The sequence below is a fragment of the Pantoea sp. OVA07A genome (assembly GCF_019969975.1).
Classification (GTDB): Bacteria; Pseudomonadota; Gammaproteobacteria; order Enterobacterales; family Enterobacteriaceae; genus Pantoea; species Pantoea agglomerans.
Map to the genome: position 1 here is coordinate 403,699 of NZ_JAHXYM010000001.1, position 115,343 is coordinate 519,041.

Below are 115,343 nucleotides of genomic sequence, written 5' to 3' on the forward strand. Positions count from 1 at the left end.
TAAGGTGCCCGGCCTTCACCCCAAAACCCACTTCCCTCTGCAAAATCTGCAAAAGCAGAAACAACCCTGCCAGCCTCGCACCCAAAGCTTACCTGTCATCTTGTCATCACCGCGGTTTGGCTTATCCTTAAAGCTTCAATCAAAAGGAGCATCGTTTATGAAAGCGGCAATTGCTAACAGTGAACACAAGGTTGAAGTGGTTGAGAAGACGCTACGTCCTCTCAAAACGGGCGAAGCACGGCTCAGGATGGAATGCTGTGGCGTATGCCATACCGATCTGCATGTGAAGAACGGGGATTTCGGTGATAAAACCGGCGTGACGCTGGGTCATGAAGGTATCGGTATTGTTGAGGAAGTCGCGCCAGATGTGACCTCACTTAAGCCTGGCGATCGTGCCAGCGTGGCATGGTTCTTTAAGGGCTGCGGTCACTGCCAATACTGCAACTCCGGTAACGAAACGCTCTGCAGAGAGGTCGTCAATGCCGGTTATACCGTCGATGGCGGTATGGCTGAAGAGTGTATCGTCGTTGCAGACTATTCGGTCAAAGTCCCCGACGGGCTTGATCCTTACGCCGCCAGTAGTGTCACCTGCGCTGGTGTCACCACCTATAAAGCGGTGAAAGTGTCCGAGGTAAAACCGGGTCAGTGGCTGGCGATTTACGGTCTTGGCGGGCTGGGAAATCTCGCCCTGCAGTATGCGAAAAACGTCTTTAACGCCAAAGTGATCGCGGTTGACGTGAGTGATGGGCAACTGGCACTGGCGAAAGAGATGGGCGCCGACCTGGTTGTAAACTCGGCCAGCGAAGATGCGGCTCGCTTTATTCAGGAACAAACCGGTGGGGCGCATGCGGCTGTGGTAACGGCGGTTGCCAAAGCAGCGTTTAACTCTGCTGTCGATGCGGTCAGGGCCGGTGGTCGGGTAGTGGCTGTCGGACTGCCGCCGGAAGCTATGAGCCTGAATATTCCGCGTCTGGTGCTCGATGGCATCCAAGTGGTGGGATCGCTGGTCGGGACGCGTAACGATCTGGCGGAAGCTTTCCAGTTTGCGGCAGAAGGGAAGGTGGTGCCGAAGGTGACCAAAAGGAAGATTGGTGAGGTCAATGCCATCTTTGATGAAATGATTCAGGGCAAGATCCGCGGCAGGATGGTAATCGACTTTAGCGGTCAGTCTGCTGAATAATCCGTGCTGATAATCGCAGAAGCCCGCGCCGTGCGGGCTTTTTTATGCCTGTAAGGCCAGTTCTCTCCCGCTGAATGCGTAAAAGCACATTCGGTTAAAGCATTAATAAGCGCGGCTTTATGTTTCATGATGTGATTTTCACTTGAACTTTACCGGTAACATTATAGTTTATGGGGTGAAGTCTGATTACACACATCTGAAGGAGGGTTATTTATGGCTAAGCATCACTTACTCAAATCCATTGAAATTGCAGCGATTGTGCTGTTTGTCCTGATACTGGCGTATCTGGCGGTTACCGGTCTGCTGTCATCAACTGGCGTTGATCACGCCTGGCCGTATCCCAGTAAGTAATTGAGTGCCGCACCAGGGAAATTATAAATAATATAAATAGATAACCGATCCTGATACAGGACATAAAAAACCCCGCAATTGCGAGGTTAATCAGAGTTTACACCAGGCTCACCGAAAGCAGAGTCAGCTCTTCGGTTTCCAGCGACAGGTTTTTTTTGGTTTCGAACATAAAGGCTTCCAGCGCCTCCTCGACATCGTCGCCCTCGATAAAGGCGTGAGTCGTGACATGATTTTCACCTTCAGGCTTAATCACGTAAGAAACAAACCACTTCTTCTTTTGCATAATGCTTATCCTCTTCTGAATAGGTAAATGCCGCGCACCGGCAATACTGAGCTTTCCCGCCAGCAGTTCAGCGGAACATGTACGGGTTCGGTCTGACAAAGACTAATCGAGCGGGGCCGGATGCAGCAGGTCGATCACGTCGTCAATTTCATTGCTGGCCGCATGACGATCAAGGGCAACCGCATAGTAGCGTCCCTTGCAGTAGTGCTTTGTTACCGCCACCCGATGGCCGGTATCGCTGTCAGCTTCACCGCCGGTCAGGGTCTGCAGGTGGGGCGGGATAACCAGCTCACTTTCGAGTTGTTCTGCTTCAATGATCACTGCGCCACCGTCGGTGGATAGCAGCAGATGCTGAATGCTCATGTTCTCTCCTCTGAGTCAGATTGCTAACCGGCAAAGTGTAGTTCACCTCAGCGGGTGTGCTGACTTCCGCTCAGGTGAGGCCATGTGAAGCGGCAATAAAAAAGCCCCGTCAGGGGCTTTTAAGAAAGGGATGGCCTGCGTAAAACTCAGCTGGTCTGATCGGCCAGCTTCGGCTTCAGCACGCGCTTACCAATCTGAATGCCGGGCTTCTCAACATACTTATAGAGTAAAGAGGCCAGCGCATAGGTCACCGGGATGGCAGAGACGCAGACAATCAGGAAACGCATCATGTCGCTCTTAAACTCGATGTCGGTGTGATTGAGCAGCAGTGCGATCAGCGGGATTACAATCAGCAGATGCAGCAGGTAGACCGAAAACGACACGTCGCCCAGCCAGGTGCTGAGACGGTTGTTCAGCAGCTTACGCGGCAGAGCAATCAGCGTTGCCATCAGGCTGCCCTGTGGGTATTGCCACAGAATCGCCGTCATACCGACGATCATCAGCGCCTCCATAATCACCTGCAGCTTAATCGCGCCCAGGCCCATCGCCACGCTGGCGACCGGGCCGAGCAGCGCAAAAGCGACGTAGAGCAGGGATTTACGGCGGATCGCCTCGGCCAGCAGCATGCCCGACAGGAACATATTCAGCTTTATCAGGATCATTGAAGGCATCTCAAACGCCTCATAATAATCTGCCAGCACATACCGGCCAGCGCAGCAGAGCGCCATGATGCCAATCAGCGAGGCGGCATAACCAAAGCGCAGCGTCACCAACATGATGAACGGGAACAGCAGATAGAACTGCATCTCCAGCCCGATGCTCCAGTCAGGCAGCACAGTATTAAAACCATATTCGGGCAGCAGGCCGAACAGGAAACTGAAGTGGGTCAGGATGTTTGCCAGCGACTGGTCGTTGTAACGCGACGACTCTGTGGCGGTGCCGGAATAGAAATGAGCAATGGTGTCACGCATCTCGCCAAACCACGGGCCATAAATCAGGGCGATGATTAACAGCAGATAGTAGAGCGGGGCGATGCGGAAGAAGCGCCGGATCCAGAACTTCTTGATGGTCTCTGTGCTCTGCCACGGCTCTTTCTGCTGACGCTCGACGTAGTTTTTCGCCATCAGATAACCCGATAACAGAATAAACAGATCGACCCCGATGCCAGGGGATGAAATAAGCGTGATATGGCAATGAACCAGTAAGCTGATATGGCCAACTAATACCCAGAGAGAAGCGATGCCGCGTAATCCCTCCAGCTCCGTAGACCAACCTCGTGTTGCAGACATAACTATTCCTCGTTTTTATCCGACCTTCGGCGCTCACTAAGCCTCAAGGCAACAGATATGTAAACGGGCCTTTACAAAAGTAAGAAGATTCCGAGCACAGGTAAGTGGGGGAAATCAACCCAAACAGGGTGGGAAAGCACAGGAAGTTAAGGGCGTGCAGTGGCACACCCTTAATCAATATCACTGATTGAAATGGTGGATCAGGCCAGTTTTAACAGGATCATACCGGCCAGCAACAGGGTCAGGCCGGCCCAGCCTTTGCGGTTCAGCCGCTGGCCAAACAACACCCATCCGGCCGCGACAGTGGCGATAATCCCAAAACCGCCCCAGACCGCATAGGCGATCGAGAGATCGATACCTTTGACCGCCTGAGCGAGTGCGCTGAACGCGAGCAGGACACAGCAAAGTGAAAGCAGACCGTACAGCGGTTTCTTAAACCCATCAGAATATTTAAGGAATATGTTAGCGGCAATCTCCAGCACGATTGCCAGCGCCAGCCAGGACGCATGAACAAGATCAGCGATGAGCATGATTAACCTCCGCTGATGATTGGGTGCCGGTTTTGATCAACACAATTCCGACGATCAGCGTCACCAGCCCACAGATTTTCAGCGCTGACAGCGTTTCACCAAACAGCTGCACGCTGAATAACGTAATCAGCATGATGCCGATACCTTCCCACAGCGCATAAGCCACGCCCAGGGCGATACGTTTAATGGCGAAACTCAGCAGAATATAAGAACAGGCAATCATGCCCAGCATCATCAGGTAGCCGGAATGGCTGCCATTGAGGCTGGACCATTTCATAAAAAGGGTACCAATAATTTCCGTAACAATAGCGAGTGATAATAAAACCCAGGCGCGCATGGGTGCTCTCCAGCAACGATAAATGACGACCTGCAACAACGCACAACGTGCGGGCAGACTCAGAACAGTTCGAAGTGGTGAGGGGACTACAGGGCGTTACGCCAGTGCTGATCGGCGGCGTTCCAGCCAGAAAGGCAAGAGGGGGAATACAGGGGGTTTGACATGAACATTCTGCTCATAAAATTTACAACACATCCACATTGTTGCTTCTCATCAGTGGACGGATAGTGCCTCCGGTTAAATAGACGCTGGATTTATAGCATTCTGCACATCGCCAAATCAACAGCAGATGCTGCTTTGTTTGATGTCGGTTAAGGTTTGATTATTTGAAAAGGGTGACGTGTGGAAAAGGATCTGTGGTAAACCGGAATGAAAAAAATAGCCGGGCAAAAAAAGTCCCCCGGCTATTATTAAGTGACACTGTCACGTATTATTCAGCGCGCTGCGGAACCGTGCGAACGGGTGCATCACCCGCGACATAGTAAGCGGCGGTGCTGCGTGGCAATGGATCGCGTCCACGAATCTTATCGGCAATCTTCTCGCCAATCATGATAGTGGTGGCGTTCAGGTTACCGGTGATGATCAGCGGCATAATCGACGCATCCACTACGCGTAAGCCTTCCAGTCCATGCACACGACCTTCGCCATCAACGACGGACATCGGGTCGTTACCCATCTTACAGGTGCCGCATGGGTGATAGGCGGTTTCGCCGTGGTTACGCACGAACTCATCCAGCTGCTCATCTGTCTGGCAATCCAGTCCCGGACTGATTTCACGGCCACGGTACTTGTCCAGCGCCGGCTGATTAATGATCTGGCGCGTGATGCGAATCGCATCGCGGAACTCATGCCAGTCCTGCTCATGCGACATGTAGTTAAACAGAATGGCCGGATGACGACGTGGATCGCGTGACTTCAGGCGTACATGACCGCGGCTTGGAGAACGCATCGAGCCAACGTGACACTGGAAGCCGTGGGCATCAACCGCGTTCGAACCGTTGTAATTAATCGCCACCGGCAGGAAGTGATACTGAATGTTCGGCCAGCTGAACTCTTCGCGGCTGCGGATAAAGCCACCCGCTTCAAACTGGTTGCTGGCGCCGATACCGGTGCCGTTAAACATCCACTCCGCACCGATTTTCGGCTGATTCCACCACTTCAGAGCCGGATAGATTGAGACCGGTTCTTTACACTCATACTGAAGATACATTTCCAGATGGTCCTGCAGGTTTTCACCCACGCCCGGCAGGTCGTGAACCACCGGGATATCAAACTGTTTCAGCAGCTCAGGAGAACCCACGCCAGAACGCTGCAGGATCTGCGGCGAGGCGATAGCGCCGGCACACAGCAGCACTTCACGGCGCGCGGTCACTTTGTTGATGGTGTTGCTGTCGCCCTGCAGGTACTCCACGCCTACCGCACGCTTGCCATCGAAGATGATGCGATCGGTGGTAGCGTGCGTGATGATCTTCAGGTTGGCGCGGCCTTTGGCCATATCGAGATAGCCACGCGCGGTGCTGGAGCGACGACCATTTGGTGTGACGGTACGATCCATCGGACCGAAACCTTCCTGCTGATAGCCATTAAGGTCGTCAGTGCGCGGATAACCCGCCTGCACGCCCGCCTCAATCATCGCTTCAAACAGCACGTTATTGCCCGCTTTAGGCGTCGCAACACACACCGGGCCGTCGCCGCCGTGGAAATCGTTCGGGCCGATATCGCGGGTTTCCGCTTTACGGTAGTAGGGCAGGCAGTCCAGATAGCTCCAGTTCTCCAGCCCAGGTTCGCTGGCCCAGTTATCGAGATCCATCGCGTTGCCGCGGATATAACACATGCCGTTAATCAGTGATGAACCGCCCAGACCTTTGCCGCGACCACACTCCATGCGGCGATTGTTCATGTAAGGCTCTGGCTCGGTTTCATAAGCCCAGTTATAGCGCTTGCCCTGTAACGGGAAGGCGAGGGCCGCAGGCATCTGGGTGCGAAAATCAAAGCGGTAATCCGGGCCGCCCGCTTCCAGCAACAGGACGCTCACGTTGCTCTCTTCGGTCAGACGGGTAGCCAGAACGTTTCCTGCGGATCCGGCTCCAATAATAATGTAATCAAATTCCATTCATCGTTCCTCAGGTTAAGTGATTAAAAAACTGACTGAAAACGCGTCAGCTCAACCTGCACGGACTTCACCTGGGTGTAGCTCTGCAGCGTCATCAGGCCATTCTCACGGCCAATGCCGGAGTGCTTGTAACCCCCCACTGGCATCTCTGCGGCTGATTCGCCCCAGGTATTAATCCAGCAGATTCCTGCTTCGATCTGATGAATCACACGGTGCGCCTTATTGAGATCCTGCGTCACCAGCCCGGCGGCCAGACCAAATTCGGTGTCGTTGGCGCGGCGGATCACTTCTTCTTCACTTTCGTAGCTCAGGATCGACATGACCGGTCCGAAGATCTCTTCACGCACAATCTTCATCTCATCACGGCAGTCGGTGAATACGGTTGGTGCAACCCAGGCACCCTGGTCGAAATCGCCACCGGTCAGACGCTTGCCGCCACACAGTACGCGTGCGCCTTCAGCGATGCCGGATTCGATATAACGCATCACATTATCGCGATGGCTGAAGCTGACCAGCGGACCAAAGTTGGTCGCCGGGTCACGCAGATCGCCTGCCTGAATGCGGGCAACGCGTTCGCTGATTTTCGCCTCGAATGCGGCCTGCAGTTTTGCAGGAATAAAGACGCGGGTGCCGTTGGTGCAGACCTGACCGGAGCTGTAGAAGTTCGCCATCATGGCGATGTCGGCGGCCAGGTCGAGATCGGCATCATCAAAGATGATCAGCGGTGATTTACCACCCAGTTCCATGGTGACCTCTTTCAGCGTTGAACCTGCTGCATTGGCCATCACTTTTTTGCCGCTGACGACGCCACCGGTAAAGGAGACTTTGTCGATGCCAGGATGCTCAGTGAGCAACTGACCGGTGACCGAACCGATGCCCGGCAGCACGTTGAATACGCCATCCGGCAGGCCCGCTTCGGTGTAAATTTCCGCCAGCTTCAGGGCAGTGAGCGGGGTCATTTCACTCGGTTTGAAAATCATCGCGTTACCCGCTGCCAGCGCGGGCGCGGATTTCCACAGGGCGATCTGAATCGGGTAGTTCCAGGCACCGATACCAGCTACCACGCCCAGCGGTTCGCGGCGGGTGTAAACAAAGGAGGTTTCACGCAGTGGGATCTGCTGACCTTCCAGCGCCGGAACCAGACCGGCGTAATACTCCAGTACGTCTGCGCCGGTGACAATATCGACCGCTGAGGTTTCGCTGTAAGGCTTACCGGTATCGAGCATTTCCAGCTCTGCCAGCTCATCATTACGCTCACGCAGAATATCGACGGCGCGACGCAGGATGCGCGAGCGCTCCATGGCGGTCATCGCGGCCCAGACTTTCTGGCCTTTTCTGGCGGCAGCAACGGCGCGATTGACATCTTCCTGGCCGGCGGCATGAACCTCTGCCAGCACTTCGCCGTTGACCGGGTTAATCGTCTGGAACGTTTCGCCAGACGCTGCGGCAACATAAGCGCCATCGATGTAGAGTTTCTGCTCGGTGAATCGGGACATGTTTTCTCCTTCCGTTATTCGTGCTCGCCAGCCAGTTGCTGACGGATGAATTGGGTGGTCAGTGTGAGGGCGATGACCGGATTAAATGGCTTACCGCTCAGCGCGGCGCGCAGCCACAGACCATCTATCAGGGCAGCCAGCCCGTGTGCGGCCAGACGTGCCTTCTCCAGCGGCAGTTCACGCCGGAATTCGACCACCAGCGTTGAGTAGAGCCGCCGGCTGCTGACCCGCTCCAGGCGATTAAGCTGGGGCTGATGCATGCTGCTCGACCAGAAGTCGAGCCAGGCTTTCATCACTGCCGTGTGCACCTGGGTATCATCAAAATTACCCTCAACGATGGCACACAACCGCTGTTCTGCAGAGGCACCGGCCAGCGGTTCTAACCGCGACAGTACCGCCTCCCGCAGTTGACGCGTCACATCACGCATCGTGGCTTCCAGTAAGCCGTTCTTATCCTTGAAATAGTGACTGATGATGCCGGTGGATACCCCCGCCCGACGGGCGATCTGGGCGATAGTGGCATCATTAATCCCCACTTCATTAATCGTGCTCAGGGTCGCATCAATCAGTTGCCGACGACGTATCGGCTGCATCCCTACCTTTGGCATAGCTCCAGCTCCACCCTCAAATCGAGCCCCTATTTAAACTTTTTTTGATTGCACGTTCAATATAAAAAGAAACTTTGTTAGGATGCTGTTCTTTAAATGTAGCGAAAGCGAAACGGCAATGAGTGCTAAAATAGGCTGGTTTGCCTGAGCGATTAACAGGAAGTGACAGAACGAAACAGGGCCGCACGGCCGGAAAGCCGTGGACGGCAAGACTTATCCATTGCGTATTTTCAGGACATTAACCAGAGGTAACCGATGAATAATCCACCTGCCGGTGAAAAAGACAGACTCAATCCCGTTGTATTTTATACCTCTGCCGGATTGATTCTGACGTTTTCACTTGTGACGATTCTCTATAGTGAACTGGCCGCGAGCTGGATCCTCAAGGCGGTAAACTGGGTTTCCGCCACCTTCGGCTGGTACTACATGCTGGCTGCCACGCTCTATATTGTTTTTGTGTTGTATATGGCCTGCTCACGCTTTGGTTCGATCAAGCTCGGGCCTGAGCACTCCAAACCCGAGTTCAGCGTCCTTAGCTGGTCTGCCATGCTGTTCGCCGCCGGCATCGGCATCGACCTGATGTTCTTCTCGGTCGCCGAGCCGGTGACGCAGTATATGCAGCCGCCGGAGGGGGCAGGGCAGACGATGGAAGCGGCCCGCCAGGCGATGGTCTGGACGCTGTTCCACTACGGATTGACCGGCTGGTCAATGTATGCGTTGATGGGCATCGCGCTGGGCTACTTCAGCTATCGCTATAACCTGCCGCTCACTATCCGTTCCGCGCTCTATCCTATCTTTGGTAAACGCATCTATGGCCCGATTGGCCACACCGTAGATATCGCCGCCGTGGTCGGCACCATCTTTGGTATCGCTACCACGCTCGGCATTGGGGTCGTGCAGCTTAACTATGGCCTCAAAGTGCTGTTTGATATCCCGGAAGGCCTGACCGCGCAGGCCGCGCTGATTGTCCTCTCCGTGGTGATCGCCACCATTTCTGTCACGTCGGGCGTCGATAAAGGGATCCGTATTCTCTCTGAGCTGAACGTGGTGATGGCGCTGGGCCTGATTCTGTTTGTGCTGTTCTTCGGCAACACCGAGTTCCTGCTGAATGCGCTGGTGCTGAACGTCGGGGATTACATCAACCGCTTCATGGGCATGACGCTCAATACCTTTGCCTTTGATCGTCCGACCCAGTGGATGAACAGCTGGACGCTCTTCTTCTGGGCGTGGTGGGTGGCCTGGTCGCCATTCGTCGGCCTGTTCCTGGCGCGTATTTCGCGCGGTCGTACCATCCGCGAGTTCGTGCTGGGCACGCTGATTATTCCGTTTACCTTTACGCTGTTGTGGCTGTCAGTGTTCGGTAATGCCGCGCTGTATCAGATCATTCACGGCAATACGGAGTTTGCGCAGGAAGTGATGAACCATGCGGAGCGCGGCTTCTACAGCCTGCTGGCGCAGTATCCGGCGTTTAAACTCAGCGCCTCGGTCGCGACGATCACCGGTATGCTGTTCTACGTCACCTCGGCGGATTCCGGCTCGCTGGTGCTGGGTAACTTCACCTCGCGACTGAAAGATATCAACAGTGATGCACCGAACTGGCTGCGTATCTTCTGGTCTGTGGCGATTGGGGTACTGACCCTGAGCATGCTGATGACCAACGGTATCACTGCCTTGCAGAACACCACGGTGATCATGGGGCTGCCGTTCAGCTTTGTTATCTTCTTTGTCATGGCGGGGCTGTTTAAATCCCTGAAGATTGAAGATCACCGTCGGGCCAGTGCCACGCGCGACACCGCGCCCTATCTGGCTCATGCGACCGATCGCCTGACCTGGAAGAAGCGACTGTCGCGCCTGATGAACTACCCTGGCTCGCGTTATACCCAGCAGATGATGGAAAAAACCATCTATCCGGCGATGCAGGAAGTGGCGAAAGAGCTGGAGTTGCGGGATGGCCGGGTCACGCTGGAGAGTGTTGAGGCGGATGAAAGCAACCCGATTGGCTATCTGGATCTGCGCGTCCATCTGGGCGAGGAGCAGGACTTTATCTATCAGGTCTGGCCGCAGCAATATTCGATTCCGGGCTTTACCTATCGCGCCCGCAGCGGTAAGTCGACCTACTACCGGCTGGAAACCTTCCTGATGGAAGGCAGCCAGGGTAACGACTTAATGGATTACAGCAAAGAGCAGGTGATCATCGACATACTGGATCAGTATGAGCGACACCTGAACTTCATCCATCTCAACCGTGAAGCGCCGGGCAGCAACATCAGCTTCCCAAGCGCTTAAATCAGGGCCCGTCAGTGAGCAATTGCTGGCGGGCTTTTTTTTCGCTACCGTCGTCATGAACAATACCGCTTCACCTGCCGAAATCGACTATCTTTAGGGCTTTGCTGGCCTGATGCCTGAAAAGCGTAGACAGGGAGTCATATGGGAAAAATATTCAGTACGTTTCTGCCGCTCTATACCACTACGCTTCTGATGCTGCTGGGTTCTGGTTTACTGACTACCTACGTCTCGTTACGGCTGGCCAGTGAGCAGGTTAATGGTGCGCTGATCGGCGCGATTATTGCGGCCAACTATATCGGGCTGGTGATTGGCGGCAAAGTGGGGCACAACCTGATTGCCCGCGTCGGCCATATCCGTGCCTACGTGGCCTGTGCCGGGATCATTACCGCCTCGGTGGTGGGTCACGGGCTGACTGACTTTATTCCGCTGTGGGTCTTTCTGCGTCTGATTATCGGGCTCTGCATGATGTGCCAGTACATGGTGCTGGAGAGCTGGCTCAACGATCAGGCGGAATCTTCCCAGCGCGGCATGATTTTCGGCCTCTATATGGTCGCCACCTACCTTGGACTCAGTGGCGGACAGGTGATACTGAGCCTGCAATCGGGGTTTGGGGTGAGCACGCTGCTGATTGTGGCGCTCTGTTTCGCGCTCTGTCTGGTGCCGATTGCACTGACCACCCGCACTCACGTCCGGCCCATGACACCGGCGCCGATGGAGCTGGGCTATTTTATCCGCACTATTCCCAAACTGCTCGGCACCACCCTGGTGACCGGCATGGCGATTGGCGCGTTCTATGGCCTGGCACCGGTTTATGGCAGCAGCAAAGTCTTCACCACCAGCCAGACCGGTTATTTTATGAGTCTCACGATTTTTGCCGGGCTGGTGTCGCAGTTTCCGCTAAGCTGGCTCTCTGATCGCTACGACCGCCAGCGGCTGTTATTCATTATTGCCATGCTCTTTGCCGTGGCCTGCGTGCCGCTGGTGGTACTGCCGCATCTGACCTTCCACTGGATGATTGGCATCGCCTTTGCCGCCAGCATGATGCAGTTTGCGCTCTATCCATTGCAGGTGGCGCTGGCCAACGATCAGGTCGCCGCCGATCGTCGTGTCTCGTTAACTGCCTGTCTGCTGATGGCGTTTGGTATTGGCGCCAGTATCGGCCCGCTGGTGGTCGGTGCGCTGATGCAGCCGCTGGGCAGCAATATGCTCTATCTCTTCTTTATGCTCTGTGCGCTGGTGATTAGCGGACTGAGTTATGTGCGTGCGCCGGGTCCGCTTCCGACGACCGAAGTGCCGTTACCGCATGTGGTGATGCCTGACAGTCTGGCGACCTCGCCATTGGGTGCCGCGCTGATCCCGACGCTGGAAGAGGAGGTGATTCATGCGTCGATGGGCGGTCAGGAGCCGGAAGAGGAGAGTGCTGAGTTCGATGACACAGCTGACGAAGAGGATTTGCCCGATGACCTTCCTGAGGATCAGCGGGACAAATAGCAGCGGCAAAGCAGGATGCCATTCGCCGCTGACTGCACCATTAAAGCAGGATGTCCGGATCTGACACACTCTTGTCCGGTTGCTGGCTCGACATTGGGGTCAGCAACCGCGAAGCTGGCGCATAACGCTTTTTTAAGGAGTCACACCATGCTGGAACTTCGCCCCAATTGTGAACGCTGCGACGTTGATCTGCCGCCATCTTCTCTGGCGGCACGCATCTGCTCGTTTGAATGCACTTTCTGCGCTGACTGTGCTGAGCATCTCACTCATCTTTGCCCCAACTGCGGCGGTGAGCTGGTGCGCCGCCCGGTGCGTCCGGCAGAGAAACTGCAGAAATATCCGGCTAAAATGCGTAGCTGATCCCAAATGACTACAGATATGGTTGGGGCAGAATAGCCTGTCGCGCCTTATCGCATTATGATGTATTTCGTCCCTGACAGAGCTACCACCTTTACTGAGTGCCGGAGATAAGCGCCGGGAGGGACGTACCTTTCATCTCTCTTTAATCGCTTCGCCCGGCCTCCTTGCTCCCTTGCTTCCTTGTTGCCAGCCTCCTTTGCATTCTGCTTTCCAGCGCGTCATGCCAGTACAGGGTCAGCCCTGACTATACTCTGAAGATGTTTTCAGCAGACAAAGGCCGGGTGCAGCGATGTATTACCAATCTCTGAATGGCGCAGCGTGGCGACGGATCTGGGTGGTCGGCGATCTGCATGGCTGCCGCCGCGAACTGGATGCGCTGTTGCAGCAACATCAGTTTGACCCGCAGCTGGACTTACTGATTTCGGTGGGTGACATCATCGATCGCGGTCCCGACAGCCTGGGTTGTCTGGCGCTGCTGGAGGAGCCCTGGTTTCGCTGCGTGCGGGGGAATCATGAGGAGATGGCGCTTTCAGCACTACAGGGGCAGGAAATGGCGCTCTGGCAGATGAACGGTGGCGACTGGTTCTTTCGGCTGCGTGGTGCAGCGTTGATTGCGGCGCGTCACGCGTTGCGGCGTTGCCGTGAGCTGCCGCTGATTCTCCATCTGCAGCTCGATGAGCGAATTATTGTGATTGCTCATGCTGATTATCCGGCCCGGGAATATGCGTTGAATAAGCCACTCGACTGGCAGCAGGTGGTCTGGAGCCGTCAGCGGCTGGAGGCGATGGAGTCAGGCGAACGGGCGGGCATCCGTGGCGCAGACGCCTTTTACTTCGGACACACGCCGCTGAAACAGTCGCTGACGATTGCCAATCTGCATTACATCGATACCGGCGCAGTGTTTGGCAATCATCTGACGATGCTGCAAATAAAGTGACTCAGCGGAACAGGCGTCCGTCGCGCACCAGCTCCCGCGGATAGCTGTTCTTGATACGGCTGCCGACTTTTTTAGCCAGCCCCAGCGGCTGCTGCTGATAAGTGACAATCATCTCATTACGGGTAGGTTCCGTTTCCGGGTAGATATCCCGGCCGTGATACCACTCTTCCGCCTCTGCTGCGGTGAGCTCAAAAGTCTGCGCCGCATCCGGTTTTGCCAGCGCAATTACCGCTTCATGCTGCCAGCGATAGCCTTTAGCAAAGGTTTCTGCCAGCTTCAGGCCGATGCGCGAGAACCGCACTTTGCCCAGCAGCGGGGTGACGGCCTTCGGGAACAGCCAGATCTCTTTATCACGCTGCCACAGCTCCAGCGACGCATCCCATTTAAGAGAGACAGCGGCGGCGGCCTGGGCTATCTCACTTTCCAGCTTGCGGCTGAGGTGGGAGAAGGGCAGTTTACCCACTTTGTAGCCCGGCAGCGGTAAGGGCTCGACCGACGCGGTTTTACGCAGCCGGGCAACGAAAAAGCCTTCGCTGTCGAACATCTGCGGGAAGACATGCAGATAGCCCTCGGGCGTCGCGGCCTGTCGGGCACCCTCAAACAGCCCATCGAGCGCTACAACCTCAACAGCGTCCGGATAGCGCTCCAGCAGCCAGACAATGACCTGCTGATTCTCAATCTGATTCAGGGTGCAGGTGGAGTAAACCAGCGTGCCGCCGGGTTTGAGTGCATGAAAGGCACTGTCGAGCAGATCGCGCTGGGTCGCGGCGATCTCATGCGTACTTGCCAGCGACCAGTTTTTCAGCGCATCAGCATCTTTGCGAATCACCCCTTCGCCGGAGCAGGGGGCGTCGAGCAGGATGGCGTCGAACTGTTCCGGCAGGGCTGGCCCGAAGACCCGCGCGTCAAAGTGCGTTAAGGCACTGTTGCTGACGCCGCAGCGGCTGATATTGGCGTGCAATACTTTTACCCGGCTGGAGGAGAATTCGTTAGCGAGGATAACGCCCTGATTGCCCATCCGCGCAGCAATCTGGGTCGTTTTAGAACCCGGTGCCGCCGCCATATCCATCACGGCGCTGACTTCTGGCTGGGCGTCAAACAGCGCGGTGACCGGCAGCATGGAGCTGGCCTCCTGAATGTAGAACAGGCCACTGAGATGCTCAGCCACGCTGCCCAGCGGCAGGCTCTCATCTTCCCGACTGATCCAGAATCCCTCTTCGCACCACGGCACCGGCGTCAGCTTCCAGTCATAATTAGCCGTCTGACTCAGAAAGTCAGCCACGCTGATCTTCAGGGTATTGACGCGAATACTGCGGCGCAGGGGTTGCTGACTGTAGGCAATAAATTGCGCGAGGCTCGCCTCATCGGGCAGGCTCTGGCGAATTAACGAGAGAAAATCGGCGGGGAAAAGCGAAGAAGCATCTGACACGGGCACATTCCAGTTAAGGCAAAGGCGGCAGTGTATCATGAGGAAAGGAAACGGGCAGCCAGGCTGCCCGTTTGAGGGAGTGAATAAGGCGTATGCTCCCTGAGCCGGTGCTGACTTTAAACGCTCAAAAGGGCAGAACAGTCTGCCCGTTTGAGATAGCCTTTAGCGCGGAGACGGGATCGCCGTTCCCCAGTTACGCCAATCTTTCGGCGCTTCATCCTGCAGCAGGAAGTGTTTATCCGGATTCGCCTGTGGCGCCAGCGGCACCGTCGGCGGCGTCGCAAACTGAATGCCACCGCGAATAAACTGCTGGAATGTCCCGGTTTTCACTACGCCACCCACCAGACCGAAGTCCAGGTTATAGCCGGATGCCAGCCAGAACACTGAGTTATTACGCACCAGATGCTGGTACTTCTTACTGATGCGCAGGGCGATCTGCACACGATCCGCCATATTACCCAGTGAAGTGCCGGTCACGGTACCCACTTCCACACCACGGAACAGCACCGGCGTACCCAGCGACAGTGAACCGGCCTCAGTGGCATCAACATAAATGTTCAGGCCATTAAGGTAGCGGGAATCGGTAATGGTGCTCTCCTGCAGCTCAAACGTGCGCGCGGCGCCACCTTTGCCTGGATCCACGTTGACGTAAGGCTGCAACAGGGTTTCCAGATGATTCACGCCGGTAGCGGAAATCTCCGGTGAGACCACCGAGAAACGGCTGCCGAGACGGGCGAAATCGTTGACATACTCCGGATAGAGTACCGCTTTCGCCACCACCTGATTGTTATCTTTGCTTAACGACAGTGACTCCACCTGGCCGACATTAATACCCAGATAACGAATCGGCATCCCGGCAGAGAGTTTGCTGGCGTCATAGGTGTGCAGCGTAATCTGGCTACCCACCGCGCGGGCGGCGGTTTCAGACGGATAGAGGACGCGTTTGGCCCCTTTGGCCGACTGCGCACCACTCATATTGTCGAAACTAATCGCGCCTTTCAGCGCGCGGTTAAGCGGCGATGCCTGCACCGTCAGGCCGCTGCCGTTAAGGCTGACGCGTGCGCCACCCTCAGCCCAGAACACGCTTTCGCTGGTCAGCAGCTTGCGATATTCCGGCTGAATATGTACCGCAATATCAAAGGCGTCAGCGCGCGGCGTGACTTTGACAATCTCACCCACCTGAAATTTGCGGTAAAGCACGACAGAGCCGGCCTGCACGTCAGGCAGACTGTTGGCGGTCAGCATCAGCGTGGTAGAAGGGCCATCGCCGGTAATGCCTTCTTCCGCTTTTTCAGCATCGGCAAACAGCGGATAGGCACTTTTTGGCTCACCCTTTTTGCCCGGATCCAGCCGGATACCGCCATCCACCCATTCACGGGCGCTGGCACCTAATACCTGCATGCCATCAAGACCGAACTTCACATCCAGCCGACTGTTAACGATAAATTTGCTGTCGCCATGCACCAGATTGCGATTTTCAGGATTGACCGCCACCACGAAATTCACGCCATTTTCATCCAGCGTACGCGACATCACCTGACCAATCTGCATGCCGTGCAGCATCAGCGGCTGGCCCTGATCGATACCATAGCTCTCTGGCGCGCTGAGTTTTACCGTCAGCACATTGGGTTTCTGCAGCAGAGTCTCATTGGACGCCAGCACGGTGTAGTGCTGCTGCGGCTCGCCTTCACCTGGCACCAGTTCCAGCGTGTTGCCGGTCAGTAGCGCGCTGAGGCTGGTATCCGTCAGGCTGATTTTCGGACTGTGCATCTCAATGCGGGTGCCGCTGCGCATCAGACCGACAACAGAGGGATCGATCGTCAGTTCGCCGGTGACCTTGCCGCCATCCTGCAGGTTCAGTTTGGTCAGCGTGCCGACTTCCAGTCCCTGATACATCAGCGGGGTGCTGCCCGCCTTGAGATTGTTGCCGTTAGGCAGATCCAGTGTGATCTGCACGCCGCGCTGACTATGTGCCAGATCGGGGTAGAGCCGGTAATTCTGCTCAGCTTTGGCCGTTTCCGCACCCTGTGGCGAGTCAAACGCGATCGCGCCATTGACCAGCGCTGCCAGACTCTCCAGCTGCACTTTAGCCCCGCTCAGGCTGACGTCAGCATTCATGCCTGACACATTCCAGAAACGGCTGTTGGTTTTCACCAGATTGATAAAGCGACGGTCAATCAGCACATCAATCGACACGCCATCGGATTTGCTGTTAATGCTGTAGTCATAGACCCGGCCAACCGGAATTTTGCGGTAATAGACCAGCGAGCCGGTGTTGAGCGAGCCGAGATCGGGCGCATGCAGATGGATCATCAATTCGCCGGTATTCACCCGATACTTGGGCTGCGTATCCAGCGCGGTGAACGACTCGCTGGGTTTACCTTTACCCGGCATCATCCCGATGTAGTTGCCGCCGACCAGCGCATCCAGCCCCGACACACCCGCCAGCGAGGCTTTAGGCGTCACCAGCCAGAACTGCGTATCTTCACGAAGCGCATCGCGCATGTCGCTCTTGATGCTGGCTTTAATCTGAATGCTGCGATAATCATCACTGAGATTAATGCCCTGCACGGTGCCCACTTCCACGCCCTGATAGCGGATCGGGGTGCGACCCGGCACGATACCATCCGCCGTCTGGAAATTGATGGTGATGGTGGTGCCGCGCTCCTGATAATTGGTCCAGAGCAGCCAGCAGGCGATCAGCATCGCAATAATCGGCAGCAGCCAGAAGGGCGAAATTTTGCGCTTATTACGCAGCGTTGCGTTAGTCGGTGTAGTCGGCGTTTCCTGTTGCATGTGCATCCCAGAGCAGGCGGCTGTCCAGCCACTCAACAGACATAATGGTCAGGATGACGGCCGCGCCAAAAAACAGCGCCGCCGGTCCCATGGTAAAAGCCAGCAGCTGATCACGGTTGACCAGCGACATGGTTAACGAAATGACAAACAGATCGAGCATTGACCAGCGGCCAACCCAGGTGACAAACCGCAGCAAGCGGATGCGGGTTCTCAGCCCCTGTTCACAGCGAAAATGAATGCTGAGCAGCAGAGTCAGCATCACCAGCACCTTGATAAACGGCACCAGAATACTGGCGATAAAAACAATCGCCGCCACCGGAATATTGCCTTCGCCCAGCCCCAGGATACCGGAGAAGATGGTGTCCTCACGCCGTGAGCCATTAAGATAGACCACGGAGATCGGCATCAGATTTGCGGGGATCAACAGCACAATCGATGCGATGAGCGCGGCCCAGGATTTCTGCAGGCTGTGGCGGCGTCGGAAGTCGAGCGGCGTGTGGCAGCGCGGGCAGCGGCCCCGTTCATCGGGTATGCTGGTGTTGTGACAGTTCAGGCAGACCTGCATATCGTCACGGGCCATATTGCCAGGCGTCTGTGGGTAGAAATGCTCCCACAGCTGCTCCATATTCAGATGGATCAGTGTCAGCACGCTCAGCACCGTCAGGGCGATGTAAGCCGCCAGCCCGTAGCCAATCTCCAGCGAAGCATAGTCCTGCACTTTAATTGACGCCACGGCGATGCCGATCAGATAGATATCGAGCATCACCCACTCTTTCAGCTTCTCCAGCATCAGCAGCACGGGACGCAGGTTCATGCCCAGCCGGTGGCCGATACCGAGATAACAGATACCCGCCACCAGCGTCACCGGCGCGCCGATGGTGCAGAACGCCACCATTGAGGCCGTCAGTACATCACCCTGCTGGGTCATCTGGATGATGCCTTCCAGTACGCTGGCATTGATGCGCATGCCAAGCAGCCGGATATCTACCAGCGGCAGGGAAAAAGCAAAGGGCATTAACACAATCATGGTGGCGGCCATCGCCATAAGACGGGTCATCGGCCAGTCGCGACCACTGAGAATTTCGGCGTTACAGCGTGGGCAATGTGCCGACTGATGAGATTTCACATCCGGTAAGGAAAAAAGGGTATCGCATTGCGGGCAACGCTGATAACGTGCGTGAGGCAATGTCTGGCTGATAGCGTGAATTTTCATAGGGTGATGCAATCTTCGCTCTTCAGAAGTAACAGATATCGGTCGTAAAGACATTGTCTGTGTGCCTGTCTCGGGCATCACGCTTCGATCCACAGAATGCTAAGGGTATAGCAACTAACGCTATGATTCACCTTGTGGCTCTGGATATTTAAAACTTATTTTTAACGAACGGTCTTCAATGCCCCGTTCAGATGTCATTGGTAACGGTTAAATAATGAACAAAACTGCCTTTTACGCCGATTTGAATCGCGATATGCGCGCCTTACTGGCGGGAGAAACGGCGTTCCTCGCCGCGATGGGAAACTTTAGCGCGCTGCTGTACGAACGTCTCGATGGCGTGAACTGGGCTGGTTTCTACCTGCTGACGGAAGCGGATACGCTGGTGCTGGGCCCGTTCCAGGGCAAAATCGCCTGTGTGCGCATTCCGGTCGGTAAAGGTGTGTGTGGCACGGCGCTGGCAGAAGAAAAAGTGCAACGCGTAGATGATGTGCATGCCTTCCCGGGCCACATCGCCTGTGACGCTGCCAGCAATGCTGAGATTGTGATTCCTCTGAAAGTGAATGGCACTGTGGTTGGGGTGCTGGACATCGACAGCGTGGCGTACAATCGCTTTGACAGCGACGACGAATCGGGGCTGGTCACACTGACTGATGGGCTTTGTGAAGTGCTTGCGAACAGCGACTTAGAAAAATATCTGCAGCTGACGCGCAGCTAATCGACTGGATCACATGGCATTTAGCGATGTTGTCATTATAATGTCGCCTGTTCATGCCTGCGCTGGTCGGCAAACCCGTTGTAATCAGGAAATTTCATGGAAAATCAACCTAAGTTGAATAGCAGTAAAGAAGTCATCACTTTTCTGGCGGAGCGCTTTCCGCACTGCTTTAGCGCTGAAGGTGAAGCGCGTCCGCTCAAAATCGGTATCTTTCAGGATCTGGTCGAGCGTGTTCAGGGCGAAATGGGTCTGAGCAAAACACAGCTGCGTTCCGCGCTGCGTCTCTATACGTCAAGCTGGCGTTATCTGTACGGCATCAAAGCCGGTGCTATCCGTGTCGATCTCGACGGTAACGCCTGTGGCGTGCTGGATGAGCAACACGTTGAGCATGCACGCAAGCAGCTGGAAGAAGCGAAAGCACGCGTCCAGGCGCAGCGTGACCAGCAGCGCGCCGCGCGTCGTGAAGCAGGCGAAAGCGAAGAGGGCGCGGCACCGCGTCGTCCACGCAAGCCCGCGGCACGCAAGCCTGCAGAAGGCGAAGCCGCGCGTAAACCGCGTCCGCAGACCACTGCACCGCGTGCGACCGCCTCACAGCATCGCAAGCCAGCCCCACGTCCGGAGCAGGAAGCCCGACCCATCACTGATACCTCAACTTTGCAACCCGGCCAGAGTATTAAAGTTAAAGCAGGCAAAAGTGCGATGGACGCTACCGTTCTTGAAGTATCAAAAGACGGCGTTCGGGTCCAGCTCGCTTCCGGCATGGCAATGATTGTGCGCGCAGAACACTTGCAGTTCTGAAACGGAGGCTAACCCCGGCATGAACACCCTTTTTAAAGTTGGACTTATTGCGGGCCTGCTATTAGCAGGCCCAACCTTCGGCGCGGAGAACATTACCCGTGCCGATCAGATTCCCCAGCTTCACGAAGATCCGCAGGATCCGACGGTCAGTGAGCGCGTAACCTCGCGCTTTACCCGTTCCCACTATCGCCAGTTCGACCTGGATCAGAACTTTTCAGCGAAAATTTTTGATCGCTATCTGAACATGCTCGACTACAGCCACAATGTGCTGCTGGCGTCAGATGTGGCGCAGTTTGCCAGCAAAAAAACCAGCGTCGGCGATGAGCTGCGCAGTGGTAAGCTGGATCTCTTTTACGATATTTATAATCTGGCGCAGAAACGCCGTTTTGAGCGCTATCAATATGCGCTGACGGTGCTGGCTCGTCCGATGAATTTCAGCGGCAATGACACTATCGACATTGACCGCGCGAAAGCACCCTGGCCGAAAGATCAGTCTGAACTGAATGCGCTGTGGGATGCCAAGGTCAAATATGATCAGCTGAGTCTGAAGCTGGCGGGTAAAGATGATAATGAGATCCGCGACGTTCTGACCAAGCGTTACAACTTCGCTATCCGTCGTCTGGCCCAGAGCAACGGTGAAGATGTTTTCCAGCTGGTGATGAACGCTTTTGCCCGCGAAATCGATCCGCACACCAGCTATCTGTCGCCGCGTAACACCGAGCAGTTCAACACCGAAATGAGCCTGTCACTGGAAGGCATCGGTGCGGTTCTGCAGATGGATGACGACTATACGGTGATCAACTCGATGGTCGCAGGCGGCCCGGCCGCGAAGAGCAAAGCCATTACCGTTGGCGATCGCATCGTCGGTGTGGGTCAGCCAGGCAAGCCGATGGAAGATGTGATCGGCTGGCGTCTGGATGATGTCGTGGCAAAAATTAAAGGACCTAAGGGCAGCAAAGTGCGCCTGGAAGTTCTGCCAGCCGGTAAGGGTACTAAAACCCGTACTGTGACGCTGACGCGTGAGAAAATCCGTCTGGAAGATCGCGCGGTTAAATTGACCATCAAAAATGTCGGCAAGCAGAAAGTGGGCGTGCTCGATATTCCTGGTTTCTATGTCGGCCTCACCGACGACGTGAAAGTACAGCTGCAGAAACTGCAGAAACAGAACGTCGACAGTGTGGTGATCGATCTGCGTACCAACGGCGGCGGCGCGCTGACCGAAGCAGTCTCGCTTTCCGGTCTGTTTATTCCGAGTGGTCCGGTAGTTCAGGTACGCGACAACAATGGTCGGATTCGTGAAGACAGCGATAACGACGGCGTTGTCTACTACAAAGGACCGCTGGTGGTGCTGGTCGATCGCTTCAGCGCCTCAGCTTCTGAGATCTTTGCTGCCGCGATGCAGGATTACGGTCGCGCGGTGATTGTTGGCGAGCCAACCTTTGGTAAAGGCACCGTTCAGCAGTATCGCTCTCTGAACCGCATTTACGATCAGATGCTGCGTCCGGAGTGGCCTGCGTTAGGCTCCGTTTCTTACACCATTCAGAAGTTCTATCGCATTAACGGCGGCAGTACACAGCGTAAAGGCGTCACGCCGGATCTGCTGATGCCAACCGGCGTTGAAGCGGCTGAAACCGGTGAGAAATTTGAAGATAACGCACTGCCGTGGGACAGCATCAAAGCGGCGACCTATGTCAAAACCGGTGATGTGAAACCGCTGGTGGTGCAGCTGACTAAGCAGCATGCTGACCGCATCGCTCAGGATCGCGAGTTCCAGTACATCATGAAGGACATTGCCCGTTACAATGCCCTGAAAGATAAGCGCAACATCGTGTCGCTTAATCTTGCCCAGCGCGAGAAAGAGAATCACGAAGATGATGCGTCTCGTCTGGAGCGGATCAATGCGCGCTATCAGGCCGAAGGCAAAAAACCGCTGAAAAATCTGGATGAGTTGCCGAAAGATTATAAAGAGCCGGATCCGTATCTTGATGAGACGGTGAAGATCGCTAACGATCTTGCGCAGCTGGAGAAATCCCAGCCAGAGGCGCCAGCGGCTAAATAATCCGCTGTTGCCAGAAAAAGCACCGCTCAGCGGTGCTTTTTTTTGTACTCAGAAAAGTTTCCAGTAAGCAATGATTAGCGCTGGTGAAGGTGCCTGAAGGCTGGGCTCCTCATCAGGCGTGTCAGAATGTAAAGTTATGTCTTTTTAGGCACTTAAACGTTAAGGTTGCTTGAAAAGCAGCCCAATGCCCATAGGATATGGATCCGCGTATAGGCGCGTGAACTACTGAGGAAGATTAACAAAAATGATGCGTATTGCTCTTTTCCTGATGACCAACCTGGCTGTGATGTTGGTATTCGGGCTGATTCTCAGCCTGACAGGGATCCAGTCAAGCAGTGTTCAGGGCCTGATGATCATGGCAGGCCTGTTTGGCTTCGGCGGTGCGTTTGTTTCACTGCTGATGTCGAAGTGGATGGCACTGCGATCGGTTGGCGGTGAAGTGATTGAACAGCCACGCAACGAAACCGAGCGCTGGCTGGTGGATACAATTGGCCGTCAGGCACAGCAGGCGGGTATTGCGATGCCGCAGGTGGCGATCTATCACGCACCTGACATCAATGCCTTTGCGACTGGCGCACGGCGTAACGCTTCACTGGTTGCTGTCTCAACCGGTCTGCTGCAGAACATGAGCCGTGATGAAGCGGAAGCGGTGCTGGCACACGAAGTGTCACACATCGCCAACGGCGACATGATCACCATGACGCTGATCCAGGGTGTGGTGAACACCTTTGTGATTTTCGTTTCACGTATTCTGGCGCAGATCGCGGCGGGCTTTATGTCCGGCAACCGCGATGGTGAGGAGAGCAGCAACGGCAACCCGCTGGTCTACTTTGCGGTGTCGATGGTGCTGGAACTGGTGTTTGGTATTCTCGCCAGCATCATCACCATGTGGTTCTCGCGTCACCGTGAGTTCCATGCCGATGCCGGTTCAGCGAAGCTGGTAGGTCGTGAGAAGATGATTGCGGCGTTACAGCGCCTGAAAACCAGCTACGAACCGCAGGAGCCGAGCAGCATGATGGCGTTCTGTATTAACGGTAAAGGCAAATCGTTCAGCGAGCTGTTTATGTCGCATCCGCCGTTAGATAAGCGTATTGAAGCACTGCGCAGCGGTCAGTATCTGAAGTAGCGTTAAGCAGAGCAAAAAAGGCGACCCTGGGTCGCCTTTTCTGTTTAGAAACCATAATCAGACTGAATCTGACAGCAATATCTTAGCCCAACATGCAGGGAACCCGGGCAGAGGAGGAAAGCGTCCCGCGCCATGGATGGTGCGGGCCGACCGTCATGGATGACAGAAGTCTTTCCGATCTGACCGGGTTCCCTGTGAAGGCTCGGCCTTACAGCGAATCGGGTCACACTCTGTCAGGTGGTCGCCTTTTCTGTTTCTGCCATCAGGCGCGGGTCTGCGTCATCCGCGACACACTGACCAGCGCGGCCACGGCGGCAAAGCTGCCCGCCAGCAGCAGCGAAGCGTGCGTCCCGCGATCATCAAACAGATTAAACATCAGCGCGACCAGTGCAGCACCCATACTCTGGCCCAGCAGGCGCGCGGTGCCCAGCATGCCGCTGGCGCCGCCGCTGCGATGACGCGGAGCGGAAGTGACAATAGTGTGGTTGTTGGGTGACTGAAACAGCCCAAAACCGGCACCGCACAGCATCATGCGCCAGATAATATCGCCATCACCCGGGTTGGCCGGAAGCCAGGCGAGCAGAAACAGCCCCAGGGCGAACATAGCCAGCCCGATGCCGCCCAGCAGCCCGGCATGCACCCGTTCAATCAGCCGGCCGGCAATCGGCGCAAACACCATGGTTGCCAGCGGCCAGGGCGTCAGCAGTAAACCGGTTGCCACCTCATCACGCTGCAGGACGTTTTGCAGAAAGAAGGGCAGCGACACCATCGCCAGCATCTGCGCGCAGAACGAACAGACCGACGTTCCCATCGACAGGCTGAAAATCGGGATACGCAGCAGATCAACCGGCAGCAGCGGCACCGCCATGTTTAACTGACGACGAATAAAGAACCAGCCCACAACCAGCAGAGCAATGACCTCCGACAGCACCAGCAGATGACTCTGTCCCTGTGCAAACCCGCTCAGCGCAGAGATGATCAGACCAAAGAACAGGGCGTTCATGATCGCGCTGGGGACATCAAATTTCTGCGCCGTCGCTTTCTGCGGATTATCAGGCAGCGTGCGCAGCGCCAGCCAGAGCGCAATGGCACCCAGCGGGACATTAATCAGAAACAGCCACTTCCAGCTTGCCACCGAAAGAATCGCTGCGGCGACCGTCGGGCCTGCCGCGGTTGAAACCGCCACGACCAGCGAGTTGATCGCCATGCCGCGTCCCAGATGACGCTGCGGATAAATAATGCGTATCAGCGCGGTATTCACACTCATCAGCGCTGCACCTCCTAATCCCTGCAGCACGCGGGCGAAAGTCAGCATGGTCAGGGTGGTGGAGAAGGCGCAGAACAGCGAAGTGGCAATAAACAGCGCCAGGCCCGCCTGATAGACGCGGCGATAACCCAGCATGTCGCCCAGAAATGAGAGCGACAGCAGCGAGACGATAATCGCAATCTGATAGGCGTTCACTATCCAGATCGACTGCGCCGGGCTGGCATTCAGTTCGCGCGAGATAGTGGGCAGGGCGACATTGGCTATCGCGCCATCCAGCACCGCCATGGTCAGACCCAGCGCGATGGTGACGATTGCCATATAGCGCTGACGCGCGGGTAATCCATCCTGAGGAGGGGAGAGTGTCATAAGTTAATTACTAAAGAGGGTGAATATCATCATGCTAATGAAATTAACGCTGAAATACAGCGATCGGATGGATAAAAAACTGTCTTTAAATATGACGTAATGGTTAAAGCATTGCTGCCTTCGTATGCCTCACTCTATACTGACAGTCCGTTCCATTTTTTTTGAAACAGGTTTAACAAGGTGCGCGATGTCCTCTGCTGAAAATGATAAACAGCCCGATTCCGTCTCTTCGGTACTTAAAGTGTTCGGCATTCTGCAGGCGCTGGGTGAAGAGCGCGATCACGGTATTACTGAGCTCGCGCAGCGCGTGATGATGTCAAAAAGCACCGTTTACCGTTTCCTGCAGACCATGAAGTCGCTGGGTTATGTCACGCAGGAAGGTGAGAGCGAGAAGTACTCACTGACACTGAAGCTGTTTGAGCTGGGCGCTAAAGCGCTGCAGAACGTCGATTTAATCCGCAGTGCGGATGTGCAGATGCGTGAGCTTTCGCGTCTGACCAAAGAGACCATTCACCTGGGGGCGCTGGAAGAGGACAGTATTGTCTACATCCACAAAATCGACTCCCTCTACAACCTGCGTATGTATTCGCGCATTGGCCGTCGTAATCCGCTGCATACCACCGCGATTGGAAAAGTTCTGCTCGCCTGGCGCGATCGCAGCGAAGTTGAAGAGATCCTGCGGGACGTCGAGTTCAAACGGAGCACGGCCAATACGCTGTTAAGCGCGGAGGCGTTGATTACGGCGCTGGATCAGGTAAGAACGCAGGGCTATGGTGAAGATAACGAAGAGCAGGAAGAGGGCTTACGCTGCCTCGCGGTGCCGGTGTTTGACCGTTTTGGCGTGGTGATTGCGGGACTGAGTATCTCTTTTCCCACCATTCGCTTTTCAGAAGATGCCCGCCAGGATTACGTGGCCATGCTGCATCGGGCGGCGCGCACGCTCTCCTCAGAGATGGGCTATCACGACTATCCGTTCTGAAAACAGCGGGCCATATGGCCCGCTGTTTTGTTAATTATCGATCACTTCTCCGCTTTTCTTCAGCAACGGACAATCAGTCACGCCCACCACGCCACTGTCGGTATGCAGATACTGCGCACTGATCACACCGCGAGCGGTCAGATAGCTGCACTGCAGGCCAAGGCCGGCTGCATTTTTAGTACTGCCGGTTAATATGCCATAGCCGGTAAACAGCATCGCCAGCCAGATCACTGCCAGCAAGCCTACTGTGCGAATAAATAGTTTCATTATGTCTCCTTGTGAAAGATAACTCAGCGTTCCACCTGGTGCCGCCGGTTATGATGATATCAGCATGCCTCGCTTTACTGGTGGGATCGATCAGAGATAACTGAAACGGCAAATTCTGCATTGATGTTAACCCCATTATCTTTTGCGATGGCGACAGGTAGAATGGGCGGTTGCCATGTTCTGGCGTTTCCACTGAGTTTTACGAGGCAGTTATGAATGAGTTAGCCGCAAATTCGGGTCCACTGGTCAGCTATGGCCTGCTGGTCATTATTTTGATTGTGGCGTTTATCGCCTGGTTCTTTGTTAACCGCGCCAGCGTGCGCGCCGGTGAGCAAATCCGCTTACTGGAGTCTTTGCTGGAAGAGCAGAAGAAACAGAATCAGCTGCTGCGCCGTCTGATTGAGATGCAGCCAGGGGCAGAGAGTAAAAAAACCGATGACGATCGCGAGAAACGCGACTTTATCCGGTTGATTCCGGAACGATAATCACAGCAGAGAGGCGGGATGGTCTGGAAAAATCCGTGGTATGACAGCAGCAAAGCGCATCACACGCCCGAGGGATTCTGCAATCCTGAACCGGAACGGCGCAAGCCGGGCGATCTGCAGCGCTGGCGCAGGGAGCGCAAAGCACAGGGGCTGCCACTGCCACCGCAGCAGGGCTACAGGGCTTTCACCGAACAGTGGTGGCAGCACGCTGATATCCGCGGCAGTGACGATCGTATCTGGTGGCTGGGTCATGCCGCCGTGCTGCTGCGGCTGAACCAGCAATATATCCTGATCGATCCCGCACTCTCGTCACGCGCCTCACCACTCTCTTTTGCCGGGCCGCAGCGAAAAACGCCCGCACCGCTTAGCATCGCTGATCTGCCGCGTCTGGATGTCGTGCTTATTTCACATAACCATTACGATCATCTTGATCGGCCGACGGTTAAAGCGATCGTCCGGCGTTTTCCGCAGGCGACCTTCATTGTGCCGCTGGGCCTGGCAAAATGGTGCAGGGCGCGGGGCGTGAAACAGGTCCATCAGCTCGACTGGTGGCAAAAGTTTACTGTTGGCGACCTCTGTTTTGATGCGGTGCCGGCACGTCACTGGAGTATGCGAACGCCGCGCGATCGAAACCGTTCGCTCTGGTGCGGCTGGGTCGTGCGTTCTGCCTCCGTGCGCTTCTGGTTCTCGGGCGACAGCGGCTACAGCGATAGCCTGCCGGAGATTGCTGCCCGACTCGGCCCGTTCAGCCTGGCGGCTTTGCCGATTGGCGCTTATGCACCTGAATGGTTCATGGCGGGCCAACATATGAATCCCGATCAGGCGGTGGCGCTGTGGCAGGCAGCAGGCAGGCCGCTGACGCTGCCCATCCACTGGGGCGTGTTCGAACTGGCCGATGAGTCGCTGGATGCGCCACCCAAAGAACTGGCGGATGCGCTGCTGCGGGCAAACGAGCAAAAGGGCGGTTTCGCACCGTGGCGAATAGGCGAAAGCCGCGGGCTGAATAAGGACACCCAGGAATTATCCTAAAACCTCAGAGATAAACAAAGGCCCGATTTTTATTATCTGATATCAATTTTTCAAATCAAAAGTTAAATTCTTAATAAGTAAAATCGGGCTCAATGCTTTTATTTGGAGCAGGAAGACTGTCTGGCTCCTGCTTTTGGTGCAAAAAAAGTGTTATCTGTACGAAATAAAAGGCGCTGTACAGGATTGAAGCCGGATTATTGATATTTTCAACTTTTCGCGCTTCGCTTATTCATTCTGTTATTGCCATATTTGTGAAATATTAATTTCTTATGGTATCCATTGGGTTAGACCCGGCAACAGAGGCCGGAGAGGGCGCTGACCAGGGAGCGTGCTTAATTTGCATCGGCATTTGTAAACGCCACAGAACAGGCAATGTGAGCCTTCTGGCAATTATGTGCGCAGGCTGGCTGAGGCCCTTAAAAATGGCTTGCCATTGTTTTTAGGATATGTGATAACAAATCCTGAGTTAAACGAGGTACAGTTCTGTTTATGCATGGCATCTTCTGTAAAGAAGTCTGTAAAGAAGAACGAGTAAAGACGTTGACGTTGAATACCGCTTCCTTGCCGAACCTTAATTAGTGCCTCATGCAGTAATGTCTCTGGTTTTTCTGTACGACAGCCTTCGGGCTAAATAAACATCTAAAGGAATTTGCAAAATGGCAAAGATTAAAGGTCAGGTTAAGTGGTTCAACGAGTCTAAAGGTTTTGGTTTTATCACCCCTGCTGACGGTAGCAAAGATGTGTTCGTACACTTCTCCGCTATTCAGGGCAATGGTTTCAAAACCCTGGCTGAAGGCCAGAGCGTTGAGTTCGAAATTCAGGACGGCCAGAAAGGCCCGGCAGCCGTTAACGTTACGGCTATCTGATTCAACTCCGCCTCGGTGCATTGCACCCTGACATGAAATCTCAAAGCCCTGGCTTCTCAGCCGGGGCTTTCTTTATGCTTCCGATGCGTAAACGTTAAGGTTACACTGCGCCGCGTTATCTGATGCCGGAGCACCCTATGTCCCTGATTTGCCCTCTTTGTCACTCTCCTCTCGCCTTTACTTCGCGCAGCTGGTGCTGCGAGAATCGCCATCAGTTTGACCAGGCGAAAGAAGGGTATGTCAATCTGCTGCCCGTTCAGCATAAACGGTCGCGTGAACCGGGTGACAGTGCAGAGATGATGCAGGCACGACGCGAATTTCTTGAGGCAGGCTACTACCAGCCGCTGCGTGATCGGGTCGTCAGCCTGCTTGCGCCCGCGCTGAGCCAGCCGGAGTGCAAAATCCTGGATATCGGCTGTGGCGAAGGTTACTACACCGCCGCACTGGCTGACGCAGCAGGCGAGGCCGGGCAGGTCTATGGGCTGGATGTCGCCAGAATGGCGATCCGGCTGGCAGCAAAGCGCTATCCGGCGGTGCGCTTCTGCGTCGCTTCCAGCCAGCGCTTACCCTTTGCCGATCACGCCCTGGATGCGGTTGTCCGAATCTACGCACCCTGCAATGAAGCGGAACTGGCGCGCGTGCTGAAGCCGGGTGGCCTGGTACTGACCGTGACACCGGGCCCGCATCATCTGCAGCAGTTCAAGGCGCTGATTTACCGCGAAGTGCAGTTGCATGTGCCGGAGCAGAAAGCGTATCCCGGATTCCACCAGGTGGAGCAGCATGCGCTGCGTTACCCGATGGCATTAACCGGCACAGCCGCGACGACCCTGCTTCAGATGACGCCGTTCGCCTGGCGGGCGCGTGAAGAGGTCTGGCAGACCCTGCAGCAGAGCGAGCAGTTCAGCTGCGACGCAGACTTTACCCTGACTTTGTGGCAGCGCGACTAGCGCGCCTCGACCAGGGTGTTATAGATGCGCTCCAGATCGTCGAGTTGCTGCACCGCAATCAGCAGCCGACGCTGTTCCAGCTGAATCACCAGAATGCCATCCTCAGAGAGATTCATGCCCTGAATTCGCCGGTAATCGATCCAGACACCGGCGTAAAACAACCCCTCACTTTTCATCAGCAGCGTTGGCTTTCGCAGCCAGAATAACCAGAACGCCAGAAAACTCAGCACCATCAGCAGTGAGGTGGTGAGCTGCGGGCCGTGATGACTGACGTTGTTCCACAGCAGGATCAGCAGCAGGCCGATGAAAATCAGGCTATCCAGCTTATGCTGCCTTCGCAGCGCAACCCGTAAGCGGGTCGGGCCGTGGCGACGCGGCAGAATCGCCTCATGATAAATGGCAAACCCCATCAGGGCGGCAATACAACACGCAATCAGCGCATCGGTTAATGACATCACAGCTACCTCAAACAGGGTGAGCTCAGCCGGTTGTGGCTCAGCTCACCACGCTTAAAAGCCGGGAGCGCAGGCTCCCGGCCGGGTGAAATTACAGACCGAGCAGGCCGATCCAGTAACCAAAGATACCGATGGCAAAGAAGCCGACGATAATCCACAGCGCGTTCACTTTACGGCGTAACAGCCACATACAGCCAAAGGTCAGCAGCAGCGGCACCACGCCCGGCATCAGCTGATCGAGGATCGACTGTACGGTGGTGACGGTGGTTTTACCGGTCGAGTCGGTAATACGTGACACCACCAGCGGGATGTTTACGTGTGTCCACTTGTTGACCAGCGCCCCCATGACAAACAGGCCGAGAATCGACGCGCCCTCCGTGAGTTTCTGCAGGAAACCGCCACCCATATCACTGACGATATCGATCCCTTTGCGATAGCCATAGGCCACGCCGTAGTAGCGGGTCAGCAGGCGTGCCAGGTTAAACAGCACAAAGAAGAGCAGCGGACCCAGCAGACTGCCACTCATGGCGATACCGGCTCCCAGCGCGGCAAACACCGGACGCACCGTACCCCAGAAGATCGGGTCGCCGACACCGGCCAGCGGTCCCATCAGGCCGACTTTAAGGCCGTTAATCGCGCCATCGTCGATCGGGGCGCCGTTTGCACGCTGCTCTTCCATCGCCATAGTCACGCCCAGAACCGGCGCGGCCACATAAGGATGGGTATTAAAGAACTCCAGATGACGCTTGATCGCCTGCTTACGATCATCATTGTTCTCAGGATAGAGACGGCGGATCACCGGCACCATTGAGAAGCAGAAGCCCAGCGCCTGCATGCGTTCAAAGTTCCATGAACCCTGGAACAGATTAGAGCGCAGAAAGACGGCGCGAACATCACCGGGTGTCAGTTTCTTTTCGACTTTCGTAATATCAACCATGTGCTCACCTGTTCCTTAATCGAGTTCGTTATCAAGATCGTTTGCGGTCGCTGCACCTGTTGGTGCTCCCGCCACACGGTTGTATTTCGGGCTGAGCTGAATGTAGAGCACCGCCATGACCACGCCAATGACGCCCAGCGCCACCAGGTTAAAGTTGGTGAAGGCCGCGGTGACGAAGCCCAGGTAAAAGAACGGCATCAGGTAGCCTGCGCGCATCATGTTGATGACCATCGCATAACCGACCACCACAATCATGCCACCGGCGATATTCAGGCCGTTGGTCACCACGTCCGGAATAGAGCTGAGTAAGGCATGGACCGCACTGGTACCGACCGAAATCGCCACAATCAGCGCCGGGATGGCGATACGCATCGCCTGTAACAGCAGGGCAGAGACGTGGATCCAGGAGATGGCCGTGAGATTACCTTTCTCTGCGGCTTTGTCAGCCGCATGCTGGAAGGCGACGGTCAGCGTACGTACGATTATGGTCAGTACCTGTCCGGCGGCGGCCAGCGGAATCGCCAGCGCAATACCGGCACCCACACTTTGACCGCCAGCGATAACCAGGATGGTCGAGATAATGGAGGCGAGGGCGGCATCAGGCGCAACGGCGGCACCGATGTTCATCCAGCCCAGCGCAATCATCTCCAGCGTACCGCCGATAATAATGCCGGTTTTCATATCACCCAGCACCATACCAATCAGGGTACAGGCCACCAGGGGACGGTGAAACTGGAACTCATCCAGAATCGACCCCATACCGGCAATACAGGCGACAATAAAAATCAAAATAATTTGTAGCGAGGTTATTTCCATCATACTTCTTGTCCTCAGCAGGATAACCAGGAGCCCGGAAACGCAGGCGCATAAGTGCTTCTGTTACGCGTTAACTTTTGCAATCAGATCCATCATTTTCAGTTTCTGGTCACTGGAAACTTTACGCACTTCCAGTTCAATATTGCGTTCATTGAGTTTGCGGAATGCGGCAATATCTTTTTCATCGACCGAGACCGCATTATTGACCTGGGTTTTCCCCTGGCGGAACGCCATACCGCCGATGTTGACGGTTTTAATATCGACACCCTGTTCCACCACGCGCAGTACATCGGTGGGGTTGGTAAACAGCAGCATCACGCGATCCTGACCATACTTCGGGTTGTTCCACACCCGCACCATCTTATCGACATCCACCACATGGGCCGTGACGCCGGGCGGAGCGACCTGTGTCAGCAGGGTTTTGCGCACATGATCGTTGGCCACTTCATCGCTGACTACGATAATGCGCTGAACGTTGGTCTCTTTGGTCCAGCGCGTTGCCACCTGCCCATGAATCAGACGGTCATCAATGCGTGTCAGCCCGATTTTCATGTGGTCACCGGGCGCCATCGGCTTAGCCGGTTGCACCGCAGCGGCCGGTTTTGCCGCGGCTGGCGCTTCTTCTTTGGCTTTCAGGGCTTTGACCCCTTCACGGCCGGTCTCCACCGCCACGGCGACCAGCTCGTCAAAACCGGGATTGTCATCGCGCGCCATCAGGGTTTCGACCAGCATCGGGATATTGACCCCGGCGATGACCTCATACTGCGGTTTGTCGACCACGATGCGACTGGCCGCATTAAACGGACTGCCACCCCAGGTATCAACTAAAAACAGGACTCCCTGCGTCGTATCAAGTTCTGCCAGTCGTGCCTGATATTTTTCAATCAGCGTTTCTGCATTTTCACCGGGGACAAAATCTATCCAGCCGACATTGTCCTGCTCGCCCAACAGCATTTCTGCTGTTTTCAGCAGTTGTTCCGCTGCCCAGCCGTGTGTACCAATTACTATCGCAATGGTCACGTGCTACCTCCGTTCGCTAGAGATGCTCATCTGAGTCAATGAACTGTATTGAAGTGCTTTGATGATCTGTTTAACCGGATGATTCGAATTATCGGTATAGCGTCGAAAAAACATGGGTTAACTACGTCAAGGCGGTAAAGTCGCGATTTATTTTAGTGATCGAAAAAATAAATTATGTGATGTCTGTCAGCTATTCATCCTGTGAAGTGACCAGTAACCCTTTTTATGCGCCTGATCATCCGTCAGGCAGATTGTAAAAATAAGAAAATTTTTTGACGCAATTCGCCGACCTGATACATTAACGTTCTGTTTATTACTCAGGAGTAACGGGCTTCAGCCCACCTTTATGGATCGTCACCGACGTCGCTTAATCTGTTCTTTGCGCCTGCTGGCGCGTCACCCTTCGCCTCACGGCGTTTTCACCGCTTTCCCGACTACCTGCATGTCACGCTTTGCTGCGCTGATAAGCAGCACCGCGATCTGTTCCCTGTTCTGGAGTCATAAATAATGGAATTTTTATTCGACCCCTCAATCTGGGCGGGTTTACTGACGCTCGTGGTGCTGGAAATCGTACTCGGCATTGATAACCTGGTGTTTATTGCCATCCTGGCCGACAAACTGCCGCCGAAGCAGCGTGATAAAGCACGCCTGATTGGCCTGTCACTGGCGCTGGTCATGCGTCTGGGTCTGCTGTCGCTGATCTCCTGGATGGTGACGCTGACGACGCCTCTCTTTAGCGTAGGCGGTTTCAGCTTTGCCGGTCGTGATTTAATTCTGCTGGCGGGTGGTCTGTTCCTGTTGTTTAAGGCGACCATGGAGCTGCATGAGCGGCTGGAGAACCGGCAGCTCGACGGATCCGGTAATCGGGGATATGCCAGTTTCTGGGCTGTCGTGACGCAGATTGTGGTACTGGACGCCGTCTTCTCGCTGGATGCTGTGATTACCGCCGTGGGTATGGTGAACCACCTGCCGGTGATGATGACCGCCGTGGTGATTGCGATGGGTGTGATGCTGCTGGCATCTAAGCCGTTAACCAACTTTGTTAACGCGCATCCGACTGTAGTGGTGCTCTGTCTGAGCTTCCTGCTGATGATCGGTCTGTCGCTGGTGGCAGAAGGCTTTGGTTTCCATATTCCTAAAGGCTACCTCTATGCGGCGATTGGCTTCTCGATTCTGATTGAGCTGTTCAACCAGGTTGCACGTCGTAACTTTATCCGCCATCAGTCAAATCGCCCGATGCGTGAACGCACCGCCGAAGCGATTTTACGCCTGATGGGGGGCCGCAACCGTGCCCAGACCGCCAGCAATGGCAACACCAGCAGCAGCGAAGAGGCTGCGCTGGCGGAAGCGATGCCGCAGGAAGCGTTTAAAGATGAAGAGCGCTATATGATTAATGGCGTGCTGACGCTGGCTTCCCGCTCGATTCGCAGCATCATGACGCCACGCGGTGAAATCTCCTGGGTCGATGCGAATCGTCCGGTAGATGAGATTCGCGGTCAGCTGCTTGATACGCCACACAGCCTGTTCCCGGTCTGTCGGGGTGAACTGGATGAAATTGTCGGTGTAGTGCGAGCCAAAGAGCTGCTGGTGGCGCTGGAGCACGGTGTGGATGTGGCAACGTTTGCGGCCAATACACCGACTATCGTGGTGCCGGAGACGCTGGATCCGATCAACCTGCTTGGCGTGCTGCGTCGTGCCAAGGGCAGCTTCGTGATTGTCACCAATGAGTTTGGTGTGGTTCAGGGTCTGATTACGCCGCTGGACGTGCTGGAAGCGATTGCGGGTGAATTCCCGGATGAAGATGAAACGCCCGATATCATTGCGGATGGTGATGGCTGGTTAGTGAAAGGGGGGACCGATCTGCACTCGCTGCAGCAGTTGCTCGACTTCCATGAGCTGGTCGACCCGACAGAAGACCACGCCTCGCTGGCGGGCCTGCTGATTGAGCAGAAAGGGCAGTTACCGCTTCCTGGCGATGTAATTGATATCACTCCGCTGCACTTCCAGATTATCGAAGCGACCGACTACCGTATCGATCTGGTGCGTGTCACTAAAGATAAACCGCATGATGAGGATGAAGAGGGCTAATCGTTCTCGTTGATGCAGAGGCGCTGCCGGGCTTACCGGCCACGCTGAATTCTCCGACAGCCGCTGGCTCATTGCCGCGGCTGTTTTTTTGTCTGTGGCGTAAGGTCATCAGGCAGGGCGAAACGGGGCTCAGGCGATTGTCACCTGCGGGCATCAGCCTGATGCTGCGCCAGCCACGCCGGGAAGTCCTGCAGCGGCATCGGGCGGGCAAAATAGTAGCCCTGCAGATGATCCACGCCGCGTTCGCGCAGATAGGCCGCCTGCTCAGCCGTCTCCACGCCTTCGGCCACCAGACTGATATTCAGGCGCTGGGCCAGCGAAATCACCATATCCGTCACCGTGGCATTAATCGCGTCAGTGCCGATGGCTGCGGTGAAAATCTTGTCGATTTTCAGCACATCTGGCTGCAGATCTTTCAGGTAGGAGAGTGAGCTGTGACCGGTACCAAAATCATCAATCGCCAGCCGGACACCGATGTCGTGCAGTTGCGCAATCACCGACTGGTCCACGACCGGCAGGGCATCGCGCTCGGTGAGCTCCACCACCAGTTTCGGCACCGGATTGGCAGGCCACCACAGGTTGTGCAGATCTTCCAGAATGGCGTGGTCGCGGAAGTGGCTGGCGGCAACGTTAATGGCGATATGGAACGCGGGATCGTCGGGCAGCTGCGGTAACTGACTCACCACCTCATTCAGTACAAAGCGCGTCAGCGGTTTGATCAGGTTCTGTCGCTCGGCCAGGGGAATAAAGACATCCGGTGCAATCCAGCCCTGACGGGGATTATGCCAGCGCAGCAGTAACTCAATACCGTCGCACTCACCACTTTTGGTGTTGATCAGCGGCTGGCAATAAACCATAAATTCACGGGCCGTAATGCCATAACTGATTTGCCAGCTCAGGCTCATACGATTTGCGGTCGCCAGCCAGATGATGTAACCCATAAGCAGGCTCAGCAGCAGCGCCAGCGGGAGCTGTGAGGGAAGCGTCGCCAGCGCCAGGCGGGTCGGAGAGGGGCCATAGAGGGTCAGCGTAAACGGATAGCGCAGCGAGCCCTGCTCATAGCTCACTTCATCATCTGCCGGCACCGTGGGCTCGATCAGCGGATTGCCATACTCCAGGCTCTCCCCGTTGACGTTAAAGACAGCGCGTTCCACCCAGGGCAACTGCGGCTCCAGCAGATAATTGCTCATCATTTCGATGTTGATCACCTGCAAAATCCCGGAGCGGTTATCCAGGCTCTTTGGCGTCCACAGCAGTAAAATGGGCGAGCCTTTCAGCAGGTACTCATCGGTTGCCAGCGTCATGCGCTGACTGTTAAAGGCTAAGTCAGGGTAAGTCTGGCTAAAGGGGATGGTGCGCGGCCCGTAGATACTGGAGCAGTAGAGCACGTCGTTATCCACCAGCAGGATCGCCCGGACCGTCTGCAGGGAAGAGATTTTTTCGATGAGTGGAAAGCGAACATCCTGACAGGGAACGCCGACCAGACCCAGCGTATTATTGGCTGAAACCTCAAGCGGTGAAAACATCCGGTCAAACCGCATAATCGCTTTATCGGCGAAATCCATCGCCTGCTGCTCGATACGTGACTTCTCTTCGATATAGCGAAAGGCCAGGGTTAATATCAGCACCACGGTGGCGATCGACAGCGCTATCAGCACACGCTTGCGTCTGAATTTTCCAACAGATTGCTGGGCCATAAACATCTGTATTCACCTTCCCAAAAAGCCAGTAAAAAGCAAAACACAACGGGGTGAGTATCGGCACGGTCAGATCAACATTGAGGCCGGAATGCAGAAAAGCGGGTCTGGAAAGTTGCGTAAGCCGGACGGCTGCGCGGAAATCACTCTACCGGTTTAACCTGCGCTGAGATAGCGCAGGATGCGGATTTTATTACGTTTGCACGTTTTTTAGTCAGTTAATCGTTTCGCTTAATCACACTGAACTTTAATCGCCAGACCGCCACGCGAAGTTTCACGGTATTTGGCGTTCATATCTTTGCCGGTTTCATACATTGTCTCGATAACCTTGTCCAGCGAGACGCGGGGTTCGCTGGTGCGTCTAAGTGCCATGCGCGCCGCGTTAATCGCTTTAACCGAGGCGATAGCATTGCGCTCAATGCAGGGCACCTGAACCTGACCGGCTACCGGGTCACAGGTCAGACCAAGGTTATGTTCCATGCCGATTTCAGCCGCCACGCAGACCTGCTCCGGACTGCCGCCCAGCAGTTCAGCCAGACCGGCCGCCGCCATAGAACAGGCGACACCCACTTCACCCTGACAGCCCACTTCCGCGCCTGAAATAGAGGCGTTCATTTTGTACAGCACGCCGATGGCGCCAGAGGCGAGGAAATAGCGCAGGAAAATGTCGGGTGTCACTGGTTCAATGAAGTGATCGTAGTAAGCCAGCACCGCAGGCACGATACCGCAGGCACCGTTAGTGGGCGCGGTCACCACGCGGCCTCCCGCGGCGTTCTCTTCGTTAACGGCCAGCGCATACATATTGATCCAGTCGATTACAATCATCGGATCGCTTGAGTGCTTGTCAGAGGAGGTCAGCAGACGACGCAGGGAGGCGGCGCGACGCGGCACGCGCAGTGGCCCTGGCAACACGCCTTCGGTATTCAGACCGCGGTCGATACAGGCCTGCATCGTCTGCCAGATGTTAGTGAAATAGGCATGGATCTCATCGCGGCTGTGCAGCGCCAGCTCATTTTTCATCACCAGACCTGAGAGTGACAGGCCGGTTTCACGACAGTGAGCCAGCAGATCTTTGGCGGAGTGGAACGGCCAAGGCACAGAGACTTCATCCAGTGCCGACTGTCCGAAATGCTCTTCATCAACAATGAAACCGCCGCCAACGGAGTAATAGGTTTTTGACAGGATCAGCAGATCGCCCGCAAACGCGAGCAGGCGCAGGCCATTTTCATGCAGCGAAAGGTTCTCACTGCGAAATACCATGCCGCCTTCGCGCGGGAAATCCACTTCGTGTGCGCCTTTCGCCAGCAGCAGTCGCTCACGCTGCTCAACATCTTTAATAAAGGCGGGGATCGCATCGATATCCACTGTATCCGGCGATTCACCGGCCAGACCCATAATAATGGCGATATCAGTGTGATGGCCTTTGCCGGTCAGAGAGAGAGAACCGTAAACATCCACGGCGATCCGGGTGACCTCCTGCAGCTTTTCCTGTTCGCACAGCAAATCCACAAACTGTTTACCTGCTTTCATCGGGCCGACAGTATGCGAACTTGAGGGGCCGATGCCCACTTTGAACATGTCAAAAACACTAATCACAGGTGACACTCCTCACAATTATTCTCAGTCTGCCGGGGCAGTTTATGGCGCCCATAGTAATGGTCATGCACCAGGAAAGAGCAGCTTTTCGCATGAAATAAACTTATCAAAACTTATAGAAAAAATTATAGTGCAGCGCGCCAGTAACCTGACGGGCCGGAGAGAGAAAAACGAGAAAGGTTTCAGAATGCGATCTGAGCACTCAGTGATCGGATAATACCCGCGGTCATCCCCCACACCAGATAATCCTGATAGCGCGACAGCCAGACCGGGTGGCGAACGCCAGCCCGATGCACCTCCAGCGCGCTGTAGCGGCTGAGCTGCAAAGCCTCGGCCAGCGGCATCTCAAAGGCGCTGCTCACCTCATCCGGATTAATCGTTAACCGCAGATCGGCCGGAATGATCCCCAGTACCGGCGTCACCTGAAAGCCGGTGCTGCTGGTCACGGCGGGCAGTGCGCCTAATACCTCGACCTGATGCGGCTCAATGCCAACCTCTTCCTGTGCTTCACGCAGTGCTGTGGCGATGAGCGATGCGTCAGTGTCATCCTGCATCCCGCCGGGAAAAGCGACCTGTCCGGCATGTTTGCGCAGGGCGTGTGAGCGCTGCGTCAGCAACAGACCGGGTTCAGGGCGTGCCACAATCGGCACCAGCACCGCCGCATGGCGCCCGGATAGCAATTGTGTGCTGCGGGCTGGCTGCTGCAACAGAAAACGGCTGCGAAAATCATCAAGCGTCAGGGCCAACTGAACCTCCGGTTTGTTCCAGTGCCGGTAAGATCCGGCTGACTTTGTCGAGTGTTTCCTGATACTCCGCTTCGGGATCGCTGTCTGCAACAAGTCCGCCGCCCGCCGCACAGTAGAGCTGCTGACCTTCAGCGATCAGCGTGCGAATGGTGATGCTGGTATCCATCCGGCCACACAGGCTGAGATAACCGATGCTGCCGCACCAGGCATTGCGCCGCTGCGGCTCCAGTTCATCAATAATCTCCATCGCCCGAATCTTGGGCGCACCGGTAATCGAGCCGCCCGGAAAACAGGCGCGCAGCAGATCGGTGGCCTGCAGGGTATCAGGCAGCTGCGCCCGCACCGTGCTCACCAGGTGGTGTACGGCGGGGAAGGGTTCAACCACAAACAGTTCAGGCACCGTGACCGAACCGGGTAGCGCCACGCGGCCAATATCGTTGCGCAGCAAATCGACAATCATCAGGTTTTCGGCCCGATCTTTTTCCGCATGGCGCAGCGACTCAGCCTGTTGCGCATCAGCAATCGGATCGTCACAGCGTGGCCGGGTACCTTTGATCGGTCGGGTTTCGATCTGTTTATTATTCAGTGACAGAAAGCGCTCCGGCGACAGGCTCAGGATTGCGCTCTCCGGCAGACGCAGAAAAGCGCTGAACGGCGCGCGGTTAGCCGCATTGAGTATACTGAACGCCTGCCACTCATCACCCTGGTAACCGGCCTGAAAGCGCTGCGCCAGATTAACCTGATAACAGTCACCCGCCTGAATATAGGCCTGAACCGCCGCAAAACGCGCAGCGTAATCTGCATAGCTCAGGTTGGAGCGCCAGCGGCTGGTCAGTGAAAAGGGCACGGCCTCGCGCGCCGGCCATTGCGCCAGCCAGGCGGCGCGTTCTTCCGCGTTCTTTAACGCCACCAGCGTCAGGGTTTGCTGCTGATGATCGGCAATCAATGCCCAGTCATAGATACCCACCGCCATGTCAGGCGTGGTGAGATCGGCTGCGGCCTGCTGAGGCAGGGACTCAAACCGGCGGCCCAGATCATAACCAAACAGGCCCAGCGCACCGCCCTGAAACGGCAGGGCATCGCTGGCAGCCGGCGTCACGCCCAGCGCATCACACTGCTGCTGCACCAGCAGCAGGGGATCGGCGGTTGATTCGGTCGTGCCGGTCGGGTCGCTGAGCGTAGTCATCGCACCGCGGGTCACCAGGGTGGCGCGGGGATCGGCGGTCAGAATATCAAAGCGGTTGTCACTGTGGTTCGCCTGCGCGGAGGAGAGCAGCATCGCCCAGGGCAGATGGGCAATCGGGGCAAAACGCTGAGTCAGCGCATCCGGGGTATAATCAAGACTGAGGGTTTCAACAATCATCGGGCAGAGAAATCAGAGAGCAAAGAGGCGGTCAGACTGCCATATTTTTTCCTGACTGGCACCTGTTAGTTCCGCGTGGGATACTGTCTGCCCCAACGCAGGAGTGAAACATGTTTATAGGAATACCGGCTCTCTCTCATGAGCAGCAGCAGCAGGCCGTCGAACGTATTCAGGAATTGATGGCGGGAGGTTTGTCGAGCGGTGAAGCGATCACCCAGGTGGCGCAGGAGATCCGACAAAATTTCAAGGGCGAACGGATTCGGGCGCTATTCGAAGACGAAGATGAAGAAAACGAAGAGGAATAACGCCCGGCGTTTTAACGTGCAGCGATAATTTTAATTTCGATTTTGTACTTCGGATTCAACAGCCCGGCCTGTACCGTGCAGCGCACCGGCGCATTACCTGGAGAGACCCATGCGTCCCATGCGCGGTTCATCGCAGGGAAATCGGCCTTATCCACCAGAAACAGCGTCGCATCAAGGATTTTGCTTTTATCGCTACCGAGCCGTGTCAGAATCGCATCAATCACTGCCAGCGCATTGGCTGTCTGCGCTTCTGCGTCGGCATCCAGATTCTCAGGCACACTGGTGTAATAGATCGTGTCGTTGTGGATCACGGCTTCGGACATACGGTGTTCCGGGTCAATGCGGGTAATACTCATCGGTTTCTCCCTGGTTAATTGCGCATTAGCCTGGCACACTCCCGACATCGCTGTCACCCCTTACGCCTTACAGGCAGCGCTCAACAATCGCCTGTCTGTCCGCCATCACCTGAGGCGCCATCCGGAAAGTCGTGAAATATTTCACCTCAGCCCCTTTTCGGCGGGGCGACACATCCGCAAAAATCGAATCTTCCCAGGTAAAAACGCTGATCTCGCTGCCGTTGGGCTGGGTGTGGGTGGTGTTATCTCTGGCAATGACGCTGGTGGTGGACCAGCCGCGATAAATACAGTCGCTGAGCTGAGGGACGGTGCGGGTGCTTTGACCCTGAAAAACAGGCTGCTGCAGACGAGCCTGATCAGGCGTGGGTGCCTGGCAGCCGCAGAGCAGCAGCACGCCAGCCAGAGAGCCGATGCGGAAACAGTTCATACATTCCTCCGCCTGAGTCAGGCAGTCGGGTTAAGGCCATCTGTTTAACACCGCCTGAACGGCTGAAATGTTAAACCAGTCTCAGCACGTCAGCCTACGGGTGCCACATCCCAACGGTAAGCTGATTTAATCATTATAATCCGCGTGTTTGTTTACTCGCTGCGTTCCTCTGCATTTGCTAACTGCATCACACTGTCTGCATCATGATCATGAGCCGCGGACGTTGTCACTGTTGCAGCCCTGCTGCACTAAAGCAGCATAAAGCGTCGAAAGAGCGGGAGAAGTGAGGGCACGCGCGGCATAAAAATGTTATAAAACAGCAGATAAATCGCGCTACGGATGAGGATTCAGGCATGGCGAATACGCAGTATCTTTTTTGGGTGATGGTCGGCGCACTGACGCTGCTGTTTATTGTGGTTTCGGCATTTGTTGGATTGTCCCGTGGCAGTAAGCAGGGCTTTATTACCTTCGCTATTCTGTTCATCGTTATGCTGGCGGGCGCGTTGTACGTCCGCTTATAAGCAGGTCGCAAGAGCAGCGTCGCCAATAATCGTGATATCAGGTCACCAGCCAGAAACAGATAAACGCCCTGTACCAGAATAAGCCGTATCTGGCTGAGCGGCCTGCTTTATTTGCCGCTTTTTATCGGCCAGTGTTGAATCACCCTGCTATTGCTGCTCAAAAAACTCACCATGCAAGGGTAGCGCTTACTGCGAAAATCCACCGTGATATTGATGGTGAGATCCTGCGGCGTCCCATCTGAACGTCGTCTGCGTTATGTTCTTCTCTGGATTACCCGCTAACGGCTCGATATGTCTCCCCGCCAGCACGCCCATCTGTCCAGGCGGCGCATATCTGATAAAAAGTATTCGTCCAGCAGGCATAAATAACGCTATTTTTGCTAGCCGCTGGCCTCTGAAGTGAAAATGTAATAAGCGATATCAGCGGGGGCGATTCCTTCAACACGTTTTTGTGCAATACCCTGTTTTACAGATTCTGGAAAACGCAGGTAAATACGGTTGTCTTCACTGAATAAGGCTTTATCTATCTCTATCCCGTCATCTTTGAAACAGGATGCATAGGTGTCCCTGAATATTTTACTGACATTATCGATATCTCTGCTGAGTAAAATGACTTCATTTTTTTTCAGATAGTTGCTCTGAATGTTTTGACTCGCTGCAGGGTGGATTAAAAACGTTGCGCTGGGTAATGTTTCCCTTTGCGCCCCTGAGCAATAAATCAGGGTAGCCGCCGAACCCGTCATTGCGGCATTGATGGTTTTTATCGAAATCCTTGACCCCCTGACGGCCTGGCCGCCCATATAGCCAGCTTCCATGTCGCCGCCAAAGCTGTTTATATAAAGTGATATTTCTTTTACAGCAGGGTAACTTGCATTAATATCATCGATGCCTGCCATCAATTCTGCCACTTTAGTGCCATTAACCTCGCCAATGTAAACAATTTTTGCCGATTTTATCTCTTGCGCTTTCAGGGTGTTATTTATCACCACTGACGTTTTTGCTATGCAGCAAGCGGAAGTGACGCCCAATAATAGAAAAGTGAAATAACGCACCATAAAAACTCCATTTAAGGGTGTGACGCTGTCAGTTTAAGGATCAGTAATGTTTAAAAAGAAAATAGCCCGTTGTAACTTCCAGGGTAATGATATAGAAGATGAGTACGATGAATATCAATAATAAACTCGCTCTGGCGTAGTTTTTCTTTGAACGTTTAGTCCTTCGGTTTAAGGACCAGTAAAGCAGCATGAAAAGATTTAATACGGGTATGCCGGTTAAAATTAATGTGACAATCCAATCCCATAGGGAGACATCATTGGCGTGCTGATTATTTTCCACAGTGTTTTTTACGCTATGTAAGTGGTGGAGTAACGACGTTAACTGCTACGACGTGCAGATCATTTCCTGACTGCTGACGAGTTTTTATTGATTCGCTGAGGATAAACGTCAGACCAGTCTGGTTGTTCGCCGGACATAATCGCGCGCCGCTGTGCAGGGCTGATCCCCTGGTTTATATGCGGCATGACAGGTTCACTATGTTGACCAACTGGGTTAAGTTTGACCTCATCGTTGGTAACGCAACCGCTCAGCGTCAGAATCACTAAGCTATACCGGAGTAATTTTGGGAACAATGATATTTCTCCTTGTTGAGATAATGGTGTCCATTTTGACGGATAGATGCAACAGGGTAGCAACAGCCAGATTAGATCCCACTTCACTTATAATATAAAACCCCACTTCATTTACATTAACGGATATCTTTAGCGAGATAGTCTTAAACGGCCTTTTAAAGAGGACGGATGCCGTGGGGCATGGTTTCTATTGTGATGTGACTTATCCAGCGACAATTTTTTATTGCCTGTGAAAGATAACATAATTTCTGAATTTTTAATTACCTCTCTACCATCTGTTAAGTCAGCTTGGCTGCATCAGAGGAAATATTCAATCCGCTAATGCTCACAGATTGCGTTTAAATTCTGTCTCTTTTATATCAGGGATTTTTTCTTATAACAACAAAACGATGTTTAATGCTACTCCTGTTGAGTTTTTATTTAATGTTACCTTTCTTTGTGCATAATTGTGCTTTGAATCGCATCATTAACTTTTCGTGTCCCTGTATTATAGGCAGTTAAGTTCCGGCCTTTTATTCATTAAACGAGTAACAGGTTTTTTTAAAAACACAGTTTTTTCAGCGGCGAATTATTAAACCCGCTATCAGACTGACGTCAATGATAACGCGGCTGGGGGAGGCGAATGGGCATCCGATTAACCGGTACGCTATCAGCACCGGCTGTGACGCAAGGCTGTTTCACGCAGTGGCGAAGCAGAGTCTGCGGCAGCGCCTGCATTTCTGATATCTTTTGCGAGCCTTGCAAAACAGATGGCAGGAGTAAGCTACACTCAAAGGGCATAGCAAAATTGCTATCTGACACCGGAGGAAATTATGTCTGAACGCCCTGATTACGATGAGCCGCTGCCCGATGACGCTGAGATTTATCCTGAAGATGAGGAAGAAGATGAAGAAGAGGAACCATTAGAAAAGGATGTCTAGCGTCACCTGCATAATCTTTTATGACGCGTTATCGCGTTGCACCGCAAAACCGCCTGCGTGCAGTTTTGCGGTTTCTTACGTCGCCTGAATTTAGTGCAAAATTTCCCTCCCGGCTCGTTTCGACAATCAAAATGATAAATACAGGAAAATGAAACTCTTTTATTCAGAGAGATTGATATCAACCCTTTCCTGAAGTGCTTAAAAACGTCACATCGTGATGTTTGTTAATTAAATTAACATTGATTGTAATTATAAACTCTTTATTCGTTCTGATTTTGATTTAACGCATTTTGTCACCTTGCTGACTCCGCAGTGAGCGGAATAGTATCCCTGCCGCAAATAAGTTTATAAAGCAGGGATAAAAATGAAATTACCAAAAATGTTAAGTCTGGTTGTGGCGCTTTCTACCCTCAACGTAGCCGGTGCGGCGGAACCGCACTGGACGTACGAAGGCAAAGCTGGCCCGGAACACTGGAGCGAACTGACCAGCGACTTCCACATCTGCCACGAAGGTAAGTCCCAGTCGCCTATCAATATTAAAGATCCGATTGAGGGACATTTACAGGCACTCGATCTGGCCTACCATACGTCGGCTGAGAAGGTGATCAACAATGGCCACACGATTCAGGTGACCGTTGATGAAGAAGATGATTTTGTACTGGATCGGGAAAAGTTCACGCTGCGTCAGTATCACTTCCATACGCCGAGTGAGAACCAGATCAATGGGCACACCTTTCCCCTGGAAGCCCACTTTGTACACAGCAAAGAGGATGGCGATCTGGCCGTGGTCGCGGTGATGTTTAAGGTCGGTGAAGAGAATCCGGCGCTGGCACCGTTGATCGACGCTATGCCGAAACAGGAAAACCAGCAGGTAACCATTAATCGCCAGGTAAATTTACGCGATCTCTTCCCGGAAGATCTGCACTATTATCGCTTCAGCGGCTCCCTGACGACGCCGCCTTGCAGCGAAGGGATTCGCTGGCTGGTGCTGAAACAGCCGGTTTCGCTCTCTCAGGCGCAGCTCGACGCCTTTAAACAGGCGCTGAAAACCACCAATAATCGTCCTTTGCAGCATCTCAATGGGCGCATGATTGTAGAGTAGTCACAGCGATTTCTGCTGCCTTTCGCGGTGCGACTTTTCCATCAGGTATCCCGGTGCTGCGAGGGACTCTTTTCAGGCGGCCACGTGCCGCCTTTTTCCCCATCTGTCAGACGCGATCCAGAGTCTTTAGCTGTCACGCTCCCAACGGCTGGAAATAGGTAAGCTATTGATAGTTATCAATTTTGCTTTGTTGATCCAATACTGACATAATTACAGTGTTTTTGCCGTTCTTAGTGAGGGTATGTGGCAGACGATTTTGCAGTGGATGGCGCGCTGGCGCTGGCGATCGCAGGCTTTAAGCCGCGTGAAGCACAGCGTGAGATGGCGCAGGCGGTATCTGAAGCCGTAAAACAGCAGGGTGAACTGGTGGTCGAGGCCGGTACCGGCACCGGAAAAACTTATGCCTACCTGGCTCCCGCTCTGCGGGCCGGTAAAAAAGTCATTGTCTCCACCGGATCCAAGGCGCTGCAGGATCAGCTCTATGGCCGCGATCTGCCTACGATGATCAAGGCGCTGGATTTCAAAGGTAAAACGGCCTTGCTGAAAGGGCGCTCCAACTACCTTTGCCTGGAACGCATGGAACAGCAATCGATGGCGGGCGGCGATCTCACCGCGCAGGGGCTGACCGATCTGGTGACGCTGCGCAGCTGGTCATCGCAGACGGAAGATGGCGACATCAGCAGCTGTGCGGGCGTGACCGAAGACAGCCCGGTCTGGCCGCTGGTCACCAGCACCAACGATAACTGCCTCGGCACTGACTGCCCGCGCTATAAAGAGTGCTTTGTGGTCAAAGCGCGTAAGCGCGCTATGGACGCCGATGTGGTGGTCGTGAACCACCATCTCTTTCTTGCCGATCTGGTGGTGAAAGAGGGCGGCTTTGGCGAACTTATTCCCGAAGCTGATGTGATGATCTTCGATGAAGCCCATCAGCTGCCCGATATCGCCAGTCAGTATTTTGGTCAGCAGCTCTCCAGCCGCCAGTTACTCGATCTCGCCAAAGATATTATTACCGCCTACCGCACCGAGGTGCGTGATGCTCAGCAGCTGCAGAAATCCGCTGACCGCCTGGCGCAGTGCGCGCAGGATTTTCGCCTGTCATTAGGCGATCCCGGCTATCGCGGTAACCTGCGTGAACTGCTGAGCGATAACAACATCCTGCGGATGTTTACGCTGCTGGATGATGCGCTTGAGCTCTGTTACGACGTTATCAAACTCTCACTGGGCCGTTCAGCCCTGCTGGATGCCGCCTTCGAGCGGGCCGCGCTCTACCGTGGCCGGTTAAAACGGCTGCGGGCGATTAACGAGCCGGGCTACAGCTACTGGTATGAATGTACCTCACGTCACTTTATCCTGGCGCTGACGCCGCTCTCGGTGGCAGAACGCTTCCGTGAAGTAATGGATAATCGTAAGGCTGCCTGGATCTTCACCTCAGCCACCCTGGCGGTGGATGAGAAAATGGCACACTTCGCCGAACGGCTGGGTGTGAATGCAGCAAAAAGCCTGATTCTGAACAGCCCGTTCGATTTTGCGAAGCAGGCGCTGCTCTGCGTTCCGCGCAATCTGCCTGAGCCTAACCGTCCGGGTGGTGCACGCCAGCTGGCCGCAATGATGAAGCCGCTGATTGATGCTAATAAAGGCCGCTGTTTCTTTCTGTGCACGTCGCACCTGATGATGCGTGAGCTGGCCGCAGAATTTCGCGCCTCAATGACGCTGCCCGTGCTGGTGCAGGGTGAAACCAGCAAGGGTCAGTTGCTGAAACAGTTCATCGATAAGGGCAATGCCCTGCTGGTGGCGACCAGCAGCTTCTGGGAAGGCGTGGATGTGCGGGGTGATGCGCTGTCGCTGGTGATCATCGATAAACTGCCGTTCACCTCACCGGAAGATCCGCTGTTGAAAGCCAGAATGGAAGATTGCCGGATTCGTGGCGGCGATCCCTTTACGGATGTGCAGCTGCCGGATGCGGTGATCACCCTGAAGCAGGGCGTGGGACGTTTAATCCGCGATACCGACGATCGTGGCGTACTGGTGATTTGCGATCAGCGTCTGGTTTCTCGTCCTTATGGCGCGCTGTTTCTCAATAGCCTGCCACCGACGCCGCGCACCCGGGACATTGCCCGCGCCATCGCCTTTATCCGCCAGCAACCCGAACCAGACGCGTAATTTTATGCTAAGATGCGCGCCGTTTTCTTTCTTCTGAGGTAGTCATGTCAGCCCGAATTTTAGCGCTGGATACGGCGACAGAAGCCTGTTCAGCCGCCTTGCTGAATCAGCAACAGATTGATGCCCGATTCGAAATTGCCCCGCGCGATCACACCCAGCGTATTTTACCGCTGATCGAAGAGCTACTGCTGGCACAGCAGCTGGAACTGACCGACCTGGACGCGCTCGCCTTTGGTCGCGGCCCTGGCAGTTTTACCGGCGTGCGGATTGGCATTGGTATTGCGCAGGGACTGGCACTGGGCGCTTCTCTGCCGATGATCGCGGTTTCCACGCTGGCCACGCTGGCGGAAGGCGCATGGCGTCTGCACGGTGCTACCCGGGTATTAACCGCTATTGATGCGCGGATGGGCGAGGTCTACTGGGCCGAATATCAGCGTGATGAACAGGGTGCCTGGCAGGGTGAGGCCAGCGAAAGCGTGCTGTCGCCCGAAGCGGCACTGGCCCGGATGCAGGCGCTCACTGGCGAATGGATGACCGCAGGCACCGGCTGGCAGGCTTATCCTGCCCTGCAGCAGGGACACGAACTTACCCTGAACGCCAGTGACGTTACGCTGCCCGCTGCAGAAGATATGCTGCCGCTGGCAACCCTTGCGCTGGCGCAGGGGAAGACGGTGCTGCCGGAAACAGCGGAGCCCACTTATCTGCGTAATGAAGTCGCCTGGAAAAAATTACCTGGCCGGTAAAATGCACGCAACTTATTGTTATGCGTCCAGTCTAACTCTTTACCTAACGGGAGAACGTCTATGTCGTCAATGTGTGGTAAAGGGCTTTCAGGTCTGCTGCTGACCTGTGTACTGGCGTTAACCGGTTGTGTCTCAATTCCTGACACGCTGCAGGGCAGCTCACCTCAGCCGCAGCAGGATCTGTTGCGGGTCATGAGCAATCCTTCGCTCTTTGTCGGGCAGGAATCGCGCTTTGGCGGCAAGGTAGTGAATGTTACTAACCTGAACGGCAAAACCCGGCTTGAGATTGCTGCGCAGCCGCTGGATGATAGCGCCAGACCACGTCTGGGTGCGGCCTCGGTCGGTCGGATTTATGCCGATATCCGCGGGTTTGTTGATCCGGTGGATGTCAGAAATCAGTATGTGACGGTGCTGGGTACCCTCAAGGGTACAGAGCAGGGCAAAATTGGCGAGGCAGATTACAAATTTGCGGTCATCGATGTGCGCGGTTATCAGCGCTGGCGACTTACCCAGCAGGTGACAGCACCACCCCAGCCGATGGATCCCTGGATCTGGTATGGTCCGACCCGCCATCGCGGTGGATACTGGGGCCCGAATCCCTACTGGGGAATGATGAACAGTGGACCGGCAGAGGTGCAGACCATTCTGACCGAGTAAGTGCAAAAAACATTTAAGTATCAGCCCGGTCGCGGTGCTCGCTGCCGGGCTTTTTATTTGCCTGTTTTATCAGCACGAAATTTAGTGATGCACTTCGCAACCTCAACATGCCAAAACAGGCAAACTGGTACAATCAGTTAAAATATTGTTAACAAACCAGATTGGCTGAGGCAGCGATGGAAATACAACATAATTATCGGGGTGGATCCTTGAATAAGGTTTGGCTGAAACGCTACCCGGCAGATGTGCCTGCCGAAATAAGTGCAGATCGTTACACCTCGCTGGTGGATCTGTTTGAGCAGGCCGCAAAACGCTACGCCGATCAACCCGCGTTCCTGAACATGGGTCAGAAGATGAGTTATCGTCAGCTGGAAGAGAAGAGCCGCGCTTTTGCCGCCTATCTTCAGCAACAGCTGGGCCTGAAAGCGGGTGACCGTGTGGCGCTGATGATGCCGAATTTACTGCAGTATCCGGTGGCCCTGTTTGGTGTGCTGCGTGCGGGTATGGTGGTGGTCAATGTGAATCCGCTCTATACGCCGCGCGAACTGCAGCATCAGCTCAATGACAGTGGGGCCAGTGCGATTGTCATTGTCTCGAATTTTGCGCACACGCTGGAAAAAGTGGTGGCGAAAACCGCTGTGCGGCACGTCATCCTGACCCGGATGGGCGATCAGCTGGCGCCGATAAAAGCGACGCTGGTTAACTTTGTCGTTAAGTATGTGAAGAAGCTGGTGCCCAAATACCATCTGCCGGGGGCAATCTCATTTCGCCACGTACTGGAAGTCGGCGAAACGCTCAATTATCAACGCCCGACGGTCTCCAATGACGATCTCGCCTTCCTGCAATACACCGGTGGCACCACTGGCGTGGCCAAAGGGGCGATGCTGACCCATCGCAACATGCAGGCGAATCTTGAGCAGACTCGCGCGACCTACGGCAAGGTGCTGCGTGACGGTAAAGAGTGTGTCGTCACCGCGCTGCCGCTTTATCACATCTTCGCCTTAACGGTGAATGGCCTGCTGTTCCTGGAGCTGGGCGGTCAGAATCTGTTGATCACCAATCCGCGCGATATTCCCGGCTTTGTTAAAGAGCTGGGGAAATTTCCGTTTACCGCCATTACTGGCGTGAATACGCTGTTTAACGCGCTACTCAACGATGAGCAGTTTAATAAACTCGATTTTTCAACGCTGCGTCTTTCCGCCGGTGGCGGAATGGCGGTGCAGAAAGTGGTGGCCGAGCGCTGGGAAAAACTGACCGGACACTATCTGCTGGAAGGCTATGGCCTGACAGAGTGTTCTCCGCTGGTGTCGGTCAATCCCTATGACATCAGCTGTCATACCGGCAGTATCGGTCTGCCGGTGCCCTCGACCGATGTGCTGATTCTGGATGACGACGGCAATGAAGTTGCTCCGGGTGAACCGGGCGAACTTTGCATCAGCGGCCCGCAGGTGATGCTGGGCTACTGGCAGCATCCGGAAGCGACAGCGGAAGTGCTGAAAAATGGCTGGCTCCACAGCGGTGATATTGTTACCGTTGACCAGGAAGGCTTTATTCGCATCGTTGACCGCAAAAAAGATATGATTCTGGTATCAGGTTTTAATGTCTATCCGAATGAAATCGAAGACGTGCTGATGCAGCATCCTAAAGTGCGTGAAGCCGCGGCTATCGGTGTCCCCAGCGATCTTTCTGGCGAAGCGGTAAAAGTCTGCATCGTGAAAAAAGATGCATCGCTCACCAAAGAAGAGGTGCTCGATCACTGTCGCCGTCAGCTGACCGGTTACAAGGTGCCGAAAATCATTGAGTTTCGGGATGAGTTGCCTAAAACCAACGTCGGCAAGATCCTGCGGCGTGAGCTGCGCGACGAGGCGAAACCCGGCGCGAGCTGAATCCGGGCAGAAATTGAGGTTGAACGCCGGCATGTCCGGCGTTTTTATTGTTTTTAACATGGAGCGCCGCGCGTTGTTGGCTGCGGTGAAAATCAGACGTGAACTATTCCCTTATCGACCAGGATGATCAACTGGCAGACGTGTGTCAGAAAGCGCGCCAGCACGCGGCGGTGGCCCTGGATACCGAATTTGTCCGCACCCGCACTTACTACCCTCAGCTTGGCCTGATCCAGCTGTTCGACGATCGGCAACTGGTACTGATTGACCCGCTGAATATCCGTGACTGGTCACCCTTTATTGCCTTGCTGACCGACACCAGCGTCACCAAATTCCTGCATGCCGGGGGTGAAGATCTGGAAGTCTTCCTGCACCGTTTCGGCGTGCTGCCGACACCCATGATCGATACCCAGATTCTGGCGGCATTCTCTGGCCAGCCGCTCTCCTGGGGTTTTGCCTCAATGGTGGCGCATTTCACTCAGGTCGAACTCGATAAAAGTGAATCACGCACGGACTGGCTGGCACGCCCTCTGACCCAGCGTCAGTGCGAGTATGCGGCGGCGGACGTTCACTATCTGTTGCCAATTGCGCGTCAGCTGATGATCAATACGGAAGAGGCCGGCAATATGTCGGCGGCACTCAGTGAGTGCGATAACCTGTGTCAGCGTCGTCTGGATAGCCTGTCGCCGGATGAAGCCTGGCGGGATATTACCAATGCCTGGCAGTTACGTCCGCGTCAGCTGGCGGCGTTACAGCGACTGGCGGCCTGGCGTCTGAAGCTTGCGCGTGAAAAAGATATGGCCGTTAACTTTGTGGTGCGCGAAGAGCACCTGTGGAAAGTGGCGCGCTTTATGCCCGGCTCGCTGGGCGAGCTGGATCATCTGGGGCTGTCAGGCCACGAAATTCGTTTCCACGGCAAAGCGTTGGTGACGCTGGTGGCAGAAGCTGAGGCGCTGGATGAGAGCGAACTGCCGGCTCCGCTGGGCAATCTGATTGACCATCCGCACTACAAGCCAGTGTTTAAAGCGATGAAAGCGCTGGTGCAGCAGGTGAGTGAGCAGAGTGGATTCAGTCAGGAGCTGCTGGCGTCACGACGTCAGATTAATCAGGTATTAAATCAGCACTGGGGCCTGAAGCCACAGGGACGTCAGCCGGAGTTACTCACCGGATGGCGGGGCGAACTGCTGAAACCCGGCATTGAGGAGATTCTGGCGGGTTGTTAACCGGTTAAATTTCCCCTGCCAGAGCGCAGGGGAAATTCAGCAAACGGTCAGCGTCATTTAGTCACTTCATCCGTTTCCGGCAGCGTCACATTCAGCTCCAGAATCGAGATATCATCACCTTTCTGGTCGAGCTGAACCGTTACCATTTCTGGATCGATCTTCACATATCTGCAAATCACTTCCAGAATGTCGCGCTTAAGTTGCGGAAGATAGTGGGGCTCACTGTCGCCCCTTCTCCGTTCTGCCACGATAATCTGCAGCCTTTCCTTGGCTATATTGGCAGTGTTCTTCTTCCGGGATAAAAAGAAATCAAGTAATGCCATGGTTTATCCCCCGAACAGGCGTTTCAGGAAACCCTTCTTCTCTTCTTCGATAAAGCGGAAGGGGCGTACTTCACCGAGCAACCGTTCAACGGTATCGGCATAGGCTTTGCCAGCATCAGATTCGCCGTCAAGAATCACCGGTTCGCCCTGGTTAGAGGCACGTAACACCGATTGATCTTCAGGGATCACGCCGACCAGAGGAATGCGCAGGATCTCCAGCACATCTTCCATGCTCAGCATATCGCCACGGTTCACCCGGCCAGGGTTATAGCGGGTCAGCAGCAGATGCTCCTTCACCGGGTCCTGACTGTTTTCAGCGCGACGGGATTTGGATGAGATGATGCCGAGGATGCGGTCGGAGTCGCGGACAGAAGAGACTTCCGGGTTGGTGGTAATAATGGCTTCATCGGCAAAGTAGAGCGCCATCAGTGCGCCCGTTTCAATCCCTGCCGGTGAGTCACAGACGATGAAATCGAACTCCATCTTAGCCAAATCGTTCAGAACTTTTTCAACACCCTCACGGGTCAGCGCATCTTTATCACGGGTCTGCGACGCAGGCAGAATGTAGAGCTGCTCCGTGCGTTTGTCGCGAATCAGCGCCTGGTTCAGTGTGGCATCGCCCTGGATTACATTAACAAAGTCGTAGACCACACGGCGCTCACAGCCCATGATCAAATCCAGGTTACGCAGACCGATATCAAAATCGATCACAACTGTCTTTTTGCCTTTCTGCGCTAAACCGGTGGCGATGGCCGCGCTTGACGTGGTCTTACCAACGCCCCCTTTACCGGATGTAACTACAATAATGCGTGCCATAAATGTTGATTTCCTTAACAAAAGAAAAGGGGCCTAATTAAGTGTCTGGATAGTCAGCGCGCCATCCTGCAGGCACAGGCGCGCAGCTTTACCAAAAAATTCTTGCGGGATCTGATCCATGATCCAGTACTCTCCGGCAATCGAGACCAGCTCGGCAGCCAGGTTGGTACAAAAAATCTGGCAGTTGCGGTCACCGCTGGCACCCGCCAGGGCGCGACCGCGCATCATGCCGTAAATGTGAATATTGCCATCGGCGACCAGTTCAGCGCCGGCGCTGACGCTGCTGGTGATGATCAAATCGGCATCACGCGCATAAATCTGCTGGCCCGAGCGCACCGGGGTGTTCACGATGCGGGTTTTCGTTGCTACCGTTTCGGTTACAGCCGGCAGAGGTTCAGGTATCGGCTGCGGCGCGGCGGCTTGCGGTCTGGCCTCTTTACCTTCTGCCAGTACGGGCAGGCCGGCACGGGCGATCATACGTTTCAGCGCTTCGTCTTTGCAGCCGCTTACGCCGACAATGCGTAAACCGGTGGCGAGAACCGCCTGTTGCAACAGTTTCCAGTTAACATCGGCACTTAATGTCGAGACGTTAAGTACCACCGGCGCGTTTTTCAGGAAATCTGGAGCCTGGTCAATCTTGTCCTGGAGTGCCTTGCGAATCACCGCAGGGTCATGGTGATGCAAATGGACGACAGACAGGGTGAAACTGCTACCTTTGAATTCGATTGGCGTTTGCGACATCTGTCCCGACTCAGTCCTGTTTTCACTACCGAAAGCCTGGCGATGATAAAATCATCGTTGAAGCGCTAACGGTGAATATTCGAAGTTCTGCAAGCATGTTATAGTTACAGCTATATTCAGACAAGCCTCAACGCCGGTTAATTCGAGTAAAAAATATGTTTTGTGTGATCTACAGAAGCCCGTTACGTGACCAGACTTATCTCTATGTTGAAAAAAAGGACGATTTCTCGCGCGTTCCGGAAGAATTGCTGAAAGGCTTTGGCAAGCCGCAGCTGGCGATGGTGCTTAAGCTGGCGGGGCGGGACAGGCTGGCTAATGCGGATATCAATAAAGTTAAGCAGGGATTGAGCGAGCAGGGCTATTATTTACAGCTCCCTCCGCCGATTGAAAGTCTCCTCAACATTCATTTACAGGCCGATAAAAAACTTTAACTCGGATTCTTCTGTAAATATAAATCCTGTCGGTGCGATCCTGGCAGGATAATATTGCCCTGAAGCTGCGCAAAATTAACGGTGCAGCTTATCTGTTTCACCCCTTTTTAAATTCCCTGCTCAATTTTTTCTCCCGATTTGTACGATTATTCAGCGCTTCAACCCCTGCATTTACGCTTTCTGACAAATTACGCACCCCGGACCGTTAAAAGGATCTTATTATCACGCTATGAGGTTGGCATTTCGATCAACGCATGAGCAAACATCAACCCGCCAGCAGCGCTGGCATCACACCTAACCTGAACAGGGGATGAGTATGTATCAGCATCGTAACTGGCAAGGCGCTCTGTTAGATTTTCCGGTCAGCAAAGTGGTTTGCGTCGGGAGTAATTATGCAAAGCACATTAAAGAGATGGGCAGCGCAACCCCAACCGAACCGGTGATCTTTATCAAGCCGGAAACGGCGCTGTGTGATTTGCGTCAGCCGCTCTCTATTCCCGACGCGTTTGGCGAGGTCCATCATGAAGTTGAACTGGCGGTGCTGATCGGCGCGACACTGAAGCAGGCGACCGATGCGCATGTGGCTAAGGCGATTGCAGGTTATGGCGTGGCGCTGGATCTGACACTGCGTGACCTGCAGTCCGGGCTGAAAAAAGCGGGCCAGCCGTGGGAAAAATCCAAAGGCTTTGATAACGCCTGTCCTGTCTCCGGTTTTATCCCGGTGACGGAATTCAGTGGCGATCCGCAGAACGTCGAGCTTAAATTGCTGGTGAACGGTGAAGTGCGTCAGCACGGCAACACCGAAGACATGATTCATAAAATCCTGCCGCTGATTGCCCATATGAGCCACTACTTTACCCTGCGTGCAGGCGATGTGATTCTGACCGGTACGCCAGAAGGGGTAGGCCCGATGCGCTCGGGTGATCAGCTGGAAGTTTCACTGGCGGGTCACGGCATCAGCACGCGCGTACTCTAAAAACTTGCATCACCGCCGCATAGGCTTTATAAGGTGCGGTTTAGGCACAATCCGGACAAATCATCATGACTGACACCCCTTTCTGGCAACAAAAACGCCTGGCACAAATGAGCGATGAGGAATGGGAATCCTTGTGTGATGGTTGTGGACAGTGTTGCCTGAACAAATTGCAGGACGCCGACACCGATGAGATCTACTTCACCAATGTCGCCTGTGATCAGCTCAATATTAAAACCTGCCAGTGCCGCAACTATGAGCGCCGCTTCGAGCTTGAAGAGGATTGCATCAAGTTAACGCGCGAAAATCTGACGACCTTCAACTGGCTGCCGCGCACCTGCGCCTACCGGCTGCTGGGTGAGGGCAAAGATTTACCCGTATGGCATCCGCTGCGGGCCGGTTCGAAAACAGCGATGCATGCGCAGCGTATTTCGGTGCGGTATATTGCGGTGCGTGAGAGTGAAGTGCGGGACTGGGAAGATCACATTATTGATCGCCCCGATCGCAACGGCTGAGTGCCGCGCTATCAATCGGAACAGAAAAAAGGCTGCCAGTGGCATAATGCTGGTCAGTTAAGCGACAGGTGATAACGCAGTCTGGTCCCGGGCAGGGGCTGGCGGTCCTCGCGCCGCTTCGCGGTTCCTTCACTTCATTCCTCTGCCTGACGGACCGCCGGGGATGGCACATCCTGTGCCGCCCCGCCTTTCGCCCGCGTCCTGCGGGCTCTCCTGGCAGACTCATTCTGTTCAGCGCTGCGGATTGCCTGCTCCTGCCCGGCACCGGCCTGCTCTGAAACTTCAGTGTGAATTGTTAAAAAGGGCACGAGAGTGGAGGCCTGAGCGCCTCTGCTGCTGAAAGGGCTATCCGCAGCGCTGAGGCGTGACGGTGGGCCAGAAGTCCACGCCGGGAAGCGTGGACAGTTCGGGGCCGGCCAGGGAGGGCCGATCCCCGAACGGTTCGTCGGCGCGCCGTCAAAGCCGAAGGTACCGCGTGAGCGGCGCGAGGACGGCCCGGCAGCAGCAGAGGTGCGCTGGCCCGCACTGCGGCTAGCTCGCCCGGAAAAAAAGCTGCCACGTCTGACCGTGACAGCCTTTACAACTCTAATCTTAACTGACCAGCATTATGCCAGTGGCAGCCTTTTTTGATCTCAGCGACCAAAGAGATCGCGGCGTTTAGGTTTCAGCGGCTGGGCTATCAGCACCAGCGCCGCGACCAGCAGATAACCGGCGAACACCACAATCATCCACTGCGGCATGCTGAGCGTCAGGAAAGTCCAGCTGCGTTCTGCACAGTCACCGCTGGCAAGAAACACCGACGGCAGCCACTTATCCAGCGGTAAGCCGCTGGGGAAGCGGGCAGCAAAATCACAGGTGGTGAAGGGGTTAGGGTGCAGCTGAATCATGGTATGTTCATAAGAGAGACGCAGACCTTCCCAGGCACTGTAGATCCACAACGCCAGTGCCGCCAGACGCAACGGCGATTTCGGCGCAATCGCACCAACCAGACCCGCGCCCAGCACACCAAACAGCGCATTGCGCTCATAAATACACATCACGCAGGGCTTCAGGCCCATTACGTGCTGAAAAAAGAGTGCTGTTAATTCCAGTGCAAGTGCAGTCAGTGCCAGTAGTAACCAGGCTCCGCGACCACGTGAGCATTGATTCAGATATCGCAACATATTGCATTCCCTGTAAACGTTAATGCCACGCAGTGTAAACCAAAAGCGTTTGCAAACCAGCCAGGGGCAGGGAAAAATCGTGTGCAAACATGACCTGATTCTGATCCAGAGCAGGTTAAATGAGGATAAGCCGGACCTTATCTGCAGAACGACCGTCAGTGAAGAGCGGGGAGAGCCGCAGTGGCGACAGGGGCGATCGCATGCGGCAGGAGGCGAAACGGCAGGCGCGGGTTATATGCTGTCAAAGTCCTGCGCTTTCAGGGCGGCTGTACGCTGACACTCAGCGGTGCTGTGGCACGCGCCATTTCAGCGCAGAAAGTCGTTCAGCCCGCCCGTGATCCTGAAGCCGCTGATACTGCGGTCAGGCATGCGGAAATATGCGCCTGCGCCCGGTTTTAATGGTTACGCAGGCTATATCCGCTATAGGGCGTCTGGTATGATGAGTGCCCATCATGATTAGAAAAGCAACGAGAACACATTGCTATGGTTATAAAGGCTCAGAGTCCAGCGGGATTTGCTGAAGAGTATATTATTGAAAGCATCTGGAACAGTCGCTTTCCGCCAGGGTCGATTCTTCCTGCTGAGCGTGAGCTTTCTGAATTGATTGGGGTGACGCGCACCACCTTGCGTGAAGTGCTGCAGCGCCTGGCGCGCGATGGCTGGCTGACTATTCAGCACGGTAAACCGACGCGGGTGAACGATTTCTGGGAGACGTCCGGCCTGAATATTCTGGAAACGCTGGCCCGTCTCGATCACGACAGCGTTCCGGTGCTGATCGACAACCTGCTTTCGGTACGCAGCAACATTTCATCGATCTTTATCAGCCGTGCGCTGCGCCATCATCCGGACAAAGCACGCGAAGTGCTGGAAACGGTCAGCGCGGCTGCCGATCAGGCTGATGCCTATACCGAGCTCGACTACCGGGTGTTCCGCGGTCTGGCGTTTGCGTCAGGTAACCCGATTTACGGTCTGATCCTGAATGGCCTGAAAGGGCTCTATACCCGCGTTGGCCGCCACTACTTCTCTAATCCGGAAGCCCGTCAGGTCGCGCGCGATTTCTATCTTAAACTGCTGGAACTGTGCGACAAAGAGCCCAGACAGGATGAGATTGTGGACGTGGTGCGCAACTACGGCCGCCGCAGCGGTGAAATCTGGCACAGTATGCAGAAGAATCTGCCCGACGATCTCGGCAGTAAGCGTTAAAAAAAACCGGACATCGCGTCCGGTTTTTTGTTTTTATCCCATCAGAGTGATGAACCGCGTGGTGGATTACGATCCAGCAGCTCTACGCTGCCATCCTCGTTCTGCTGTTCCAGAATCACATCAAATCCCCACAGACGATGTACATGCTTCAGCACCTCGCGACGGCTCTTATCCAGCGGCGTGCGGCTCTGCGGCACATAACGCAGGGTCAGCGAACGGTCACCGCGCAGATCGACGTTATAGACCTGAATATTCGGTTCGAGATTACTCAGGTTGTACTGCGCAGAGAGCTGCTGGCGAATTGCCCGGTAGCCCGCCTCATCGTGGATCGCGGCGATTTCGAGATAATTGTTGCGGTCATCATCCAGTACGGTAAACAGACGGAAATCACGCATGACTTTCGGCGACAGGAACTGGCTGATAAAACTCTCATCCTTGAACTCGCGCATCGCAAAATGCAGCGTTTCCAGCCAGTCGGAACCGGCGATATCCGGGAACCAGTAGCGATCCTCCTCGGTCGGCGACTGACAGATACGCTTGATATCCTGCATCATCGCGAACCCTAAAGCATAGGGGTTGATGCCGTTATACCACTGACTGTTATAGGGCGGCTGAAACACGACGTTTGTGTGGCTGTGCAGGAACTCCATCATAAAGCGTTCCGACACTTTGCCTTCATCATAGAGGTGATTGAGGATGGTGTAGTGCCAGAACGTCGCCCAGCCTTCATTCATTACCTGGGTCTGTTTCTGCGGATAGAAATACTGGCTCACCTTGCGCACAATGCGCAGGATCTCACGCTGCCATGACTCCAGCAGCGGGGCGTTTTTCTCCATAAAATAGAGCAGGTTTTCCTGCGGCTCAGAAGGGTAGCGCGCGGCTTCAAAGGTCACGGCCTCTTTCTCACGCCGTGGCAGCGTTCGCCAAAGCGTGTTCACCTGACTTTGCAGATACTCTTCACGGCTTTTCTGCCGCGCTTTCTCCTCCTGCAGAGAGATCTTCTGCGGGCGCTTATAGCGATCGACGCCATAATTCATTAAGGCATGGCAGGAGTCGAGCAAGCGCTCTACCTCTTCGACGCCATAGCGCTCTTCGCAGTCACTGATATAGTTTTTGGCGAACAACAGGTAATCGACAATCGACCCGGCATCCGTCCAGCTGCGGAACAGATAGTTATTTTTAAAGAAAGAGTTGTGGCCATAGCAGGCATGCGCCATCACCAGCGCCTGCATGGTCATGGTGTTCTCTTCCATCAGGTAGGCGATGCAGGGATTAGAGTTGATGACAATCTCATAGGCCAGACCCTGCTGACCATGCTTATAGCGCTGCTCGGTCTCGATAAACTTTTTGCCGAATGACCAGTGTGAATAGTTGATTGGCATGCCGACGCTGGAGTAGGCATCCATCATCTGTTCAGAGGTAATCACTTCGATTTGGTGCGGGTAGGTATCAAGCCGGTAGAGTTTAGCCACCCGGTCGATCTCGGCTAAGTAGACATCAAGCAGTTCGAATGTCCAGTCTGGTCCGTCATTGAGTCGTTTGCTGTCTCTGATGGCTTCGTCAAAGATTGTCGTCATAGCGCACCTCTTTTTTGCAAACCGGCTGACCCGAAAGACAACCCGTTCTGGTTATTTAAGGCTTCATCCTGAAAAAGGGAACCCGAAAAAAACTGAGCGAACACAACAATGATAGCCCACTGTCGCTTATCCGAAATGCGAACTCAAACGAATTCTTTGGCACAAAATCATTAAGAGTGGTGCGGCAGAGAATTTAACAGCCTTTAATACTAGCCTTATTATAAATTGCGGAATCTAATCCTGTTTATAAGCGGAATGTATGGGGTTGAATGAATCTCCTGCAACAGGCAGATTTAACTGCCTTCGTTGTCATTTATTTCTGTGTTTAAGGATTAAGACGCATAAAGCGCTGAAATTGGCCGTGCGACAAGATTTTAGTTACCTGAAAAGTAAAAAAGATGTGAAATGGATGGTGAAATTCTGTGGTGGTGTCTGCTGTGTAAATCCGCTGACTATCATCAGTTGAACAGTGAATTATGCTTTTACAGGTCGGGTGGGGGAGCTATGCACGTTGTAATTCTTGGAAGTGGTGTGGTCGGGGTGGCAAGTGCCTGGTATCTGGCACGTGCCGGACATCAGGTGACGGTCATTGATCGTCAGCCCGCCGCAGCGATGGAGACCAGTGCAGGGAATGCCGGTCAGATCTCTCCGGGTTATGCCGCACCCTGGGCAGCGCCCGGCGTGCCATTGAAAGCGGTGAAGTGGATGTTTCAGCGTCACGCGCCGCTGGCTATCCGGCTGGATGGCAGTAGTTTTCAGCTGGAGTGGATGTGGCACATGCTGCGCAACTGCGACATCAATCACTATCAGCAGAACAAAAGCCGCATGGTGCGGATTGCCGAATATAGCCGTGACTGTCTGAAAGCGCTGCGCAGTGAAACCGGCATCGCCTATGAGGGCCGTCAGGGCGGGACGCTGCAACTGTTCCGTACCCAGCAGCAGTTCGACAGCGCCAGCAAAGATATTGCGGTGCTGCGCGACGCGGGCGTGCCCTATGAGTTGCTGCAGGCGCATGAACTGTCTCGCGTTGAACCGGCACTGGCGGCAACCCAGCATAAACTCACCGGCGGATTACGCCTGCCCAATGATGAAACCGGCGACTGTCAGCTCTTTACTCAGCGGCTGGCAAAAATGGCCGAAGAGGCGGGCGTGGTCTTTCGCTTTAATACTCCGGTCGACCACCTGCTGCGCGATGGCAATCGCATCTATGGCGTGAAGTGCGGTGATGAGATCATCAAGGCGGACAGCTATGTGGTGGCGTTTGGTTCCTACTCGACCGCGCTGTTAAAAAATGTCATCGATATTCCGGTCTATCCGCTGAAAGGCTATTCACTCACTATTCCGATTAAAAATCCTGACGCCGCACCGGTTTCAACTATCCTGGATGAGACCTACAAAGTGGCGGTGACGCGGTTTGACGATCGTATTCGTGTCGGCGGCATGGCGGAAATTGTTGGTTTTAACACCAAACTCACCGAAGCGCGGCGGGAAACGCTGGAGATGGTGGTCAGTGATCTCTATCCTGAAGGCGGTCATCTCGCGCAGGCGAGTTTCTGGACCGGTCTGCGTCCGATGACGCCAGACGGTACGCCGATTGTGGGTGCCACACCGATCTCTAATCTCTGGCTCAATACCGGTCACGGTACGCTGGGCTGGACGATGGCGTGTGGTTCTGGTCAGCTGCTGGCCGATCTCATCTCCGGTAAAAAGCCGGCCATTGCGGCGGATGACTTAGCGGTGTTCCGCTACTTACCCGGTTTCGCGGCGACCTCATCGCCGCTGCGTAACGCCAACGCAACTCGTTAAGTATTCAGGGAGAGAGAGGATGTCACGTCCGATTGTCGCTACCATCAACCAGCAGGCGTTACGTCATAACCTGACTGTTGTTCGCCAGGCGGCACCCGCCTCCCGCGTCTGGTCAGTGGTGAAAGCTAATGCTTATGGCCATGGCATTGATCGCGTGCGCGAGGCGTTATCTGCCACTGACGGCTTCGCGCTTCTTAATATGGAAGAGGCAATCCAGCTGCGCGAACAGGGCTGGAAAAAGCCGATTCTGCTGCTGGAAGGTTTCTTCCAGCCAGAGGATTTGCAGCTGATTGACCGTTATCGTCTCACCACCAGCGTACACAGTAACTGGCAAATCAACGCGCTGGCCAGTGCCAGACTTGCAGCACCGGTTGATATCTATCTCAAAATGAACAGCGGGATGAACCGGCTGGGTTTTCGCCCTGAACAGGTCAACGGTGCATGGCAAAAGCTGCGGGCGCTCAGTACGGTAGGTGAGATGACGCTGATGGCCCATTTTGCCGATGCGGAAAATCCGCAGGGTCTGATTGCGCCACTGCAGCGCGTAGAGCAGGCGGCTGAGGGGCTGAACTGCCCGCGATCGCTCTCCAACTCCGCCTGCACCCTGTGGCATCCTGAAGCGCACTTTGACTGGGTCCGTCCCGGCATCATTCTGTATGGCGCGTCGCCCAGCGGTGACTGGCAGGACATTGCAGGCAGTGGCCTGAAGCCGGTGATGACCTTAAGCAGTGAGATTATTGCGGTCCAGCAGCTACAGGCGGGCGATGGCGTGGGTTACGGCTACCGCTATCACGCCAGTGCAGCGCAGCGAATTGGCGTGGTGGCCTGTGGCTACGCGGATGGCTATCCACGGCATGCCCCGACGGGTACGCCCGTCTGTGTCGATGGTGTAATGACTCAGGTGGTTGGTGCGGTTTCGATGGATATGATCACCGTCGACTTGACCCCCTGTCCCCAGGCCGGTATTGGCTCAGCCGTGGAGCTGTGGGGTGAGCAGGTGAAAATCGATCAGGTGGCAAAAGCGGCCGGAACGGTAGGGTACGAGCTGATGTGTGCGCTGGCACCCCGCGTTCCGGTCACGGTTATTTAAGCGCGGTCAGGCTGCCGCGCATCTTTCTGCTGCAGCGCCAGGCGATAAAGGCCAGCGCTGCACCCAGCAGCATCATCAGACTCAGCGACAGCTTCTCCGCCACCGGCAGCGCCACAATGACCAGGCTGCCTGACGCGCCACCGGCCATCTGAATGAATCCCTGCAAGGCGGACGCCACGCCCGCCTGTTGCTGATAGGGCTCCAGCGCATAGCTGGTGGCCGGTCCTACCGTAAAGGCCAGCCCGGCAACTGAAACGGCCACCGGGAACATGTAAAGCGCCCAGTGCGTCTGCATCTCCGCCGGGAAGATCTGCATCCCCGCAACCAGCAGCACCGCGCCCAGCAGCATAGTGAAGAATCCCATCGCCAGGCAGAAAGGGCGACCCGCTTTGCGAATCGCTTTATTCACGAACATGCTGACAAACATGATCCAGAAACCGTTGGCGCCAAAAGCAAAAGAGAACTGGATTGGCGTCAGCCCGCCTTCGGTCATTAATACCTGTGGTGCCAGCGACACGTAGGTCAGCACCATGCCCAGCGCACCGGCATTGGCGAACGCGAACGCCAGAAAGCGCGGCTGACGCAGGATCGCGGCATACTGTTTAATCGGTAATCCTTTCACCCGCAGGGTATCCGCCGGGCGCGTTTCTGGCAGCCAGATAATCACCAGCAGCGTAATCAGCACGCCGTAGGCGCAGAGAAACCAGAAGGGTGCGCGCCAGTCAAAGGCGCTGGCCAGTAAACCGCCCAGCAGCGGAGCCAGGGCCGGGACGATGTTTAATGCGCCATTCAGGAAGCCATACGCACGGGCGGCATCATCACCGCTCAGGCGGTCACGCACGCCGCTAAAGGCCACGACCGCGCTGCAGCAGACGCCACAGCCCTGCACCAGGCGGGCAAGGACGAACAGCGGGAATGAGGTGGCGGTGGCGGCGATGGCACTCCCCGTGATGTAAAGCGCCAGGCCCAGCAGGGCAATCGGCTTACGGCCATAGTTGTCCACCAGCGGGCCGGTCACCAGCTGTCCCAGTCCCATGACCAGCAGAAACAGGGGAATGGTGGTCTGCACCAGATTAACCGGCGTATCCAGCCCTTCTGCGATTTGTGGCAGCGTGGGCAAATAGAGATCGATGCCTAAGGGTGCCAGCAGCACCAGGCTTAATAACAGCAGAGTAAATTTTTGCATAACAACCAGAGGGTAAGCGTTCTGTTAAAAAACGATCGCAGAGGGTAATGATTCAGCGGCAAAAAAGATAGAGGAAGTCGTGCGGAAAGTGCGATGCCTGCCGTAAACAGGCATCGCAGAGGTCTGATTAGTAAGCGCCGTCGCGGCGTAACACCACGCCTGCGGTTTTGAACAGGATCGCGATATCGGTCCAGAGCGCCCAGTTTTTGACATACCAGGAGTCAAAATAGACGCGGGTATCATAGTCGATATCGTTACGTCCGCTGACCTGCCACAGACCGGTCATACCCGGCTTGGCCATCAGGTAGTAGTCGACATCACCGGCATAGCGCTCCAGCTCAGCTTCAATCACCGGACGCGGGCCAACCAGGCTCATCTCGCCACGAATCACGTTCCACAGCTGCGGCAACTCGTCCAGGCTGGTTTTACGCAGGAAACTACCAATCCGGGTCACGCGCGGGTCATTCTTCAGTTTGAAATCTTTGTCCCACTCAATCCGCGCCTCTTCGCTGGTCGCCAGTAATTTCTCCAGCACCTCTTTGGAATTGGTCACCATGGAACGGAATTTCAGACATTTGAATTTTTTGCCATTCTGACCCACACGCTCGTGACCATAAATGGCATTACCGCCATCACGTTTCACCATATAGCAGAGCAGGGCGAAGATTGGGCCGAGGAATAGCAGCAGCATCGACGCCACCACGATATCAAAGGCGCGCTTCATGAAACGGGAGGAGTGTTTCGCCAGGTTGTTGCTGACACGCAGAATCATCACTTCATGGCTGAAGATAAAGGACATGTCGGTGCCGTAAAGCGGCACGCCGCGCAGCGTCGGGATCACTGAAACTGAACGGCAGTTCATCTTCGACAGGAATTTCAGCCAGCGATCGCGCATCGGCTGCTGCTCATACTCCATAGCCACAATAAACTGCACGTTGTCACGGTCAATGGTCTGCCAGTTGATATCTTTCCAGGTGATCACCGGCACGCCATTCACGCTCTGCTGAGCCGGAACATCATCGACCGAGATAAAGGCCTGTACGTTGTAGCCCAGGATCTCTTCACTCTGCAGCGCCGCGTAAGCTTCGGTGGCGTTTCTGCCGGAGCCAATAATGATGGTCTCTTTCTGCCACTGACCCGCCTTGTGAATGGCGCGTTTAACCAGAGCACGCATCAGCGGCAGCAGCAGCAGGGCATATGTCCAGCTGAAGACCCACACCATGCGGGAGAAGTCCCATTTAGAGAAGGCGATCAACGCGAGGTCGAGCAGCGAGAAAACAAATAATGTTTTAATGATCTCTTTCAGCTCAAACCAGAAGGGTTTGCGATAGGTGTAGTGACGCAGGCGTACCCAGAACCAGCCGGTACACATGACTGACATAATAAACTGTGCCACAAAACGATATTCAATTTGATGAGGTGGAATAAAGGTATCCAGCTCGCCCCAAATACCCTGTATCGTCGCGGCAGATAAAAACAGTGCGAGGTTAAGTGCAATCAGATCGGAAAAGCTCAGGGCGAATTTCACGATGATATTTTTACGCGTGCCGCTCCACGAGCGGCTCGGGCTATTCATTATCAATGTACTTGCCATAAAACCTGCTCTCTTTCTCAAGTAAAAGATGGCCTGACCAGAATCATGTACGCGCTCAGGGGTGGGCTTCTGAAAAATTAAAAAATAATTTTCAGTCTGTTGCAGTCAGTAAAGCCAGTGCAGCTGCAAAAAAGATAACGGCTAAAGCGTGATAGTACTCACGAAATGTTGCAGCATTGAGAATGAGTATGCAGGAGTTATTTGACAGAGTTAATACGGAAAAAATCTGAAAACATCAAAAGTGATTAAAGTTTTAAATGGCTAAGTTTTGGTTTTTACTGGATAAAATAAGGCGGGGGTTGGTTATAACCAAACTGTTTAAGACGCTTTTTAGGAATTACCGCCAAATCTTACGACTGGCGGTAGTGATAACAGACTCAGGCAGGTTTTTTTAAAATCCAGCGGTCCTGCTGTTTATCGTAATGACCAATCTGCAGATCCACCGGTTCTCCGTCAATCCATGCCGGGACGCTGGTATCGCGATCCCAGCCATCAAGTTGGGTAATTAAGCCGGGATTGGTGTGACAGGGGATGCTGACGGTGTCGAGGTTCTCACTGTCAAGATCGGCATCAACAATCTCATAACGACCAATTTTAACCACGTGTCCCATTCATTTCTCCCGTTTTTGCTGGCATAGAATTTTAAGCTTAGCGTATCGACAGAAAATAACGTGGCTGAATGATTAGGATTATTCCTTCTCTTCAGCCGGACGGACACCAATCTTCACAATACGGTTATCCTCTTTCTCCGCGACGGTCCACGTCAGCTGATTCCACTCAACCTGGTCACCAACCACCGGCGCGCCGCCCAGCATACTCAGCACCAGTTGTCCCAGCGACTGCTGATCGTTGGTGTTCTCATCCAGTTCCAGTCCGTAAATCTGCGCAATATCGCGCAGGCGAGCTTCAGCATCCAGAATAAAGTCACCAAAGAAACGCTGGTCCAGGGAAACCGGCGGCGACTGGCTGAACATCTTACCCAGCGCCGGCAGATCGCGCTCACGGCCAATCACGCAGATGACGTCGTTCTCCCTGAGCCGCGTTCCATCATTCGGATGCATCAGCACATTGTCACGGAACAGGGCGGCGATGCGGGTCTCACGCGGCATCTGCAGGTCACGCAGTGCGGCGCCGACGCACCACTTGTCAGCGCTGAGCTGGTAGACAAACTGCTCCCACGGATTTTCGGGGTGAATATCCAGGCCGATACGGCTGATAGGCGATGCGGTAGGAGGCACCACCACTTTGGCTTTTTTCGCTGCAAAGCCCAGCGAGGTGCCCTGCAACATCAGAGAGACCAGCACCACAAAGAAGGCGATATTAAAATAGAGCGACGCGTTTTCTAATCCGGCCATCATCGGGAAGACCGCAAGGATAATCGGCACCGCGCCGCGTAAACCGACCCAGCTGATAAAGACGCGTTCGCGGGTGGTAAAACTGCGAAACGGCAGCAGACCAATAAACACCGACAGTGGGCGCGCCACCAGAATCAGCCACAGTGAGAGGATCATCGCCGGAACTGCGATATGCCACAAATCAGACGGGGTTACCAGCAGTCCCAGCACGATGAACATGCCAATCTGACTCAGCCACGCCATGCCGTCAAAGGTCTGCAGAATGCCGTGACGGTTGCGAATCGGCCTGTTGCCCAGTAAAAAGCCGCACAGATAGACCGCCAGGATGCCGCTGCCCTCTAATACCGTCGTCAGGGCGAACACCAGAATGCCGCCACTCAACGCCAGCAGCGGATAGAGCCCACCGGCCAGACTGATACGGTTAATCAGCTGCTGCAGCGCCCAGCCGCCGCCCAGGCCCAGCACGATACCCAGACCAAACTGCTGCACCAGATGCACCAGGAACATCCAGTCAAGGCCGCTGCGGCCCTGTTCGATCATCTCAATCAGCGTAATGGTCAGGAACACCGCCATCGGATCGTTACTGCCCGATTCAATCTCCAGCGTGGAGCTGACGCGCTCATTCAGGCCTTTGTCACCCAGCAGTGAGAAGACGGCGGCGGCATCCGTGGAGCCGATAATCGCGCCAATCAGGAAGCCCTGCATCATATCCAGGTTAAACAACCAGGCAGCGACCACACCGGTTAAGCCTGCGGTAATCATGACCCCGACGGTTGCCAGCGACAGCGCTGGCCCCAGGGCGACTTTAAATGAGCTGGCTTTGGTCCGCATGCCGCCATCCAGCAGGATAATCGCCAGCGCCAGGTTCGAGATTAAGTAAGCCGCCGGATAGTTATCAAAGGCGATGCCGCCGATACCATCAACTCCGGTCAGCATGCCGAGAGCGAGGAAGATCACCAGAATGGGGATACCCAGTCTGGACGAGAAAGAGCTGAGCAGAATGCTCGATGCGACCAGCACGGAACCGATAATAAACAGACTGTAGACAATAGTGTGGTTCAAACCCGATCTCCTGAGATATGACAGTGCGGTGCAGCGACTGGTGACAAATATCCATGCTATCTCTGAAAGATAATGTTTTATCAAGGAGTTGTCATTGTGAAAATGATCATTATACGAATTGCTTAACAGCGTATGGAATCAGATTAATGTGAAGAATGAGGGGGTTGGCAGGCAAGCGGCAGAAAACAGACTGTTTTAGCAGGTTATTCGGAAGATAAAAAAAGCCGGCGATGAGCCGGCTTAGTGCATCAGGCTTCCGTTGCCTGTTTATGGAACAGCGATCGGAACACCGGATAGATATCTTCCGGCTCACGTATGTGTTCGATAGCAAAGTTATCGAACGTCGACTGCAGATGCTCATACTCGCGCCACAGCGTCTGATGCGCACGGCGGGTAATCTCGATATAACTGTAATAACGCACCACCGGCAGAATATGCTTCGCCAGGATCTCGTGACAGAGCGGTGAATCGTCGGCCCAGTTATCGCCATCTGACGCCTGCGCAGCATAGATATTCCACTGCGCCGGGTCATAGCGCTCTTTCACCACCTCATCCATGAGTTTCAGCGCACTCGAAACGATGGTGCCACCGGTCTCCTGGGAGTAGAAGAACTCCTGTTCATCCACCTCTTTGGCCTGCGTGTGATGACGAATATAAACCACATCGACATTCTTGTAGGTGCGGCTCAGGAACAGGTAAAGCAGGATATAGAAGCGTTTCGCCATATCCTTGGTGGCCTGATCCATGGATCCGGATACATCCATCAGACAGAACATCACTGCCTGGCTGGAAGGCTCCGGCCGTTTCTCAAAGTTTTTGTAGCGCAGGTCGAAGGTGTCGATAAAAGGCACCCGTTCGATACGCGCCCGCAACTCGGCGATCTCTTTGCGCAGCCGCTCCTCCTCCAGAAGCTGAGCCGGTTCAGAGTTCTCAATCTCCAGCAGCGTTTCTTCCAGTTCGTGCAGCATCCGGCGTTTACCCGCCGTCATCGCCGTACGACGCGCCAGCGAGTTCTGCAGCGAACGTACGACGCTGATATTGGCAGGCACACCGTTGGAGGTGAAGCCGGCACGGTGGGTCTTATACTCATTCAACTGGCGATGCTGGTTCCGGCGCAGGTTAGGCAGGGCGAGATCTTCAAACAGCAGGTCCAGATACTCATCTTTCGATATCTGAAAGACAAACTCATCCTGACCTTCACCATCCTGACTGGCATTGCCCTGGCCACTGCCTCCACCGCCGCCACCCTGCGGTCGCTCGACCCGGTCATTCTGCACAAAATGGTCGTTGCCCGGATGGACCCGATGGCGGTTGCCGCCGCGTCCCTGATGGAAAATCGGCTCATTGATGTCGTCAATCGGGATAGAGACAGACTCACCGCTGCTTACATCGGTCACCGAGCGTTTATTGATGGCCTCGGAGATCGACTGCTTAATTTGCGACTTATAACGGCGCAAGAAGCGCTGGCGGTTTACCGCGCTCTTGTTTTTGCCGTTGAGTCGGCGATCGATGAAATAGGCCATGGTATTCCCCCAAACTACATTGTAAGCAGGCCGGGCGAACCCGACCTCGTCAGACCGGTATCACTTACCGGCAAGCTTACAGACTCTTATCAGGACGATTTACGCACACGCAAATACCATTCACACAGCAGGCGAACCTGTTTGCGGGTATAGCCTTTTTCCATCATGCGATCGACAAAGTCATCATGTTTTTTCTGCTCATCGGTGGAGGTCTTGGTATTAAACGAAATCACCGGCAGCAGCTCTTCCGTGTTCGAGAACATTTTCTTCTCGATCACGGTGCGTAATTTCTCGTAACTGGTCCAGTTCGGGTTGCGACCGTTATTGTGTGCCCTGGCGCGCAGCACGAAATTGACGATCTCATTACGGAAATCTTTCGGGTTACTGATGCCAGCGGGCTTCTCGATTTTTTCCAGTTCCGCGTTGAGCGATTCACGATCAAACAGCTGTCCGGTATCGGGATCGCGATACTCCTGATCCTGAATCCAGAAATCGGCATAGGTCACATAGCGGTCAAAGATGTTCTGACCATACTCAGAGTAAGACTCCAGATAGGCGGTCTGAATCTCTTTGCCGATAAACTCAGCATATTTGGGGATCAGATAGCCTTTGAGGTGCTCAAGGTATTTCTCAGCCTGATCCTGCGGGAACTGTTCGCGCTCAATCTGCTGCTCCAGCACGTAGAACAGATGCACCGGGTTGGCCGCCACTTCGGCGTGGTCAAAGTTAAATACCCGCGACAGAATCTTAAAGGCAAAGCGGGTTGAAAGGCCGTTCATCCCCTCATCCACACCGGCGTAATCATGATACTCCTGCCATGACTTCGCCTTAGGGTCGGTATCTTTCAGGCTTTCACCATCGTAGACCCGCATTTTGGAATAGATGCTGGAGTTATCCGGATCCTTGAGACGTGACAGGATAGAGAAGCGTGCCAGCGTTTCCAGCGTACCCGGTGCGCAGGGCGAGGTCGCCAGCTCACTGTGATTAAGTAACTTGTCGTAGATTTTGATCTCTTCAGAGACCCGCAGGCAGTAGGGCACCTTGACGATATAGACACGGTCAAGGAATGCCTCATTATTCTTGTTATTACGGAACGTCACCCACTCTGATTCGTTGGAGTGCGCCAGAATAATGCCGTTAAACGGCAGCGCCGAAATCCCCTCGGTGCCGTTGTAGTTCCCTTCCTGCGTCGCCGTCAGTAAGGGGTGCAGCACCTTGATAGGCGCTTTGAACATCTCAACGAATTCCATGATGCCCTGGTTCGCACGGCAGAGTGCGCCGGAGTAACCGTAAGCATCAGGATCGTTTTGCGCGTGGTTTTCCAGTTTACGGATATCCACTTTACCGACCAGCGCAGAGATATCCTGGTTGTTCTCATCACCCGGTTCAGTTTTGGCAATCGCCAGCTGTTCCAGGATTGACGGCCAGACTTTCACCACTTTGAAACGCGAGATATCGCCGCCAAAGTCGTGCAGTCGCTTAGCGGCCCACGGCGACATGATCGTGCCGAGATAACGGCGCGGCACGCCATACTCTTTTTCGAGAATATGCGCATCTTCCTGCGGGTTAAACAGGCAGAGAGGGTGGTCATTAACCGGGCTGCGTTCCCCGTCGGCGCTCAGTACATAGATGGGTACCCGCTGCATCAGCGACTTAAGCCGTTCCGCCAGTGAGGATTTACCGCCACCTACCGGCCCAAGTAAATAGAGGATCTGTTTCTTCTCTTCCAGTCCCTGAGCGGCATGTTTCAGGTAGGAGACGATCTGTTCAATCGCTTCCTCCATGCCGTAAAACTCCTCGAACGCCGGATAGCGTCCCATCACACGGTTGGAGAATATTCTGGAAAGGCGTGGCTCCTGAGCAGTATCGACCATTACCGGCTCTCCGATAGCCATTAACAGTCGCTCTGCAGCGTTGGCGTATGCACTGCGATCCTGCTTACAGATAGCAAGAAATTCCTGCAGTGTGAACTCTTCGTCCTTGGCAGCTTCATAACGCTGACGATAGTGATCGAATATATTCATAGCGATGCCCGTCCTTTCGTTTTTAGCACAGGTAAGGAGCGTAATTAGAGGCTTATAGCAGCTCCCGGAAGATATTCTCTGTTGAGTACAGCAACCCTTATGCCAACCTGATCTTTCTTATCGGGATACACAACTTTTGTGGTTACTCTGCTCGTACAAAATGTCTGCTGTTACTTCTAACTGTAGATGGCTTCTAGGAAATTTCCTCCACGGGTTTGGGTTAATGAGGGGAAGATCAACTGTACAGCGGGTCTGTTGTGAGATGCGTTCTTATGGGTGATGCTTTAACTTAACGTGTTTTTAACCTTTAATGCCACTTTCATCGATCAGTCACTTAAAGGATTTCGATATAAGTTAATCCAGCCGTGAAAAAACGTTAGACTTCCTGTTTGATTGTTATATTTGTGGAATGAATAAATTGTGAACCAATTCAAATTTAAGACGCTTGTTGCACTTCTGCCCTGTTATTTACTGGCCACGCACGCGAATGCCGCACCGCTTTCCATTGGCGCATCGGTGATCTATGCCGAATCACCTTATCGCGGCGGCCAGGACCGGTATATCCCGCTTCCGGTTATCAATTATGAGGGTGAAGACTTCTGGTTCCGCAGCCTGCAGGGCGGCTACTACCTGTGGAAAGATCCTCAGAACCAGCTGTCACTAACGCTGTTGGGTTCACCGCAGGAGTACAAACCCAGCGACAACGACCTGGGCGACATGAAAGGGCTGGATAAACGCCGCATGACGCTGATGGGTGGCGCAACCTATCGTCACACTGCTGACTGGGGGATTGTCCGTACCTCATTGCTGGGAGATGTGCTCAATAACAGCAATGGGATGATCTGGGACCTGACATACCTCTATCGCTTCCAGATGGGTGACTTCAGCCTGACGCCGGGCATCGGGGCCACGTGGAACAGCGCCAATCAAAACCGTTATTACTATGGGGTATCCGGGCATGAAAGCGCCCGTACCGGCATCAGCCGTTACAATCCGGATGATAGCTGGTCACCTTATGTGGAACTGAGCGCCAGCTATCAGATTGCGCCACAGTGGAATGCCAGCGTCATGGGACGTTACGTCCGCTTCGACAGCGAAATCAAAGACAGCCCGATGATTGATAAAAGCGGGCAGGCGTTAATCTGGACGGGTGTCAGCTATACCTTCTGATAACGCACCAAAAGAGGGCATTTATTGCCCTCTGTTCTTTTACAGGGCCTCAAAATGGGGCGGGAGAGCAGAATGCGTAACACGATTAACTTTGCCGGTTTTGGCGATCTGCCGGTGATCGGTCAGGGCACCTGGTATATGGGTGAAAACCCGGCGCAGCGTGCTGATGAAGTCGCTGCATTGCAGGCGGGTCTTGAGTGCGGCTTGCAGCTTATCGATACCGCTGAAATGTATGCAGATGGCGGAGCCGAAGAGGTGGTCGGGCAGGCACTGCTGGGCCGTCGCGACCGGGCGCTGCTGGTCTCCAAAGTTTATCCGTGGAACGCGGGCGAAGTGGATGCCATTGCAGCCTGTGAGCGCAGCCTGCGCCGTCTGCAAACCGATTATCTCGATCTCTACCTGTTGCACTGGCGCGGCAATATTCCGCTGGAAGAGACACTGCGCGCCATGGAACGCCTGCAGCAGCAGGGCAAAATTCGTCACTGGGGCGTATCGAATTTTGACACCGATGATATGGCCGAACTGTGGGATGAAGAGAAGGGCGAGGCCTGCGCGACCAATCAGGTGCTCTATCATCTGGCTTCACGCGGCATTGAATTTGATCTGCTGCCGGCATGTCAGCAGCGTGGCGTACCGGTCATGGCCTACTGTCCGCTGGCCCAGGCCGGACGGCTACGTGACTCACTCTTCACCGATCCGCAGCTGACTCAGATTGCACAGCAGAAGGGCATCAGCGTGGCGCAATTACTGCTGGCCTGGGTGATTCGTCAGCCAGGGGTGATTGCCATTCCTAAAGCCAGTTCCGTGGCCCACGTTCAGGAAAATGCGGCGGCGCTGGAGGTGGAACTGACCGATGAGGATTTGCAGCTCATCGATCGCGCCTGGCCAGCGCCACAGCATAAATTGCCGCTGGATATTGTTTAGCCGTTAACGTTATCGCTGGCTGCGGCTCTCTTTTTGAGGCGGAACGTCGTGGCCAGTCGTGCCGGTTTCTCTCCCGCGCTGCGTAACGGTTTGCTGATACGCGCCGTCTCCACACAGACCATGGTCTTATAGCCCTCATTCGCCATATCCGTCATGCTGCAGGAGAGTTCCACACCCGGATTCCACGTGACAACGTCACTATGATGATGGTGGTACACCTCGATCTGCCGCTCACCCGCGGTATCATTAATCACTGAGCAATCTTCTGCTGCGGTAAAGATACGGTCGATGCGTCCAGGATAACGCTGTTTGCCGTCGCTGCTGGCCACCTCGCCGTTGTTGACTTTGTCGATATAGCTATTGCCCAGACCCGAGACTTCCACACCGTTGATGTCGCTGACGGTAAAGTAGCTGTGCAGAGCCGCCGTCGCTTCAAAGTCACCATAGGCTTCCAGCTCAATCTCACAATGCTGGCCCAGCCGGAAGCGGGCAATCAGGGTGAATTCATGCGGCCAGAGCTTCAGCGTCTGAGGGTTGCTCTCCAGCACCAGCGTCAGCATGACGCCCTCTTCATTTTCATCATGCGCCGTGAGCTTCCACGGCTGAACCCGCGCAAAGCCGTGTGCCGGTTCGCCCGCCGGGCCGAACCACGGCCAGCAGATCGGAACGCCGCCACGAATCGCCTTACCCGGTGCAAAGAGACTCTTATCACTCAGCCAGAGTACCGGCTTTTCGCCGCTGGGTTGCCAGGCGATGAGGTGCGCGCCCTGAAGCGTAATGGCTGCCCGCACTTTAGGGTGACTCACAACAATGGCGGGGAGTTCACCTATCTGGCGCTGGGTGAGGTAAGGGGAGATCTGCGTGACCACCGGCAGAGAAAACAGTTTATCTTGCATGTTCGATTCCTTCCTGAGCGGATCAAAAAAAGGGCGACCGAAGTCGCCCTTATTCTCAATGATGTCTGGCTGCCTTATTTAGCAGAAACCAGTGCAATCAGGTCGAGAACTTTGTTTGAGTAGCCAGTTTCGTTGTCGTACCAGGAAACCAGTTTCACAAAGTTGTCGTTCAGCGCGATACCGGCTTTAGCGTCAAACACTGAAGTCAGGATTTCGCCGTTGAAGTCGGTAGAAACCACGTCATCTTCAACGTAGCCCAGAACGTCTTTCATCTCACCTTCTGCAGCCGCTTTAATTGCAGCACAGATTTCTTTGTAAGAAGCCGCTTTTTCCAGACGCACGGTCAGGTCAACAACGGAAACGTTAGGGGTTGGTACGCGGAATGCCATACCGGTCAGTTTGCCGTTCAGCTCTGGCAGAACTTTACCAACGGCTTTAGCTGCGCCAGTTGATGAAGGAATGATGTTCTGCGATGCGCCGCGGCCGCCGCGCCAGTCTTTATGAGACGGGCCATCAACGGTTTTCTGGGTAGCAGTGGTGGCGTGAACGGTCGTCATCAGACCTTCAACGATGCCAAACTTGTCGTTGATCACTTTTGCCAGCGGTGCCAGGCAGTTAGTGGTACAGGATGCGTTAGACACGATATCCTGGCCATCATATTTGTCGAAGTTTGCACCACGAACAAACATTGGGGTGTCATCTTTAGATGGACCGGTCAGAACGACTTTCTTAGCACCTGCGGTGATGTGTTTACGCGCGGTTTCGTCGGTCAGGAAGATACCGGTTGCTTCAGCAACAACGTCAACGCCCACTTCATCCCACTTCAGGTTGGCCGGATCACGTTCAGCGGTAACACGGATTTTTTTACCGTTAACCACCAGTGCGCCATCCTGAACTTCTACTGTGCCGTCGAAACGACCGTGAGTAGAGTCATACTTCAGCATGTACGCCATGTAATCCGCGTCCAGCAGGTCGTTGATAGCAACGATTTCGATGTCAGAACGCTTTTGAGCAGCACGGAAAACGATGCGACCGATACGGCCGAAACCGTTGATACCTACTTTGATAGTCATATATTCCACCAGCTATTGGTTAGTGAATAAAAGGTTGCCTGTAAAATTACAAAAACCTTACCAGGCGTCAAGCGGAATCGTGTCAATTGTTGCGACAAATCAATTCGCCTGAAAGGAATTATTCGATGCGCAACCGCTTGCGCGCCGCCAATGATATCGCGCTTCATTGAATCAATCGCCGAATATATAGGGATGCTCCGGATAAAAGGTGATCGATGTCACAAATCCGCTTAGCAGAGAGCAGGCTGAAAGGGTGAGCACAAAAAAAGACCCGGGTTATGTTGATCATTTGTTAGAATAATAGTCGAATTTTTCAGAATGGCACTGCCCGGAATCCTAAAATGGCTAAAGACACCGCACCCGAAGCAAAAATTGCACAGTTGACTGAAATGCAACGCTACGTCACTCAGCAACGCGGAACGGAACCGCCTTACAGCGGCGCACTGCTGCACAACAAGCAGGAAGGGATCTACCACTGTTTGATCTGTGAGGCGCCACTTTTTCTCTCTGAAACGAAGTATGACTCTGGCTGTGGCTGGCCCAGTTTCTACCAGCCGGTCAGTGATGATGCGATTCGCTATATTGAAGATGATTCACACGGCATGCAGCGTATTGAGATCCGCTGTGGCAGTTGCGATGCGCACCTGGGACATGTCTTCCCTGACGGCCCGCAGCCGACCGGTGAACGCTATTGTGTTAACTCCGCCTCGCTGAATTTCACCGACGAGCAGGGCGAACAGACCAAAGGGTAATGGCGATGAAGGAACAGCTTGAAGCAATGCTTGCATCGATGACGCCTGAAGTCTATCAGCGTCTTGCCACGGCGGTTGAGATTGGTAAATGGCCGGATGGCGTGGCACTGACCCAGGAGCAGCGCGACAATTGCCTGCAGCTGGTCATGATGTGGCAGGCGCGGCACAACGACGCGCCCCAGCACATGACCATCGGCAAAGGTGGCGAAATGGTGATGAAGTCGAAAAAAGAGCTCAAAGAAGAGTTTGGAATTGACCCTGACGTGACCCGCATCCATCTGCATTAAAAAAAAAGCTGGCGTCATGCCAGCTCCATTTTAAATCAGAATCGCGCCCTGAGCGGTCATCTGGGCAAAGGCAATTTCGCTGTCCTCGGGATTCAGATTGACGCCCCGGCAGCCCTCTTTAACCACCTCAACGTGATAACCCAGCTCCAGCGCATCCAGCACGCTATATTTGACGCAGTAATCTGTCGCCAGCCCCAGCATCACCAGATGGGTGATCCCACGCTCACGCAGCCAGCTGTCCAGCTCAGTCTTACGGCGATGGCCATTGTCAAAAAAGGCGCTATAGCTGTCGACATCCTGATCCTGGCCCTTATGGAACGTCGCATCGAACAGTGAGCGATCGAGACCCGGATGAAAATCAGCGCCAGTCGAGCCCTGAATGCCGTGATCGGGCCACCAGATCTGGGCCAGACCATTTAACTCGCCCAGCGTGTAGACCGGCTCGCCGGAAACCGAGGCAAAGCTGCCGTGATCGGCCGGATGCCAGTCCTGCAGCGCCAGTACGCATTCACCGTTTTCACGGAACAGTCGCGCATAACGATTCGCCACCTCGACCGTATGGTCGCCCTCATGGACTGCCATCGGGCCGCCGGGGCAAAAATCGTTCTGAATATCAATAATGATGAGTGCCCGCTTCATTACATATCGCTCCGTTTCAGTCTTCAGTCAGTTCGCCGCGCAAATTCTGCTGCATTCTGGCTCGGATTTGATCGGCCGAAAGATCCTGGCTGAGTAAAAAGTGTAGCTTTGTCAGCGCCGCTTCCACGGTGAGGTCAAATCCGCTGATGACACCAGCATGTTCCAGCGCATTGCCGGTAGCGTATCCGCCCATATTCACTTTGCCGGAAATACACTGGGTGAGGTTTACCACCACGATGCCACGCTCGCTGGCCTGCTGCAATTCTGCCAGAAAATCCTTGTTCTGCGGTGCATTACCCACACCATAGGAGCGCAGGATCAATGCTTTGACTGGCTGACGCAGAAAGTTACGTACAACGTCGGCTGAAATGCCGGGATAGATGGTGACCACGCCAATGGGCTGAGGCGTAATGGTGTGAACCTTCAGTTCGCCCTGACCGGCTGGGGCTGGCGGTGTATTGAGGCGACGAATATGAATGCCCGCTTCCAGCAGCGCAGAGAGGTTGGGCGAAGCAAAGGCGTTGAAGCCGTCTGCATGTGCCTTGGTGGTCCGGTTACCGCGATAGAGCGTGTTATTGAAAAACAGCGACACTTCGCTGATCGGATAGTTGGCCGCCACATAGAGCGAATTTAAGAGATTCTGCTGACCATCTGAACGTAATTCCGCTAACGGAATCTGCGAGCCCGTGACGATAACCGGCTTGGCCAGATTTTCCAGCATAAAGGAGAGTGCTGAGGCGGTAAATGCCATGGTGTCAGTGCCATGCAGGATGACAAAACCATCATAGCGATCGTAGTTCTGACGGATATCTTCTGCGATAGACTGCCAGTCCTGCGGGGTCATGTCGGAAGAGTCGATCAGTGGCTGATACTCATGAATAGTGAAATCAGGCATCTCAGGGCGGTGGAACTCCGGCATGTTAGCCAGCTGTTGCTGCAGGTGTCCCGATACCGGAATATAACCCTGCGCCGAACGCTGCATACCGATCGTCCCGCCAGTGTAGGCTACGTAGATGTTTTTCTTTTGCATTAGAGAACTCAGACTCGCCATAAAACGCGCAGTATAAGGGGAATAGCGGGGAAAAGCAGCCCGACCAGCGGCCGGGCTGCGAGGTTTATCGCACTTCGCCGCAGTTCAGGCAGAATGCATAACGGTTCTGAGGATCGTTCTGCTTGTCGAACAGACCAGGCTGGGCTTTCATAGCACTCATCACATCCAGCATCGGTGCTGGCAGCCAGGCTGTCAGCGTATCAGGCAGGACAGCCTGCACCGACGCGTTCATCTGGCTCAGCATCATATCCAGGAAGCTCGGGTCATCCTGATACCAGCTCAGCTGCGGATTACTGACTTTCGCCAGCTCGCCCGCCTTCTTCACGGCATCATCGAAGTCACCCAGCGCATCAACCAGACCATTGGCTTTCGCATCGCTGCCGGTCCAGACGTGGCCCTGTGCAATGGCATCAATCTGCTCTGGCGTTTTATGACGTGACTTCGCCACCAGACCGACAAAGTTGCGGTAGCCATTTTCGATGGTCAGCTGCATCAGCTGCTGAACTTCTGTTGGCAGCGCTTTGGTGGTTGAGATATCCGCCAGCGGTGAGGTCGCAACACCGTCGGTGTGCACGCCAATACTGTCCAGGCTGTTCTCCAGCGTATTGATCACGCCGAAGATGCCAATCGAGCCAGTCAGCGTGCTGGGGTTCGCCACAATGTAGCTGGCAGGCGTTGAGATCCAGTAACCGCCGGACGCCGCCATGCCTCCCATCGAGACCACAATCGGCTTACCGGCCGCCTGCGCTGCCGCCAGCTCTTCACGAATCGCTTCCGAGGCGGTGACGCTGCCACCCGGGCTGTTCACCCGCAGAATAATCGCTTTGATTTTCGGATCGAGACGCGCATCGCGGATCTGCGCCGCCGTCGTGTCGCCACCGACGTTGCCCGGCGTCTCTTCACCATCCATGATGGCACCGCTGGCCATGACTACCGCGATGTTGCCATCCTGCTGCGTGGAGGTGGTTTTCACGCTGTAGTCATAGATGCTGACGCTACGGTAATCGTTGCTCTGCTTATCCAGACCAAAGGTTTTTACCAGCTCCTGATCGGCTGCCGCACGTGAACCCAGGGCATCGACCAGCTTGTTATCCAGCGCATATTGCGCGGTATCGCCTTTAACGGCGTTTAACCCGGCAATAATCGCAGCAGCACCGGGGAAGAGTTGCTCCGGCGTAATCTGGCGGTTCGCTGCCACGGTGTTCAGGTAGTTCTGCCACAGTTGACCGACCCAGCGGCTGTCAGCATCCCGTGCGGCAGGGGACATGTCGTCACGCAGGAAGGGCTCAACCGCTGATTTGTAGGTCCCGACACGGAAGACGTGTGAGGTGACTTTCAGCTTCTCCAGCAAGGTTTTGTAATAGAGTCCGTTAGTAGCGAAACCATGCAGATCTACGGTGCCCTGTGGTGACAGATAGATTTTGGTGGCGTAGCTGGCAAGGTAATACTGCGCCTGGCTGTAGCTGTCGCCGAGCGCATAAATCGGCTTGCCGCTGTCGCGGAATTCGCGCAGCGCTTTACCCACATATTGCAGTGAAGGCTGATCGCCACCGGCAAATTCGCGTAAATCGAGCACCATGCCTTTAATGTTGCTGTCATCTTTTGCCTGACGAATAGCGTCGACCACATCAAACAGCGAATTTTCCTGTAAGCGATCACTGCTGGCACCCAGCAGCTGGCGGCCAATTTTGCTCAGACGATTGCTTACCGACGGTTTATCCACCAGCACGCCGCTGAGATCCACTTTCAGTGCGCCTTGCTGAATCGGCGCTGAACTGCCGCCCGACCCGCTGACCTGCAGCCAGATCCCTACACCCACCACAATCAACAAAATCAGGAAAATATTCAGAATAAATTCCCTGATAAAATTCAGTACCCGCCAGCTCCAGCGGAACAGACCTGCAATTATTCGCCACAATGTGCGCATCAGACTCTCCATAAATATGTAGCAGGAAGTGGCCGCCGCGCGGACCAGACTTCCCCGACGAGCTCATCCTAAAGAGCGGCGTGTTAAAAGTCAGCAGGAAATCACTGCGCACTGTTACAAAAAATCTGCCTGTGCCAGGATAACTGCAACATTACAGAGATCGGGAGAGAAACATGGACGCACTGGAATTACTGGTCAACCGACGTTCGGCCTCACGCCTGACTGAGCCGGCACCTGCGGGTGACGCACTGGAAAATATCCTGCGGGCTGGCATGCGCGCCCCGGATCACGGCACGCTGCAACCCTGGCGCTTTATCATTGTGGAAAATGAGGGGCGCGACCGTCTGAGCCAGCTGCTGGAGCAGGCAGCACGCGATAAACAGCTGGATGAAAAGGCGATTAACAAAGCGAGCCAGTCACCGTTTCGCGCACCGATGATCATTACGGTGGTGGCACATTGTGAAGAGCACCACAAAGTGCCGCGCTGGGAGCAGATCGCCTCGGCAAGCTGTGCAGTGATGGCCATGCAGATGGCGGCCGTCGCTCAGGGTTACAACGGTATCTGGCGCAGTGGTCCCTGGACCGATGACGAGCAGGTACGCCAGGGGTTTGGCTGCCGCGAACAGGATGCCATCGTCGGCTTTCTCTATCTGGGCACCCCGCAACTGAAATCCAGCACCACGGTGCTCCCACCTGACACGGCGCCTTTCGTTCGTTACTTCTGACTACAATGCTTGTCCGGTTCAGGCAGGGTGCATTTCAGCCCTGCTTTTTGCACGGTTCCTGTGCGAACGATCGCTAACGCCGCGCTTCACACTTACGCCAGCGGGCCTGCCAGGCTAACATAGCCCCAGTATTCAAACCGACAGCGGACAACCGGTTATCACTGCGTTCCCCCTGATGTTAAGGATTACCTGATTCAATGCGTTTGTTTATTGCGGAAAAACCGAGCCTGGGGCGTGCTATCGCAGATGTGCTGCCGAAACCGCATCGACGCGGTGATGGATTCATCGCCTGCGGCAACGATCAGATCGTCACCTGGTGTGTAGGCCATCTTCTGGAGCAGGCGCAACCCGACAGTTATGACAGCCGTTATGCGCGCTGGTCGCTGGCGGATTTACCCATCATTCCGGAAAAATGGCAGCTAAAACCGCGTCCCTCGGTCGCTAAGCAGCTGAAAGTGGTTGAGGGCTTGCTGGCGCAGGCGAATGAAGTGGTGCATGCCGGTGACCCGGATCGGGAAGGGCAGTTGCTGGTGGATGAGGTGCTCGACTACCTGAACCTGCCGGCTGAAAAACGCAGCAAGGTGCAGCGCTGTCTGATTAACGATCTCAATCCTCAGGCGGTGGACCGGGCAGTGAACCGCCTGCGTGAAAATCGCGAGTTTATTCCGTTGTGCGTCTCGGCGCTGGCCCGCGCCCGGGCGGACTGGCTCTATGGCATTAACATGACCCGCGCCTGGACGCTGCTGGGACGCAATGCAGGCTATGATGGCGTACTGTCGGTTGGCCGGGTGCAGACGCCGGTGCTTGGGCTGGTGGTCCGGCGCGATGAAGAGATCGAGAACTTCGTGCCGAAAGATTACTTCGAAGTGAAAGCGCACATCCTTACGCCTGACGGCGCCCGATTTATCGCCAGCTGGATCCCCAGTGAAGCCTGTGAACCGTGGCAGGATGAAGAGGGCCGCCTGCTCAAACGCGCACTGGCCGAGCATGTGGTGGCGCGTATTTCGGGCCAGCCGGCGATCGTCACTGCTTACAGTGATAAGCGCGAAAATGAGGTGGCGCCGCTGCCCTTTTCCTTATCCAGCCTGCAGATCGAGGCCGCTAAACGTTACGGGCTGAGTGCGCAGACGGTGCTGGATACCTGCCAGCGGCTTTACGAAACCCACAAACTGATTACCTATCCCCGTTCGGACAGCCGCTATCTGCCTGAAGAGCATTTTGCCGGTCGTCATGCGGTGTTAAAGGCGATACAGGCGCATCAGTCACAGCTGACCCCACCGGCAGATTTCGATGCCGATCGCAGAAATCGTTGCTGGGATGATAAAAAAGTGGATGCCCACCACGCCATTATTCCAACGGCCCGTGCCAGCGCGGTGAAACTCAGTGAAAACGAGCAGCATATCTATGAACTGGTGGCGCGCCAGTATCTGATGCAGTTCTGCCCGGATGCGGTATTCCGCAAATGTGTCATCGATCTCGATATTGCCGGCGGAAAATTCGTGGCGAAAGCGCGCTTCCTGGCGGAAGCGGGGTGGCGTGCGCTGCTGGGCAACAAAGAGCGTGATGAAGAGAACGACGGCATGCCGTTGCCGGTGGTAGCGAAAGGGGATGAGCTGCTGTGTGAGCGCGGAGAGGTGCTGGCGAAGCAAACCCAGCCGCCACGCCCGTTTACCGATGCCACCATTCTTTCTGCAATGACCGGCATTGCCCGTTTCGTTCAGGATAAAGAATTAAAGAAAGTGCTGCGTGCGACCGATGGTTTAGGAACGGAAGCCACACGCGCCGGCATTATCGAATTACTGTTTCGTCGTGGCTTCCTGGTGAAGAAGGGCCGTTATATCAATTCTACGGATGCCGGACGCGCCCTGATTCACTCCCTGCCCGATCTGGCAGCACGCCCGGATATGACGGCGCAGTGGGAATCGACACTGACGCGTATCAGCGAAAAGGCCTGCCGCTATGATGAGTTCATGCAGCCGCTGGTGCAAACCTTAACTGGTCTGATCCAGCAGGCGCGACAGCAGCCTGCGGCGCATGCATTTCGGGGATTACCGTCCACCGGACAGAAACGTCCGGTGCGCAAAACCAGGCGTAAAGTGAAGGAGACGGAATGAGGCGTTATTCAGTATTACTGGTCGTGGCCCTGTTGCTGGCGACCAGCGTGGCGCAGGCCAACAGTCGTTATCAGTCGATGCCACAGCAGGGCAGCAACGGTGGCAACACCGATGTCGTGGTGGATATGCCACCCGAGGCATGGACACAGGCAGAGAGACGTCAGCCAGACTGTCTCCGCTGCTGTATCTTTGAGAACCGTAACTACACGGAAGGCGCGGTGGTGAAATCAGAGGGGGTGTTGCTGCAATGTACCCGTGATGAACACTCCATCGGCACCAATAACCTGATCTGGAAAATAGTGAAATAGCCGTCGCGTGGCGCTCTGCCACGCGACCCTCAGTTAAAAGCGGAAGGTTGACCAGATGGGTGCGTGGTCAGATGGTTTTTCCATGCCCCGGATCTCATAATCAATGCCGGTCTCAACGCAGTGCGACGCCAGGGTTTTGCTCGCCAGCACCAGATCGATGCGTAACCCGCGATTATCATCAAACCCTTTCGAACGGTAATCAAACCAGGAGAAGCGATCCGCCACCTCCGGATTGTGCTCACGCCAGGTATCAACCAGTCCCCAGCCCAGCAGGCGGTCCATCCACTCGCGTTCTTCCGGCAGGAAGGAGCATTTGCCGGTGCGCAGCCAGCGCTTGCGGCTCTCCTCACCAATACCAATATCCCGATCGGTGCTGCTGATATTCATGTCGCCCATAATCAGAACCGGCTTATCAGCAGGCAGATCCTCGGTCAGCAGACGTTGCAGATCGCGATAGAATTTCTCTTTAGCCGGAAACTTGGTGGGATGGTCGCGGCTTTCGCCCTGCGGAAAATAGCCGTTAATTACCGTGATGTCGCCAATCGGGCTGGGAAGCTCCGCGATGATCAGGCGGCGCTGGGATTCTTCGTCATCACCCGGGAAACCCCGGCTCACTGACACTGGCTCAGCTTTGGTTAACAGGGCAACACCGTAGTGACCTTTCTGTCCATGATAGAAGACGTGATAGCCGAGCTTTGACACCTCTTCCAGCGGGAACATGTCGTCATGGACCTTGGTTTCCTGCAGACCGATAACATCGGGCTGATGCTGTTCGACAAGTGCCTGAAGCTGATGCGGGCGGGCACGCAACCCATTGATGTTAAATGAAACAAATTTCATGAGATCGACCATTGTTCAGAAATGTCAGGCGGAGATGGTAGCGATTTTTGCTGAAAAAGTCATGGCGGAACAGGCTGAGATTGTGTGAAAGCGGGCAGGAGTGTGGGGGCGAACAGGAAGCTTAGGTATTATTTTGGGGATGATGTGCAACATACGAGATGGTGGTGGGAGAAGGATTATTCGGCGCGTTGCGCCTCACCCTGCGGGCCGCGCTGAAGCGCGTTGTCTCGCGATGCTCGACCCGAACCTTAATCGAAGGTTCTCATCCCTCTCCCCGCAGAACAGGAAGCTTAGGTATTATTTTTGGGATGGTGTGCAACATGCGAGATGGTGGTGGGAGAAGGATTATTCGGCGCGTTGCGCCTCACCCTGCGGGCCGCGCTGAAGCGCGTTGTCTCGCGATGCTCGACCCGAACCTTAATCGAAGGTTCTCATCCCTCTCCCCGCAGAACAGGAAGCTTAGGTATTATTTTGGGGATGGTGTGCAACATACGAGATGGTGGTGGGAGAAGGATTCGAACCTTCGAAGTCTGTGACGGCAGATTTACAGTCTGCTCCCTTTGGCCGCTCGGGAATCCCACCTGGGATAGTGATGTGGCTTAAGATGATTCAGATTCAGATGGTGGTGGGAGAAGGATTCGAACCTTCGAAGTCTGTGACGGCAGATTTACAGTCTGCTCCCTTTGGCCGCTCGGGAATCCCACCATGGCCTGAATCTTTCTCTCTTAAAGCGGGGCGCATCATACCAAATGCGATAAGGGTGTAAAGCGCCCACTGGCAAAACCGCAACTGTTTGCCCACTTTTTACGCGTAGCGCTGAATCTGCAGACAATTCAGCGCACTGGCTGATTAAAGAATAATCGTGCGGTTGCCGTAAACAAACACGCGTTGCCCCAGCACTTTATACAGTGCGTTGCTCAGGACATTCTTTTCTACGTCGCGACCGGCGCGCATCATCTCATCGGCGGTGTAGCTGTGATCAACGTTTATCACATCCTGCATGATGATTGGGCCTTCATCGAGATTGTCGTTCACATAGTGCGCGGTGGCACCGATGATCTTCACGCCACGTTCATAAGCCTGATGATAGGGACGGGCACCGATAAAGGCGGGCAGGAAGGAGTGGTGAATATTGATAATCTGGTTCGGATAACGCTGCACAAAGGCGGGCGTCAGGACGCGCATATATTTCGCCAGCACCACGTAATCGGGCTGATAGCGGTCAATCTCTTCCACCATGCGGTTATCGTGCTCTTCCCGCGTCAGTCCCTCATGGCTCACCAGCACAAAGGGAATGTCAAAACGCTCAACCAGCGAACGCAGGGTGTCGTGGTTACCCACTACCGCCGCAATTTCCATATCCAGGCCGCCAAACGCGCTCTTCATTAACAGATCGCCCAGGCAATGCGCCTCTTTAGTGACCAGAATCACCACGCGGCGACGACCGGCGCTGTGCAGTTCCCGGACTGAACCCTGGGGCAGGGCGCTGTCGAGGTCGGCGAGCAGGGTGTTGTCGTTGAAGATCCCTTCCAGTTCGGTACGCATGAAAAAACGCCCGGTGCGATGATCAACAAACTCATTGTTCTGCACGATATTAAGTTCGTGCTTGTAACAAATATTGGTGATTTTGGCGATCAGACCTTTTGCATCGGGACAAATGGTTCGTAAAACTTTTCTTTGCATGGTTTGCGCTTGCATCTCAATCAGAGTCCTGTCAAAGCATTAGGGGTAAAACCGCTGGGGTAGCCGTCAGCTTAACCACAACATTTTTTGTATTTTTTTTCACTGCCGCACGGGCAGCGATCGTTACGCCCCACGGGCGGTGCTGTACCGTCAACATAGTACCAGCGTTGATCCTCGCGAAGAAAGCGTGAACATTCATGAATGGCCTGAATGTTGGTTTTCTCGCGGTATCGCGCAAAAAAGGTAACGAAAGCTTCGTTCTCATGGCTTCCATGATTACAACGGGTTACATTCAGGCTGAGCCAGTCGGTTCCTGGAAAACTTTCAGATAAAAGCCCTGACAGCGCCGGATCACGCTTCTCAGGATGCCAGGTCGCAACCAGATAGTCCGCATTATGCTGCACATAAGCGCAATAACGGGATCGCATAAGTTGTTCAGCTGTAACAGGAATCTGGTTACCCTGAAGAAAGGGCTCGCAACATACGCTATACTGCTCTCCGCTACAACATGGGCAGGTTTCTGACACATTATCTCCCGGGAATGATGGGTCGGTTTTACAAGCGCGCTATGTTAGCTGACCCCGTGTTGTGATGCTACGTATTGACGGCAGGACCAGACAGAAATGAGAAAGGTAAAAATTGGATTGGCTCTGGGTTCTGGAGCGGCCAAAGGATGGGCGCACATCGGCGTGATCAACGCGCTGGAGCGTGCAGGTATTGAGATCGACGTCGTTGCGGGCTGCTCTGTTGGGGCATTAGTCGGATCTGCCTATGTGAATAACCGCCTGCCGCTGATGGAAAAATGGGTCAGTGCATTTCGCTACTGGGATGTTATTCGCCTGATGGATGTCTCCTGGCAGCGTGGCGGACTGCTGCGCGGTGAGCGGGTCTTTAGCCATGTTCGTCAGCTGATCCCCAATGACACGATAGAGCATTGTCATAAACCCTTTGGCGTGGTGGCGACTAACCTCAGTACCGGTCGTGAACTCTGGCTGACAGAGGGCGATCTGCATCAGGCAGTACGCGCTTCATGCAGTATGCCAGGTTTATTACCGCCGGTGGGCTACAATGGGTATTGGCTGGTGGATGGTGCCGTAGTCAACCCGGTGCCGATTTCACTTACCCGTGCCCTGGGGGCAGACATTGTTATCGCCGTTGACTTGCAGCATGACGCGCATTTAATGCAGCAGGATCTCTTTTCCGTGACACCACAGAATAGCGAAGAAGAAGCCGCCGCAGCGGCATTGAGTTGGGGTGGGAAGCTGCGTCAGCGTCTGGTGAATTTCAGCCAGCGCCGTGCGTCTCAGTCACCTGGCGCGATGGAGATTATGTCCACCTCTATCCAGGTGCTGGAAAATCGCCTGAAGCGGAATCGCATGGCAGGCGATCCGCCCGATGTTTTGATTCAGCCGGTCTGTCCGCAAATTTCGACGCTGGACTTTCATCGTGCTGAGGAAGCCATTGAAGCTGGCAAGGCCGCCGTAGAGAAGAAAATGGATGAATTATTACCACTGGTCCGTGGCAGATAATCAGGTTGTTCATTCAAAGCGGTGACTTCAGCCAATTCTTAAAGGCGCAACTGCGTTTTATGAACCACTATTGAAATATCTGGTACGCAGGGGGAAAGAATGGAAAAACCACTACTCGGCAAAAAGATACTCATTGTCGAAGATGAGGCTGTTTTCCGTTCGTTGCTGGACCAATTTTTGTTATCGATGGGTGCTGTGACGTTACAAGCGGAAGATGGTCTGGAAGCAATTGCACAACTACAACAGCATACTGTCGACCTGATTATCTGCGATCTGGAAATGCCCCGCATGAGCGGCATCCAGTTCGTTGAGCACATTCGTACCCGCGGCAACATCGTGCCGATTTTAATCATCTCAGCAACCGAGAACATGTCGGATATTGCGCATGTATTGCGTCTTGGGGTGCAGGATGTGCTGCTTAAACCACTTAAAAACTTTGAGCGCTTCCGTGAAGCGGTCTATGAGTGTCTCTATCCCTCTATGTTCACTTCGAAAGTGGAAGAGGATGAACAACTGTTCCAGGACTGGGATGCGCTGGTTCGTGATCCTAAAGCGGCTGCCAAGCTGCTCAAGCAACTCCAGCCACCGGTGCAGCAGACTATTGCCAACTGCCGGGTTAACTATCGTCAGCTGACGATGGCTGAGCAGCCTGGGCTGGTGCTTGATATCGCGGCGCTCTCCGACAAAGATCTGGCGTTCTACTGTCTGGACGTGACCCGTGCCGGTGATAATGGCGTGCTGGCAGCATTGCTGCTGCGGGCGCTGTTCAATGGCCTGCTGCAGGAGCAACTGACCGGGCAGAAACAGCGTCTGCCCGAGCTCAATGGGCTGCTCAGACAGGTCAATCTGTTACTGCGCCAGGCGAACCTGAGCGGCCAGTTCCCGTTACTGGTTGGGTACTATCATCGCGGATTGAAGAACTTAATTCTGGTTTCGGCCGGATTGAACGCCACACTCCATGTTCATGCCCATCAGATTCAGCTCAGCAATGGTGTCCCCCTTGGCACTATGGGCAGCACCCATCTTAACCAGATCAGTCAGCGCGCAGAAAACTGGCAATGCCACGTCTGGGGCGCGGGCGGGCGCATTCGGCTGATGCTATCGACGGAAGAATAAGCCGTAAAAACAGAGGAATTCTGGCGCTGAGGACAGGGCCAGAGTTTAGCTTTACAGTTGGGTAATAGTCTTAATTTCGACGGTTTGGTGCCTTCCAGGATAAATCCGTTCGATACTAACTGATATACTCATTTCCGATTTTAAACCGACATATCAAGTATTAACTTGAACGGCCTATAAGAGAGGTATCTTAATGTCTGCCAATAATACCAAAGTAAAAAAAGCGGTAATCCCGGTAGCGGGTTTGGGTACGCGTATGCTCCCGGCTACCAAAGCGATTCCTAAAGAAATGTTACCGCTGGTTGATAAGCCGTTAATCCAGTATGTCGTTAACGAGTGTATCGCTGCTGGCATCAACGAAATTGTGCTGGTAACGCATTCATCAAAAAATGCCATCGAAAACCACTTTGATACCAGCTTCGAACTGGAATCAATGCTGGAAAAACGCGTTAAGCGTCAGCTGCTGGATGAAATCCAGTCAATCTGCCCGCCACACGTCACCATCATGCAGGTTCGTCAGGGCATCGCTAAAGGTCTGGGTCACGCTGTAATGTGTGCACACCCACTGATCGGTGATGAGCCGTTTGCGGTTATCCTGCCAGACGTCATCATCGACGAATATGAATCTAACCCAACCAAAGATAACCTGGCAGAGATGCTGAGCCGTTATGAAGAGTCTGGCCGCAGCCAGATCATGGTTGAGCCGGTTGCCGATGTGACTGCATACGGTGTTGTCGATTGCCAGGGCGCAGAACTGAACCCAGGCGACAGCGCACCAATGGTCGGTGTGGTTGAGAAGCCTAAAGCGTCAGAATCCCCATCAAACCTGGCCGTTGTAGGTCGTTATGTTCTCTCTTCAGAGATCTGGCCACTGCTGGCTAAAACGCCTCCAGGTGCAGGCGGCGAAGTTCAGCTGACTGACTCCATTGCAATGCTGATGGAAAAAGAGACAGTTGAAGCATATCACCTGAAAGGCGTCAGCCATGACTGTGGTAACAAACTGGGCTACATGCAGGCTTTCGTTGAGTACGGTGTTCGTCATCCGGTATTGGGCAAAGATTTTTCTGAATGGCTCGATGGCGCAGTTGGCAACAAAAAGTAATTCATAAACACAGGATAACTCGATGAAAGTCACTGTATTTGGTATCGGCTATGTCGGTCTGGTTCAGGCTGCGGTGTTAGCCGAAGTCGGACATGACGTTCTCTGCATTGATGTCGACGAAAACAAAGTCGAAAATCTGAAAAAAGGCATCATTCCTATTTTCGAACCAGGTTTAACGCCGCTGGTAATGTCCAATTACGAAGCGGGTCGTCTGAAGTTCAGCACTGATGCTGAGATGGGCGTAAACCATGGTGTTATGCAGTTTATTGCAGTTGGTACTCCACCAGATGAAGACGGCTCTGCCGATCTGAAATATGTGACCGCCGTAGCGCGCACCATTGCGCAGCATATGAACGATCACAAAGTGGTTATCGACAAATCAACCGTTCCGGTTGGCACAGCAGACAAAGTTCGTGCGGTAATGACGGAAGCGCTGAAAGCGCGTGACGCCAACATCACTTTTGATGTGGTATCTAACCCGGAATTCCTCAAAGAAGGTGCTGCAGTCAATGACTGTATGCGTCCAGAACGTATCGTTGTCGGTACTGACAACGACGACGTGGTAGAACTGTTACGCGAGCTCTATGAGCCGTTTAACCGTAACCACGATCGTATGATCATGATGGATATCCGCAGCGCAGAGCTGACCAAGTATGCAGCAAACTGCATGCTGGCCACCAAAATCAGCTTTATGAATGAGATGTCTAACCTGGCTGAACGTTTAGGCGCGGATATTGAAAAAGTACGCCAGGGCATCGGTTCCGATCCCCGCATTGGCTACCACTTTATCTATCCTGGCTGTGGTTACGGCGGCTCCTGCTTCCCGAAAGATGTGCAGGCGTTAATCCGTACCGCTGAGTCAATTGGCTATCAGCCACGTCTGTTGCAGGCCGTGGAAGATGTGAATGACAACCAGAAAAACAAACTGCCAACCTTTATCAAACGTCATTTTGGTGACGATCTGAAAGGTAAAACGTTTGCGCTCTGGGGCCTGTCATTTAAGCCGAACACTGACGACATGCGTGAAGCCTCCAGCCGTGTGCTGATGGAAACGCTGTGGGAAGCTGGCGCATCTGTTCAGGCGTTTGACCCTGAAGCGATGGATGAAGCACAGCGTATCTACGGTCACCGCAGCGATCTTAAGCTGATGGGTACCAAAGAAGCAGCACTGCAGGGCGCTGACGGTCTGGTCATCTGTACGGAGTGGCAAAACTTCCGTGCACCTGACTTCGACATCATCAAAAATGCACTGAAAGAAGCCGTGATTTTTGATGGTCGTAACCTGTATGATCCAGAGCGTATCAGCAAACGCGGTTTCGTTTATTATGCAATCGGCCGCGGAGCGTCTATTCAAACTGCATAATTAACGAGGGATTTATGAACTTTCTGGTCACCGGCGCCGCAGGTTTTATTGGTTTTCATGTCAGCCAGCGTCTGCTGGCCGCCGGTCACCAGGTTGTCGGTATCGACAACCTGAATGATTATTACGACGTAAATCTCAAGCATGCCCGTCTCAATTTAATTAAGGCCGATCCTGGTTTTACTTTTATTGAGATGGACCTGGCGGACCGTGACGCAATGGCGTCACTGTTCGATCAGCAAAAATTCCAGCGCGTTATCCATCTTGGTGCTCAGGCTGGTGTCCGGTATTCCATTGAAAATCCTCATGCCTACGCAGACTCCAATCTGACGGGTCACCTCAATATCCTTGAAGGTTGCCGTCATCATAAAATTGAACATCTGCTCTACGCCTCATCCAGTTCAGTCTATGGTCTGAATCGCAAGATGCCGTTCTCAACCGAAGATAGCGTTGATCATCCGGTTTCTTTATATGCAGCGACCAAAAAAGCCAACGAGTTAATGTCACACACTTACTCGCATCTCTATCAGCTGCCGACCACTGGATTGCGCTTCTTTACGGTCTATGGCCCGTGGGGCCGTCCGGATATGGCGTTATTCAAATTCACCCGAGCAATGATTGCCGGTGAGGCGATTGACGTTTATAACCAGGGCCAGATGAAACGCGACTTTACCTATATTGACGATATTGCTGAAGCCATTGTTCGCCTGCAGGATGTTATTCCACAACAGGACGACAACTGGACAGTTGAAACCGGATCGCCGGCAACCAGTTCAGCGCCTTATCGTGTTTATAATATTGGAAACAGTCAGCCTGTCACGTTGATGAACTATATCGAAGCGATTGAAAAAGCCCTGGGCATTACTGCGAAGAAAAATCTGATGCCAATGCAGCCTGGAGATGTACTGGAAACCAGTGCGGATACCGAAGCCTTGTTTAAGGCAATTGGATTCAAACCGCAGACCGGGGTCGAAGAGGGCGTTAAAAACTTTGTGGACTGGTACCGCGACTTTTACCGCGTCTGAGTATCTGATTAAAAGAAAAAAGGAAGCTCCGGCTTCCTTTTTTATTGCGCATCAGGCTGCCCAAAAGGCAGTCACCCTGCGGGTCTTTACAGTAAAAAATCGTCCAGCTTTTTACCCTGTTCTTCCAGCGCTTTTTTAATCACGGCCGGTGTGCGGCCCTGACCGGTCCAGGTTCTGGACTCGCCTTTTTCATCGGTGTAACCATATTTAGCCGGACGTACTGAGCGTTTACCTTTTGCCGCAGTCCGTGTGTCGGTCAGCGTGTTAATCAGTTCATTCGGGTCAATACCATCAGCCATTAGCATTTCACGATACTGATTAAGTTTACGCGTGCGTTCTTCATTTTCTGCCTGAAAATGAGACTCTTCTTCGCGGCGCTCTTTTACTACTACGTCCAGCTTTTCCAGCATCTCTTCCAGTATTTCAACGGAATACTCTCTGGCCTGGGCGCGCAGCGTACGGATATTATTAAGAACTTTTAGTGCTTCGCTCATTGTCCTGGTCTCTGAATAAGGGAAAAGTTGTGTTGCCCGCTAATAGTAGTGGCGACATAAAATAACTGCAATCATAAAAATATGTATATCACTAATTACCCAGGTGACTAAAAATAATTTTCACCAGAAAATTGCACAGTAGTGCAGAATAAAAATATTTTCCTTTAGTCCGATATCAAATAAATTTAATGTATTCAGGTCAGCAACAAAAATGTCATTGATTTTGTTGCGGGTAAAATAAGCAAAACTTATCCCGTTCGGCACTGTACATAACAGGCGCTGGAAACGGCATGCAGAGGAATAAACGGCCAGCCGTTACACTTTATTCACTCATCAACCGCAACGTATTGCCGCCGCTTTGTGGTAATATGCGCGCCATTCCATTCAGTCCTGATGAAGATACGCGCCGATGGCTCAACTCTATTTCTATTACTCTGCCATGAATGCAGGGAAATCAACCGCACTGCTACAATCCTCATATAACTATCATGAGCGCGGCATGCGTTCACTGGTTTACACCGCTGAAATCGATAATCGCTTTGGTGCCGGGCAGGTGAGTTCCCGTATCGGACTATCGTCACCGGCCTTGCTATACAACGTAGAGACATCACTCTACAGCGACATCGCTGCTGAACATGCCGTTCAGCCTGTCCATTGCGTGCTGGTTGATGAGAGTCAGTTCCTGACCCGTGAGCAGGTTAAAGCGCTGTCAGATGTCGTAGACGACCTTGATATCCCGGTGCTCTGTTATGGTCTGCGAACGGATTTTCGCGGTGAACTGTTTGTTGGCAGTCAGTATCTGCTGGCGTGGGCAGATAAGCTGGTTGAACTCAAAACTATTTGTCACTGTGGGCGCAAGGCCAGTATGGTTCTGCGACTGGATAGCGAGGGCAAACCTTTCAGTGAGGGTGAGCAGGTGGTGATTGGCGGTAACGAACGTTATATCTCAGTCTGCCGTAAGCATTATAAACAGGCGATAGAGCAGGGATCGTTGCAGGCGATCCATGGCGCTCAGACTCCGCTGAATTAACCCTATTATTCAGGCAATAAAAAACCCGCCGAAGCGGGTTTTTTTATCAGACAGTCAGAACGGCACTATCAGACTTTTTTGGCTTTCTTCTCAAGCTTAATACCTTTTACCGGCTGCTCAGCAATGGCTTCGGCTACGCTTGAGAACGGTTCGACAAATTCACGACCGTAGTAGGTATCAAGCATAATCTGTTTCAGTTCAGCAATCAGCGGATAACGTGGGTTAGCGCCGGTACACTGGTCATCAAACGCATCATCGGCCAGTTTATCGACTTTCGCCAGGAAGTCCGCTTCCTGCACACCCGCCTCACGGATAGAGGTTGGAATACCAAGTTCAGTTTTAATCTCATCAAGCCAGGCGAGCAGCTTCTCAATTTTCTGCGCGGTGCGGTCGCCTGGTGCGCTCAGACCCAGATGGTCAGCAATCTCGGCGTAGCGACGGCGCGCCTGAGGGCGATCGTACTGGCTGAAAGCGGTCTGTTTAGTCGGGTTGTCATTCGCGTTGTAGCGAATAACGTTAGAGATTAACAGGGCGTTGGCCAGGCCGTGTGGGATATGGAACTCTGAACCCAGCTTATGCGCCATTGAGTGACAAACCCCGAGGAAGGCGTTGGCAAACGCAATACCGGCGATAGTGGCGGCATTGTGTACGCGCTCACGCGCCACCGGATTTTTGGCGCCTTCGGCATAGCTGGCTGGCAGATTCTCTTTCAGCAGTTTCAGTGCCTGCAGTGCCTGTCCGTCAGAGTATTCATTCGCCAGCACTGAAACATAAGCTTCCAGCGCGTGGGTCACGGCATCCAGACCGCCGAAGGCGCAGAGTGAACGCGGCATATCCATCACCAGGTTGGCATCGACAATCGCCATATCAGGCGTCAGTGCGTAGTCAGCGAGCGGATATTTCTGACCCGTCGCATCATCGGTCACTACAGCAAACGGCGTGACTTCAGAACCGGTACCGGACGTAGTGGTGATGGCAATCATGCGCGCTTTGACACCCATTTTCGGGAACTTGTAGATACGTTTACGGATATCCATGAAACGTAACGCCAGCTCCTCGAAGTGAGTTTCCGGATGTTCGTACATCACCCACATGATTTTCGCGGCATCCATCGGTGAGCCACCGCCCAGCGCGATGATGACATCCGGTTTGAAGCTGTTCATCTGCTCAGCACCTTTACGCACGATGCTCAGCGTCGGGTCAGCTTCAACTTCGAAGAACACTTCCGTTTCAATGCCGTGTGATTTCAGCACGCGGGTAACCTGGTCGGCATAGCCGTTATTGAACAGGAAGCGGTCAGTGACGATAAAGGCACGTTTCGCGCCATCCGTTGCCACTTCTTCCAGCGCAATTGGCAGTGAACCCCGACGGAAGTAGATGGATTTTGGAAGTTTATGCCACAACATATTCTCAGCTCGCTTGGCGACAGTTTTGGTATTGATCAGATGTTTTGGACCGACGTTCTCTGAAATAGAGTTTCCGCCCCACGAACCACAACCCAACGTCAGAGACGGTGCCAGTTTAAAGTTGTAGAGGTCGCCGATACCACCCTGCGAGGCAGGGGTGTTGATCAGAATACGCGCGGTTTTCATTTTGTCGCCGAAGTAGTGAACGCGTTCGGTCTGGTTGTCCTGATCGGTATAGAGACAGGAGGTGTGGCCGATACCGCCCATGGCGACCAGTTTTTCTGCTTTCGCGACCGCATCCTGGAAATCTTTCGCCCGATACATCGCAAGGGTTGGTGAGAGTTTTTCATGGGCGAACGGCTCAGACTCATCCACCAGCTTCACTTCGCCAATCAGAATCTTAGTGCTCGGTGGCACGCTGATACCGGCCATCTCCGCAATTTTGAACGCTGGCTGGCCTACGATAGCCGCATTCAGGCCGCCGTTTTTCAGAATAATATTCTGCACCGCACTCAGTTCGGCACCCTGCAGCATATAACCGCCGTGGCTGGCGAAACGTTCACGCACCGCGTCATAGACTGAATCGACCACAATCACCGATTGTTCAGAGGCGCAGATAACCCCGTTATCAAAGGTTTTCGACATCAAAATCGACGCAACCGCACGTTTCAGATCGGCGGTTTCATCAATCACGACCGGCGTATTACCGGCACCGACACCAATCGCAGGTTTACCGGAGCTGTAAGCCGCTTTCACCATGCCCGGACCGCCAGTGGCGAGAATCAGGTTGATGTCAGGGTGATGCATCAGTTGATTTGACAGCTCAACGGAAGGTGCGTCGATCCAGCCGATAATATCTTTTGGCGCACCGGCAGCCACCGCCGCCTGCAATACGATGTCTGCAGCTTTGTTGGTCGCATCTTTGGCGCGTGGGTGAGGAGAGAAGATGATGCCGTTACGGGTTTTAAGGCTGATTAATGCTTTGAAGATGGCGGTTGAAGTGGGGTTGGTCGTCGGGACGATACCGCAAATCAGGCCAATAGGTTCGGCGATGGTAATGGTGCCGAAAGTATCATCCGTGGCTAACACACCACAGGTTTTTTCATCTTTATAAGCGTTGTAGATATATTCTGAAGCAAAATGGTTTTTGATCACTTTGTCTTCGACGATGCCCATACCGGATTCGGCAACGGCCATCTTGGCAAGCGGGATTCGGGCGTCTGCGGCGGCGAGGGCGGCGGCACGGAAGATGGCGTCGACCTGTTGTTGAGAAAAGTTGGCATATTCACGCTGGGCTTTTTTTACACGTTCAACCAGTGCATTAAGTTCGGCGACATTGGTTACGGCCATGGTGTTCTCCTGAAGGAAGTTAAACTTTTTTAGTAAACAATCCTGCGCCCTGAGTATAGTCACGTTGCCATAAGGCGTTGGACTGGGTCAGAACGCCCGGATTTTCAACTGTTTACTGAACTAGTCTTCTGTTGCAGTCAGTGAGATTTTCTTCGCTGCCGCTAATACTTCCGTTGCGAAAAGATTACCTGGTTTGGGGTAGGGCAATTTTGATGCAGATCAATTTAACCGCAAGCTGACACCTTTCAGCTCCCCTTTACGCCCTTTGTTTATCAAATTGGTTACCTCTTCACGTCATCTGCCTGGTAGCGGCTAAATCCAGTCACTTTTTAATCTCTGGGGTAACGCGCTGGATGCGCCGTCATTCAACAGTATAAATAGCTGAGTCAGCATCTGGCGTCCGTGCCTGTTTTCACATACATTAGGCGCGTTTTCCCCCCCTGTGGTACGGAGTAAAGTCGTGAACCCTGCGCTGTTAGATTTATCAGGCTATATAAAATTTTTTGTCGGGCTCTTTGCGCTGGTCAATCCGGTGGGAATTATTCCGGTCTTCATCAGCATGACCCGTTATCAGGGGGTGGCTGAGCGTAACAAAACCAACCTCACCGCCAATCTGGCGGTTGCTATTATCCTCTGGACGTCACTGTTCCTTGGGGATGCGATTCTGCATGTGTTTGGCATCTCGATTGACTCCTTCCGCATCGCGGGTGGGATCCTGGTCGTCACCATTGCGATGTCGATGATCAGCGGCAAGCTGGGCGAAGATAAGCAGAATAAGCAGGAGAAGTCAGAAACGGCGATTCGTGAAAGTGTGGGGGTTGTGCCGCTGGCGTTGCCTCTGATGGCGGGGCCGGGTGCTATCAGCTCGACCATTGTCTGGAGCACCCGCTACCACAGCTGGATAAATCTGCTGGGGTTCACCCTGGCGATTGCCATTTTTGCATTCTGCTGCTGGTTACTCTTTCGGGCCGCGCCGTTAATGGTGCGTATTCTTGGCCAGACCGGTATCAACGTGATTACGCGTATTATGGGTCTGTTACTGATGGCACTGGGCATCGAATTTGTTGTCACCGGCATGAAGTCCATTTTTCCCGGCTTACTCAATTAAACACTCACTTATTTCAGAGAGTGAAGTGAAATAATGATCCGTAATGGTGCAGGAGGGGCATTTTATGCACCATTACGATGCAATTATTCGTTGTGCTTAACAGAATCAGGCAATTATAAATTTCATTACTGCGCGCTGGCTCACAGACTTTTTTCTGCGAAATAATGTCACTATTTTCACACGATATTCTGCTCTCTATTTTCGTGTAAGCCTCACAAACTGCCAGAATAATCACGCTATCTTAAATTTCATCACGCTGAAGCCAGATTCCCCAATATAAGTGCCAAAAAAGAGGCTGTTTGTCGCTGCTTTCCGCTCCTGAGAGGGGTTTCCAGCTAAATAGTCTATTTTTCATATCGATATGATATTTTCAGGACGAAAATTAACACTTTCGCTGCCTGACTTCTCATGATAAAAGAGAATTAGTTAACATTTTAGCTATTTTGCTTTGGCGCGCCTTCACGGCTTCTGATAATTTTTGGCCCAACGTAAAATTTTTTCTCCGAAAGCCCAAAGTGAGAACGCTTTTTGCTTAAGCCTGTCGGGATACTTAATTTAAGGTTGGCGTTTCGCATGATTGGGATGAAGAATTTGCAGCAGCAGCGGTCAAAACTCGCAGTCGTTTTGTTAATGGCATTTTCTCCGGCCTATGCCGCCACGGTGCCGCCGGGCACAACACTGGCCGCGCAGCAACAGATTGTGATCAATAACGGCAGTGAAGTCTCCTCGCTGGATCCGCATAAAACCGAAGGCGTGCCGGAATCCAATATTATTCACAACCTGCTGGACGGCCTGGTCAATACCGATAACAGCGGGCAGGTCGTTCCTGGCGTCGCTAAAAGCTGGGAAAACCCGCAACCCACCGTCTGGATTTTTAATCTGCGGGAGGATGCGAAGTGGAGCAACGGTGAGCCGGTTACCGCCGCTGATTTCGTCTACAGCTGGCGCCGTCTGGTGGACCCGACAACCGCGTCGCCTTACTCCAGCTATCTGCAGGCAGCCCATTTTGCCAATATTGATGACATCCTTGCCGGCAAAGCGTCACCCGATCAGCTGGGCGTGAAGGCGCTGGATGCCCATCGGCTGCAAATTACCCTGAGTGAGCCGGTGCCTTACCTGGTGGCGATGTTAGCGCATACGGCGATGAAGCCGGTTTATGCGCCAGCCATTAAGCAGTGGGGCGAAGCCTGGACCCGCCCGGGTCACTACATCGGCAACGGCGCCTACACGCTGAGCGACTGGGTAGTGAATGAAAAAATTGTCGTGAAGCGCAATCCTCGCTACTGGGATAATGCGCACACCGTGATTGAACAGGGGACATTCCTGCCGATCGCCTCTGAAAACAGCGATATTAATCGCTACCGCAGCGGCGGCACGGATATTACCAACAGTGCGGTGCCACCAGAGATGTTTGGCAAGCTGCGCAAAGAGCTGGGCGATGAAGTGAAGGTCAGCCCGCTGCTCTGCACCTTTTACTACGAGATTAATAACAAAAAGCCGCCGTTTACCGATGCGCGGGTGCGTGCCGCGCTGAAGATGACCCTCGATCGCGAGGTTATTGCCAATAAGATCATGGCCCAGGGGCAGATTCCGGCTTACAGCCTGACGCCGCCTTTCACCGCCGGTATCAAACTCACGCCACCTGCCTGGTTCACCTGGACGCAGGCGCAGCGTAATGAAGCCGCGAAGAAGCTGCTGGCAGAGGCCGGCTTTGATGCTGCCCATCCGCTGACCTTTACGCTGCTCTACAACACTTCCGATCAGAACAAACGGCAGGCGATTGCGGCCGCGTCGATGTGGCAGAAAAACCTGGGTGCTAAGGTGACGCTGCAGAATCAGGAGTGGAAAACCATGCTGGAGACCCGTCATCAGGCGCAGTATGACGTGGTGCGCGCCACCTGGTGTGCTGACTACAATGAACCCTCAACCTTCCTGAACATGCTGATCAGCAACGCCTCGATCAACACCGCGTTTTACAGCAGCGCGACCTTTGATCGTCTGATGGCGGAGACGCTGACGGCGGGCAGCGAGGCGCAGCGCGCCGGCCTGTATCAGCAGGCTGAAACACAACTCGACAAAGACTCACCAATTGTGCCAGTTTACTACCGCGTAAGTGTGCGCCTGGTGAAGCCCTGGGTTGGCGGCTTCACGGGCAAAGACCCGCAGGACATGACAGACCTGAAGTACTATTTCATCAAAAAACACTGATCTGATCGCCCGTTCGGCGAGACAGTCGGAAAACGCATCAGCAAACAGACCTTTTTTTGGGGTCAATCTCCCTGGTAACAGGCCAGGGAGCCCGCAGACGGGGGACGCCGGGGCAGAGCATCGCCACGGTGACGATAATAAAACTGGAGTGTAATAATGAACAACATCACGAAAAAAAGCCTGATTGCAGCGGGCGTTTTCGCCGCAGTGAGTGCGCTGGCAGGGAATGCGGCTTTCGCAGCAACAGTGCCTGCGGGCGTTGAGCTGGCCGCAAAACAGGAGCTGGTTCGCGGCAATGGCGATGAAGTGCAGTCGCTCGATCCGCACAAAATTGAAGGTGTGCCGGAAGACAACGTAGCGCGTGATCTTTACGAAGGTCTGCTGGTCAATGACAGCAACGGTAAACCGATCCCGGCCGTAGCGGAAAGCTATGAAAATAAAGATTTCAAAGTGTGGACTTTCCACTTACGTAAAAATGCCAAATGGTCCAATGGCGAGCCGGTCACCGCGCAGGACTTCGTCTACAGCTGGGAGCGTCTGGTCGATCCTAAAACCGCCTCACCGTATGCCAGCTATCCGCAGTATGGTCATATCCTGAACGTCGATGACATCATCGCCGGTAAAAAACCAGTTACCGATCTGGGCGTAAAAGCTATTGATGACCACACGCTGGAAGTCACCCTGAGCGAGCCGGTTCCCTATTTTGATAAGCTGCTGATTAACTCCGTCATGTCACCGGTTTACAAACCGGCGATTGAGAAATTTGGCGATCAGTGGACGCAGCCGCAGAACTGGGTCGGCAACGGTGCCTTTAAGCTTGAAGCGCACGTGATTAACGAACGTATCACCCTGGTGCGTAACCCGAACTACTGGGACAATGAGCATACGGTGCTGAACAAAGTCACCTTCCTGCCGATCAGTTCAGAAGTCAGTGACGTTAACCGCTACTTCTCCGAGAACGGCAGCGACATGACCTATAACAACCTGCCAATTGAGCTGTTTAAAAAGCTGCAGCGTGACAACGGTAAAGAGCTGCACGTCGATCCATATCTCTGCACCTATTACTACGAAATCAACAACCAGAAAGCGCCATTCACCGATCCGCGCGTGCGCGCTGCCCTGAAGCTGGGTCTGGATCGTGACATCATGGTGAATAAAGTGCTGGCGCAGGGCCAGAAACCTGCCTATAGCTACACGCCACCAGCGACCGACGGCATGGACATTCTGCCGCCAGACTGGTTCAAATGGTCACAGGACAAGCGTAATGCCGAGGCGAAAAAGCTGCTGGCCGAAGCGGGCTACACCGCCGACAAACCGCTGACCTTTAACCTGCTCTATAACACCTCCGATCTGCACAAAAAGCTGGCGATTGCTGCCTCCTCGATCTGGAAGAAAAATATCGGCGTGAACATCAAGCTGGAAAACCAGGAGTGGAAAACCTTCCTGGATACCCGTCATCAGGGTAACTACGATGTTTCCCGTGCGGCATGGTGTGCGGACTACAATGAACCGACTTCCTTCCTGAACACCATGCTGTCCAACAGCAGCAGTAACACCTCGCACTATAAGAGCGATGCGTTTGACAAAGTGATTCGCGACGCGATTAAGGCCCCGGATGCTAAAGCCCGTGCAGCTGACTATCAGCAGGCCGAGCAGATCATGGATAAAGACAGCACCATCGTCCCGGTTTACTACTACGTGAATACCCGTCTGGTGAAACCTTATGTCGGCGGTTATACCGGTAAAGATCCACTGGATAAAACCCTGGATAAAAACTTCTACATCATCAAACACTAATAGCATTCAGGCTATCAGCAGTGGCGGCGCCTCTGGCGCCGCCTTTTACTTTTTTCATATGTTGTGAAGCAACAGCCTGGTAGGTACGGCAATGTTAAAATTCATCCTGCGTCGCTTGCTTGAAGCGCTACCGACGCTGTTCGTCCTGATTACCATCTCCTTCTTTATGATGCGACTGGCGCCCGGCAGCCCGTTTACCGGCGAGCGCACCCTGGCACCGGAAGTGATGGCCAACATTGAGGCGAAATATCACCTCAACGATCCTATCGGTAAGCAGTATGTCGATTACCTGGTGCAGCTGGCGCACGGCGACTTCGGCCCATCCTTTAAATACAAAGATTATTCGGTCAACTACCTGGTCGCGCATGCGTTCCCGGTCTCGGCCAAACTTGGCCTGGCCGCGTTTCTGCTGGCGGTGGTACTTGGCGTCACGGCCGGAGTTATCGCTGCGCTCAAACAGAACAGCTTGTGGGATTTTGCGGTGATGGGGGTGGCAATGACCGGCGTGGTGATACCCAGTTTCGTGGTCGCGCCGTTGCTGGTTCTGCTGTTCGCCATCACCCTGAAGTGGCTGCCGGGCGGCGGCTGGAATGGTGGGCAGTGGAACTACATGCTGCTGCCGATGGTGGCGCTGTCGCTGGCTTACATCGCCAGTATCGCGCGTATCACCCGTGGATCGATGATTGAAGTGATGCACTCCAACTTTATCCGCACCGCGCGCGCCAAAGGCTTACCGCTGCGCCGCATTGTAATGCGTCATGCGCTGAAGCCCGCGTTGCTGCCGGTGATCTCCTATATGGGACCGGCATTTGTCGGCATCATCACCGGGTCGATGGTGATTGAGTCGATCTACGGTCTGCCGGGCATCGGTCAGCTGTTTGTGAACGGCGCGCTGAACCGTGACTACTCACTGGTGATGAGCCTGACCATTCTGGTTGGTTTGCTGACCATCGTATTCAACGCGATTGTTGACGTGCTCTATGCCGTTATCGATCCCAAAATTCGTTACTGATTGCGGAGTTCGCCATGATGTTAAGTAAGAAAAACAGCGAAGCTCTTGATGCGTTCAGTGAGAAGCTGGAAGTAGAAGGGCGTAGTCTCTGGCAGGACGCGCGTCGTCGTTTTATTCATAACCGCGCTGCCTCCATCAGCCTGCTGGTGCTGTTCCTGATCACCCTGTTCGTGATCTTTGCGCCGATGCTGGCGCAGTTCACCTACGACGATACTGACTGGGCCATGATGTCCTCGCCGCCCGATACCACCTCTGGTCACTGGTTCGGCACCGATTCTTCGGGTCGTGACCTGCTGGTGCGTGTGGCTATCGGTGGCCGGATCTCGCTGATGGTGGGCGTGGCTTCTGCGCTGATCGCGGTGATTGTCGGGACGCTCTATGGCTCGATTGCTGGCTATCTCGGCGGTAAAACAGACTCGGTGATGATGCGTATTCTGGAAATCCTTAACTCCTTTCCGTTTATGTTCTTCGTGATCCTGCTGGTGACCTTTTTTGGTCGCAATATCCTGCTGATTTTTGCTGCTATCGGTATGGTTTCGTGGCTCGATATGGCGCGTATTGTGCGTGGCCAGACGCTGAGCCTGAAGCGCAAAGAGTTTATCGAAGCGGCCCATGTGGGTGGGGTATCGACCTGGAAAATCGTGGTGCGCCATATCGTGCCGAACGTGCTGGGCGTGGTGGTAGTTTACGCCTCGCTGCTGGTGCCGAGCATGATCCTGTTTGAATCCTTCCTGAGCTTCCTGGGCCTGGGTACGCAGGAGCCGCTGAGTAGCTGGGGCGCACTCCTCAGCGACGGGGCAAACTCGATGGAAGTGTCGCCGTGGCTGCTGCTCTATCCGGCAGGTTTCCTGGTAGTCACGCTGTTCTGTTTCAACTTTATCGGCGATGGCCTGCGTGATGCCCTCGACCCGAAAGATCGTTAAGGAGTTTCCCGATGACTATTCATGAATTCCAGCCAGCAATGGCGGCCCGCGCGGGAAGCGAACAGCTACTTACGGTCAAAGATTTACGCGTTACCTTCGGCACGCACGATGGTGATGTTACCGCCGTTAACGACCTGAACTTCTCGCTGCGCGCCGGTGAGACGCTGGGCATTGTCGGTGAGTCCGGTTCCGGCAAGTCACAAACCGCCTTTGCCCTGATGGGGCTGCTGGCGAAAAATGGCCGCATTGGCGGTTCGGCGATGTTCAATGGCAAAGAGATCCTGAATCTGCCCGAGAACAAGCTCAATAAACTGCGCGCCGAACAAATTGCGATGATTTTCCAGGACCCGATGACCTCGCTGAACCCCTATATGCGGGTGGGCGAGCAGCTGATGGAAGTGCTTAAGCTGCATAAAGGGATGAACAACGCGCAGGCGTTTGAAGAGTCGGTGAGAATGCTGGATGCGGTGAAAATGCCGGAAGCGCGCAAGCGGATGAAGATGTACCCGCATGAGTTCTCCGGCGGCATGCGTCAGCGCGTCATGATCGCCATGGCGCTGCTGTGCCGTCCCAAACTGCTGATTGCCGACGAGCCGACCACTGCGCTGGATGTTACCGTCCAGGCGCAGATTATGACGCTGCTCAACGACCTCAAGCGCGAGTTCAACACCGCCATTATCATGATCACCCACGATCTGGGTGTGGTGGCAGGGATCTGCGACAAAGTGCTGGTGATGTATGCCGGACGCACCATGGAGTATGGCCGTGCCCGCGATGTCTTTTATCAGCCGTCACATCCTTACTCGATTGGTCTGCTTAATGCGGTGCCGCGTCTGGATGCGGAAGGGGAAAGCCTGACGACGATTCCGGGTAATCCACCCAACCTGCTGCGTCTGCCGCAGGGCTGCCCGTTCCAGCCGCGTTGCCCGCACGCTATGGATATCTGCACCCAGGCACCACCGCTGGAACCCTTTGGCGAAGGCCGTCTGCGCGCCTGCTTTAAGCCGGTGGAGGAGTTAGTATGAGCACCGTAGCTGAAAAAAGAGTGTTACTGGAAATCGCCGACCTCAAGGTGCATTTCGACATCAAAGATGGCAGGCAGTGGTTCTGGCAGCCATCAAAAACCCTGAAAGCAGTCGATGGTGTCAGCCTGCGTCTGTATGAGGGGGAAACCCTGGGCGTGGTAGGCGAGTCTGGCTGTGGTAAATCGACCCTGGCGCGCGCCATTATCGGGCTGGTGAAGGCGACCGAAGGTCGGGTCGCCTGGTTAGGCCGTGATCTGCTGGGGCAAAGTGAAGAGGAGTGGCGCAAGGCGCGAAGCGATATCCAGATGATATTCCAGGATCCGCTGGCGTCGCTGAACCCGCGTATGACCATCGGCGATATTATCGCAGAGCCACTGCGTACCTATCATCCAAAAATGGCGCGTCAGGAAGTGAAAGACCGCGTTAAAAATATGATGATGAAAGTGGGGCTGCTGCCTAACCTGATTAACCGCTATCCGCACGAGTTCTCGGGCGGTCAGTGTCAGCGTATCGGTATCGCCCGCGCGCTGATTCTGGAGCCAAAGCTGATTATCTGTGATGAGCCGGTCTCCGCACTGGACGTCTCGATTCAGGCCCAGGTGGTTAACCTGCTGCAGCAGCTGCAGCGCGAAATGGGCTTATCGCTGATCTTCATTGCGCACGATCTGGCGGTGGTGAAACATATCTCTGACCGGGTGCTGGTAATGTATCTGGGGCATGCGGTGGAGTTGGGCACCTACAAAGAGGTCTACAGCAATCCTCAGCATCCTTATACCCGTGCGCTGATGTCCGCGGTGCCGATCCCCGATCCGGACAAGGAGAAGAACAAGCAGATTCAGCTGCTGGAAGGGGAGCTGCCGTCGCCGATCAATCCGCCATCAGGCTGCGTGTTCCGCACCCGTTGTCCGATTGCCGGTCCGGAGTGTGCGAAAACCCGGCCGCTGCTGGAAGGCAGCTTCAATCACGCGGTCTCCTGTCTGAAAGTCGACCCGCTATAATGCAAAACGCCGGGCAATCGCCCGGCGTTTTCTTATCAAATCTGACGCTTACTCACGCCACAGGATATGACAAAGCTTGTGGTCTTTCTCGCGGCACAGCAGCACGCGAGCAAAGACGTCGGTGATCGGCTCACCGTCCGCTTCACCCAGCCCAATCACCACCTCGGCGAAGAAGTCCGGGTTCAGATCGAAATCGACATGATCTTTCCAGTCTTCAGAGGGATCGAACAGCTCTGCGCCACCGCGCTCTTCGAACTGCAGATTGAAGAGAATGACGTCTGCCGGATCAAGATTGTCGACTGCCAGTTCGAGAAAAATATCGTAGGCTTGTTCCAGCGTTTCATCTTCGGTAAGGCGATTATTTAAATCCATAGTCTGTCCTGTCGGCCTGCGGCCATTTACACAATCTGGCTCGTTTTACAGTAAAGGACTGAAGAAGTAAAACAGTCGTTCGACGATGCGTTGCCACCAGGCACGTTTTGCCCAGCGCTTGCCATCCAGCAGGCGGGAACGGGCGATATAGTCATCCTGCACACAGGCGAGATCGCTGCCAAAACCCGCATCATCAACCACCAGCGTCACTTCAAAATTCAGCCATAAACTGCGCATATCGAGATTCACGGTTCCCACCAGGCTCAGTTGTCCGTCGACCAGCACGCTTTTGGTGTGCAGCAGGCCATCTTCAAACTGATAAATTTTCACGCCCGCTTCCAGCAACTCACTGAAGAAGGAGCGGCTGGCCCAGCCAACCAGCAGCGAGTCATTGTGACGAGGCACAATCACGCTGACATTGACGCCACGCTGCGCCGCCGTACAGATAGCATGCAGCAGATCGTCGCTCGGCACTAAGTAGGGCGTGGTCATGATCAACTGTTCACGTGCCGAATAGACCGCAGTCAGCAGCGCCTGATGGATCATATCTTCCGGGAAGCCGGGACCGGAGGCGATCACCTGCACGGTGTGGCCGCTCTCCTGTTCAAACGGCATAATGTTGCGATCGGGCGGCGGCGGTAAAATGCGTTTGCCGGTCTCTATCTCCCAGTCGCAGCTGAAAACAATCCCCATCGCGGTGGCAACCGGGCCTTCCATTCGCGCCATCAGGTCAATCCACTGACCGACACCCGCGCTCTGTTTGAAGAAGCGCGGATCGACCAGGTTCATGCTGCCGGTATAAGCGATGTAGTTATCAATGAGTACGATTTTGCGGTGCTGACGCAGATCCATCCGTCGCAGGAAGACGCGCAGCAGGCTGACCTGCAACGCTTCCACCACATCGATTCCGGCATTGCGCATCATGCCGACCCAGGGGCTGCGGAAAAAGGTAACACTGCCCGCAGAGTCGAGCAGCAGACGGCAATGAACGCCACGGCGTGATGCCGCCATCAGCGATTCCGCCACTTCATCCGCCAGACCGCCGGGATGCCATATATAGAACACCATCTCAATGTTGTGGCGGGCCAGCTGGATATCACGAATCAACGCCTGCATCACGTCGTCGGCGCTGGTGAGCAGCTGCAGCTGGTTGCCCTTGACCCCGGCGATGCCCTGACGATGGTAGCAAAGCTCAAACAGCGAACGCGCAACGTCGCTGTGTTCGGTGGCAAAAATTTCACGGCACTGCTTAAGGTCAGTAAGCCAGCGGGCAGTGGATGGCCACATGGTGCGGGCGCGCTCCGCACGACGTTTACCCAGATGGAGTTCGCCAAAAGAGAGATAAGCGATAATCCCTACCAGCGGCAGAATATAGATAACCAGTAGCCAGGCCATCGCGGATGTCACTGCCCGTCGCTTCATCAACACGCGCAGCGTAACCCCGGCGATCAGCAGCCAGTAACCAAACACCAGCAACCAGCTGATCAGGGTATAAAAAGTGGTCATAAAGTGGACATCCCGTTCGCGCTTTCGTCCGGCAAGTTTACGTGCAGATGACGGCTAACGGAACCCTTTATCCCGGACATCCTCGATGAAGGATCCGATTTGGTATTACCGCAGAGATCTCTATAATGCCCTCGCGTATATCTCGTGTGTATGACGTCAGAGAGGAAGTGATGAAACGAAGCAGAAATGAAGTGGCGCGCTGGAGAATGTTACGGCAGGTGCATCGCCGCCGCTCACGCTGGCTGGAAGGGCAGTCGCGGCGGTATAAGCGTATCCACTGCATTCGCCATCAGCTGGCACAACAGCAGCGTCGTTCGATTCTGTTTATTACGCAGATAATATAGCGAAAGCCCGGTGAATTCAGCCTGTCGGACAAAGCAGGCTATTCAGACTTCAAATCAGGCTTCAAAAAAAACCGATTCTGCCATCGCCCGTCGCGCTATCAGGTGCTCCTGATGCGACGCGCCACGATCGCTGACTTCGCGCATCAGACATTCCATTGAGCTGCCCAGCTCAGTCGGCCTGTGGTAACCCACACGATCGTACCATTCGTAAGACCACTTACGCGATTTACGCTGATAATAAACAGTGAGCCACACTGAGCAATTAGCAGGGTAACCACTCATTACTTCTATTTTGGGGTCAACAATAGAAAGGAGCCGGGATAACAGCGGGTCGAGCAATGTAAGGGACTGGCCAGAATAAGTTTTATGCATAATGTGCCCGCGACTGTGCTGTGCATCCATTCAGAGGTTCAACTCACAAGGGGTAAATGTAGACAGCTCTGCGAGATAATTCCTCTTTAATACTAAAAAAAGGACGGAAAGATCATTTTTTAATAGTAAAACAGGTCATGCAGGCGCGGACTAAAGAGGGAATATTAACAGGATAAAAACAGCAGGCTAAAAAGTTGTACAACTTTACAGTGTTGTAATGTGCTGTTATTTATGGGTTTGTTCTCATTAAAACAAGACGATCTGATTTTTTAAGCTAAATATCTGTACAGATAGCTCGTTGTTGTATAACTTTATCGCATCGGTTATTAATCTTAAATGAATCCTATGAGGGTCAACCATGCAGACTAACGTTCGTATTCCCGCTTCAGTCTCTGACATCTCCGCCTATTTACATAGCGCCGCGCAGCCATCACAACAGGCCATTCTTGGCTCCGTCGTGACGGAAATTATCAGTTCGGGTCGTAGTCTGAATCGTAAAGCGATCTGCTCAAAACTGATCGGCCGCTTACAGCATGTCACCAGCCCGGAAGAAGAACAGCACTATCATGCGCTGATTGGCCTGATTCTGGATCGCGGTTAACTCATCGCTGAAAATAGCCAGTGGCGGGATATTAAAGAGAGCGTGTATTACTGAAAGACCAGGCCGGTGTACTGCCGGTTTATTATCAATGTCGTTCAGAACAACGCTTTAATTTATTAAGATCAATTGGTCGCTGCGTTTATTCGCGAGGCAGAATATTCAGACCGGCCGGTTGCTGCGACAGAGAGTGATGTGCTGCTCTGTCGCAATGAAACCTCAGGTCTGATTAACCAGCGAGACGTTGTGTCGTCATCATCAGCGTTACGTTCACCAGCTGCAGTGCCGCCGCCAGCACGATCAGCATGACAATCCACTGCTTTTTATTACGCCAGCCCTGAGTTCGCCAGAGATAAACCGCGCTTCCGATCAGTAAAGCGATAATGGCCAATAGCCCCAGAATGATTATCTGCATCTTTCCTCTCTTGAACGATCAAAATAAAAATGGCTTCTGTGCCAGGCACAGAAGCCATTTTCAATGCTGAGTCACGATCAGAAGACGCGTTTAAACGGCTTAACCGAAACCTGCTTATAGACGCCCGCGGCGAAGTAGGGATCATCCTGTGCCCAGGATTGTGCTTCTTCTAATGACGGGAATTCAGCAATCACGGTTGAGCCGGTAAAGCCCGCTACACCAGGATCGTTGCTGTCGACAGCAGGCATCGGGCCTGCAATGATCAGGCGTCCCTCTTCCTGCAGCAGTTTGAGCCGTGCCAGATGGGCAGGGCGCACGGCGTTACGTTTTTCCAGTGAATCTGCAGTATCTTCTGCATAAATGACGTAAAGCACTAAGGAACTCCCATTAACCAGAATTTCGCAACACGTTAAGGGATTGCCCCTCAGAGTGCAAACGAAACCTCAGAGTGGTGAAAGGCTCAGCATAAAGGGCTAAAAAGCGCTTTTCTTCAGGCGGGATGGCGGGAGTTATTGAAACTGATTGCTATTTGCATTTAAAATCGCTGCTTCATTCAATCACTGCGACTGTTATGACCACGCTGACTATGCCATTACCTAAACGCACGCCTGTCTCCATGTTGTTGTCTGTTGCTTTGCATGGGGCCGTGATAGCCGGAATTCTGTATGCTTCATTCCAGCAGGTGATTGAGGTGCCCAAAGCGTCGCAGCCCATCAGCGTTACCATGGTCGCCCCTGAAGTCCAGCCTGAGCCTGCACCGGCCATCGTGGAGCCGCCTGCACCACAGCCAGAACCTCAGCCAGAACCTGAACCGGTGCCGGAACCTCAGCCCGTGCCCGAACCGCCGAAAGCGGAGCCGGTGCCGATTCCCAAACCTGAGCCTAAGCCAAAGCCCAAACCGAAACCAGAGCACAAGCGGGAGCAGCCTAAACGCGAGGTGAAGCCGCGTCAGGAGAGCAAACCGCAGGCCGATCCGTTTAAGCAGGAAGCCCCGGCGACGCAGAACAAACCGACCACGGCGCCAAAATCTACGCTGTCACCCACCTCATCGGCCTCAACCGGCCCAAAAGCACTGAACGTCAGTAAACCTGGCTATCCACAACGCGCATTTGCACTGCGTGTAGAGGGGCGGGTACGGGTGAAGTTTGATGTGGACAGTGAGGGACGGGTGGATAACATCCAGATCCTCTCTGCTGAGCCGCGCAATATGTTTGAGCGTGAAGTTAAGCAGGCGATGAAAAAGTGGCGCTATCAGAGCGGACGGCCAGGGCAGGGTCTGACCATGAATATCGTGTTTAAGATTAATGGTGGGGCCAGCATAGAATAAAGCGTCAGGTCAGGCTGAAACAGCCTGACCTGTTTTTCATTCGCCGGGTTGCTGGTTAGCGCGACCGGCTGGCAGAGGACGGGAATTACCCTCATTGTCGACCGCCACATAAATAAACTCCGCTTCCGTCGCAATGTAAGTTTGTCCAATCGGCTCAGACGACACTTTTTTGATCCACACTTCCACATTAATCGTCATGGAACTGTTGCCGGTACGAAGACAGCTCGCATGGCAGCTCACCACATCGCCCACCGCGACGGGCTTCATAAATGACATGCCGTCGACGCGAACCGTCACCACGCGTCCTTCAGCGATCTCTTTCGCCAGGATAGCGCCACCCATATCCATCTGTGACATCAGCCAGCCACCAAAAATATCGCCGTTGGCGTTGGTGTCTGCTGGCATGGCGAGCGTACGCAGCACCATTTCGCCTTTCGGCAATGTATGTTTTTCGCCCATTGCTTCCACTTCTATGCAGGTGAATGCTAAAAAAATGCCCGGCGGACCGGGCAGATGATTATTTTTGTTCCTGCTGCGGCATCTGTCGCCAGATGTAAAGCCCGCTGAGCAGGGTAAACAGTAAGGTCAGACCGGAGAGACCGAACACTTTAAAGTTAACCCAAAACGCCTGAGATAACCAAAAGGCGACATAGATGTTTACCAGGCCGCAGATAAAGAAGAACAGCGCCCAGGCAACGTTGAGCCTGCGCCAGACCGCGTCGGGCAGCTGCAGCTCTTTGCCCAGCATGCGCTGAATCAGCGTCTGCTCCATAAACCACTGGCTGTAGAGCAGGGCGGCGGCAAACAGGCTGTAGATAACCGTGACTTTCCACTTAATGAACTCATCGTTGTGGAACACCAGCGTCAGGGTGCCAAAAACCGCCACCAGCACAAAGGTGAAAATCGTCATCTTTTCCAGCTTGCGATAGAGCACCCAGCTGACAACCAGCGCCAGACCGGTCGCGACAATCAGCGCGCCCGAGGCGACAAAAATGTCATACAGCTTGTAGAAGATGAAAAAGACCACCAGGGGAAGAAAGTCGAGTAGCTGCTTCATAGTTTTTCCATTCAGAGTTGGCTGCAAATGTGCCCGAAGGCACATCGTCAATCAACGTAACAGCATATAGAGCCGATAAAGATAGATAATCAACATCGCCGAAACCACATTGCCTGCCGCGGTGAAAATCACCGACGAGACATTCAGCGGTAAAACCGTCAGCGAAGAGAAGAACAGCATCACCACCACTTTGGCCAGCAGCCAGAGCAGAATAGCGGGGGCAATCAGCTTCACATTCTTCCACGCCATCCGCATGCTGGCCCGCATGGCGGCAAAGACACCCATCTTCTCACTGGCCACCATCACCGGAGCCAGCGACAGCAGAATCGTCAGCAGAATGCCTGGCACCACCAGCACCATAAAGCCCAGCTGCGCCACCAGCGTCATCAGGAAGGTGAGCAGCAGCAGCTTTGGCAGCAGCGGCGCTGAAGCACCAATCGCCCGCAACGCACTGACACGCTGGCCGGAAGAGACCATCGGGATCAGATAGAGCATTCCGCCAAGCAGCAGCGTGTTCCCCATCAGCGCAGCGAAGGTGCTGGCCGCCGAGGCGCGCAGCAGCACCTGCTGCTGTTCCGGTGACATATTCTGCACCATCTCAAACAGCGAACCGGCGCTATCGTCACCCTGTTGCAGGAGGGCCATCTGATCGGCACCTGGCGTCAGCACATGCACCAGCATGACGGTGATAAAAGCGGCCAGCAGCGACATCAACAGCACCGTAGCCAGTTGATGGCGCGCGAAATTTCCTGTGTCACGGTATAACGAGCTTGCCGTGATAGACATGTACACTCCTTTGAGGAACCGGGTTAATTAACCCGGCGATTGTACATGTTCTGACAGCTCGCGGGCACCCGCTGCGGCATAACTTTCTGTCATGACAGGTAAAGATGGAGAAAAAAGGGCGGGAAGACCATAGCGGGCGCGGGCGCGATCGCAGGCTTCATTGTGGATACCCGCTTCGCCCGTCATCGAAAATTCCCGACAGGGCGTCGGACGTTGTTCGTAAATTCCGCAGGAGACACAGCCGCCAATCTCGCCCTCAAGGGCAACGCAGCGCGGCGCGCGATCGTTCGTTCCACGCATATTGCGCATTAACAGACTGAGCGGTTCGGTTAATGCGGTCGGCACCGGGCCGCCGGCATCATCGGCTTCGGCCCAGTAAAATGAGACGCGGAAATGGGCGCAGCAGGCGCCACAGCTGACACAAGGGTTAGTTATTTCACTCATTTGATCACCCGCCCCTCCCAGGGCATCGAACCAAAATCACCAGAGAAGATAAGCAAAATAGGCCTGGCGAAATTATTCAGCAAGGGGAATTTTGCTGCGCCAGCCTGAGCCGAAATTGATCTAAATCAATTCATTGTTTTTTAAGTAATTTATCTGAAGGGTACAGAGTGCAATTTTCTGTAAATCACGTTAAATATTTGCCAGCAAAAAGCGATGACGTTCGCGACATTAACATTAAGCAAAGGAGTGATGATGAAACTGGCAAAATGCGCGATGCTGCTGGCTCTGGCTTTCCCTCAGCTGTCGATGGCCCACGAAGCAGGCGACTTCTTTATGCGTGCCGGTAGTGCCACCGTCCGGCCCACCGAAGGTTCCGATAATGTGTTAGGGATGGGCGAGTTCAGCGCATCCAACGACACGCAGCTGGGCCTGACCTTTACTTACATGGCAACGGACAACATTGGTGTCGAATTACTGGCCGCCACACCGTTCCGTCACAAAGTGGGCCTGGGCCCGACCGGAACACTGGCAACAGTACGCCAGTTACCGCCTACGCTGATGGCGCAGTACTACTTCTTTGACAGCAAGAGCAAAGCGCGTCCTTACGTTGGCGTGGGTATCAACTACACCACCTTTTACGATGCCGATTTCAATCAAACGGGCCGCGATGCGGGCCTGACCGATCTCAGCGTGAAGGATTCCTGGGGTGTGGCGGGTCAGGTCGGTCTGGATTATCAGATTAACCGTGACTGGATGCTGAATGCGTCGGTGTGGTACATGGATATTGATACGGAAGTGAAGTTTAAAGCGGGTGGCGAGCAGCAGAATATCAATATGCGCATCGATCCCTGGGTCTTCTTCTTCGGAGCGGGTTACCGTTTCTGAGGATAAAGATAATAAAAAAGCCGCTGAATCAGCGGCCTTTTTTTGTCTGTTAAGACGTTATTTGATCTGCATATTGTTAACAACGGACTTCACGCCCGCCACGCTGCGCGTAACCTGAACGGCACGGTTAGCCATCTGTGGTGATGAAACAAAACCGCTCAGCTGAACTTTACCTTTGAAGGTTTCTACGTTGATTTCAGTTGATTTCAGCGAGTCATCTTTCAGCAGTTCACCTTTAACTTTTGTGGTCACCACGGTGTCATCAATATAGCCACCGGTTCCCTCTTTGGTTGCGGTTGGCGCACAGGCGCTCAGTGTCAGCGCAACCACGCCCGCCAGTACAGCACCTGTCAGCAGTTTAACGAATTTCATTGCTTTCTCTCCCTGTCACAAAATGGATGCGACGTTACCGTAACGGCGCATTGTCATTGTGGTGCAGATTTTGCAAAAAGGGCAAATGGGGGAATGAAAAAAAAGGAAACAAATCATGCCTTATCGCGCGATAAGGCATGCTGGCAGGATTAACGGCTGGCGGCTTTAAGACGGCTGACAAAGTTCTTCAGCTCGCTCAGCATCACCTCAGGCTCTGAATGATGTTTTTCGATGATTCTGACAATCGCAGAGCCGGAGATCGCGCCCGCAGCGCCCGCGGCGATCGCTTCCTTAACCTGTTCAGGCTCAGAGATACCAAAGCCCTGCAGCGGCGGGGCTGCATGGTATTCACGCAGCTTGTCGATCAGATGCTGCAACGGCAGGCTGGCGCGGTTTTCAGCACCGGTCACGCCCGCGCGCGACAGCAGGTAGGTGTAACCCCGTCCGTGTGAAGCGATCTCGCGCAGCAGCTCATCGCTGGCGTTAGGCGGACAGATGAAGATGGGTGCTATGCCATGACGCAGCGCCGCCTGACGGAAGGGCGCGGACTCTTCAACGGGCACATCCGCCACCAGCACCGAATCCACACCCGCCTCTGCACAACGGGCATAGAACTCATCCACACCGTTGGTGAAGACCAGATTGGCGTACATCAGCAATCCAATCGGCAGATCCGGATACTTACGGCGGATAGTGGCCAGCATTTCAAAGCATTGGCTGGTGTTGGTGCCCGCCGCAAAGGCGCGTAACGTCGCATTCTGGATGGTCGGGCCATCTGCAAGGGGATCGGAAAAGGGAATACCCAGCTCCAGTGCATCCGCGCCTCCTTCAACCAGGGCATCAATCACACGCAGTGAAAGCTCCGGTGACGGATCGCCCAGCGTAACAAAAGGAACGAAAGCCCCTTCGTTATTCGCTGACAGCCGCGTAAACAGTTGATTGTAACGTTCCATCAGATTTCTCCCTGCGCTGTCAAAATGTCATGAACGGTGAAAATATCTT

Annotated in this window: 111 protein-coding genes, 2 tRNA genes and 2 other RNA genes (1 of these 115 running past the window's edge); 54 read left to right on the forward strand and 61 right to left on the reverse strand. The window is 54.1% G+C overall.

All coding sequences use genetic code 11. The annotated features are described in order from the left end of the window. Positions 1–157 precede the first annotated feature (157 nt). Together adhP and LC417_RS01840 are read left to right on the forward strand one after the other, a co-directional pair. Complete coding sequence (adhP, locus tag LC417_RS01835; protein ID WP_010258714.1) at positions 158–1,180, forward strand: alcohol dehydrogenase AdhP; 1,023 nt, start codon at positions 158–160, stop codon at positions 1,178–1,180. A 213-nt stretch (positions 1,181–1,393) separates the two neighbouring features. Then, positions 1,394–1,531, forward strand: a complete 138-nt coding sequence (locus LC417_RS01840) for a hypothetical protein (protein WP_010258717.1) — start codon at positions 1,394–1,396, stop codon at positions 1,529–1,531. A gap of 97 nt (positions 1,532–1,628) precedes the next feature. On the opposite strand, the gene LC417_RS01845 is transcribed toward LC417_RS01840, so the two are convergent. The 8 genes from LC417_RS01845 to betI all read right to left on the reverse strand — a co-directional run bounded on the left by LC417_RS01845 (position 1,629) and on the right by betI (position 8,550). After that, on the reverse strand, positions 1,629–1,814 hold the full coding sequence (locus LC417_RS01845) for a hypothetical protein (RefSeq protein ID WP_022625530.1): 186 nt from the start codon (positions 1,812–1,814) through the stop codon (positions 1,629–1,631). 102 nt (positions 1,815–1,916) lie between these two features. Next, entirely contained in the window at positions 1,917–2,177 is a 261-nt protein-coding gene (locus LC417_RS01850; RefSeq protein ID WP_010258727.1) for a hypothetical protein, read from the reverse strand. Between the two features lie 146 nt (positions 2,178–2,323). Further along, positions 2,324–3,466: an acyltransferase gene (locus LC417_RS01855; RefSeq protein WP_010258734.1), complete on the reverse strand. Its 1,143-nt coding sequence runs from the start codon at positions 3,464–3,466 to the stop codon at positions 2,324–2,326. A 200-nt stretch (positions 3,467–3,666) separates the two neighbouring features. Beyond that, the gene (gene mdtI / locus LC417_RS01860) at positions 3,667–3,996 is read right to left on the reverse strand and encodes a multidrug/spermidine efflux SMR transporter subunit MdtI (RefSeq protein ID WP_010258739.1); all 330 of its coding nucleotides are present in this window, start codon (positions 3,994–3,996) and stop codon (positions 3,667–3,669) included. Continuing rightward, on the reverse strand, positions 3,983–4,333 hold the full coding sequence (gene mdtJ, locus LC417_RS01865; RefSeq protein WP_010258741.1) for a multidrug/spermidine efflux SMR transporter subunit MdtJ: 351 nt from the start codon (positions 4,331–4,333) through the stop codon (positions 3,983–3,985). Before mdtJ ends, mdtI begins: the two co-directional genes overlap by 14 nt. A gap of 430 nt (positions 4,334–4,763) precedes the next feature. Next, positions 4,764–6,446: a choline dehydrogenase gene (gene betA / locus LC417_RS01870; protein WP_033779020.1), complete on the reverse strand. Its 1,683-nt coding sequence runs from the start codon at positions 6,444–6,446 to the stop codon at positions 4,764–4,766. Between the two features lie 23 nt (positions 6,447–6,469). Next, positions 6,470–7,942: a betaine-aldehyde dehydrogenase gene (gene betB / locus LC417_RS01875; RefSeq protein WP_010670776.1), complete on the reverse strand. Its 1,473-nt coding sequence runs from the start codon at positions 7,940–7,942 to the stop codon at positions 6,470–6,472. Positions 7,943–7,956: 14 nt separating this feature from the next. After that, positions 7,957–8,550, reverse strand: coding sequence for a transcriptional regulator BetI (gene betI / locus LC417_RS01880; RefSeq protein ID WP_010258750.1), 594 nt, complete (start codon positions 8,548–8,550; stop codon positions 7,957–7,959). Between the two features lie 255 nt (positions 8,551–8,805). Here betI and LC417_RS01885 point away from each other — a divergent pair, with 255 nt between their 5' ends. The 4 genes from LC417_RS01885 to LC417_RS01900 all read left to right on the forward strand — a co-directional run bounded on the left by LC417_RS01885 (position 8,806) and on the right by LC417_RS01900 (position 13,624). Then, positions 8,806–10,836 carry a choline transporter gene (locus LC417_RS01885; protein WP_010258753.1) on the forward strand — a complete coding sequence of 677 codons (2,031 nt, stop codon included), beginning with the start codon at positions 8,806–8,808 and terminating at the stop codon, positions 10,834–10,836. Between the two features lie 141 nt (positions 10,837–10,977). Next, positions 10,978–12,327, forward strand: coding sequence for an MFS transporter (locus LC417_RS01890; RefSeq protein ID WP_223565388.1), 1,350 nt, complete (start codon positions 10,978–10,980; stop codon positions 12,325–12,327). Positions 12,328–12,474: 147 nt separating this feature from the next. Further along, complete coding sequence (locus LC417_RS01895; protein ID WP_010258758.1) at positions 12,475–12,687, forward strand: DUF1272 domain-containing protein; 213 nt, start codon at positions 12,475–12,477, stop codon at positions 12,685–12,687. A gap of 289 nt (positions 12,688–12,976) precedes the next feature. Next, positions 12,977–13,624 (forward strand): metallophosphoesterase, encoded by a 648-nt coding sequence (locus LC417_RS01900; RefSeq protein ID WP_223565389.1) that lies wholly within the window; start codon positions 12,977–12,979, stop codon positions 13,622–13,624. 1 nt (position 13,625) lies between these two features. Here the strand turns inward: LC417_RS01900 and rsmF are convergent, their stop codons facing one another. The 3 genes from rsmF to yebS all read right to left on the reverse strand — a co-directional run bounded on the left by rsmF (position 13,626) and on the right by yebS (position 19,062). Beyond that, entirely contained in the window at positions 13,626–15,053 is a 1,428-nt protein-coding gene (rsmF, locus tag LC417_RS01905; protein WP_223565390.1) for a 16S rRNA (cytosine(1407)-C(5))-methyltransferase RsmF, read from the reverse strand. 162 nt (positions 15,054–15,215) lie between these two features. Continuing rightward, the gene (locus LC417_RS01910; RefSeq protein ID WP_010258767.1) at positions 15,216–17,849 is read right to left on the reverse strand and encodes a PqiB family protein; all 2,634 of its coding nucleotides are present in this window, start codon (positions 17,847–17,849) and stop codon (positions 15,216–15,218) included. Then, complete coding sequence (yebS, locus tag LC417_RS01915; RefSeq protein ID WP_022625536.1) at positions 17,818–19,062, reverse strand: membrane integrity lipid transport subunit YebS; 1,245 nt, start codon at positions 19,060–19,062, stop codon at positions 17,818–17,820. The genes LC417_RS01910 and yebS overlap by 32 nt, the downstream gene beginning before the upstream one ends. A gap of 214 nt (positions 19,063–19,276) precedes the next feature. On the opposite strand from yebS, the gene LC417_RS01920 reads away from it, so the two are divergent. The 4 genes from LC417_RS01920 (at position 19,277) to htpX (ending at position 23,760) form a co-directional block, all read left to right on the forward strand. Beyond that, positions 19,277–19,777: a GAF domain-containing protein gene (locus LC417_RS01920; protein WP_010258773.1), complete on the forward strand. Its 501-nt coding sequence runs from the start codon at positions 19,277–19,279 to the stop codon at positions 19,775–19,777. A 96-nt stretch (positions 19,778–19,873) separates the two neighbouring features. Continuing rightward, positions 19,874–20,575, forward strand: a complete 702-nt coding sequence (proQ, locus tag LC417_RS01925) for an RNA chaperone ProQ (protein ID WP_010258776.1) — start codon at positions 19,874–19,876, stop codon at positions 20,573–20,575. A gap of 19 nt (positions 20,576–20,594) precedes the next feature. After that, positions 20,595–22,634: a carboxy terminal-processing peptidase gene (gene prc / locus LC417_RS01930; protein ID WP_223565391.1), complete on the forward strand. Its 2,040-nt coding sequence runs from the start codon at positions 20,595–20,597 to the stop codon at positions 22,632–22,634. Positions 22,635–22,878: 244 nt separating this feature from the next. Next, positions 22,879–23,760 (forward strand): protease HtpX, encoded by an 882-nt coding sequence (gene htpX / locus LC417_RS01935; protein ID WP_003852678.1) that lies wholly within the window; start codon positions 22,879–22,881, stop codon positions 23,758–23,760. Positions 23,761–24,022: 262 nt separating this feature from the next. Here the strand turns inward: htpX and LC417_RS01940 are convergent, their stop codons facing one another. Next, on the reverse strand, positions 24,023–25,393 hold the full coding sequence (locus tag LC417_RS01940) for an MFS transporter (protein ID WP_052270530.1): 1,371 nt from the start codon (positions 25,391–25,393) through the stop codon (positions 24,023–24,025). Between the two features lie 187 nt (positions 25,394–25,580). Between LC417_RS01940 and kdgR the strand changes: the two genes are divergently transcribed. Beyond that, positions 25,581–26,372, forward strand: coding sequence for a DNA-binding transcriptional regulator KdgR (gene kdgR, locus LC417_RS01945; protein WP_010670769.1), 792 nt, complete (start codon positions 25,581–25,583; stop codon positions 26,370–26,372). A 30-nt stretch (positions 26,373–26,402) separates the two neighbouring features. Here kdgR and LC417_RS01950 read toward each other — a convergent pair whose 3' ends face one another. Next, the gene (locus LC417_RS01950) at positions 26,403–26,639 is read right to left on the reverse strand and encodes a YobH family protein (protein WP_031591387.1); all 237 of its coding nucleotides are present in this window, start codon (positions 26,637–26,639) and stop codon (positions 26,403–26,405) included. A gap of 212 nt (positions 26,640–26,851) precedes the next feature. Here LC417_RS01950 and LC417_RS01955 point away from each other — a divergent pair, with 212 nt between their 5' ends. The 4 genes from LC417_RS01955 to rlmA all read left to right on the forward strand — a co-directional run bounded on the left by LC417_RS01955 (position 26,852) and on the right by rlmA (position 29,966). Continuing rightward, entirely contained in the window at positions 26,852–27,124 is a 273-nt protein-coding gene (locus LC417_RS01955; protein WP_010258793.1) for a YebO family protein, read from the forward strand. An 18-nt stretch (positions 27,125–27,142) separates the two neighbouring features. Continuing rightward, positions 27,143–28,153, forward strand: a complete 1,011-nt coding sequence (locus LC417_RS01960; protein ID WP_223565392.1) for an MBL fold metallo-hydrolase — start codon at positions 27,143–27,145, stop codon at positions 28,151–28,153. A 656-nt stretch (positions 28,154–28,809) separates the two neighbouring features. Further along, positions 28,810–29,019, forward strand: a complete 210-nt coding sequence (gene cspE / locus LC417_RS01970) for a transcription antiterminator/RNA stability regulator CspE (protein WP_003852684.1) — start codon at positions 28,810–28,812, stop codon at positions 29,017–29,019. 137 nt (positions 29,020–29,156) lie between these two features. Next, positions 29,157–29,966 (forward strand): 23S rRNA (guanine(745)-N(1))-methyltransferase, encoded by an 810-nt coding sequence (gene rlmA / locus LC417_RS01975; RefSeq protein ID WP_223565393.1) that lies wholly within the window; start codon positions 29,157–29,159, stop codon positions 29,964–29,966. On the opposite strand, the gene LC417_RS01980 is transcribed toward rlmA, so the two are convergent. The 4 genes from LC417_RS01980 to manX all read right to left on the reverse strand — a co-directional run bounded on the left by LC417_RS01980 (position 29,963) and on the right by manX (position 33,194). After that, positions 29,963–30,421, reverse strand: coding sequence for a DUF986 family protein (locus LC417_RS01980; protein ID WP_022625541.1), 459 nt, complete (start codon positions 30,419–30,421; stop codon positions 29,963–29,965). The genes rlmA and LC417_RS01980 overlap by 4 nt on opposite strands. A gap of 91 nt (positions 30,422–30,512) precedes the next feature. Further along, complete coding sequence (locus LC417_RS01985; RefSeq protein WP_010260523.1) at positions 30,513–31,358, reverse strand: PTS mannose transporter subunit IID; 846 nt, start codon at positions 31,356–31,358, stop codon at positions 30,513–30,515. A 15-nt stretch (positions 31,359–31,373) separates the two neighbouring features. Continuing rightward, positions 31,374–32,174, reverse strand: coding sequence for a PTS mannose/fructose/sorbose transporter subunit IIC (locus LC417_RS01990; RefSeq protein WP_010670765.1), 801 nt, complete (start codon positions 32,172–32,174; stop codon positions 31,374–31,376). A gap of 63 nt (positions 32,175–32,237) precedes the next feature. Beyond that, the gene (manX, locus tag LC417_RS01995) at positions 32,238–33,194 is read right to left on the reverse strand and encodes a PTS mannose transporter subunit IIAB (protein ID WP_223565394.1); all 957 of its coding nucleotides are present in this window, start codon (positions 33,192–33,194) and stop codon (positions 32,238–32,240) included. Positions 33,195–33,701: 507 nt separating this feature from the next. Here manX and LC417_RS02000 point away from each other — a divergent pair. Continuing rightward, positions 33,702–35,282, forward strand: coding sequence for a TerC family protein (locus tag LC417_RS02000; RefSeq protein ID WP_010260533.1), 1,581 nt, complete (start codon positions 33,702–33,704; stop codon positions 35,280–35,282). Positions 35,283–35,422: 140 nt separating this feature from the next. Here the strand turns inward: LC417_RS02000 and LC417_RS02005 are convergent, their stop codons facing one another. The 4 genes from LC417_RS02005 to pabB all read right to left on the reverse strand — a co-directional run bounded on the left by LC417_RS02005 (position 35,423) and on the right by pabB (position 40,684). Further along, complete coding sequence (locus LC417_RS02005; RefSeq protein WP_223565395.1) at positions 35,423–36,985, reverse strand: EAL domain-containing protein; 1,563 nt, start codon at positions 36,983–36,985, stop codon at positions 35,423–35,425. A 225-nt stretch (positions 36,986–37,210) separates the two neighbouring features. Continuing rightward, positions 37,211–38,575, reverse strand: coding sequence for an L-serine ammonia-lyase (locus tag LC417_RS02010; protein ID WP_010260538.1), 1,365 nt, complete (start codon positions 38,573–38,575; stop codon positions 37,211–37,213). A 182-nt stretch (positions 38,576–38,757) separates the two neighbouring features. Further along, positions 38,758–39,321 carry a CoA pyrophosphatase gene (locus LC417_RS02015; RefSeq protein WP_022625545.1) on the reverse strand — a complete coding sequence of 188 codons (564 nt, stop codon included), beginning with the start codon at positions 39,319–39,321 and terminating at the stop codon, positions 38,758–38,760. Next, positions 39,305–40,684 carry an aminodeoxychorismate synthase component 1 gene (gene pabB / locus LC417_RS02020; RefSeq protein WP_060680358.1) on the reverse strand — a complete coding sequence of 460 codons (1,380 nt, stop codon included), beginning with the start codon at positions 40,682–40,684 and terminating at the stop codon, positions 39,305–39,307. Before pabB ends, LC417_RS02015 begins: the two co-directional genes overlap by 17 nt. Before the next feature lie 110 nt (positions 40,685–40,794). Between pabB and LC417_RS02025 the strand changes: the two genes are divergently transcribed. Beyond that, positions 40,795–40,989, forward strand: coding sequence for a YoaH family protein (locus LC417_RS02025; protein WP_010260545.1), 195 nt, complete (start codon positions 40,795–40,797; stop codon positions 40,987–40,989). Positions 40,990–41,000: 11 nt separating this feature from the next. Here LC417_RS02025 and LC417_RS02030 read toward each other — a convergent pair whose 3' ends face one another. Beyond that, positions 41,001–41,345 carry a RidA family protein gene (locus LC417_RS02030; protein WP_003852699.1) on the reverse strand — a complete coding sequence of 115 codons (345 nt, stop codon included), beginning with the start codon at positions 41,343–41,345 and terminating at the stop codon, positions 41,001–41,003. 67 nt (positions 41,346–41,412) lie between these two features. Continuing rightward, complete coding sequence (locus tag LC417_RS02035; RefSeq protein WP_010260549.1) at positions 41,413–41,772, reverse strand: hypothetical protein; 360 nt, start codon at positions 41,770–41,772, stop codon at positions 41,413–41,415. Between the two features lie 353 nt (positions 41,773–42,125). Between LC417_RS02035 and LC417_RS02040 the strand changes: the two genes are divergently transcribed. Beyond that, positions 42,126–42,293, forward strand: a complete 168-nt coding sequence (locus tag LC417_RS02040; protein WP_010260551.1) for a hypothetical protein — start codon at positions 42,126–42,128, stop codon at positions 42,291–42,293. A gap of 380 nt (positions 42,294–42,673) precedes the next feature. On the opposite strand, the gene LC417_RS02045 is transcribed toward LC417_RS02040, so the two are convergent. Next, complete coding sequence (locus LC417_RS02045; protein WP_223565396.1) at positions 42,674–43,348, reverse strand: ATP-dependent Clp protease proteolytic subunit; 675 nt, start codon at positions 43,346–43,348, stop codon at positions 42,674–42,676. A gap of 1,857 nt (positions 43,349–45,205) precedes the next feature. Between LC417_RS02045 and LC417_RS02050 the strand changes: the two genes are divergently transcribed. The 6 genes from LC417_RS02050 to rnd all read left to right on the forward strand — a co-directional run bounded on the left by LC417_RS02050 (position 45,206) and on the right by rnd (position 52,609). Then, positions 45,206–45,943, forward strand: a complete 738-nt coding sequence (locus tag LC417_RS02050; RefSeq protein ID WP_033771955.1) for a carbonic anhydrase — start codon at positions 45,206–45,208, stop codon at positions 45,941–45,943. A 243-nt stretch (positions 45,944–46,186) separates the two neighbouring features. After that, on the forward strand, positions 46,187–48,103 hold the full coding sequence (locus LC417_RS02055; RefSeq protein WP_010260556.1) for an ATP-dependent DNA helicase: 1,917 nt from the start codon (positions 46,187–46,189) through the stop codon (positions 48,101–48,103). 44 nt (positions 48,104–48,147) lie between these two features. After that, positions 48,148–48,846: a tRNA (adenosine(37)-N6)-threonylcarbamoyltransferase complex dimerization subunit type 1 TsaB gene (gene tsaB, locus LC417_RS02060; protein ID WP_223565397.1), complete on the forward strand. Its 699-nt coding sequence runs from the start codon at positions 48,148–48,150 to the stop codon at positions 48,844–48,846. 60 nt (positions 48,847–48,906) lie between these two features. After that, positions 48,907–49,503: a Slp family lipoprotein gene (locus tag LC417_RS02065; protein ID WP_010260563.1), complete on the forward strand. Its 597-nt coding sequence runs from the start codon at positions 48,907–48,909 to the stop codon at positions 49,501–49,503. 209 nt (positions 49,504–49,712) lie between these two features. After that, positions 49,713–51,389 carry a long-chain-fatty-acid--CoA ligase FadD gene (fadD, locus tag LC417_RS02070; protein ID WP_124890019.1) on the forward strand — a complete coding sequence of 559 codons (1,677 nt, stop codon included), beginning with the start codon at positions 49,713–49,715 and terminating at the stop codon, positions 51,387–51,389. Between the two features lie 98 nt (positions 51,390–51,487). Further along, positions 51,488–52,609, forward strand: coding sequence for a ribonuclease D (gene rnd / locus LC417_RS02075; RefSeq protein ID WP_223565398.1), 1,122 nt, complete (start codon positions 51,488–51,490; stop codon positions 52,607–52,609). Positions 52,610–52,662: 53 nt separating this feature from the next. Here the strand turns inward: rnd and minE are convergent, their stop codons facing one another. The 3 genes from minE to minC are packed head-to-tail and all read right to left on the reverse strand — an operon-like array spanning position 52,663 to position 54,489. Further along, positions 52,663–52,932, reverse strand: a complete 270-nt coding sequence (gene minE, locus LC417_RS02080; protein WP_008925314.1) for a cell division topological specificity factor MinE — start codon at positions 52,930–52,932, stop codon at positions 52,663–52,665. Positions 52,933–52,935: 3 nt separating this feature from the next. Then, positions 52,936–53,748 (reverse strand): septum site-determining protein MinD, encoded by an 813-nt coding sequence (minD, locus tag LC417_RS02085; RefSeq protein ID WP_010260569.1) that lies wholly within the window; start codon positions 53,746–53,748, stop codon positions 52,936–52,938. Between the two features lie 33 nt (positions 53,749–53,781). Next, positions 53,782–54,489, reverse strand: coding sequence for a septum site-determining protein MinC (minC, locus tag LC417_RS02090; RefSeq protein ID WP_010260571.1), 708 nt, complete (start codon positions 54,487–54,489; stop codon positions 53,782–53,784). A gap of 155 nt (positions 54,490–54,644) precedes the next feature. Here minC and LC417_RS02095 point away from each other — a divergent pair, with 155 nt between their 5' ends. From LC417_RS02095 to LC417_RS02105, 3 genes are all read left to right on the forward strand, one after another. Next, entirely contained in the window at positions 54,645–54,920 is a 276-nt protein-coding gene (locus LC417_RS02095) for a YcgL domain-containing protein (protein WP_010260572.1), read from the forward strand. 316 nt (positions 54,921–55,236) lie between these two features. Further along, entirely contained in the window at positions 55,237–55,896 is a 660-nt protein-coding gene (locus tag LC417_RS02100) for a fumarylacetoacetate hydrolase family protein (protein WP_033757876.1), read from the forward strand. A gap of 65 nt (positions 55,897–55,961) precedes the next feature. After that, positions 55,962–56,408, forward strand: a complete 447-nt coding sequence (locus LC417_RS02105) for a YcgN family cysteine cluster protein (protein WP_010260578.1) — start codon at positions 55,962–55,964, stop codon at positions 56,406–56,408. Positions 56,409–57,040: 632 nt separating this feature from the next. On the opposite strand, the gene dsbB is transcribed toward LC417_RS02105, so the two are convergent. Beyond that, positions 57,041–57,571, reverse strand: coding sequence for a disulfide bond formation protein DsbB (gene dsbB / locus LC417_RS02110; protein WP_010260580.1), 531 nt, complete (start codon positions 57,569–57,571; stop codon positions 57,041–57,043). 483 nt (positions 57,572–58,054) lie between these two features. Between dsbB and fadR the strand changes: the two genes are divergently transcribed. Beyond that, positions 58,055–58,774, forward strand: coding sequence for a fatty acid metabolism transcriptional regulator FadR (fadR, locus tag LC417_RS02115; RefSeq protein WP_223565399.1), 720 nt, complete (start codon positions 58,055–58,057; stop codon positions 58,772–58,774). A 41-nt stretch (positions 58,775–58,815) separates the two neighbouring features. Here the strand turns inward: fadR and LC417_RS02120 are convergent, their stop codons facing one another. Further along, entirely contained in the window at positions 58,816–60,351 is a 1,536-nt protein-coding gene (locus tag LC417_RS02120; protein WP_022625556.1) for a SpoVR family protein, read from the reverse strand. Between the two features lie 504 nt (positions 60,352–60,855). On the opposite strand from LC417_RS02120, the gene LC417_RS02125 reads away from it, so the two are divergent. Both LC417_RS02125 and dadX read left to right on the forward strand, forming a co-directional pair. Continuing rightward, positions 60,856–62,157, forward strand: coding sequence for a D-amino acid dehydrogenase (locus LC417_RS02125; protein ID WP_010260588.1), 1,302 nt, complete (start codon positions 60,856–60,858; stop codon positions 62,155–62,157). 19 nt (positions 62,158–62,176) lie between these two features. Beyond that, a complete protein-coding gene (dadX, locus tag LC417_RS02130; protein ID WP_010670275.1) occupies positions 62,177–63,247 on the forward strand; it encodes a catabolic alanine racemase DadX in 1,071 nt (356 codons plus the stop codon). Here dadX and LC417_RS02135 read toward each other — a convergent pair. The 6 genes from LC417_RS02135 to yeaG all read right to left on the reverse strand — a co-directional run bounded on the left by LC417_RS02135 (position 63,240) and on the right by yeaG (position 71,991). Further along, on the reverse strand, positions 63,240–64,433 hold the full coding sequence (locus tag LC417_RS02135) for a multidrug effflux MFS transporter (protein WP_010260592.1): 1,194 nt from the start codon (positions 64,431–64,433) through the stop codon (positions 63,240–63,242). The genes dadX and LC417_RS02135 overlap by 8 nt on opposite strands. Before the next feature lie 127 nt (positions 64,434–64,560). Further along, the gene (gene wbaP / locus LC417_RS02140; RefSeq protein ID WP_029519111.1) at positions 64,561–66,027 is read right to left on the reverse strand and encodes an undecaprenyl-phosphate galactose phosphotransferase WbaP; all 1,467 of its coding nucleotides are present in this window, start codon (positions 66,025–66,027) and stop codon (positions 64,561–64,563) included. Positions 66,028–66,404: 377 nt separating this feature from the next. Continuing rightward, positions 66,405–66,638, reverse strand: coding sequence for a DUF1480 family protein (locus LC417_RS02145; RefSeq protein WP_010260598.1), 234 nt, complete (start codon positions 66,636–66,638; stop codon positions 66,405–66,407). A gap of 78 nt (positions 66,639–66,716) precedes the next feature. Then, the gene (locus LC417_RS02150; protein WP_132498747.1) at positions 66,717–68,444 is read right to left on the reverse strand and encodes a potassium/proton antiporter; all 1,728 of its coding nucleotides are present in this window, start codon (positions 68,442–68,444) and stop codon (positions 66,717–66,719) included. Between the two features lie 248 nt (positions 68,445–68,692). Beyond that, positions 68,693–69,967, reverse strand: coding sequence for a YeaH/YhbH family protein (locus tag LC417_RS02155; RefSeq protein ID WP_010260603.1), 1,275 nt, complete (start codon positions 69,965–69,967; stop codon positions 68,693–68,695). 89 nt (positions 69,968–70,056) lie between these two features. Next, positions 70,057–71,991 (reverse strand): protein kinase YeaG, encoded by a 1,935-nt coding sequence (gene yeaG, locus LC417_RS02160; protein ID WP_010260606.1) that lies wholly within the window; start codon positions 71,989–71,991, stop codon positions 70,057–70,059. 420 nt (positions 71,992–72,411) lie between these two features. Between yeaG and LC417_RS02165 the strand changes: the two genes are divergently transcribed. After that, on the forward strand, positions 72,412–73,161 hold the full coding sequence (locus LC417_RS02165) for a MipA/OmpV family protein (protein ID WP_033757868.1): 750 nt from the start codon (positions 72,412–72,414) through the stop codon (positions 73,159–73,161). A 72-nt stretch (positions 73,162–73,233) separates the two neighbouring features. After that, positions 73,234–74,085 carry an aldo/keto reductase gene (locus tag LC417_RS02170; RefSeq protein ID WP_010670271.1) on the forward strand — a complete coding sequence of 284 codons (852 nt, stop codon included), beginning with the start codon at positions 73,234–73,236 and terminating at the stop codon, positions 74,083–74,085. On the opposite strand, the gene LC417_RS02175 is transcribed toward LC417_RS02170, so the two are convergent. Then, positions 74,082–74,981 carry a D-hexose-6-phosphate mutarotase gene (locus tag LC417_RS02175; RefSeq protein ID WP_223565400.1) on the reverse strand — a complete coding sequence of 300 codons (900 nt, stop codon included), beginning with the start codon at positions 74,979–74,981 and terminating at the stop codon, positions 74,082–74,084. The genes LC417_RS02170 and LC417_RS02175 overlap by 4 nt on opposite strands. 74 nt (positions 74,982–75,055) lie before the next feature. After that, positions 75,056–76,054 carry a glyceraldehyde-3-phosphate dehydrogenase gene (gene gapA, locus LC417_RS02180; protein ID WP_003852747.1) on the reverse strand — a complete coding sequence of 333 codons (999 nt, stop codon included), beginning with the start codon at positions 76,052–76,054 and terminating at the stop codon, positions 75,056–75,058. Positions 76,055–76,395: 341 nt separating this feature from the next. On the opposite strand from gapA, the gene msrB reads away from it, so the two are divergent. Next, on the forward strand, positions 76,396–76,806 hold the full coding sequence (gene msrB / locus LC417_RS02185) for a peptide-methionine (R)-S-oxide reductase MsrB (protein ID WP_010670269.1): 411 nt from the start codon (positions 76,396–76,398) through the stop codon (positions 76,804–76,806). 5 nt (positions 76,807–76,811) lie between these two features. Beyond that, on the forward strand, positions 76,812–77,093 hold the full coding sequence (locus LC417_RS02190; RefSeq protein ID WP_003852750.1) for a YeaC family protein: 282 nt from the start codon (positions 76,812–76,814) through the stop codon (positions 77,091–77,093). A 30-nt stretch (positions 77,094–77,123) separates the two neighbouring features. Here LC417_RS02190 and pncA read toward each other — a convergent pair whose 3' ends face one another. From pncA to sppA, 3 genes are all read right to left on the reverse strand, one after another. Continuing rightward, on the reverse strand, positions 77,124–77,732 hold the full coding sequence (pncA, locus tag LC417_RS02195) for a bifunctional nicotinamidase/pyrazinamidase (protein WP_010260626.1): 609 nt from the start codon (positions 77,730–77,732) through the stop codon (positions 77,124–77,126). Between the two features lie 16 nt (positions 77,733–77,748). Then, positions 77,749–78,762, reverse strand: coding sequence for an asparaginase (gene ansA / locus LC417_RS02200; protein WP_089414136.1), 1,014 nt, complete (start codon positions 78,760–78,762; stop codon positions 77,749–77,751). Positions 78,763–78,847: 85 nt separating this feature from the next. Continuing rightward, the gene (sppA, locus tag LC417_RS02205) at positions 78,848–80,710 is read right to left on the reverse strand and encodes a signal peptide peptidase SppA (protein WP_223565401.1); all 1,863 of its coding nucleotides are present in this window, start codon (positions 80,708–80,710) and stop codon (positions 78,848–78,850) included. A 173-nt stretch (positions 80,711–80,883) separates the two neighbouring features. Here sppA and LC417_RS02210 point away from each other — a divergent pair, with 173 nt between their 5' ends. The 3 genes from LC417_RS02210 to LC417_RS02220 all read left to right on the forward strand — a co-directional run bounded on the left by LC417_RS02210 (position 80,884) and on the right by LC417_RS02220 (position 83,857). Further along, the gene (locus LC417_RS02210; protein WP_031592757.1) at positions 80,884–81,435 is read left to right on the forward strand and encodes an NAD(P)H nitroreductase; all 552 of its coding nucleotides are present in this window, start codon (positions 80,884–80,886) and stop codon (positions 81,433–81,435) included. A 197-nt stretch (positions 81,436–81,632) separates the two neighbouring features. Next, positions 81,633–83,549, forward strand: a complete 1,917-nt coding sequence (locus tag LC417_RS02215) for a DNA topoisomerase III (RefSeq protein ID WP_033779068.1) — start codon at positions 81,633–81,635, stop codon at positions 83,547–83,549. Continuing rightward, the gene (locus LC417_RS02220; protein ID WP_060680340.1) at positions 83,546–83,857 is read left to right on the forward strand and encodes a DUF1496 domain-containing protein; all 312 of its coding nucleotides are present in this window, start codon (positions 83,546–83,548) and stop codon (positions 83,855–83,857) included. Before LC417_RS02215 ends, LC417_RS02220 begins: the two co-directional genes overlap by 4 nt. A gap of 33 nt (positions 83,858–83,890) precedes the next feature. Here LC417_RS02220 and xthA read toward each other — a convergent pair whose 3' ends face one another. The 7 genes from xthA to LC417_RS02255 all read right to left on the reverse strand — a co-directional run bounded on the left by xthA (position 83,891) and on the right by LC417_RS02255 (position 86,907). After that, entirely contained in the window at positions 83,891–84,697 is an 807-nt protein-coding gene (gene xthA / locus LC417_RS02225; protein WP_010260640.1) for an exodeoxyribonuclease III, read from the reverse strand. 159 nt (positions 84,698–84,856) lie between these two features. After that, a non-coding RNA gene (locus LC417_RS02230) (RtT sRNA) lies at positions 84,857–84,984 on the reverse strand. Positions 84,985–85,025: 41 nt separating this feature from the next. Further along, a non-coding RNA gene (locus tag LC417_RS02235) (RtT sRNA) lies at positions 85,026–85,153 on the reverse strand. A 41-nt stretch (positions 85,154–85,194) separates the two neighbouring features. Beyond that, positions 85,195–85,279: transfer RNA gene (locus LC417_RS02240), tRNA-Tyr, on the reverse strand. A gap of 38 nt (positions 85,280–85,317) precedes the next feature. After that, positions 85,318–85,402, reverse strand: a tRNA-Tyr gene (locus LC417_RS02245). Between the two features lie 144 nt (positions 85,403–85,546). Then, positions 85,547–86,395 carry a formyltetrahydrofolate deformylase gene (gene purU, locus LC417_RS02250; RefSeq protein WP_003852258.1) on the reverse strand — a complete coding sequence of 283 codons (849 nt, stop codon included), beginning with the start codon at positions 86,393–86,395 and terminating at the stop codon, positions 85,547–85,549. Positions 86,396–86,451: 56 nt separating this feature from the next. After that, positions 86,452–86,907 carry a YchJ family protein gene (locus LC417_RS02255; protein WP_033771935.1) on the reverse strand — a complete coding sequence of 152 codons (456 nt, stop codon included), beginning with the start codon at positions 86,905–86,907 and terminating at the stop codon, positions 86,452–86,454. A gap of 96 nt (positions 86,908–87,003) precedes the next feature. Here LC417_RS02255 and rssA point away from each other — a divergent pair, with 96 nt between their 5' ends. The 5 genes from rssA to LC417_RS02280 all read left to right on the forward strand — a co-directional run bounded on the left by rssA (position 87,004) and on the right by LC417_RS02280 (position 92,512). Next, entirely contained in the window at positions 87,004–87,909 is a 906-nt protein-coding gene (rssA, locus tag LC417_RS02260; RefSeq protein ID WP_010244341.1) for a patatin-like phospholipase RssA, read from the forward strand. Between the two features lie 99 nt (positions 87,910–88,008). After that, entirely contained in the window at positions 88,009–89,025 is a 1,017-nt protein-coding gene (gene rssB, locus LC417_RS02265) for a two-component system response regulator RssB (RefSeq protein ID WP_010244345.1), read from the forward strand. Between the two features lie 193 nt (positions 89,026–89,218). Next, positions 89,219–90,127, forward strand: coding sequence for a UTP--glucose-1-phosphate uridylyltransferase GalU (gene galU, locus LC417_RS02270; RefSeq protein WP_008925296.1), 909 nt, complete (start codon positions 89,219–89,221; stop codon positions 90,125–90,127). 22 nt (positions 90,128–90,149) lie between these two features. Beyond that, positions 90,150–91,490 (forward strand): UDP-glucose/GDP-mannose dehydrogenase family protein, encoded by a 1,341-nt coding sequence (locus tag LC417_RS02275; RefSeq protein ID WP_031593141.1) that lies wholly within the window; start codon positions 90,150–90,152, stop codon positions 91,488–91,490. 14 nt (positions 91,491–91,504) lie between these two features. Then, positions 91,505–92,512, forward strand: coding sequence for an NAD-dependent epimerase (locus LC417_RS02280; RefSeq protein ID WP_010244357.1), 1,008 nt, complete (start codon positions 91,505–91,507; stop codon positions 92,510–92,512). Positions 92,513–92,598: 86 nt separating this feature from the next. Here the strand turns inward: LC417_RS02280 and hns are convergent, their stop codons facing one another. After that, positions 92,599–93,006, reverse strand: a complete 408-nt coding sequence (gene hns / locus LC417_RS02285) for a histone-like nucleoid-structuring protein H-NS (RefSeq protein WP_223565402.1) — start codon at positions 93,004–93,006, stop codon at positions 92,599–92,601. A gap of 409 nt (positions 93,007–93,415) precedes the next feature. On the opposite strand from hns, the gene tdk reads away from it, so the two are divergent. Then, positions 93,416–94,036, forward strand: a complete 621-nt coding sequence (tdk, locus tag LC417_RS02290) for a thymidine kinase (RefSeq protein WP_223565403.1) — start codon at positions 93,416–93,418, stop codon at positions 94,034–94,036. Between the two features lie 68 nt (positions 94,037–94,104). Here the strand turns inward: tdk and adhE are convergent, their stop codons facing one another. Then, complete coding sequence (gene adhE / locus LC417_RS02295) at positions 94,105–96,792, reverse strand: bifunctional acetaldehyde-CoA/alcohol dehydrogenase (protein WP_010244364.1); 2,688 nt, start codon at positions 96,790–96,792, stop codon at positions 94,105–94,107. 460 nt (positions 96,793–97,252) lie between these two features. Between adhE and LC417_RS02300 the strand changes: the two genes are divergently transcribed. The 7 genes from LC417_RS02300 (at position 97,253) to oppF (ending at position 105,863) form a co-directional block, all read left to right on the forward strand. After that, a complete protein-coding gene (locus LC417_RS02300; protein ID WP_010244367.1) occupies positions 97,253–97,900 on the forward strand; it encodes a YchE family NAAT transporter in 648 nt (215 codons plus the stop codon). 582 nt (positions 97,901–98,482) lie between these two features. Further along, entirely contained in the window at positions 98,483–100,108 is a 1,626-nt protein-coding gene (locus LC417_RS02305) for an ABC transporter substrate-binding protein (RefSeq protein WP_223565404.1), read from the forward strand. A 156-nt stretch (positions 100,109–100,264) separates the two neighbouring features. After that, positions 100,265–101,905, forward strand: a complete 1,641-nt coding sequence (gene oppA / locus LC417_RS02310; protein ID WP_010244375.1) for an oligopeptide ABC transporter substrate-binding protein OppA — start codon at positions 100,265–100,267, stop codon at positions 101,903–101,905. A 91-nt stretch (positions 101,906–101,996) separates the two neighbouring features. After that, positions 101,997–102,917: an oligopeptide ABC transporter permease OppB gene (oppB, locus tag LC417_RS02315; RefSeq protein WP_010244379.1), complete on the forward strand. Its 921-nt coding sequence runs from the start codon at positions 101,997–101,999 to the stop codon at positions 102,915–102,917. Between the two features lie 14 nt (positions 102,918–102,931). Next, positions 102,932–103,840: an oligopeptide ABC transporter permease OppC gene (gene oppC, locus LC417_RS02320; RefSeq protein ID WP_010244382.1), complete on the forward strand. Its 909-nt coding sequence runs from the start codon at positions 102,932–102,934 to the stop codon at positions 103,838–103,840. Between the two features lie 11 nt (positions 103,841–103,851). Further along, positions 103,852–104,865: an ABC transporter ATP-binding protein gene (locus tag LC417_RS02325; protein WP_010244386.1), complete on the forward strand. Its 1,014-nt coding sequence runs from the start codon at positions 103,852–103,854 to the stop codon at positions 104,863–104,865. Next, a complete protein-coding gene (gene oppF, locus LC417_RS02330) occupies positions 104,862–105,863 on the forward strand; it encodes a murein tripeptide/oligopeptide ABC transporter ATP binding protein OppF (protein WP_010244389.1) in 1,002 nt (333 codons plus the stop codon). The genes LC417_RS02325 and oppF overlap by 4 nt, the downstream gene beginning before the upstream one ends. Before the next feature lie 48 nt (positions 105,864–105,911). Here oppF and LC417_RS02335 read toward each other — a convergent pair whose 3' ends face one another. Together LC417_RS02335 and cls are read right to left on the reverse strand one after the other, a co-directional pair. Then, positions 105,912–106,235, reverse strand: coding sequence for an HI1450 family dsDNA-mimic protein (locus tag LC417_RS02335; protein WP_003853921.1), 324 nt, complete (start codon positions 106,233–106,235; stop codon positions 105,912–105,914). Between the two features lie 45 nt (positions 106,236–106,280). Beyond that, positions 106,281–107,741, reverse strand: coding sequence for a cardiolipin synthase (cls, locus tag LC417_RS02340; protein WP_010244396.1), 1,461 nt, complete (start codon positions 107,739–107,741; stop codon positions 106,281–106,283). Between the two features lie 170 nt (positions 107,742–107,911). On the opposite strand from cls, the gene LC417_RS02345 reads away from it, so the two are divergent. Next, positions 107,912–108,085: a YciY family protein gene (locus LC417_RS02345; RefSeq protein ID WP_003853917.1), complete on the forward strand. Its 174-nt coding sequence runs from the start codon at positions 107,912–107,914 to the stop codon at positions 108,083–108,085. A gap of 54 nt (positions 108,086–108,139) precedes the next feature. Here LC417_RS02345 and LC417_RS02350 read toward each other — a convergent pair whose 3' ends face one another. Beyond that, a complete protein-coding gene (locus LC417_RS02350) occupies positions 108,140–108,367 on the reverse strand; it encodes a hypothetical protein (protein WP_223565405.1) in 228 nt (75 codons plus the stop codon). 448 nt (positions 108,368–108,815) lie between these two features. Here LC417_RS02350 and ycgZ point away from each other — a divergent pair, with 448 nt between their 5' ends. Continuing rightward, a complete protein-coding gene (ycgZ, locus tag LC417_RS02355) occupies positions 108,816–109,058 on the forward strand; it encodes a regulatory protein YcgZ (protein ID WP_010244401.1) in 243 nt (80 codons plus the stop codon). A 226-nt stretch (positions 109,059–109,284) separates the two neighbouring features. Here ycgZ and LC417_RS02360 read toward each other — a convergent pair whose 3' ends face one another. Together LC417_RS02360 and LC417_RS02365 are read right to left on the reverse strand one after the other, a co-directional pair. Then, on the reverse strand, positions 109,285–109,470 hold the full coding sequence (locus LC417_RS02360; RefSeq protein WP_010670260.1) for a hypothetical protein: 186 nt from the start codon (positions 109,468–109,470) through the stop codon (positions 109,285–109,287). Between the two features lie 77 nt (positions 109,471–109,547). After that, positions 109,548–109,844: a YciI family protein gene (locus LC417_RS02365; protein WP_010244407.1), complete on the reverse strand. Its 297-nt coding sequence runs from the start codon at positions 109,842–109,844 to the stop codon at positions 109,548–109,550. 197 nt (positions 109,845–110,041) lie between these two features. On the opposite strand from LC417_RS02365, the gene tonB reads away from it, so the two are divergent. Continuing rightward, entirely contained in the window at positions 110,042–110,797 is a 756-nt protein-coding gene (gene tonB, locus LC417_RS02370) for a TonB system transport protein TonB (protein WP_223565406.1), read from the forward strand. A gap of 36 nt (positions 110,798–110,833) precedes the next feature. Here the strand turns inward: tonB and yciA are convergent, their stop codons facing one another. Genes yciA through LC417_RS02390 form a run of 4 tightly spaced genes read right to left on the reverse strand, consistent with a single transcriptional unit; the run spans position 110,834 to position 113,084 of the window. After that, positions 110,834–111,256: an acyl-CoA thioester hydrolase YciA gene (gene yciA, locus LC417_RS02375; RefSeq protein ID WP_223565407.1), complete on the reverse strand. Its 423-nt coding sequence runs from the start codon at positions 111,254–111,256 to the stop codon at positions 110,834–110,836. A gap of 58 nt (positions 111,257–111,314) precedes the next feature. Beyond that, positions 111,315–111,854, reverse strand: coding sequence for a septation protein A (locus LC417_RS02380; RefSeq protein ID WP_010244416.1), 540 nt, complete (start codon positions 111,852–111,854; stop codon positions 111,315–111,317). Positions 111,855–111,905: 51 nt separating this feature from the next. Continuing rightward, positions 111,906–112,640: a YciC family protein gene (locus LC417_RS02385; RefSeq protein ID WP_010244420.1), complete on the reverse strand. Its 735-nt coding sequence runs from the start codon at positions 112,638–112,640 to the stop codon at positions 111,906–111,908. A gap of 27 nt (positions 112,641–112,667) precedes the next feature. Then, positions 112,668–113,084 carry a YkgJ family cysteine cluster protein gene (locus LC417_RS02390; protein ID WP_223565408.1) on the reverse strand — a complete coding sequence of 139 codons (417 nt, stop codon included), beginning with the start codon at positions 113,082–113,084 and terminating at the stop codon, positions 112,668–112,670. 249 nt (positions 113,085–113,333) lie between these two features. Here LC417_RS02390 and ompW point away from each other — a divergent pair, with 249 nt between their 5' ends. After that, positions 113,334–113,969: an outer membrane protein OmpW gene (gene ompW / locus LC417_RS02395; RefSeq protein WP_029519099.1), complete on the forward strand. Its 636-nt coding sequence runs from the start codon at positions 113,334–113,336 to the stop codon at positions 113,967–113,969. A gap of 57 nt (positions 113,970–114,026) precedes the next feature. On the opposite strand, the gene LC417_RS02400 is transcribed toward ompW, so the two are convergent. The 3 genes from LC417_RS02400 to trpB all read right to left on the reverse strand — a co-directional run. Then, positions 114,027–114,341, reverse strand: a complete 315-nt coding sequence (locus tag LC417_RS02400) for a BON domain-containing protein (RefSeq protein WP_010244430.1) — start codon at positions 114,339–114,341, stop codon at positions 114,027–114,029. A gap of 149 nt (positions 114,342–114,490) precedes the next feature. Next, entirely contained in the window at positions 114,491–115,294 is an 804-nt protein-coding gene (gene trpA, locus LC417_RS02405; RefSeq protein ID WP_010244433.1) for a tryptophan synthase subunit alpha, read from the reverse strand. After that, positions 115,294–115,343, reverse strand: partial view of a tryptophan synthase subunit beta gene (gene trpB / locus LC417_RS02410; RefSeq protein WP_010244436.1) — the 3' end only. It continues 1,141 nt past the right edge of the window; only the last 50 of its 1,191 coding nucleotides appear in the window; its start codon lies beyond the right edge, outside the window; its stop codon occupies positions 115,294–115,296. Before trpB ends, trpA begins: the two co-directional genes overlap by 1 nt.

Coding starts and splice junctions, on each gene's coding strand:
- proQ (WP_010258776.1), top strand. CDS start 19,874: ATGGAAAATCAACCTAAGTTGAATAGCAGTAAAGAAGTCATCACTTTT.
- LC417_RS02065 (WP_010260563.1), top strand. CDS start 48,907: ATGTCGTCAATGTGTGGTAAAGGGCTTTCAGGTCTGCTGCTGACCTGT.
- LC417_RS02390 (WP_223565408.1), bottom strand. CDS start 113,084: ATGAGTGAAATAACTAACCCTTGTGTCAGCTGTGGCGCCTGCTGCGCC.
- hns (WP_223565402.1), bottom strand. CDS start 93,006: ATGAGCGAAGCACTAAAAGTTCTTAATAATATCCGTACGCTGCGCGCC.
- LC417_RS02210 (WP_031592757.1), top strand. CDS start 80,884: ATGGACGCACTGGAATTACTGGTCAACCGACGTTCGGCCTCACGCCTG.
- betA (WP_033779020.1), bottom strand. CDS start 6,446: ATGGAATTTGATTACATTATTATTGGAGCCGGATCCGCAGGAAACGTT.
- minD (WP_010260569.1), bottom strand. CDS start 53,748: ATGGCACGCATTATTGTAGTTACATCCGGTAAAGGGGGCGTTGGTAAG.
- oppF (WP_010244389.1), top strand. CDS start 104,862: ATGAGCACCGTAGCTGAAAAAAGAGTGTTACTGGAAATCGCCGACCTC.
- mdtJ (WP_010258741.1), bottom strand. CDS start 4,333: ATGCGCGCCTGGGTTTTATTATCACTCGCTATTGTTACGGAAATTATT.
- oppC (WP_010244382.1), top strand. CDS start 102,932: ATGATGTTAAGTAAGAAAAACAGCGAAGCTCTTGATGCGTTCAGTGAG.
- LC417_RS01940 (WP_052270530.1), bottom strand. CDS start 25,393: ATGACACTCTCCCCTCCTCAGGATGGATTACCCGCGCGTCAGCGCTAT.
- oppA (WP_010244375.1), top strand. CDS start 100,265: ATGAACAACATCACGAAAAAAAGCCTGATTGCAGCGGGCGTTTTCGCC.
- cspE (WP_003852684.1), top strand. CDS start 28,810: ATGGCAAAGATTAAAGGTCAGGTTAAGTGGTTCAACGAGTCTAAAGGT.
- LC417_RS02350 (WP_223565405.1), bottom strand. CDS start 108,367: ATGAGTGGTTACCCTGCTAATTGCTCAGTGTGGCTCACTGTTTATTAT.
- xthA (WP_010260640.1), bottom strand. CDS start 84,697: ATGAAATTTGTTTCATTTAACATCAATGGGTTGCGTGCCCGCCCGCAT.
- htpX (WP_003852678.1), top strand. CDS start 22,879: ATGATGCGTATTGCTCTTTTCCTGATGACCAACCTGGCTGTGATGTTG.
- adhE (WP_010244364.1), bottom strand. CDS start 96,792: ATGGCCGTAACCAATGTCGCCGAACTTAATGCACTGGTTGAACGTGTA.
- LC417_RS02030 (WP_003852699.1), bottom strand. CDS start 41,345: ATGAGTATTACCCGCATTGACCCGGAACACCGTATGTCCGAAGCCGTG.
- LC417_RS02005 (WP_223565395.1), bottom strand. CDS start 36,985: ATGTTTATGGCCCAGCAATCTGTTGGAAAATTCAGACGCAAGCGTGTG.
- LC417_RS02360 (WP_010670260.1), bottom strand. CDS start 109,470: ATGCAGATAATCATTCTGGGGCTATTGGCCATTATCGCTTTACTGATC.
- fadR (WP_223565399.1), top strand. CDS start 58,055: ATGGTTATAAAGGCTCAGAGTCCAGCGGGATTTGCTGAAGAGTATATT.
- LC417_RS01960 (WP_223565392.1), top strand. CDS start 27,143: ATGGTCTGGAAAAATCCGTGGTATGACAGCAGCAAAGCGCATCACACG.
- betI (WP_010258750.1), bottom strand. CDS start 8,550: ATGCCAAAGGTAGGGATGCAGCCGATACGTCGTCGGCAACTGATTGAT.
- LC417_RS02280 (WP_010244357.1), top strand. CDS start 91,505: ATGAACTTTCTGGTCACCGGCGCCGCAGGTTTTATTGGTTTTCATGTC.
- LC417_RS01990 (WP_010670765.1), bottom strand. CDS start 32,174: ATGGAAATAACCTCGCTACAAATTATTTTGATTTTTATTGTCGCCTGT.
- kdgR (WP_010670769.1), top strand. CDS start 25,581: ATGTCCTCTGCTGAAAATGATAAACAGCCCGATTCCGTCTCTTCGGTA.
- tonB (WP_223565406.1), top strand. CDS start 110,042: ATGACCACGCTGACTATGCCATTACCTAAACGCACGCCTGTCTCCATG.
- LC417_RS02345 (WP_003853917.1), top strand. CDS start 107,912: ATGAAACGAAGCAGAAATGAAGTGGCGCGCTGGAGAATGTTACGGCAG.
- dadX (WP_010670275.1), top strand. CDS start 62,177: ATGTCACGTCCGATTGTCGCTACCATCAACCAGCAGGCGTTACGTCAT.
- adhP (WP_010258714.1), top strand. CDS start 158: ATGAAAGCGGCAATTGCTAACAGTGAACACAAGGTTGAAGTGGTTGAG.
- LC417_RS02050 (WP_033771955.1), top strand. CDS start 45,206: ATGAAATTACCAAAAATGTTAAGTCTGGTTGTGGCGCTTTCTACCCTC.
- yeaG (WP_010260606.1), bottom strand. CDS start 71,991: ATGAATATATTCGATCACTATCGTCAGCGTTATGAAGCTGCCAAGGAC.
- LC417_RS02135 (WP_010260592.1), bottom strand. CDS start 64,433: ATGCAAAAATTTACTCTGCTGTTATTAAGCCTGGTGCTGCTGGCACCC.
- ycgZ (WP_010244401.1), top strand. CDS start 108,816: ATGCAGACTAACGTTCGTATTCCCGCTTCAGTCTCTGACATCTCCGCC.
- LC417_RS02380 (WP_010244416.1), bottom strand. CDS start 111,854: ATGAAGCAGCTACTCGACTTTCTTCCCCTGGTGGTCTTTTTCATCTTC.
- LC417_RS01850 (WP_010258727.1), bottom strand. CDS start 2,177: ATGAGCATTCAGCATCTGCTGCTATCCACCGACGGTGGCGCAGTGATC.
- LC417_RS02125 (WP_010260588.1), top strand. CDS start 60,856: ATGCACGTTGTAATTCTTGGAAGTGGTGTGGTCGGGGTGGCAAGTGCC.
- LC417_RS02325 (WP_010244386.1), top strand. CDS start 103,852: ATGACTATTCATGAATTCCAGCCAGCAATGGCGGCCCGCGCGGGAAGC.
- prc (WP_223565391.1), top strand. CDS start 20,595: ATGAACACCCTTTTTAAAGTTGGACTTATTGCGGGCCTGCTATTAGCA.
- ompW (WP_029519099.1), top strand. CDS start 113,334: ATGATGAAACTGGCAAAATGCGCGATGCTGCTGGCTCTGGCTTTCCCT.
- LC417_RS02045 (WP_223565396.1), bottom strand. CDS start 43,348: ATGGTGCGTTATTTCACTTTTCTATTATTGGGCGTCACTTCCGCTTGC.
- LC417_RS02175 (WP_223565400.1), bottom strand. CDS start 74,981: ATGCAAGATAAACTGTTTTCTCTGCCGGTGGTCACGCAGATCTCCCCT.
- LC417_RS02040 (WP_010260551.1), top strand. CDS start 42,126: ATGGCGAATACGCAGTATCTTTTTTGGGTGATGGTCGGCGCACTGACG.
- LC417_RS02190 (WP_003852750.1), top strand. CDS start 76,812: ATGAAGGAACAGCTTGAAGCAATGCTTGCATCGATGACGCCTGAAGTC.
- LC417_RS01885 (WP_010258753.1), top strand. CDS start 8,806: ATGAATAATCCACCTGCCGGTGAAAAAGACAGACTCAATCCCGTTGTA.
- oppB (WP_010244379.1), top strand. CDS start 101,997: ATGTTAAAATTCATCCTGCGTCGCTTGCTTGAAGCGCTACCGACGCTG.
- LC417_RS01845 (WP_022625530.1), bottom strand. CDS start 1,814: ATGCAAAAGAAGAAGTGGTTTGTTTCTTACGTGATTAAGCCTGAAGGT.
- LC417_RS02155 (WP_010260603.1), bottom strand. CDS start 69,967: ATGGCCTATTTCATCGATCGCCGACTCAACGGCAAAAACAAGAGCGCG.
- LC417_RS02215 (WP_033779068.1), top strand. CDS start 81,633: ATGCGTTTGTTTATTGCGGAAAAACCGAGCCTGGGGCGTGCTATCGCA.
- LC417_RS02035 (WP_010260549.1), bottom strand. CDS start 41,772: ATGAACTGTTTCCGCATCGGCTCTCTGGCTGGCGTGCTGCTGCTCTGC.
- LC417_RS02220 (WP_060680340.1), top strand. CDS start 83,546: ATGAGGCGTTATTCAGTATTACTGGTCGTGGCCCTGTTGCTGGCGACC.
- LC417_RS02305 (WP_223565404.1), top strand. CDS start 98,483: ATGAAGAATTTGCAGCAGCAGCGGTCAAAACTCGCAGTCGTTTTGTTA.
- LC417_RS02100 (WP_033757876.1), top strand. CDS start 55,237: ATGTATCAGCATCGTAACTGGCAAGGCGCTCTGTTAGATTTTCCGGTC.
- mdtI (WP_010258739.1), bottom strand. CDS start 3,996: ATGCTCATCGCTGATCTTGTTCATGCGTCCTGGCTGGCGCTGGCAATC.
- LC417_RS02275 (WP_031593141.1), top strand. CDS start 90,150: ATGAAAGTCACTGTATTTGGTATCGGCTATGTCGGTCTGGTTCAGGCT.
- pabB (WP_060680358.1), bottom strand. CDS start 40,684: ATGATTGTTGAAACCCTCAGTCTTGATTATACCCCGGATGCGCTGACT.
- ansA (WP_089414136.1), bottom strand. CDS start 78,762: ATGCAAAAGAAAAACATCTACGTAGCCTACACTGGCGGGACGATCGGT.
- betB (WP_010670776.1), bottom strand. CDS start 7,942: ATGTCCCGATTCACCGAGCAGAAACTCTACATCGATGGCGCTTATGTT.
- LC417_RS02000 (WP_010260533.1), top strand. CDS start 33,702: ATGGAATTTTTATTCGACCCCTCAATCTGGGCGGGTTTACTGACGCTC.
- LC417_RS01895 (WP_010258758.1), top strand. CDS start 12,475: ATGCTGGAACTTCGCCCCAATTGTGAACGCTGCGACGTTGATCTGCCG.
- LC417_RS02025 (WP_010260545.1), top strand. CDS start 40,795: ATGTTTATAGGAATACCGGCTCTCTCTCATGAGCAGCAGCAGCAGGCC.
- rssA (WP_010244341.1), top strand. CDS start 87,004: ATGAGAAAGGTAAAAATTGGATTGGCTCTGGGTTCTGGAGCGGCCAAA.
- gapA (WP_003852747.1), bottom strand. CDS start 76,054: ATGACTATCAAAGTAGGTATCAACGGTTTCGGCCGTATCGGTCGCATC.
- LC417_RS02105 (WP_010260578.1), top strand. CDS start 55,962: ATGACTGACACCCCTTTCTGGCAACAAAAACGCCTGGCACAAATGAGC.
- LC417_RS01920 (WP_010258773.1), top strand. CDS start 19,277: ATGAACAAAACTGCCTTTTACGCCGATTTGAATCGCGATATGCGCGCC.
- tsaB (WP_223565397.1), top strand. CDS start 48,148: ATGTCAGCCCGAATTTTAGCGCTGGATACGGCGACAGAAGCCTGTTCA.
- LC417_RS01840 (WP_010258717.1), top strand. CDS start 1,394: ATGGCTAAGCATCACTTACTCAAATCCATTGAAATTGCAGCGATTGTG.
- rssB (WP_010244345.1), top strand. CDS start 88,009: ATGGAAAAACCACTACTCGGCAAAAAGATACTCATTGTCGAAGATGAG.
- tdk (WP_223565403.1), top strand. CDS start 93,416: ATGGCTCAACTCTATTTCTATTACTCTGCCATGAATGCAGGGAAATCA.
- LC417_RS01855 (WP_010258734.1), bottom strand. CDS start 3,466: ATGTCTGCAACACGAGGTTGGTCTACGGAGCTGGAGGGATTACGCGGC.
- cls (WP_010244396.1), bottom strand. CDS start 107,741: ATGACCACTTTTTATACCCTGATCAGCTGGTTGCTGGTGTTTGGTTAC.
- yciA (WP_223565407.1), bottom strand. CDS start 111,256: ATGGGCGAAAAACATACATTGCCGAAAGGCGAAATGGTGCTGCGTACG.
- pncA (WP_010260626.1), bottom strand. CDS start 77,732: ATGAAGCGGGCACTCATCATTATTGATATTCAGAACGATTTTTGCCCC.
- LC417_RS02095 (WP_010260572.1), top strand. CDS start 54,645: ATGTTTTGTGTGATCTACAGAAGCCCGTTACGTGACCAGACTTATCTC.
- LC417_RS01985 (WP_010260523.1), bottom strand. CDS start 31,358: ATGGTTGATATTACGAAAGTCGAAAAGAAACTGACACCCGGTGATGTT.
- minC (WP_010260571.1), bottom strand. CDS start 54,489: ATGTCGCAAACGCCAATCGAATTCAAAGGTAGCAGTTTCACCCTGTCT.
- LC417_RS02120 (WP_022625556.1), bottom strand. CDS start 60,351: ATGACGACAATCTTTGACGAAGCCATCAGAGACAGCAAACGACTCAAT.
- trpA (WP_010244433.1), bottom strand. CDS start 115,294: ATGGAACGTTACAATCAACTGTTTACGCGGCTGTCAGCGAATAACGAA.
- msrB (WP_010670269.1), top strand. CDS start 76,396: ATGGCTAAAGACACCGCACCCGAAGCAAAAATTGCACAGTTGACTGAA.
- galU (WP_008925296.1), top strand. CDS start 89,219: ATGTCTGCCAATAATACCAAAGTAAAAAAAGCGGTAATCCCGGTAGCG.
- yebS (WP_022625536.1), bottom strand. CDS start 19,062: ATGAAAATTCACGCTATCAGCCAGACATTGCCTCACGCACGTTATCAG.
- LC417_RS01950 (WP_031591387.1), bottom strand. CDS start 26,639: ATGAAACTATTTATTCGCACAGTAGGCTTGCTGGCAGTGATCTGGCTG.
- dsbB (WP_010260580.1), bottom strand. CDS start 57,571: ATGTTGCGATATCTGAATCAATGCTCACGTGGTCGCGGAGCCTGGTTA.
- LC417_RS02145 (WP_010260598.1), bottom strand. CDS start 66,638: ATGGGACACGTGGTTAAAATTGGTCGTTATGAGATTGTTGATGCCGAT.
- LC417_RS02335 (WP_003853921.1), bottom strand. CDS start 106,235: ATGGATTTAAATAATCGCCTTACCGAAGATGAAACGCTGGAACAAGCC.
- rlmA (WP_223565393.1), top strand. CDS start 29,157: ATGTCCCTGATTTGCCCTCTTTGTCACTCTCCTCTCGCCTTTACTTCG.
- LC417_RS01955 (WP_010258793.1), top strand. CDS start 26,852: ATGAATGAGTTAGCCGCAAATTCGGGTCCACTGGTCAGCTATGGCCTG.
- LC417_RS02400 (WP_010244430.1), bottom strand. CDS start 114,341: ATGAAATTCGTTAAACTGCTGACAGGTGCTGTACTGGCGGGCGTGGTT.
- LC417_RS02385 (WP_010244420.1), bottom strand. CDS start 112,640: ATGTCTATCACGGCAAGCTCGTTATACCGTGACACAGGAAATTTCGCG.
- LC417_RS01980 (WP_022625541.1), bottom strand. CDS start 30,421: ATGTCATTAACCGATGCGCTGATTGCGTGTTGTATTGCCGCCCTGATG.
- LC417_RS02170 (WP_010670271.1), top strand. CDS start 73,234: ATGCGTAACACGATTAACTTTGCCGGTTTTGGCGATCTGCCGGTGATC.
- LC417_RS01910 (WP_010258767.1), bottom strand. CDS start 17,849: ATGCAACAGGAAACGCCGACTACACCGACTAACGCAACGCTGCGTAAT.
- wbaP (WP_029519111.1), bottom strand. CDS start 66,027: ATGGCAAGTACATTGATAATGAATAGCCCGAGCCGCTCGTGGAGCGGC.
- LC417_RS01890 (WP_223565388.1), top strand. CDS start 10,978: ATGGGAAAAATATTCAGTACGTTTCTGCCGCTCTATACCACTACGCTT.
- purU (WP_003852258.1), bottom strand. CDS start 86,395: ATGCAAGCGCAAACCATGCAAAGAAAAGTTTTACGAACCATTTGTCCC.
- minE (WP_008925314.1), bottom strand. CDS start 52,932: ATGGCATTACTTGATTTCTTTTTATCCCGGAAGAAGAACACTGCCAAT.
- LC417_RS01900 (WP_223565389.1), top strand. CDS start 12,977: ATGTATTACCAATCTCTGAATGGCGCAGCGTGGCGACGGATCTGGGTG.
- sppA (WP_223565401.1), bottom strand. CDS start 80,710: ATGCGCACATTGTGGCGAATAATTGCAGGTCTGTTCCGCTGGAGCTGG.